This window comes from Flavobacterium pasteuri (genome assembly GCF_048286615.1).
Taxonomy (GTDB): Bacteria; Bacteroidota; Bacteroidia; order Flavobacteriales; family Flavobacteriaceae; genus Flavobacterium.
Genome location: NZ_JBLVPN010000001.1, coordinates 1 through 115343, shown reverse-complemented (window position 1 = coordinate 115343; position 115343 = coordinate 1). Strand labels below are relative to the sequence as shown.

General features: G+C 35.2%; 98 protein-coding genes, 1 tRNA gene and 1 pseudogene (1 of these 100 running past the window's edge). 46 read left to right on the top strand and 54 right to left on the bottom strand.

Annotated elements, in window-relative coordinates; all coding sequences use genetic code 11:
• The 4 genes from hemF to ACNQF6_RS00485 all read left to right on the top strand — a co-directional run.
• Window positions 1–467 carry the 3' portion of an oxygen-dependent coproporphyrinogen oxidase gene (hemF, locus tag ACNQF6_RS00500; protein WP_417962249.1) on the top strand. 442 nt of this gene lie to the left of the window's left edge, so only the last 467 of its 909 coding nucleotides appear in the window; its start codon lies off the left edge, out of view; it ends in the stop codon at window positions 465–467.
• 121 nt (window positions 468–588) lie between these two features.
• A complete protein-coding gene (gene hemB, locus ACNQF6_RS00495; protein WP_417962247.1) occupies window positions 589–1581 on the top strand; it encodes a porphobilinogen synthase in 993 nt (330 codons plus the stop codon).
• Between the two features lie 2 nt (window positions 1582–1583).
• Window positions 1584–2093: a DinB family protein gene (locus tag ACNQF6_RS00490; RefSeq protein WP_417962245.1), complete on the top strand. Its 510-nt coding sequence runs from the start codon at window positions 1584–1586 to the stop codon at window positions 2091–2093.
• 37 nt (window positions 2094–2130) lie between these two features.
• Window positions 2131–2517 (top strand): c-type cytochrome, encoded by a 387-nt coding sequence (locus ACNQF6_RS00485; RefSeq protein WP_113664640.1) that lies wholly within the window; start codon window positions 2131–2133, stop codon window positions 2515–2517.
• Window positions 2518–2571: 54 nt separating this feature from the next.
• Here the strand turns inward: ACNQF6_RS00485 and ACNQF6_RS00480 are convergent, their stop codons facing one another.
• The gene (locus ACNQF6_RS00480) at window positions 2572–2760 is read right to left on the bottom strand and encodes a hypothetical protein (protein WP_417962243.1); all 189 of its coding nucleotides are present in this window, start codon (window positions 2758–2760) and stop codon (window positions 2572–2574) included.
• On the opposite strand from ACNQF6_RS00480, the gene ACNQF6_RS00475 reads away from it, so the two are divergent.
• The 3 genes from ACNQF6_RS00475 to ACNQF6_RS00465 all read left to right on the top strand — a co-directional run bounded on the left by ACNQF6_RS00475 (window position 2748) and on the right by ACNQF6_RS00465 (window position 5635).
• On the top strand, window positions 2748–3218 hold the full coding sequence (locus ACNQF6_RS00475; protein ID WP_282715569.1) for a methylated-DNA--[protein]-cysteine S-methyltransferase: 471 nt from the start codon (window positions 2748–2750) through the stop codon (window positions 3216–3218). The two genes, ACNQF6_RS00480 and ACNQF6_RS00475, sit on opposite strands and share 13 nt — an antisense overlap.
• 138 nt (window positions 3219–3356) lie before the next feature.
• Complete coding sequence (locus ACNQF6_RS00470) at window positions 3357–4070, top strand: 3'-5' exonuclease (RefSeq protein WP_417962240.1); 714 nt, start codon at window positions 3357–3359, stop codon at window positions 4068–4070.
• A 125-nt stretch (window positions 4071–4195) separates the two neighbouring features.
• Window positions 4196–5635: a nucleoside recognition domain-containing protein gene (locus ACNQF6_RS00465; protein ID WP_417962238.1), complete on the top strand. Its 1440-nt coding sequence runs from the start codon at window positions 4196–4198 to the stop codon at window positions 5633–5635.
• A gap of 75 nt (window positions 5636–5710) precedes the next feature.
• Here ACNQF6_RS00465 and ACNQF6_RS00460 read toward each other — a convergent pair whose 3' ends face one another.
• The 12 genes from ACNQF6_RS00460 to ACNQF6_RS00405 form a co-directional block, all read right to left on the bottom strand.
• Window positions 5711–7753: a M4 family metallopeptidase gene (locus ACNQF6_RS00460; RefSeq protein ID WP_417962236.1), complete on the bottom strand. Its 2043-nt coding sequence runs from the start codon at window positions 7751–7753 to the stop codon at window positions 5711–5713.
• 221 nt (window positions 7754–7974) lie between these two features.
• Window positions 7975–8634, bottom strand: coding sequence for a CoA transferase subunit B (locus tag ACNQF6_RS00455; RefSeq protein WP_417962234.1), 660 nt, complete (start codon window positions 8632–8634; stop codon window positions 7975–7977).
• Window positions 8635–8636: 2 nt separating this feature from the next.
• Window positions 8637–9338 (bottom strand): CoA transferase subunit A, encoded by a 702-nt coding sequence (locus ACNQF6_RS00450; protein WP_417962232.1) that lies wholly within the window; start codon window positions 9336–9338, stop codon window positions 8637–8639.
• A 190-nt stretch (window positions 9339–9528) separates the two neighbouring features.
• Window positions 9529–11838, bottom strand: coding sequence for a penicillin-binding protein 1A (locus tag ACNQF6_RS00445; protein ID WP_417962230.1), 2310 nt, complete (start codon window positions 11836–11838; stop codon window positions 9529–9531).
• A gap of 9 nt (window positions 11839–11847) precedes the next feature.
• Window positions 11848–12327, bottom strand: a complete 480-nt coding sequence (locus ACNQF6_RS00440) for a gliding motility lipoprotein GldH (RefSeq protein ID WP_417962228.1) — start codon at window positions 12325–12327, stop codon at window positions 11848–11850.
• A complete protein-coding gene (locus ACNQF6_RS00435) occupies window positions 12311–13576 on the bottom strand; it encodes a PSP1 domain-containing protein (RefSeq protein WP_417962226.1) in 1266 nt (421 codons plus the stop codon). The genes ACNQF6_RS00440 and ACNQF6_RS00435 overlap by 17 nt, the downstream gene beginning before the upstream one ends.
• 186 nt (window positions 13577–13762) lie before the next feature.
• Window positions 13763–15130 carry an oxygen-dependent tRNA uridine(34) hydroxylase TrhO gene (trhO, locus tag ACNQF6_RS00430; RefSeq protein WP_417962224.1) on the bottom strand — a complete coding sequence of 456 codons (1368 nt, stop codon included), beginning with the start codon at window positions 15128–15130 and terminating at the stop codon, window positions 13763–13765.
• A 356-nt stretch (window positions 15131–15486) separates the two neighbouring features.
• Window positions 15487–15966, bottom strand: a complete 480-nt coding sequence (locus ACNQF6_RS00425) for a hypothetical protein (RefSeq protein ID WP_417962222.1) — start codon at window positions 15964–15966, stop codon at window positions 15487–15489.
• A 222-nt stretch (window positions 15967–16188) separates the two neighbouring features.
• Window positions 16189–16599, bottom strand: coding sequence for a BrxA/BrxB family bacilliredoxin (locus ACNQF6_RS00420; RefSeq protein ID WP_417962220.1), 411 nt, complete (start codon window positions 16597–16599; stop codon window positions 16189–16191).
• 101 nt (window positions 16600–16700) lie between these two features.
• Window positions 16701–17867: a lycopene cyclase family protein gene (locus ACNQF6_RS00415; RefSeq protein WP_417962218.1), complete on the bottom strand. Its 1167-nt coding sequence runs from the start codon at window positions 17865–17867 to the stop codon at window positions 16701–16703.
• Window positions 17868–17887: 20 nt separating this feature from the next.
• On the bottom strand, window positions 17888–18355 hold the full coding sequence (locus ACNQF6_RS00410) for a thioredoxin family protein (RefSeq protein WP_417962216.1): 468 nt from the start codon (window positions 18353–18355) through the stop codon (window positions 17888–17890).
• Window positions 18355–20616, bottom strand: coding sequence for a TonB-dependent receptor (locus tag ACNQF6_RS00405; RefSeq protein ID WP_417962977.1), 2262 nt, complete (start codon window positions 20614–20616; stop codon window positions 18355–18357). The genes ACNQF6_RS00410 and ACNQF6_RS00405 overlap by 1 nt, the downstream gene beginning before the upstream one ends.
• 159 nt (window positions 20617–20775) lie before the next feature.
• Here ACNQF6_RS00405 and ACNQF6_RS00400 point away from each other — a divergent pair, with 159 nt between their 5' ends.
• Both ACNQF6_RS00400 and ACNQF6_RS00395 read left to right on the top strand, forming a co-directional pair.
• Window positions 20776–21423 (top strand): metal-dependent transcriptional regulator, encoded by a 648-nt coding sequence (locus ACNQF6_RS00400; protein WP_417962214.1) that lies wholly within the window; start codon window positions 20776–20778, stop codon window positions 21421–21423.
• A gap of 2 nt (window positions 21424–21425) precedes the next feature.
• Window positions 21426–22244, top strand: a complete 819-nt coding sequence (locus tag ACNQF6_RS00395; protein ID WP_417962212.1) for a ZIP family metal transporter — start codon at window positions 21426–21428, stop codon at window positions 22242–22244.
• 388 nt (window positions 22245–22632) lie between these two features.
• Here ACNQF6_RS00395 and ACNQF6_RS00390 read toward each other — a convergent pair whose 3' ends face one another.
• The 4 genes from ACNQF6_RS00390 to ACNQF6_RS00375 all read right to left on the bottom strand — a co-directional run bounded on the left by ACNQF6_RS00390 (window position 22633) and on the right by ACNQF6_RS00375 (window position 28140).
• Window positions 22633–24864: a TonB-dependent receptor family protein gene (locus ACNQF6_RS00390; protein WP_417962210.1), complete on the bottom strand. Its 2232-nt coding sequence runs from the start codon at window positions 24862–24864 to the stop codon at window positions 22633–22635.
• Window positions 24865–24968: 104 nt separating this feature from the next.
• On the bottom strand, window positions 24969–27068 hold the full coding sequence (gene feoB / locus ACNQF6_RS00385) for a ferrous iron transport protein B (protein WP_417962208.1): 2100 nt from the start codon (window positions 27066–27068) through the stop codon (window positions 24969–24971).
• Window positions 27068–27307 carry a FeoA family protein gene (locus ACNQF6_RS00380; protein WP_121343194.1) on the bottom strand — a complete coding sequence of 80 codons (240 nt, stop codon included), beginning with the start codon at window positions 27305–27307 and terminating at the stop codon, window positions 27068–27070. Before ACNQF6_RS00380 ends, feoB begins: the two co-directional genes overlap by 1 nt.
• 167 nt (window positions 27308–27474) lie before the next feature.
• Entirely contained in the window at window positions 27475–28140 is a 666-nt protein-coding gene (locus ACNQF6_RS00375) for an SCO family protein (RefSeq protein WP_417962206.1), read from the bottom strand.
• A gap of 222 nt (window positions 28141–28362) precedes the next feature.
• Between ACNQF6_RS00375 and ACNQF6_RS00370 the strand changes: the two genes are divergently transcribed.
• Entirely contained in the window at window positions 28363–30426 is a 2064-nt protein-coding gene (locus ACNQF6_RS00370) for a M13 family metallopeptidase (protein WP_417962204.1), read from the top strand.
• A 70-nt stretch (window positions 30427–30496) separates the two neighbouring features.
• Here ACNQF6_RS00370 and ACNQF6_RS00365 read toward each other — a convergent pair whose 3' ends face one another.
• The 5 genes from ACNQF6_RS00365 to ACNQF6_RS00345 form a co-directional block, all read right to left on the bottom strand.
• A complete protein-coding gene (locus ACNQF6_RS00365; protein ID WP_417962202.1) occupies window positions 30497–31420 on the bottom strand; it encodes a DMT family transporter in 924 nt (307 codons plus the stop codon).
• Between the two features lies 1 nt (window position 31421).
• The gene (locus ACNQF6_RS00360; protein ID WP_417962200.1) at window positions 31422–32225 is read right to left on the bottom strand and encodes an SDR family oxidoreductase; all 804 of its coding nucleotides are present in this window, start codon (window positions 32223–32225) and stop codon (window positions 31422–31424) included.
• 12 nt (window positions 32226–32237) lie between these two features.
• Window positions 32238–34559 (bottom strand): M28 family peptidase, encoded by a 2322-nt coding sequence (locus ACNQF6_RS00355; protein WP_417962975.1) that lies wholly within the window; start codon window positions 34557–34559, stop codon window positions 32238–32240.
• Window positions 34560–34662: 103 nt separating this feature from the next.
• Window positions 34663–35010: a hypothetical protein gene (locus ACNQF6_RS00350; protein WP_417962198.1), complete on the bottom strand. Its 348-nt coding sequence runs from the start codon at window positions 35008–35010 to the stop codon at window positions 34663–34665.
• Window positions 35007–36536 carry a GNAT family N-acetyltransferase gene (locus ACNQF6_RS00345; protein ID WP_417962196.1) on the bottom strand — a complete coding sequence of 510 codons (1530 nt, stop codon included), beginning with the start codon at window positions 36534–36536 and terminating at the stop codon, window positions 35007–35009. Before ACNQF6_RS00345 ends, ACNQF6_RS00350 begins: the two co-directional genes overlap by 4 nt.
• A 180-nt stretch (window positions 36537–36716) precedes the next feature.
• Between ACNQF6_RS00345 and ACNQF6_RS00340 the strand changes: the two genes are divergently transcribed.
• Window positions 36717–37040 carry a single-stranded DNA-binding protein gene (locus ACNQF6_RS00340; protein ID WP_309757729.1) on the top strand — a complete coding sequence of 108 codons (324 nt, stop codon included), beginning with the start codon at window positions 36717–36719 and terminating at the stop codon, window positions 37038–37040.
• Window positions 37041–37151: 111 nt separating this feature from the next.
• Here the strand turns inward: ACNQF6_RS00340 and ACNQF6_RS00335 are convergent, their stop codons facing one another.
• The 6 genes from ACNQF6_RS00335 to metG form a co-directional block, all read right to left on the bottom strand.
• Window positions 37152–38051: a histone deacetylase family protein gene (locus ACNQF6_RS00335; protein WP_417962193.1), complete on the bottom strand. Its 900-nt coding sequence runs from the start codon at window positions 38049–38051 to the stop codon at window positions 37152–37154.
• 81 nt (window positions 38052–38132) lie between these two features.
• Window positions 38133–38762 (bottom strand): CatA-like O-acetyltransferase, encoded by a 630-nt coding sequence (locus tag ACNQF6_RS00330; protein ID WP_417962191.1) that lies wholly within the window; start codon window positions 38760–38762, stop codon window positions 38133–38135.
• Window positions 38763–38950: 188 nt separating this feature from the next.
• On the bottom strand, window positions 38951–40213 hold the full coding sequence (locus ACNQF6_RS00325; RefSeq protein ID WP_417962189.1) for an OmpA family protein: 1263 nt from the start codon (window positions 40211–40213) through the stop codon (window positions 38951–38953).
• A 235-nt stretch (window positions 40214–40448) separates the two neighbouring features.
• Window positions 40449–41135, bottom strand: a complete 687-nt coding sequence (locus ACNQF6_RS00320) for an HAD family hydrolase (protein WP_417962187.1) — start codon at window positions 41133–41135, stop codon at window positions 40449–40451.
• A gap of 37 nt (window positions 41136–41172) precedes the next feature.
• Window positions 41173–42069 carry a DMT family transporter gene (locus ACNQF6_RS00315; RefSeq protein WP_417962185.1) on the bottom strand — a complete coding sequence of 299 codons (897 nt, stop codon included), beginning with the start codon at window positions 42067–42069 and terminating at the stop codon, window positions 41173–41175.
• A 12-nt stretch (window positions 42070–42081) separates the two neighbouring features.
• A complete protein-coding gene (metG, locus tag ACNQF6_RS00310; RefSeq protein WP_417962183.1) occupies window positions 42082–44169 on the bottom strand; it encodes a methionine--tRNA ligase in 2088 nt (695 codons plus the stop codon).
• 427 nt (window positions 44170–44596) lie between these two features.
• On the opposite strand from metG, the gene ACNQF6_RS00305 reads away from it, so the two are divergent.
• From ACNQF6_RS00305 to ACNQF6_RS00255, 11 genes are all read left to right on the top strand, one after another.
• Window positions 44597–45319, top strand: coding sequence for a hypothetical protein (locus ACNQF6_RS00305; RefSeq protein WP_417962181.1), 723 nt, complete (start codon window positions 44597–44599; stop codon window positions 45317–45319).
• Window positions 45320–45488: 169 nt separating this feature from the next.
• The gene (locus ACNQF6_RS00300) at window positions 45489–45659 is read left to right on the top strand and encodes a hypothetical protein (RefSeq protein ID WP_199074758.1); all 171 of its coding nucleotides are present in this window, start codon (window positions 45489–45491) and stop codon (window positions 45657–45659) included.
• Between the two features lie 113 nt (window positions 45660–45772).
• A complete protein-coding gene (locus tag ACNQF6_RS00295) occupies window positions 45773–46312 on the top strand; it encodes a DMP19 family protein (RefSeq protein ID WP_417962179.1) in 540 nt (179 codons plus the stop codon).
• Window positions 46313–46537: 225 nt separating this feature from the next.
• Complete coding sequence (serS, locus tag ACNQF6_RS00290) at window positions 46538–47809, top strand: serine--tRNA ligase (RefSeq protein WP_417962177.1); 1272 nt, start codon at window positions 46538–46540, stop codon at window positions 47807–47809.
• Between the two features lie 93 nt (window positions 47810–47902).
• Window positions 47903–49681, top strand: coding sequence for a tetratricopeptide repeat protein (locus ACNQF6_RS00285; protein ID WP_417962175.1), 1779 nt, complete (start codon window positions 47903–47905; stop codon window positions 49679–49681).
• Between the two features lie 138 nt (window positions 49682–49819).
• Window positions 49820–50131 (top strand): DUF4286 family protein, encoded by a 312-nt coding sequence (locus ACNQF6_RS00280; protein WP_417951006.1) that lies wholly within the window; start codon window positions 49820–49822, stop codon window positions 50129–50131.
• A 163-nt stretch (window positions 50132–50294) separates the two neighbouring features.
• Window positions 50295–51074 carry a 16S rRNA (adenine(1518)-N(6)/adenine(1519)-N(6))-dimethyltransferase RsmA gene (gene rsmA, locus ACNQF6_RS00275; RefSeq protein ID WP_114753859.1) on the top strand — a complete coding sequence of 260 codons (780 nt, stop codon included), beginning with the start codon at window positions 50295–50297 and terminating at the stop codon, window positions 51072–51074.
• Window positions 51064–52416 carry a magnesium transporter gene (gene mgtE, locus ACNQF6_RS00270; protein ID WP_099713861.1) on the top strand — a complete coding sequence of 451 codons (1353 nt, stop codon included), beginning with the start codon at window positions 51064–51066 and terminating at the stop codon, window positions 52414–52416. Before rsmA ends, mgtE begins: the two co-directional genes overlap by 11 nt.
• Before the next feature lie 145 nt (window positions 52417–52561).
• On the top strand, window positions 52562–53338 hold the full coding sequence (gene proC, locus ACNQF6_RS00265) for a pyrroline-5-carboxylate reductase (RefSeq protein WP_099713860.1): 777 nt from the start codon (window positions 52562–52564) through the stop codon (window positions 53336–53338).
• Window positions 53339–53477: 139 nt separating this feature from the next.
• Window positions 53478–53858: a Dabb family protein gene (locus tag ACNQF6_RS00260; protein WP_417962172.1), complete on the top strand. Its 381-nt coding sequence runs from the start codon at window positions 53478–53480 to the stop codon at window positions 53856–53858.
• A 55-nt stretch (window positions 53859–53913) separates the two neighbouring features.
• Window positions 53914–54510, top strand: coding sequence for a hypothetical protein (locus ACNQF6_RS00255; protein WP_417962170.1), 597 nt, complete (start codon window positions 53914–53916; stop codon window positions 54508–54510).
• Between the two features lie 303 nt (window positions 54511–54813).
• Here ACNQF6_RS00255 and nhaA read toward each other — a convergent pair whose 3' ends face one another.
• Complete coding sequence (nhaA, locus tag ACNQF6_RS00250) at window positions 54814–55965, bottom strand: Na+/H+ antiporter NhaA (RefSeq protein WP_282713300.1); 1152 nt, start codon at window positions 55963–55965, stop codon at window positions 54814–54816.
• A 144-nt stretch (window positions 55966–56109) separates the two neighbouring features.
• Between nhaA and ACNQF6_RS00245 the strand changes: the two are divergent.
• The 4 genes and pseudogenes from ACNQF6_RS00245 to ACNQF6_RS00230 form a co-directional block, all read left to right on the top strand.
• Window positions 56110–57048, top strand: a pseudogene (locus ACNQF6_RS00245) (2-hydroxyacid dehydrogenase); the annotation flags it as partial.
• The gene (locus tag ACNQF6_RS00240) at window positions 57022–57459 is read left to right on the top strand and encodes a VOC family protein (protein WP_417962973.1); all 438 of its coding nucleotides are present in this window, start codon (window positions 57022–57024) and stop codon (window positions 57457–57459) included. The pseudogene ACNQF6_RS00245 and the gene ACNQF6_RS00240, both read left to right, overlap by 27 nt.
• Before the next feature lie 52 nt (window positions 57460–57511).
• On the top strand, window positions 57512–57895 hold the full coding sequence (locus ACNQF6_RS00235; protein WP_417962168.1) for a DUF4234 domain-containing protein: 384 nt from the start codon (window positions 57512–57514) through the stop codon (window positions 57893–57895).
• Window positions 57870–58334: a DUF2752 domain-containing protein gene (locus tag ACNQF6_RS00230; RefSeq protein WP_417962166.1), complete on the top strand. Its 465-nt coding sequence runs from the start codon at window positions 57870–57872 to the stop codon at window positions 58332–58334. Before ACNQF6_RS00235 ends, ACNQF6_RS00230 begins: the two co-directional genes overlap by 26 nt.
• A gap of 69 nt (window positions 58335–58403) precedes the next feature.
• On the opposite strand, the gene ACNQF6_RS00225 is transcribed toward ACNQF6_RS00230, so the two are convergent.
• Window positions 58404–60206, bottom strand: coding sequence for a GNAT family N-acyltransferase (locus tag ACNQF6_RS00225; protein WP_417962164.1), 1803 nt, complete (start codon window positions 60204–60206; stop codon window positions 58404–58406).
• A gap of 116 nt (window positions 60207–60322) precedes the next feature.
• Here ACNQF6_RS00225 and ACNQF6_RS00220 point away from each other — a divergent pair, with 116 nt between their 5' ends.
• The 3 genes from ACNQF6_RS00220 (at window position 60323) to ACNQF6_RS00210 (ending at window position 63818) form a co-directional block, all read left to right on the top strand.
• Window positions 60323–61084, top strand: a complete 762-nt coding sequence (locus tag ACNQF6_RS00220; RefSeq protein ID WP_417962163.1) for an exodeoxyribonuclease III — start codon at window positions 60323–60325, stop codon at window positions 61082–61084.
• Window positions 61085–61371: 287 nt separating this feature from the next.
• Complete coding sequence (locus tag ACNQF6_RS00215) at window positions 61372–62313, top strand: OmpA/MotB family protein (RefSeq protein WP_417962161.1); 942 nt, start codon at window positions 61372–61374, stop codon at window positions 62311–62313.
• A 467-nt stretch (window positions 62314–62780) separates the two neighbouring features.
• Complete coding sequence (locus tag ACNQF6_RS00210) at window positions 62781–63818, top strand: aldo/keto reductase (RefSeq protein WP_417962159.1); 1038 nt, start codon at window positions 62781–62783, stop codon at window positions 63816–63818.
• 48 nt (window positions 63819–63866) lie between these two features.
• Here ACNQF6_RS00210 and ACNQF6_RS00205 read toward each other — a convergent pair whose 3' ends face one another.
• From ACNQF6_RS00205 to panC, 10 genes are all read right to left on the bottom strand, one after another.
• Complete coding sequence (locus tag ACNQF6_RS00205; RefSeq protein ID WP_417962157.1) at window positions 63867–65834, bottom strand: transglycosylase domain-containing protein; 1968 nt, start codon at window positions 65832–65834, stop codon at window positions 63867–63869.
• A gap of 485 nt (window positions 65835–66319) precedes the next feature.
• Window positions 66320–66463 (bottom strand): hypothetical protein, encoded by a 144-nt coding sequence (locus ACNQF6_RS00200; protein WP_417962155.1) that lies wholly within the window; start codon window positions 66461–66463, stop codon window positions 66320–66322.
• Window positions 66464–66603: 140 nt separating this feature from the next.
• The gene (locus tag ACNQF6_RS00195) at window positions 66604–66888 is read right to left on the bottom strand and encodes a hypothetical protein (RefSeq protein ID WP_417962153.1); all 285 of its coding nucleotides are present in this window, start codon (window positions 66886–66888) and stop codon (window positions 66604–66606) included.
• A gap of 141 nt (window positions 66889–67029) precedes the next feature.
• Complete coding sequence (locus ACNQF6_RS00190) at window positions 67030–67554, bottom strand: hypothetical protein (RefSeq protein ID WP_417962151.1); 525 nt, start codon at window positions 67552–67554, stop codon at window positions 67030–67032.
• A gap of 107 nt (window positions 67555–67661) precedes the next feature.
• The gene (locus tag ACNQF6_RS00185) at window positions 67662–68849 is read right to left on the bottom strand and encodes a hypothetical protein (protein ID WP_417962149.1); all 1188 of its coding nucleotides are present in this window, start codon (window positions 68847–68849) and stop codon (window positions 67662–67664) included.
• 2 nt (window positions 68850–68851) lie between these two features.
• A complete protein-coding gene (locus ACNQF6_RS00180; protein ID WP_417962147.1) occupies window positions 68852–69094 on the bottom strand; it encodes a hypothetical protein in 243 nt (80 codons plus the stop codon).
• Between the two features lie 78 nt (window positions 69095–69172).
• Window positions 69173–70534, bottom strand: coding sequence for a DNA repair protein RadA (radA, locus tag ACNQF6_RS00175; RefSeq protein WP_417962145.1), 1362 nt, complete (start codon window positions 70532–70534; stop codon window positions 69173–69175).
• Window positions 70534–71682, bottom strand: coding sequence for an alpha/beta hydrolase (locus tag ACNQF6_RS00170; protein ID WP_417962143.1), 1149 nt, complete (start codon window positions 71680–71682; stop codon window positions 70534–70536). Before ACNQF6_RS00170 ends, radA begins: the two co-directional genes overlap by 1 nt.
• Before the next feature lie 302 nt (window positions 71683–71984).
• Window positions 71985–72335, bottom strand: a complete 351-nt coding sequence (panD, locus tag ACNQF6_RS00165) for an aspartate 1-decarboxylase (RefSeq protein WP_417962141.1) — start codon at window positions 72333–72335, stop codon at window positions 71985–71987.
• Window positions 72336–72349: 14 nt separating this feature from the next.
• On the bottom strand, window positions 72350–73198 hold the full coding sequence (panC, locus tag ACNQF6_RS00160) for a pantoate--beta-alanine ligase (protein ID WP_417962139.1): 849 nt from the start codon (window positions 73196–73198) through the stop codon (window positions 72350–72352).
• A 108-nt stretch (window positions 73199–73306) separates the two neighbouring features.
• Here panC and ACNQF6_RS00155 point away from each other — a divergent pair, with 108 nt between their 5' ends.
• The 7 genes from ACNQF6_RS00155 (at window position 73307) to ACNQF6_RS00125 (ending at window position 84492) form a co-directional block, all read left to right on the top strand.
• Window positions 73307–74113, top strand: coding sequence for a glycogen/starch synthase (locus ACNQF6_RS00155; protein WP_282713314.1), 807 nt, complete (start codon window positions 73307–73309; stop codon window positions 74111–74113).
• A 20-nt stretch (window positions 74114–74133) separates the two neighbouring features.
• On the top strand, window positions 74134–75735 hold the full coding sequence (locus ACNQF6_RS00150) for a DUF4270 domain-containing protein (RefSeq protein WP_417962136.1): 1602 nt from the start codon (window positions 74134–74136) through the stop codon (window positions 75733–75735).
• A 6-nt stretch (window positions 75736–75741) separates the two neighbouring features.
• Window positions 75742–77589 (top strand): glutamine--fructose-6-phosphate transaminase (isomerizing), encoded by a 1848-nt coding sequence (gene glmS / locus ACNQF6_RS00145; protein WP_417962134.1) that lies wholly within the window; start codon window positions 75742–75744, stop codon window positions 77587–77589.
• 386 nt (window positions 77590–77975) lie between these two features.
• A complete protein-coding gene (locus ACNQF6_RS00140; RefSeq protein ID WP_417962132.1) occupies window positions 77976–80783 on the top strand; it encodes a TonB-dependent receptor domain-containing protein in 2808 nt (935 codons plus the stop codon).
• 28 nt (window positions 80784–80811) lie between these two features.
• Entirely contained in the window at window positions 80812–82362 is a 1551-nt protein-coding gene (locus ACNQF6_RS00135) for a G-D-S-L family lipolytic protein (protein ID WP_417962130.1), read from the top strand.
• Between the two features lie 257 nt (window positions 82363–82619).
• Window positions 82620–84131 carry a F0F1 ATP synthase subunit beta gene (atpD, locus tag ACNQF6_RS00130; protein ID WP_035668832.1) on the top strand — a complete coding sequence of 504 codons (1512 nt, stop codon included), beginning with the start codon at window positions 82620–82622 and terminating at the stop codon, window positions 84129–84131.
• Window positions 84132–84210: 79 nt separating this feature from the next.
• A complete protein-coding gene (locus tag ACNQF6_RS00125) occupies window positions 84211–84492 on the top strand; it encodes a FoF1 ATP synthase subunit delta/epsilon (RefSeq protein ID WP_417962128.1) in 282 nt (93 codons plus the stop codon).
• A 51-nt stretch (window positions 84493–84543) separates the two neighbouring features.
• Here the strand turns inward: ACNQF6_RS00125 and ACNQF6_RS00120 are convergent, their stop codons facing one another.
• The 5 genes from ACNQF6_RS00120 to ACNQF6_RS00100 form a co-directional block, all read right to left on the bottom strand.
• Complete coding sequence (locus ACNQF6_RS00120; RefSeq protein ID WP_417962126.1) at window positions 84544–85086, bottom strand: GNAT family N-acetyltransferase; 543 nt, start codon at window positions 85084–85086, stop codon at window positions 84544–84546.
• A 93-nt stretch (window positions 85087–85179) separates the two neighbouring features.
• Window positions 85180–85602 carry a hypothetical protein gene (locus ACNQF6_RS00115; protein WP_417962124.1) on the bottom strand — a complete coding sequence of 141 codons (423 nt, stop codon included), beginning with the start codon at window positions 85600–85602 and terminating at the stop codon, window positions 85180–85182.
• A gap of 230 nt (window positions 85603–85832) precedes the next feature.
• Window positions 85833–87389: a vanadium-dependent haloperoxidase gene (locus ACNQF6_RS00110; protein ID WP_417962122.1), complete on the bottom strand. Its 1557-nt coding sequence runs from the start codon at window positions 87387–87389 to the stop codon at window positions 85833–85835.
• Window positions 87379–88302 carry a hypothetical protein gene (locus ACNQF6_RS00105; RefSeq protein ID WP_417962121.1) on the bottom strand — a complete coding sequence of 308 codons (924 nt, stop codon included), beginning with the start codon at window positions 88300–88302 and terminating at the stop codon, window positions 87379–87381. Before ACNQF6_RS00105 ends, ACNQF6_RS00110 begins: the two co-directional genes overlap by 11 nt.
• A 525-nt stretch (window positions 88303–88827) precedes the next feature.
• Entirely contained in the window at window positions 88828–89367 is a 540-nt protein-coding gene (locus ACNQF6_RS00100; RefSeq protein WP_417962119.1) for a hypothetical protein, read from the bottom strand.
• Window positions 89368–89662: 295 nt separating this feature from the next.
• Between ACNQF6_RS00100 and ACNQF6_RS00095 the strand changes: the two genes are divergently transcribed.
• The 5 genes from ACNQF6_RS00095 to ACNQF6_RS00075 all read left to right on the top strand — a co-directional run bounded on the left by ACNQF6_RS00095 (window position 89663) and on the right by ACNQF6_RS00075 (window position 94565).
• Window positions 89663–90823, top strand: a complete 1161-nt coding sequence (locus ACNQF6_RS00095) for an aminotransferase class I/II-fold pyridoxal phosphate-dependent enzyme (RefSeq protein WP_417962117.1) — start codon at window positions 89663–89665, stop codon at window positions 90821–90823.
• Between the two features lie 28 nt (window positions 90824–90851).
• Window positions 90852–91250, top strand: a complete 399-nt coding sequence (locus ACNQF6_RS00090) for a GxxExxY protein (protein ID WP_282715639.1) — start codon at window positions 90852–90854, stop codon at window positions 91248–91250.
• Window positions 91251–91286: 36 nt separating this feature from the next.
• Window positions 91287–91904, top strand: a complete 618-nt coding sequence (bioD, locus tag ACNQF6_RS00085; protein WP_417962115.1) for a dethiobiotin synthase — start codon at window positions 91287–91289, stop codon at window positions 91902–91904.
• Between the two features lie 2 nt (window positions 91905–91906).
• Window positions 91907–93211: an adenosylmethionine--8-amino-7-oxononanoate transaminase gene (gene bioA, locus ACNQF6_RS00080; RefSeq protein WP_417962113.1), complete on the top strand. Its 1305-nt coding sequence runs from the start codon at window positions 91907–91909 to the stop codon at window positions 93209–93211.
• Window positions 93212–93410: 199 nt separating this feature from the next.
• Entirely contained in the window at window positions 93411–94565 is a 1155-nt protein-coding gene (locus ACNQF6_RS00075) for a beta-ketoacyl synthase N-terminal-like domain-containing protein (RefSeq protein WP_417962111.1), read from the top strand.
• Between the two features lie 17 nt (window positions 94566–94582).
• Here the strand turns inward: ACNQF6_RS00075 and ACNQF6_RS00070 are convergent, their stop codons facing one another.
• Window positions 94583–95059, bottom strand: a complete 477-nt coding sequence (locus ACNQF6_RS00070) for a regulatory protein RecX (protein ID WP_417962109.1) — start codon at window positions 95057–95059, stop codon at window positions 94583–94585.
• A 454-nt stretch (window positions 95060–95513) separates the two neighbouring features.
• Between ACNQF6_RS00070 and ACNQF6_RS00065 the strand changes: the two genes are divergently transcribed.
• The gene (locus ACNQF6_RS00065; protein WP_417962107.1) at window positions 95514–98699 is read left to right on the top strand and encodes a T9SS sorting signal type C domain-containing protein; all 3186 of its coding nucleotides are present in this window, start codon (window positions 95514–95516) and stop codon (window positions 98697–98699) included.
• 231 nt (window positions 98700–98930) lie between these two features.
• A complete protein-coding gene (locus ACNQF6_RS00060; protein WP_417962105.1) occupies window positions 98931–102788 on the top strand; it encodes a T9SS sorting signal type C domain-containing protein in 3858 nt (1285 codons plus the stop codon).
• Window positions 102789–102852: 64 nt separating this feature from the next.
• On the opposite strand, the gene bioB is transcribed toward ACNQF6_RS00060, so the two are convergent.
• From bioB to ACNQF6_RS00025, 7 genes are all read right to left on the bottom strand, one after another.
• The gene (gene bioB / locus ACNQF6_RS00055; protein ID WP_099713823.1) at window positions 102853–103938 is read right to left on the bottom strand and encodes a biotin synthase BioB; all 1086 of its coding nucleotides are present in this window, start codon (window positions 103936–103938) and stop codon (window positions 102853–102855) included.
• 255 nt (window positions 103939–104193) lie between these two features.
• The gene (locus ACNQF6_RS00050; RefSeq protein WP_417962103.1) at window positions 104194–104649 is read right to left on the bottom strand and encodes a hypothetical protein; all 456 of its coding nucleotides are present in this window, start codon (window positions 104647–104649) and stop codon (window positions 104194–104196) included.
• Between the two features lie 108 nt (window positions 104650–104757).
• Complete coding sequence (locus ACNQF6_RS00045; RefSeq protein WP_417962101.1) at window positions 104758–105699, bottom strand: bifunctional riboflavin kinase/FAD synthetase; 942 nt, start codon at window positions 105697–105699, stop codon at window positions 104758–104760.
• Between the two features lie 97 nt (window positions 105700–105796).
• The gene (locus ACNQF6_RS00040; protein ID WP_417962099.1) at window positions 105797–107836 is read right to left on the bottom strand and encodes a M43 family zinc metalloprotease; all 2040 of its coding nucleotides are present in this window, start codon (window positions 107834–107836) and stop codon (window positions 105797–105799) included.
• Between the two features lie 151 nt (window positions 107837–107987).
• Window positions 107988–108662, bottom strand: coding sequence for an aminoacyl-tRNA hydrolase (pth, locus tag ACNQF6_RS00035; RefSeq protein ID WP_417962097.1), 675 nt, complete (start codon window positions 108660–108662; stop codon window positions 107988–107990).
• A gap of 385 nt (window positions 108663–109047) precedes the next feature.
• On the bottom strand, window positions 109048–109659 hold the full coding sequence (locus tag ACNQF6_RS00030) for a 50S ribosomal protein L25/general stress protein Ctc (RefSeq protein WP_282713338.1): 612 nt from the start codon (window positions 109657–109659) through the stop codon (window positions 109048–109050).
• An 84-nt stretch (window positions 109660–109743) separates the two neighbouring features.
• Window positions 109744–110685 carry a ribose-phosphate pyrophosphokinase gene (locus tag ACNQF6_RS00025; protein ID WP_417962094.1) on the bottom strand — a complete coding sequence of 314 codons (942 nt, stop codon included), beginning with the start codon at window positions 110683–110685 and terminating at the stop codon, window positions 109744–109746.
• A gap of 220 nt (window positions 110686–110905) precedes the next feature.
• Here ACNQF6_RS00025 and ACNQF6_RS00020 point away from each other — a divergent pair.
• The 3 genes from ACNQF6_RS00020 (at window position 110906) to ACNQF6_RS00010 (ending at window position 114591) form a co-directional block, all read left to right on the top strand.
• Window positions 110906–110985 (top strand) — tRNA-Leu (locus tag ACNQF6_RS00020).
• Window positions 110986–111215: 230 nt separating this feature from the next.
• Window positions 111216–113135: a glycoside hydrolase family 97 protein gene (locus ACNQF6_RS00015; RefSeq protein ID WP_417962092.1), complete on the top strand. Its 1920-nt coding sequence runs from the start codon at window positions 111216–111218 to the stop codon at window positions 113133–113135.
• Between the two features lie 367 nt (window positions 113136–113502).
• Entirely contained in the window at window positions 113503–114591 is a 1089-nt protein-coding gene (locus tag ACNQF6_RS00010) for a hypothetical protein (protein WP_417962090.1), read from the top strand.
• Between the two features lie 232 nt (window positions 114592–114823).
• Here the strand turns inward: ACNQF6_RS00010 and ACNQF6_RS00005 are convergent.
• On the bottom strand, window positions 114824–115343 hold a 520-nt coding region (locus tag ACNQF6_RS00005; protein ID WP_417962089.1), incomplete at its 5' end, for an IS91 family transposase.

The following is a 115343-nucleotide window of genomic DNA, read 5'->3' as shown; positions in this document are numbered from 1 at the left end:
CTTGCGACAAACATAATCCGGAGTTTTACCCAAAATATAAGAAACAATGCGATGCCTATTTCTGGAACGCTCACAGAAATGAAGCCCGAGGAATTGGCGGATTGTTTTTCGATTATTGCAAAGCAACAGATGACATGAGTATGAAAAATTGGTACAACTTTGTAACCGAAGTTGGAAATAGTTTCCTGCAAGCCTATGTTCCCATTGTTGAAAAACGAAAAAACTTACCGTATACTCCAGAACAAAGAACGTGGCAGGAAATTCGTCGCGGTCGTTATGTGGAGTTTAATTTGGTTCATGACAAAGGCACTTTATTTGGTCTAAAAACTAACGGAAGAATCGAAAGTATTCTGATGAGCTTACCACCACATGTGCAATGGGTATACGACCATCACGCAGAAGCTGGAAGCGAAGAAGAAAAATTAGTAAACGTATTAGAGAATCCAAGAAATTGGATTGCAGATTGATGATTAACGATTTTTGATTGCAGATTTTCTGTCATCACCAATTTGTTTTAAATCATAAATCAGCAATCGTAACCCGAGAGCTTTGCTCGAATTGGCGAAGCAATCTAAAATCATAAATCATATGTTCCCATTACATAGAGGCAGAAGATTAAGAACGAACGAATCCATCAGAAGCTTAGTTCGTGAAACCAGTTTAAGTCCAGCGGATTTTATGTTTCCTATGTTTATTGCTGAAGGTGAAAACTACAAAGTAGAAATTCCTTCGATGCCAGGCATATTTCGTCGTTCGATTGATTTAACGGTAGAAGAAGTCAAAGAAATATTTGCATTGGGAATTCGTGCGGTGAATATTTATGTAAAAGTAAGCGAGAATTTAAAAGATAACGCAGGAAATGAAGCGTGGAATCCAAACGGATTAATGCAAAATGCCATTCGTGCCATCAAAGCCGCTTGTCCCGAAATGATTGTAATGCCAGATGTAGCTTTAGACCCTTATTCGATTTATGGACATGACGGAATCATTGCAAACGGTGATGTAGAAAATGATTCGACGAATGCAGCTTTGGTAAAAATGGCTGTTTCTCATGCGCAAGCGGGTGCCGATTTTGTAGCGCCATCGGACATGATGGACGGACGTGTGTTGCGTTTGCGTGAAGGTCTTGACGCTGCCGGTTTTCATAATGTAGGCATCATGAGTTATTCTGCTAAATACGCTTCTGCATTTTATGGGCCGTTCCGTGATGCATTAGACAGCGCTCCTGTTGACGCCACTGAAATTCCAAAAGACAAAAAAACTTACCAAATGGATTATGCCAATCGCATCGAAGCTATCAAAGAAGCGTTGTGGGACGTGGAAGAGGGCGCCGATATGGTTATGGTAAAACCTGGAATTGCGTATTTAGACATTGTTCGCGAAGTTAAAAACGCGGTAAATGTTCCGGTAACGGTATACCACGTTTCGGGAGAATACGCAATGATTAAAGCCGCTGCCGAAAGAGGTTGGTTGGATCATGATCAGATAATGATGGAACAATTAATGTGTATCAAACGTGCTGGAGCCAGTTTAATTTCGACTTATTTTGCCAAAGAAGCCGCAATACTTTTAAACAAATAAACATGAAAAAATGTTTAATAATAGCGGTTTTATTGCTTTCCAATAGCATTTTTGCACAAGTTGAGGTTGTTGCTACTTTCATCGAGAAATGGGATAATTCCAAAGATTATTTGGTAGCCGTTGCAGAAGCGATGCCGGAAGATAAATATGATTATAAACCTGCTGAACGTGAAATGTCGTTAAGAGAACAATTATTTCACATACAAGACAACATGAATTGGTTGGGCACAACGCATTTTTCGGGAGAGAAATATGTGAAAAAAGAAGCGGTAAAAGGACTTTCAAAAACGCAAATGATCCAAGAAATAAAAGCCTCTTTTGATAAAGCAAAGGCATTTGTACAAAAAACCAATGATGCTGAATTATCCCAAAAAGTAGATTTTTTTGCTGGTCCAAAATCAAAATTGCAAATACTTAATTTGATGCAAGATCATGTTACCCATCACAGAGCACAAATTTTAGTATATTTGAACCTGAATGGAATTCAACCACCCAAGTATGTTGGTTGGTGATTTTGCAATTTAGATACTTACAATTAAAGAAATTAACATGAGAAAGACGTTGTTTTTATTTGCCGTTTTAGCCTTTGCTTCTTGTAAAAAAGAAGAAGTCAAAAAAGAACCTTTATACCCAACCACTACCGAAGAAGTTGCGCAAACTCCAGAGGAATTAGGAGAAGAAATTTTCAAAGGAAAAGGAAATTGTGTTGCCTGTCATCAAGTAGACAAGAAAGTGATAGGACCAAGTCTGCAGGATATTGCTAAGATTTATAAAGATAAAAACGCAAGCATCGTAACGTTTTTAAAAGGTGAAGGTGAGCCTATTGTTGACCCAAGCCAATATGAAGTTATGAAAACAAACTTCGCCGTTACAAAAGCCATGTCTGATGACGAATTGAAAGCCTTAGAAGCTTACGTATATTCAAATTTGAAATAATTCATACTGAACTTGCTTCAGTATCCGGAGCTAATCCCGCTCTACGCTGTGTCTTTATGTTTTTAAAAGAAAAACATAAGGGATTTCTCCCGAAACTTCGGGACTAAAATACAAGAACCATTCGTCTTTGCGAATGGTTTTTTTTATGTCTAAAACTGTTTGAGCATATTTATTTCTGAACTTTCTTGCTTCTTTTGAAACAATGTGGTTAATTTTTTTATCTTTAAAATATGGAAACAGCATACATCAAAACGCCTTTAGGAATCGCTACAATCATTGGTGATGAAAATGGAATATCTGTAATTTCAGTTTCGGAAGAAGGAGAAATTTCAACTACAATTCATGCTGTTGTGCAAGAAGCCGTTACGCAACTCAATGATTATTTTGAGGGGAAACGAACCGATTTTGACTTTGCACTGAATCCAAAAGGTACTGAATTCCAACAAAAAGTTTGGAAAGGATTACTGGAAATTCCATTTGGGAAAACCTGCAGCTATATGGATTTATCTAAAAAACTAGGTGATGTTAAAGCCATTCGAGCCGTTGCTTCTGCTAATGGGAAAAACCCGCTTTGGATTGTCGTTCCGTGTCACAGGGTCATTGGAACAGATGGTTCCTTAACAGGATATGCGGGTGGTTTATGGCGCAAAAAATGGTTGTTGGAACATGAGAATCCAACCACACAACAAAGTCTTTTTTAAAAATAGACTTCTTAGATTTCTTTGATTGTTAGAAATTTAGATTGTCTCAGATTCAAAAAAATCGATCAAGTTTACTAATTTAGGTTTTTGTATTTAATCTAAAATCGAAGAAGTCAAAAAATCTAACAAATCTAGCTGATGATAGAAAAAATAAACCTCAATAATATTCTGTTTCTAGATATAGAAACCGTTCCGGAAGCCGAAGATTTCAATGCATTAGATGCTGAAATGAAAGACCTTTGGGAACACAAAACCCAATACCAGCGCAAAGACGAATACACGCCGGAGGATTTTTATGATCGTGCGGGAATTTGGGCCGAGTTTGGGAAAATCGTTTGTATTTCCGTTGGTTATTTTACCATCAAAGGCGATATTCGGAATTTTAGAGTGACTTCTTTCTTTGGAGAAGAAAAGAAAATATTGTTGGATTTCAATAATCTCCTGAACAATCATTTCAATCAGCCGCAACATGTTTTGTGTGGTCATAATGCCAAAGAATTTGATATTCCGTTCCTCACCCGACGCATGATTATCAACCAAATCGCTATTCCGAACAAACTGAATTTATTTGGGAAAAAACCATGGGAAATCCCACATTTAGATACATTGGAATTGTGGAAATTTGGGGATTACAAGCATTTTACCTCTTTAAAGTTAATGTGTAAAGTCCTTGGAATCCCTTCTCCAAAAGGTGATATTGATGGTAGTCAAGTAGGACATGTTTTTTATGTGGATAAAGACATTGACCGCATTGTTACTTATTGTGAAAAAGATACGATTGCGGTAGCACAGATTTTCCTCCGATTACGTAGAGAAGAATTGTTAATTGAGGAGGAGATTATTCATGTGTAAGTAACTTCAATGGCAATATCAATATCAAAATCCAATGGCAAATCCAATTTTAAAATTCTTTTATTGAAATTGACATTGCAATTGTTATTGATATCGATTTATTACATTTACAAAAATTATAAATTATGGTATTGAGTAGATTTTGGTTGGTCATTTTTATTTCAGCAATTGTATTTGTAGTGTTTAGTTTGTTTTCTGGAGACAGTTATACTATTGACCACGTTTTGAACGGAAAAAAAGATGATCCAATTCTGGTTTCGGAGAAATTCGTAGAGCAACTTCCTGCTTTTATTAAAGACAGCATCAAGAAAGCACCTGAACAAACCATGATTATCAATCGTGATACGCTAAATGCGGATACGACTTATGTCTATAAAAATAAAATCGTAAAAATATATAGCGGTGTTCAAAAATCAGATGGTTTATTGCCAACGTGTAAAAGTACTTTACTAGAATTAATCCTTCCGCTGATGGCTTATTTGGCTTTTTTCTGTGGATTGATGGAGCTTTTAATCATTTCTGGAGCCTCTGGAAAACTAGCTAAAGCATTGAGTCCCGTTTTTGTAAAAGTGTTTCCAAGTATTCCCAAAAACCATCCTTCCATTTCGTATATGACTTTAAATTTCGCTGCAAATTTCTTAGGATTGGATTCTGCTGCAACTCCTTTTGGTCTAAAGGCCATGGAGAGTTTACAAGAGATAAATCCAGAGAAAGACAAAGCAAGTGATGCACAAATTATGTTCATGTGTTTGCACGCATCAGGTCTTACTTTGATCGCTACTTCTATTATAGGATATCGTGCTGCTGCAAATGCGAGTAATCCTGCTGATGTGATGTTGCCTTGTATTATCACTTCTTTTATAGGAACAATTGCGGCTTTTCTGATAGTTGGAATCAAACAAAAAATCAATTTCAAAAGTGCTTCTTTGGTGATTGTATTGATGACATTAATAGCTGCCATTGTAGGTTTGTTGATGTATGTAAATCATTTGGATTTAATTGGAAAAAACTATTTCACCTCTAATCTTTCTGCTTTAATATTAATTGGAATAATTGCCTTTACCTTGATCTTTTCGTTTATTCATGAGAAAAAATTTACTGAAGCATCTACTACCGTTTTTGAAAGTTTTGTAGTGGGAGCTAATAATGGTGTGAAAACCGGAGTGACTATTTTCCCTTATGTTTTGGGAATGTTAGTTGCTATTTCTTTATTCAGAAACAGTGGTTTATTTGAAATTATAAGTAATTGGATCGCTTTCATTTTTTCTAATATGGGAGTAAGTAAAGAAATTACTGATGCTTTACCGGTTGCGTTGCTTCGTCCTTTTAGTTCTGCCGGATCAAGAGGATTTTTGATTGATTCGATGAATACTTTTGGTGCCGATTCCTTAACGGCTAGATTGGCAAGTATTTTTCAATGCAGTGCCGAAAGTACTTTTTATGTGATAGCCGTTTATTTTGGCTCTGTGAACATTAAAAACACACGCTATGCATTAGGAACGATGCTTATAGTAGATGTAATTTGTGTGATTACAGCAATTTTTGTGGCGACTTGGTTTTTTTAAAAAGAAAAATTTAAGATATAAAATAAAAAAGCCTCACATATTGTGAGGCTTTTCTTTTGACATAATCTGGAAAGATTACTTCTTGATGAATGTTTTTACTATGGTTTCTTGACCATTATTCAATTCAAAGAAATAAATCCCTTTGCTCAGTGTACTTACATTAATTTGTCCTCCTGATGTTTTTCCGTTTTGAAGTTCAAATCCAAAAGAATTATAAATTTTATAAGAACCACTTTTGTTTTCTTTGATTGAAATGCTTAAAACGTCAGTTGCTGGATTTGGATACAATACAAAGGCTTCATTCGTAGTTTCGGTACTCGTTACTTTAGCAGCGCTAGTTCTCGCAGTTGATCCTGAATAAGCGGTTCCAACACCTACAGCATAAAATGCGTTTGTAGTCGCTATCACCTCAGGAGAACCTGCTCCATAAAGGTCAGTTGCAGCTTGTATTCCGAATGTTCGTGCATTTGCATAGGTTGAGTTAGCAGACAAATAAACGCTTTCTAAACGATACGTAATTTTAGCCGCTTTATCAATTCCGATACCCGTAACGCTATAGGAACTTCCTTTGTCGTTTGTTCCGGTTTTACCTTCAGTCAGGATATAAAACCAATGGTTTAAAACTCCGCTGTTTGTGTGAACGCCACAATAGTCATTTCTAGAGCTTGGTCTACATTTTGTTTGGCTGATCCAATTTGTTCCGCCATAAGTATCCGGTTGTCCTTCACTTTTAGGATTGCTCATAGAACGTAAAGCTAGATGTCCCGATCTTCTTTCTATGTCTTCTCCTATTAACCAAAGTTGTTTGTTTGGTGCAGCATAATATTCGATACAAGCTCCCCAAATATCAGAGAAAGCTTCATTCATTGCGCCAGATTCTTGTTGGTATGCCAAGTTTGCAGTGTTCGTACAAACGGCATGTCCTATTTCGTGTCCGGCTACATCTATTGAGGTTAAGATGTCAAATCCACCTGTTCCAGAGCCGTCACCATACGTCATTACACTTCCGTTCCAATAAGCATTATTATAATTGCTACTGTAGTGAACATAGCTTTTTATGGCTGCTCCAGCATTATTATAACTGTTTCTTCCGTGAACAGCCGAAAAATAGTCATACGTCTTTTCAGCTCCCCAATGTGCGTCTAACGCTCCATTATCTTTGTTTACATTATTGAATTCAGCTGCCGTCCAGTTATTGTCTACATCTGTAAAATTTACAGCTGCCGTATAGCTGGTTCCTTTTTTCATATTGTAGGTCATAACTCCATTACCACGCGTGGCATCAGCTAATATGTATGATGCTCCGCTCAATGTTGTTTGGATTGATTGGGAACCACTATAGCGTGTGTCAGCATTGGCAATTACAAATGATGTTTCGGCATTTTTTTCAGATTTTTTATTTACGGAATTATGCTTTCCACCATTGCTGAATTCATCTAGATGTTTGATGGTTGCATTGTAAAATAAAGTAGCGCCAGTTATTGCGTCAATATAAATGTCACCGCGACTTACCGGATTTGTGGCATAAATGTCAAATTTGTAGGCTAAACGAATTTGTTCTGTTTTTTTACCTTTGGCATCTTCGTCCACAAGAGGCAATAAGACTAATTCGCCAGTAGGCTTTTGGTACTCATTAATCTTTGCTTCTGCCGGAGATTCCCAAAGATATGTAGCTGCTCCAATTTGTTTTAAAGCGCTGTTTAAAGCTTGTTGTTTTGATAAAACCGGACGCGTGTTTGCGTTTTCTAATGGATAAAACTCACCGCTCATGGATTCTAATTTTCCTGATTTTGAGTGCAAGGTGTATGTAGAGAATTCAACTTTTATCCCTTGGTGAAATAATTGAAATTTTTCATGAGAAAACCCTAATTTGTCAGTTTCTGATTTAGTTTTTGCGAAACTGGAATTGTCTTTTAATTCTAATTGCTCTCTGAATGCCTTTTCAGAATCGGTGTTTTTGTACGTTGACTTTTCGTTAAAAACAATTAGTGAAGGTTTTCCTCTTTCGTCAGTAAATTTTTCTTTTACATTTTTAGTTGCGTCTTGAGCATTTGTTTCTAAAGCAAAAAAAGAAACGGAGGCAAAAAGCGCAATTTTTCCGAGTAATTTTGTTTTCATTTAATAGGGTGTTTTGGTTAGTTTAATAATGAATCAAATTTAACAAAAAAACAATATAATGTTAGTTTTGTGTTAAATTAATTGGTTTTTATTTGTTGTGAAATATAAAACCTGTCAAAATAGATGTTTTATAAGAGGCAAGAAAATGTAAAATTAATGTCAAAAAAAATGCATCCCTTTATAGGATGCATTTTCTATAGTCGATTTTGAACCGAAAATAGTTAGTCGATAATCATCTCCGGAATTTCACCTTCAATAATTAAATCAGCTTCAGTAGAAGCGATGATATGTTCTACAGTTACACCAGGTGCGCGCTCCAATAGTTTGAAACCTTGAGGTGTTATTTCTAAAACAGCCAGTTCAGTAACTACTTTTTTAACACAACCTACACCCGTTAATGGCAAGGTACATTTTTTAAGTATTTTAGATTCTCCAGCTTTGTTTACGTGCATCATGGCTACAATAATATTCTCGGCAGAAGCCACTAAATCCATTGCGCCACCCATTCCTTTGACCATTTTGCCAGGAATCTTCCAGTTGGCAATATCACCGTTTTCGGCAACTTCCATAGCGCCAAGGATTGTTAAGTCAACATGTTGTCCACGAATCATTCCAAAACTAAATGCGGAGTCAAAGAAACTTGCTCCGGGCAAAGTAGTTATGGTTTGTTTTCCTGCGTTGATTAAATCAGCATCTTCATCGCCTTCAAAAGGGAATGGACCCATACCTAGAATTCCGTTTTCACTTTGAAATTCAACGTCAATTCCTTCGGGGATATAATTAGCCACTAATGTTGGAATTCCGATTCCCAGATTCACGTAATAGTTGTGTTTTAATTCTTTTGCAATGCGTTTTGCAATTTGATTTTTATCTAAAGCCATAATTAGAAAATTTTTCTCACGGTTCTTTGTTCAATTCTTTTTTCATATTCCACACCTTGAAAAATTCTATTTACAAGTATTCCTGGAATATGAATTTCGTTTGGATCTAAACTTCCTGCAGGTACTAATTCTTCTACTTCGGCTATGGTGATTTTAGCCGCTCCAGCCATACAAGGATTAAAGTTTCTTGCGGTTCCTTTGAAAATTAAGTTTCCGGCTTCGTCACCTTTCCATGCTTTTACGATGGCATAATCAGCGTTGAAAGCGTGTTCCATAACATGCATTTTCCCATTGAATTCGCGAACTTCTTTGCCTTCAGCTACTTCAGTGCCGTAACCGGCTGGAGTGAAAAAAGCGGGAATTCCTGCTTGTGCTGCACGACAACGCTCTGCTAAAGTTCCTTGAGGAATAAGATCAACTTCGAGTTCTCCAGAAAGCATTTGGCGTTCAAATTCAGCATTTTCACCTACGTAAGAAGAAATCATTTTTTTGATTTGGCGCTTTTGCAAAAGCAATCCAAGACCAAAATCATCAACACCTGCATTGTTTGAAATACATGTTAAATCCGTAGTTTCTTTTTTTACTAATTCGGCGATGGAATTTTCTGGAATACCACATAATCCAAAACCGCCAAGCATAATAGTCATCCCGTTTTCAATTCCTTGAAGGGCGTCCTGAACGTTGTTTACTTTTTTGTTAATCATAAAAATGAGTTGCTATTTGTCGAATTTTATTTAATGAAGAAGTAAGTCTGCTTGTAATACTAAGGGCAACAGAATTTCATTTTGAGAACCGAATCCCTAGCCCAGATAAAAGCGACATCCTTTCTGGTCCTGATTTTTTTCAGGACCAGAAAGATATAGCGGTTAGCTGGATTAGCTCCTAATGAAAATTTTACAATTCAAATTCTTCGGTATCTTGTTCTACAGCCGTCGTGTCTACTACTTTTCTAGGTACATAACAGTCTACTTTTATAGAAAGATTTGCAGGTCTTTCAAAGCCTTCCTTAGAAACTTTAAGAGCTGGATCAGCATAACAAAGTTTCATAAAATAACCCCAAACTGGTAATGCTGCTGTGGCTCCCTGACCGTAAGTGATGCTTTTGAAACGAGCTGAACGGTCTTCACAACCTACCCAAACTCCAGTTACCAGATTAGGAACCATTCCCATGAACCAACCATCAGATTGGTTTTGAGTAGTTCCTGTTTTTCCTGCAATAGGATTTTTAAAAGAATATGGATAACCTGTCCAGCGGTTGTCTCCATTACCGCCACCAGTAGTTCGCAAGCGGTCTCCAGAACCACCTTCGGTTACACCTTCCAGTAATTTGATGACTGCATAAGCGATGTCTTTGTTTAAAACATCATGCGATTCAGGTATTGGTTCGTAGATGATAACGCCACTTTTATCTTCAATTTTAGATATAAATTGAGGTTTCATATAAACGCCTTGATTAGCAAAAGTGCTGTAAGCGGCAACCATGTCTTCAACTGTAATTTCAACTGCTCCTAACGCAATGGAAGGTTGGTTTACAATTTCGGATTTTACGCCTAATTTATGGGTTAAATCGATTACGGCTTCCGGTCCAACTTTATCAATTAATTTTGCGGATACTGTATTTATGGAATTCGCCAAACCTCTTTTCAAGGTAACCATTCCGCGGTATTTGTTGTCTGAATTTCTAGGTTCCCAATCTTCGGTAACATGATGGCGTCCTTTTCTGATTACGAATGGTCCATCAACAATCGAGTCACAAGGAGACATGTTCAATTGCTCGATAGCAGTGGCATAAACAAATGGTTTGAAAGTAGAACCTACTTGTCTGGCGCCTTGTCCTACGTGATCGTATTGGAAATATTTGTAGTTGATACCGCCAACCCAAGCTTTTATATTACCGGTTTGTGGTTCCATTGCCATCAACCCGGATTGTAAAAAGTGTTTGTAATAACGGATAGAATCCAATGGCGTCATGATCGTATCTTTTTCTCCTTTCCAAGAAAAGACAGTCATTTTTGCTTTTTCGCTGAACGATTTTATAATTTCTTCATCGCTTTTATCCATTGATTTCATGACAGCCCAACGGTTAGATGATTTCATTGCCTGATTCAAAATTCGTTGTGTTTCTACTGAAGAAATATTAACAAATGGAGCGTTTTTATTATCCTTAGATTGACTAAAAAACTCTTCTTGAAGGTTTGCCATGTGTGCTGTAACTGCTTCTTCAGCATGCAATTGCATTCTGGAATCAATGGTGGTGTAAATTTTCAGACCGTCTTTGTAGATGTCATAATCAGAACCATCCGGTTTTTTATTTTCTTCAGCCCATTTTTTCATGTAATCACGTAGATATTCTCTGAAATACGTAGCCGTTCCGTCTTTATGTGTTTCTAATTTGAAATTTAATTTGATTGGTAAACTTTGCAATCTTTCTTTCTCTTCTTTTGAAATGATTTTTCCTTTTTCCATTTGCAAAAGCACCACGTTTCTACGGTTTTTTACACCTTGCGGGTTTCTGATAGGATTGTATAAACCCGAATTTTTAAACATTCCAACTAATATTGCCGATTCACTTATGGTTAAATCCTTAGGTTCTTTGGAAAAATAGGTTTTTGCCGCTGAACTTACTCCAACAGAATTATTCCCAAAATCATACACATTACAATACATGGCAATGATTTCATTTTTAGTGTATTGTCTTTCTAATCGAATGGCAATAATCCATTCTTTTATTTTTTGTACAATTCTAAAAGGCAGGAATTTAGATCCTTCACCATGGAATAATTGCTTGGCTAATTGTTGTGTCAAAGTACTTGCTCCACCGCTTGTTCCTAAACTGGAAATCGCTCTTAAAGTTCCTCTTCCGTCAATACCGGAATGCTCATAAAAACGAGCGTCTTCAGTAGCTATTAATGCTTGTACCAAGTTTTTTGGTAAGTCTGAATAGCGTAATTGAGACCTGTTTTTTTCAAAATATTTACCCAAAACTACTCCGTCAGCCGATATGATTTCGGTAGCTAAGTTAGAATCTGGATTTTCTAAATCTTCAAAAGAAGGCATCGAGCCGAAAAGTCCCCAGGAAGCAAATAAGAAAAACAAACCGACAGCACCCATTCCATAAAAGAAGATTTTCCAAAATTTCTTTTTGTAGTAAGTGACGTCCTTATCAATGTTTTTTGTCTGATTGTTATTTTTTTTGATAGCCATAATACTATTTTATTCTTTTTTTTCTATTCTAAAACCTACCTCTGTAATTCCGTCTAAAGCTGTTACGCCAGGAACTTTGCCGTTTTCTCTAACAGCTTGTTTGATATAGACTTTGTATTTTGATTTGAACCGCACATTTTCCTTGTAAAAGAGTTTGCTTTCTTTTATATCCGAAAAACCATCACCTAATAATGTTCCGTCCGGATCTGCCATTTGGTATTCAAGTGTGTCTACTTTTGTAAAACCATTTGGCAATTCCAATGCCACAATTAAAAATAGATTATTGTATTGATAATTGTTATTGGCTCTCAAATTCACAAATAGATTGTATCGTTTTGTGGAGTCTAATTCCGGTAAATTGAACGTTACAATGCTGTCTTTGTGCCACGCACTTCCAACAGATTTATAGTCATCAAAAACTCTTTTTTTATCACATGAAGAAAAGAGAATCACCACTAAAAGAAGTAAAGCGCTATTTTTTATCCACATTTTTAGTAATAATTATAGGTTTTCTTGGTTCCGCAGGCTTTTTGTCATTTGGATTCTGACGGTTATTATTGTTATTGTTTGCGGGCTTGTTGTTATTTGCTACAATTGCATTTTCACCCGCCGGTTTGCGTTTTTTATGCTGTTTTTTCTTTGGTTTTGGTTGATCAAAACGAGTCAAACTTTCTTGACCCATTGCATTATTGAAGTTTTTCTCCGGTTCAGCAACAATCTCGATAGCATAATCTTCTAACGATGAAACTTTGTTTTTTAGTTTGTTTTCGGCAACAATTTCTTTGACTTGTTCAATTTTCAGCACATGCCAATTAGCAAAATTATTGGTGTAGGCAAACCACATCAATCCTTTGAAAATATCTTGTTTCTGGCAAATGGCATCTCCTTTCTCAGTCACCAATTTTGTTTCGAAATCTGGAAAATCTTTCAACGCATCCATGTACGTATCTAACTCATAGTTCAAGCAGCATTTCAATTTTCCGCATTGTCCAGCCAGTTTTTGTGGATTCAAAGACAGTTGTTGGTAACGTGCTGCTGAGGTGTTTACACTTCTAAAATCCGTCAACCAAGTAGAACAACACAATTCTCTTCCGCAAGAACCTATTCCGCCTAAACGAGCTGCTTCCTGACGGAAACCTACTTGTTTCATCTCGATACGAGTACTGAATTCTTTAGCGAAATCTTTAATCAACGCACGAAAGTCAATACGGTCATTTGCCGTGTAATAAAACGTAGCTTTTGATCCGTCCCCTTGAAATTCAATATCCGAAATTTTCATTTCCAGTTTTTGAGCAATCGCCAGTTCACGTGCGCGAACCTTCATTGGCTCTTCACGATCTCTTGCAGTAGACCAAATATCAATGTCTTTTTGGGAGGCTTTTCTATAAATTTTTGGAATTTCATTACCCAAGTAATTCGCTCCTTTTTTCTTCATTTGAATTTTAACCAATTCTCCTGTCAAAGTAACAATTCCTATATCATGACCTGGAGAAGCAACAGTAGCGACTATGTCACCCATGCTTAACGTTAATTTCTCAGTATTGCGGTAAAATTCTTTTCTTCCATTTTTGAAACGTACTTCAACACAGTCAAAAGGTGCGTCGCCATTAGGCAAACTCATATTAGAAAGCCAATCGAAAACCGTTAATTTGTTGCAGCTATCGGTGCCGCAAGTCCCATTATTTTTACAACCCTTAGGTGCGCCACCATCAGAAGTTGAACAACTTGTACATGCCATAATCTTATATGTAGTGTTGCGACGAGCACAACTTAAGTTCTTAAAACGTTTAATGTGTAAAGATAGTATTTTTTAATTTTATGGAACAATGCCTATTTGCGCCAATACATCATAAATTTTTAATAAAAAAACCCATTACAAATCAGATTGTAATGGGTTAATTTCATAGGATTTTGTCCTAAATATTTAATCTAGAATTTTATATAATTTATCAGATAATCGGATTCTAAATGGTAATTTAAACGTGCAAGTGTCTCCAGAAACTGCTTTTTCTTTTGCTGAATCGTTCACTAGCATTTCTTCGATTACTATTTTTTGTTCTCCGGTTGTGGAACCTTTGATTAGAATCGTATCGCCAATTTTGATTTCGTTTTCTTCAATTAAAAATTGACCGATACTTGGTTTTGGAAAAAAATGCGTTCCTTTTCCGATATAGACTTTCTTAAATTTTGGTTCTTTTTTGACGGCAGTCCCGACACTTCGGGATGGTTTCTCTGCAACAAAAACACCATGCGTTTCTTCGTTGTTTTTGAAAGTTAAAACATCTGATTTTCCTTTTTTGAAAATCTTATTTCCATTTTTAATCCCTCTTCGAATTGCTTTTTGCTCTTCTTCCGGCAAGTGAATTACAGTTACACATTCAGCAGAACAGCAACCTTCCATTTTTTCCTTGCAAGAATCACATTGGATAAAAAGTAAATGACAACCTTCATTCACGCAATTAGTATGCACGTCACAAGGTTCGCCACATTGATGGCATTGGGAAACAATATCATCTGTAATTCTTTCGCCCAAGCGGTGATCAAATACGAAGTTTTTCCCAATAAATTTACTTTCTAATCCTTCGGCTTTTACTTGTCGTGTGTATTCAATAATTCCGCCTTCCAGTTGGTATACGTTTTCAAAACCTTTGTGTTTGAAATAAGCACTGGCTTTCTCGCAACGAATTCCTCCGGTGCAATACATCAATAGTTTTTTGTCTTGTTTGTGTTCCGCAAGCTGCTCTTCGATAATGGGTAATGATTCTCGAAAAGTATCAACATCTGGTTTTATAGCTTTGGTAAAATGTCCAATTTCACTTTCGTAATGATTTCGCATATCGACCACAATGGTGTTTGGATCTTCTAAAAGTTCATTGAATGCCGCCGCTTTTAAGTGAATTCCAATATTCGTAACATCAAAAGTTTCATCAACCAAACCATCAGCAACAATTTTATCACGCACTTTTACCGTCAGTTTCAAAAACGAGTGATCGTCTTGTTCTACGGCAATATTCAATCGGATGCCTTTCATGAAATCATAGACTTCAATCGAATCTTTGAACGCATAGAAATTATCGGCAGGCAATGATAATTGGGCGTTGATTCCCTCACTGGCTACATAAATTCTGCCCAGAACTTCAAGTGAGTTCCACGCCAGAAATAATTCGTTACGAAATTGTGTTGGATTTGAGATTTGCGCATAAGCATAGAAAGACAGCGTAAGACGTTGTTTTCCGGCATCATCAATCATGATGGCTCTTTCCTCTGCGCTTAATGTGTTATACAGTTGCATGCTATAAACAGTTTTAAGTTGAGAAATATATTTTTTGCAAAAGTAAATAATTTAACCACAATGTTCACAATGAAGTCGCAAAGTTTATGAATGGTTTAGTTTTTTAGGAGCTATTTCCAGCTTTCCGCTATATCTCTTGTTTTCGCTATCGCTACAACAAGAGGATGCCGCTGCAAACGAAGTTCACTGAACTCCTATAAAAATATAGACCAGTGAAGTAATCTGGGCTAGGGGAGTTGTGGTGAATAGTATTTTAGTTTTCCAAAATGGTAATTATCGCTTCGAGTCGGATGAAAGGATTCGTTCGGGAGCGGGGAAGATAGATAATGTTTTGTCTAAATTTTAATATACGATTTTTAGTACTTAGTATTTAAAAAAGCAACACATTGATTTGTATTCCGTTTTTGAATTACTACAAAACTTTTTATATTTTTCATATTAATTGTATCTGATACAGATTTTTCAATTTCTTTTCCATTTAGTACATATCGTAACTTTTTAAAATCTGGTTTTAGTTCGTGTGCTTCCATGAAAACGATTACTCCATTTAATTTACTTTCGACATCGAAAATCTCTTCAATCACATCTGAATTTTTTGGAATAATGACTAGACCTTTTCTATTTAGATTAGATAATACAGGATGATTTAATTTCATTTTGGAATATATTTTGACTGATTCTTTTGAGATGATTACTATTGGACTGGCTCCAAGTAACGAATCCTTCATGGCTTCTTCTGCATAATTCTTAAGACTAATTTTTTGATATGTATCTTTAACTATTGATTTACAAGATGCTAGTGAGAGCAAAAATATGAATGTGAAAAAATGTTTCATAAGTATTAAATGTATAAATTTCTTTTTATTGGCAGCAATTATCAAATATACACATCTTTTTAGATTAAAACTTTTCCTAGGCCAGATGTCCCGAAGCTTTGGGAGAAATCCTTTTTTACCCGCTTTTTTACCAGGAAAAAAGATTGAAACGAATAGCTGGAAAAGCTCCAAATAAAAAAACCACGCCGAGACGTGGTTTTAAATTCTATGCTTTGGCATGTATTAGCAATACTCGTTGAAAGCATCTTTTAAGTTTTCAGCAATTAATTCTGCTGGGCGACCTTCAATGTGGTGACGCTCTAGCATGTGTACTAATTCTCCGTTTTTGAACAAAGCCATACTTGGCGATGATGGAGGAAAAGGGAACATGTGTTGTCTTGCAGTATCAACTGCATCTTTGTCAACTCCTGCAAAAACAGTGATTAAATGGTCTGGTTTTTTAGCGCCATCTAAACTCATTTTTGCTCCTGGACGTGCGTTTCTAGCAGCACAACCACAAACCGAATTTACAACTACAAGCGTTGTTCCTTCTAATTTCATTGCATTTTCTACCGCTTCAGCACTATGTAAATCTTGAAAACCTGCAGCAGTTAGTTCCGCTTGCATTGGTTTTACCATTTCTTCTGGATACATATCTTTTTATTTTAAATCATTAGTAATTAAGTCCTGCAAAGTTACAAAGTTTACAATCAAGAATAGGAGTTCAATTATAAAGTTTTGTTATAGTTTGATTGTTATTTTAGGGCTTTGGCCGCCACATGAAAAATAGCTTTAATAAATAGCATTTTTGGACATTTCAAAATGACCTTAATATCTTCAATAAAAGATGTTTCCTCGTCTAGAAATTTAAAAATCAAGTTTGGATTTCCTTTTTTGAACATCGAAGAAAAGATGTGGGAACCCAATTCGTTTTTTCGGTCTAAAATGTCTAACAAAAGCAAATCGTAAAACCAGAATTTGGTTCTTTTATGAAATTTCGTGAAGTCAGTTTCCCTTTGCAGAAACGCAACTAATTCACTTGATTTTTTATCAGAATTCTTGAAAGTGTAACCCGTACTCGCTTTTGTCCAGCCGCCGGAAGTTCCTATGTTTAGTACGTTTTTAGTGTTTGCTTTCCAAAAAGGATAACACGTCATAGGAATACTGCCTTGCTCTTTTTCTACGATTTCATAATTTGTAATCCCAAGATTTTCAATGTATTTCAGGATTTCGTTTTCGTATTCTTCTTTTTTCAAATGCTGGTGCGAAAACAAAGTGTATTCCAGTAAAGCTTCGGTTTTTGAGGTGGGCAACACATACATAAAACGAGTATTTCCTTTTTGCTCTACCGAAAAATCCATGAAAGTAGCTTGCTCCGAATTGAAAACTGGATGCTCACTTTTGATAAACCAACCAATAAAATGCTGTTGTAAAACGGGGTATTTCGGCTGACTTTCCGCTTTTTGTTTATTGTAAATACTGTTGAATAATTTTGAGCACGAAAAGGATTCACTTTCGGTTTGTACTAGAATTATAGTTTCAGATTCTTCAATTTCCAATACTTTGTGGGGAAGGAAAGTGATATTTTCTTGTTTCGAAAGCAAATCAAATACTTGGTTATAAAAATCCAGTCCTTTCACCATATTGTAGTGATACGGTTGCAAGTCTAAATCCCTGCGAAAATCTTCATTGGCAAACAAAGCCGAATCCCATTTCTTGGAAATTGATTGTTCCCAAACTGAATCGTTTGTTTTCCAAAAACACCACGTTCTGTCGTTAGTTTTTTTAGTGTTTTCATCCAATAACAAAATACTTTTATCCGTAAACGATCCTGATTGCACCATCTTATATACTGTCATCAAAGCGGATAATCCTGCGCCGGTAAAAATATAATCGTAGTGTTTCATTTGAGAATTTGACATTTCCCCAAAAATAGACAATTTTATTCTTTTAGTTTGGCTAAAATCAGCTTTAATTCTTTTGGTTTTAAGTACCCGCTGTGCTGAAAAATAATCTCGTTTTCACTGTTTAAAACACACAAAGCAGGATAATGCAGTTGCTTATTTATTGTTCCTAATGCGATGGCCAGTTCGTGCGTTCCAGAGTTGTTTCCCGTGGGCTTGAATTGAAAAGTGGTTTCGTTGAAAACTACCGCTCGTTTTTCTTCGGCATTGAAATCAACAAAATAAAAAGTGTTGTTGAGTTCCTTTATGATTTCCTCGTTTTTGAAAGTGGTGTTTTTCATCGCATGACAAAATTGGCACCAATCGGTTTGAATGAAAACTATCGTTTTTCTCTTTTCGATACGTTGTAAACTGTCAATTTCTTCAAATGAAATAGACTGCAACTGCGCAAATCCAGTAGGAATCGCACAGCATAAAAGCAACAGTAAATAAAGATTTTTCTTCATTATTTTAAATTATAACGCAGTCCAAAAAAGCTACGAATTCCTTGGTTAGGTCCGTACACATACGTCGTATCAAATGTTAATCCATAAGGGTTTTCAGGCGTTACTGCTACTTGGCCGTTCGTATCGTAGGTTACATTTTTATCAAAAGAGTCATTGGTTCTTGCAATTAAAAAGGGGTTATTTTGTTTAGGCAAAAAGTTTAATAGGTTTTTAATTCCGGCATAGAATTCAAAGTTTTTCAAGCCAGAATACGTAAATTGAATGTTTTGCAAACTGTACCAAGGTGATTCTGAAGCACGAGGATCCAAAGCGCTTAAAAGAGGCAATTGCATCGGGCTGTACACATTTCCGGTGTAATCTACATTCAAATCAATAGCCTGAAATTTATACGAAACGCTCCAGGTTGCCGTAAATTTCTCGGTTAGAAAAGGGGTTTCTTTTCGGCCATTTTCAACGTTTTTATTGTCTAGCAAGGAAGCGCCAGTGATAATCTTTAATCCATTCGGAAATTTGAAATCGATGTTCGTGCTGATGCCTTGGCTTATCGCATAACCGTTGATGTTGTCATAAATGATTTGATTTGGATCAGTATCATAATCCGAAACAATTTTATTACCGAATCGGGTATGGAAAAAGGAAGTTTCAATACCAATAAAAGTTCCGTTATCGAAATTTATTTTCTTGATATAATTCAAATTGGCATTTATGGATTGTTCCGGTTTCAGGTTATTGGCAATTACAATTTCACGGGCGCCGGTTAAAGCTGCGTGATCTTCAGTAAATAAATTCACCACTCTAAAACCCGTTCCCGCATTCAAACGAATGATGTTGTTATCGTCCAATTTCCATTTGTAAGCAATTCTTGGTGTTAAGATACTTCCGTGAAACGAGTTGTAATCGTAACGCATTCCCAGCAACAGCTTGTGTTTTTCAGTGAACGTGATTTCATCTTGAACAAAAATTCCCGGCAACCACGTTTTCTCGGGGTTGTTATTTCCCAGTTTTGAAGTTGCTGGCGTATTGTCATCGTAATAATTGTATCGGGTGGCAATTCCGGTAAGCAAATCATTTTTTCCTATTTTTTTATCCCAAGTCAATTGTAGAAAACCAATTTTTTGGTTGGCAATATAACTCGTTGTGCCGTACCGACTGTCTTGAAAATGTACATTTCCTGAAAAGGAAAGCATCAGTTTTTCCTGAAACGGCAGTTGGTAACTTCCAATCAATTCTGCTCGTTTGGTATAAATGCTTTCCCCGTAAATTTCGTCACCGCCACGATTTTTTTTCTCCCAACGCACATCGCCACCAAAACGGTCTTCATAAACACCACGCGCCGCAATGGTGAACAATCGATTTTCTTTTCTGTTGAAAGTCCATTTTTGAAAAAGGGAAATTCGGTCAGAAAGGGTAACATCGGTAAAATTGTCGTTATCGTTATCTATTTTTTGATTGTATCTGAAATAATTTAAACCTAAAAGGGCAGTTGCTTTCTTGCCAACATTGAGTTTTACGCCTAAATCAATATTGGTTTCCAACCAAGAAGTAGTAAACACATCAGCATAGAATAGGGGAGCATTTGTTGGATTTTTGGTAATAATATTGATCAAACCGCCCACGGCTTCGCTGCCGTACAAAGAGGAAGCGGGACCTTTTACGATTTCAATACGTTCTACTAGTGAATTTGGAATTCCAGATAATCCATACACCGTAGATAGGCTGCTCACGATGGGCATTCCGTCGATTAAAACTAAAGTATACGGACCTTCCAGCCCATTAATGTGAATGTCGCCCGTATTGCAAACTCCACAATTCAGTTGCGGTCGTACGCCATTTACGTTTTGTAAGGCTTCATAAATACTGGCCGTTGGATTTTTCTTGAAAAATATTGGAGAGTAAACTTCTACTGGAACGGCACTTTCTAATCGTTTTACCGCTTTTAATGTTCCCGAAACAACGACTTCATTGAGTTGGTTTTCGGTACTTGAAAGATCAAAATCCAAAATGTTGTTCTCATTAATTTTGACCGTTATATTCTTTTTTAAAGTTTGAAAACCTTCCGCTACAATCTGAATTTTATAATTTCCTTCCGCAATATTTGCTATGCTGTATTTTCCTAAACTATCTGTTTGGGTTTCGTGTTTTGTTCCAATTAAAAATACACGAGCTTCTGCAACCCCTTTTTTTTCTGATGAAACAAATCCCGAAAGACTTGTTTTTTCTTGGCTGTAGCCAAAGTTAAACATCAAAAAAACAAACAACATACTTAAATTTTTCACTGTACTTAAATTTATTTTAGGCAAATCTAAAAATTAAATTTTGCAAAACAAATTTTTTAATTACATTTGTATCAATAACTTAATTGATTTAGCGAGAAATCTGAAATATGAAATCAAAAACGTTAATCTACAATCTTCAATCATATGACCTTTTCTGAGGAGAATTATCTTAAAACCATTTACCATCTTACTTGGGTTTCCGATATTGATATCAGTACAAATGCTATTGCTGAGAAAATGGAAACCAAAGCATCGTCCGTTACGGATATGCTTAAGAAACTTGCCGAAAAAGACTTGGTAAACTATGTTAAATACCAAGGCGTTTCACTTACTGATAAAGGAAAATTAGCGGCGAAAATGATTGTCAGGAAACACCGGCTTTGGGAATGTTTTTTAGTGGAGAAACTAGATTTTTCTTGGGATGAGGTGCATGATATAGCCGAACAATTAGAACACATCAAATCTGAAAAACTGATCAATAAATTAGATGATTTCCTTGGGAATCCTACTGAAGATCCTCATGGCGATCCCATTCCGGATGCTAACGGAAGAATTATAAAAATAGAAAAACAATTGCTTTCTGAATTCGAAAAAAACAGAATTGGAATTTGTGTTGGTGTTAAAGATACTTCTTCTGATTTTTTAAAATATTTAGACAAGCAGGAAATCGCTTTAGGTTCACAAATTGAAATCATTGAAAAGGAAAGTTTTGATTCCTCTTTCAGGATTCGGGTGGGGACTAAAGAAATAACGGTTTCAAATAAAATAGCCAGTAATTTATACATCAAGTAATTATGTTTCAATCTATAGTAGATTATTTCACGAGCATCGATCCAATATTAGCCGCTTTGTATGCGAGTTTGTTCACTTGGTTTTTAACCGCGTTAGGAGCTTCATTTGTTTTCATGTTTAAAACTATGAATCGTACGGTTCTTGACGGAATGCTCGGGTTTACCGGTGGCGTAATGGTTGCAGCCAGTTTTTGGAGTTTATTGGCCCCAGCCATAGAAATGACAGGTGGCGAAGGTTTTGCAAAAGTTATTCCCGCAGCTTTTGGTTTTTTCCTTGGTGCGTTGTTCATTTTCGGAATCGATAAAGTATTGCCGCATCTTCATATCAATTTTAAAGTTACCGAAGGAATCAAATCGCCATGGCAGCGCACGACATTGCTTGTTTCAGCGATTACATTGCATAACATTCCGGAAGGATTGGCTGTTGGGGTTCTTTTTGGGGGAGTAGCCGCTGGGATTCCCGAAGCTTCGATTGCAGGCGCTGTAACGTTAGCGATTGGTATTGGAATTCAAAATTTCCCTGAAGGAATTGCTGTCGCTATGCCGTTGCGCAGAATGGGAATGAGCCGATGGAAAAGTTTTATGTATGGTCAATCTTCAGCATTAGTAGAGCCGGTTGCCGCTGTTTTAGGGGCTTTTGCAGTTACTTTTTTTACGCCAATTTTGCCGTATGCTTTGGCTTTTGCCGCTGGTGCGATGATTTTTGTAGTAGTAGAGGAAGTAATACCAGAAACGCAACAAGATAAGAATACAGATATTGCTACTTTAGGTTTTGTAGGTGGTTTCATCGTTATGATGATGCTTGATGTGGCGCTGGGATAAACAATAAAATTCTTGTTCTGGTATCAATGAAATTTAATTATTGGCTACAGCCAAATTTTAAATAGAATATATAGTAAATACTTGTGGAAAAGAATAATCACTTTTTAGAGTGCGGAATCTAAGTTTGAATTAAAGCTGTTAATTAAAATGTATTTTAATCAAGAACACCCACAGTCAGTATCGCCACAGTTTTTGTCGGTTTTTTTCTTTTTTAGGAACCATTTTTTAATAAGATAAAAAGTAGCGAAACCTAGTATTACAAAAGCTATAATTTCTTGTGTCATGTTGTAAATGTTTTCAGTTGGTATTGTGTTATAAGAAAGTGTACTATAGCATAATTCAAGAAAAAAAAAGCTGTTTCGAATATGAAACAGCTTTTTGTTTGATTTTAGAATTTTGCTCCTACAGAGATGTAAAAGGTTCTTCCTTCTCCTGGTAAAATACCAGGTCCTGGATATCCAGTAGAACGTCTTGTGGCATAAGCTTCATCAAAAACATTGTTTATTCCTGCTTTAATATTGTAGTTTTCTAAGAATTTATATTCTGATGAAAAGTCAAACACATTGTATTTATCTAGCATTCCAGTTACTCCATTTGCAGATGGTGTTGTGGTATTATTAGCATCTGTAAATATTTTTCCTGTTAAGCGGTATTGTAGAGTAGTTGAGATGTTGTTTTTACCCCATGAAAGCCCTAGATTATGAATGTAACGAGGCGCATTTTCAACTCTTTTACCGTCAAGATTAGAACTGGTAATTACTGTATTAGGTGGCGTTCCTGTTGTTGTGAAAGTTTCAAAATCAGTATAGCGGCTGTCAATAAAACTCATCGATGCAAAAAAGTCAACATTTCCCACTTTGTTGTCTACATTAAGAAAACGTGTAATATTGATGTTAAAAAAGCTTTCAATACCCTTGTTAACGGTAGTTCCTAAATTAGTTCTGTATAAAAATGTCCCTTGTGATGGATCATTATTTGTAAATTGTCTCACTCCACCAATACGGTTGTTGTATTGAAGGTAAAATAAACCAATATCAAAGTTGATATAGTTGTTTATATTTCCCCTATATCCTAAATCAGCATTGTAACCGCTTGCATCTTTTAAGTTTGGATCAATAACATCTGTAACTGCAGGAGGTGTTAAGTCAGAGAAAAGTATCGGTCTGTAAGCTTGTGATATATTAGCATACACATTAGTACTTGCAAACTTATATTCTAATCCAAGGCCAAACAATGTTTTGTTACGTACAATAGTTGCTGCGTCAAAATTCACATTTGCACCATTATTTACAGCAAACAAACCAGCACCACTAGAGGTAATGTGTTCAAAACGAACTCCAGGTGTAGCACTAAAATTTTCAGTAACTCTAAATTGATTTTCTGCAAAAAAGGCAATGTTTTCAGTCTTGAATTTTATGTTTCTAGTATAATCAGGATTCACGGATAAGTCAAAATCACTTGCTGTTGTACCATTTCCACTTTGTTTACGAGTGGTTGTTGCTTGGTATGCACGTGCTCCAAAAGCCAAGTTGTGTGATGTTTTGCCCAATTTGTATTTGTAAACATTCCTATTTTCTACACCAAAATTTTCATAAAAATCACGATCTACTCGTCGGTTGGCATAGTTATCTGTAGTAGGATTTATAGCGTCAGCAACATTTGGTGTTGCAGTAAAACCAACACTGTTACGCTCCCCTTTAAGACCAAATAATTTTGTATTAGATGTTAAATTGTCATTTATTTTAGTGTCTAATTGAAGTGAGAAAACATTCCATGGAGTTCCTAACCAGTTTCTATTTCGTAAAGACTGTTGTGGGTTTGCTTCAAATTGTGCATCGGTCAAACCCCCAGATTGTTTCATTTGGTAGTCCATATTGGTATACTCAGCAGAAATTTTAGTGTTTGGTGTAAAACGATATTCTAAGAAAGCATGGGTGTTGCGTACGGTGTACTCTCCGTTTTGTCTCCATCCATCAGCACTTCTTGAATGGTTGTATACGTAGTAGGAAAAGTTTTTTAGGGTACCACCTATAGCGTTGTATGAGCTCATTAAGCCATAACTACCTACGCTGTTTTGGGTTTCAAAAGTAAATTTTTTCTTTGTCTCTCTTTTCAATACATAGTTTAGCATTCCTCCAAACTGGGGTCCAAATTGCAGCGAAGCTCCACCTCTGATCAATTCAATACTTTCAACTGCTTCAAGTGGCGGGTTGTAGTACGCTTCTGGATACCCAAAAACATCCGATGAAATGTCATATCCGTTTTGTCTAGTATTTAATTCCCAACTTCTATTAGGACTTAAACCTCTTACACCTACATTGATTTGTATACCAGATCCTTCGTTTTCCCATATGTTTACACCTGGTACTCTAGAAAACACTTCTCGGGTGTTGTTTGTAGCAAAGTTACCGTTGATGTTAGAAAGTTTTAAAATCTCATTTTTCTTTCCTGAAAACAAAACGTTTTCTTTTACTTCTGGCATTCTTTCTGGACTTTGAATTTTACCAGTTATAATCACAGGTAACAAAGTCTTTACCGTGTCATTTAATGTTGGATTTGTTTTTTGTGCAAATAAGATTGTAGTAAGCAAACATAGTCCTATCGAAAAGGCATTTTTCATATTATCTTTATTTAGATTAAATCTATGATGCAAAGATAAATCTGAAATATTATTTAGACAAATTAAAAATAATAAAAATAAAAATTTAACGTTTGTTCAATATTTTATTTTAGGATTTGATACGCAATTAAGGCTACAACATAAGCAAATCCAGACATGAAGATCAATTGTCCAGCTGGCCATTTCCAAGAATTAGTTTCTTTTTTTGTAACTGCAAGTGTACTGGCACATTGCATCGCGAAAGCATAAAATAACAGTAACGATATTCCGGAAGCAAAGTTGAAAACCTTTTCTCCGGTTACTGGATTGATTTCGGCAGCCATTTTATTTTTGATTGTAACTTCGTTATCACTTCCACCTACGCTGTAAATGGTAGCTAATGTTCCTACGAATACTTCTCTGGCAGCAAAGGAACTGATAATGGCAATTCCTATTTTCCAGTCGTAACCAAGGGGTGAAATTGCCGGTTCAATTGTTTTTCCCATTAAACCAATATAGGAATTTTCCAGTTTTTGTGAAGCTACAGCATTTTCAAAATCTGTTTCTGACAACGGATTTTGCTTGGTGTTTTCAGTAACAATTGTTTCTGCATTATTGAACTTCTCTCCTGGACCGTAAGAGGCTAAAAACCACAATACAATAGAAATCGCTAGAATGATTTTACCGGCGCCAAAAATAAAAGCTTTAGTTTTTTCGATTACATTGATTCCCACGTTCTTGAAAAGGGGTAATTTATAATTTGGCATTTCTACTACGAAGTATGTTTTTCCTTTTATTTTAAGGATTTTATTCAAAATGTAAGCCGAAAAAATAGCCATTCCAAAACCCAAAAGGTATAGTAACATCAAGGTCATTCCTTGCATATTCAGAAAACCAAAAACACGATTGTCAGGAATTACTAGTGCAATAATAATGGCATAAACAGGCAATCTTGCAGAACAGGTTGTAAAGGGTGTTACCAGAATGGTGATTAATCTTTCTTTCCAGTTTTCTATATTTCGGGTAGCCATAATTGCTGGAATAGCGCAGGCGGTTCCTGAAATAAGCGGCACCACACTTTTACCCGATAAACCAAATTTCCGCATGATTTTATCCATCAGGAAAACTACCCGGCTCATATAACCACTTTCTTCAAGAATCGAAATAAACATAAATAGGAAGGCAATTTGTGGAATAAATATCAAAATTCCTCCTATTCCAGGAATGATTCCCTGCGAAATTAAATTTGTCAAAACTCCAGCAGGTAATTCTTCGGCAGCAAGTGTACTCAAGGAGGCAAAAGAAGCATCGATAAAGTCCATCGGGATTTTAGACCATTCGAAAATAGATTGGAAAATAACAAACAAAATCAAGAAGAAGATTACATATCCCCATACTTTATGCGTCAGGACGCGATCCAGTTTACTACGGAAATCTTTAGCAATAGTGGTATCAATTTTTAATCCTTCTTTCAAAACATCATTGATGAATTGATAGCGTTTTATGGTTTCTTTTTGTTGCAAACGCTTTAAATCCGAATGCGATTTAGTAAACGAACTTCTAATTTCATTTCGATCTAAATTCAGGAAGTTGACGTCTTGCGTGATGACCAACCATAATTTATACAACAGCTGGTTAGGAAATGTTTTGCGAAGCGTATTGAAATACTCAGGATCAATACTGGACGCATTCAGGCATGGTTCGCTTGAAATAGTTTTGTAATTGACAATCAGTTTTTTCAATTCATCGATTCCAAAACCTTTTCTGGAACTGATAAGCGCAATTTTTGTTTTTAAATGCTCCTCAAGATACGGAATGTCTAGTGTGATTCCCTTAAATTTCATTCGATCCGCCATGTTGATGACTAATATTGTGGGAATTTCAAGATCTTTTATTTGGGTAAAAAGCAGTAAATTTCGTTTCAGATTTTCAACATCAGTAACAACAAGTGCTACATCCGGATATAATTTATCGTTTTTATTCAGTAATAATTCAATGACTACATTTTCATCTATTGAACTGGCGTTCAGGCTATACGTTCCGGGTAAATCCAGAATATTAGCTTTGGCATTATTGGGTAATTTACAAAAACCAATCTTTTTTTCAACCGTAATTCCAGGGTAGTTTCCCACTTGTTGATTAAGTCCTGTCAACTGATTAAAAACGGAAGTTTTCCCCGTATTAGGATTCCCGATTAAAGCAACATTGATATTTTGATTGGTCATTATAAGTTGTTTTTTAGTATTTCAACTTCAATCTCACGGGCTGTTTCCACGCGGATAGCAACGTGTGAACCATTAATGTTAAGGTATAAAGGATCGCCAAAAGGAGCAATTTGAAGCAGTTCAACCATATTCCCCGGAAGACAACCCATTTCTAGTAATTTCAATGGAACAATGTCAATATCAAAATCTTTGATAATGGCTTTTTCACCTTTTTTTAGAGAATGTATTGTTGTTTGCAAGTCTTATTTAGATTGAATTAAGATTGTAAAAGTACATATTATAAAACTAAAAAAAATGATAATTGTAAATTTTGTAGTTTTTAAGATAAATTTTAAGAATAGGTAATAGTTTGTTTTATTGGGTTTATCACTCAGATTATAAGTGACTTATCTTCTTTTTAAAGCCTTTATTCATTGCTTAAAAAAGTAATATCTTCAATCAATCTCTTGATGTCTTCTTTATTGGTGCCGTCATAAAAGCCACGAACTCTTTTTTTGGCATCCACCAAAACAAAATTTTCGGTGTGAACCATATCATATAATTCACTTGGTTTTCCTAGTTTCACGGCCAAATAAGATTTCCTGGCCATGGTATAGATTTCTTTTTTGTCGCCGGTTACTAAATTCCATTTGGCATCATCAACATTATGTTTTTTGGCGTAAGCCTTCAAAACAGGAACGCTGTCAGTCTCTGGAAATACGGTAAACGACAATAATTTCACCTTTGGATTATTTGCGAAAGCTTTTTGAATATCGGATAAATTGGTGGTCATTTTTGGACAAATGGAACCGCAAGTGGTAAAGAAGAAATCAGCAACGTATATTTTGCCTTCGTAATCTTTTTGGGTGATGGTTTTTCCATTTTGGTTAACAAATGAAAAATCAGCAATCGTATGGTACTTGCTTTTGTATTGAATGGTGCTGTCCACTAATTCAGGATTTACATCCGCAGGATTATAAATGGGGAGTGTTTTTTTTGGCTTTAAAGCCGAATAAAATAAGGATAAAATGATTGCCGAAAGAACAATGAAGACCCCGAAAAAGAGTCGGTATTTTTTGAAAAATTCTAACATAACGCTATTTTGATGCAAAAATACGAAAACGAGATTTGTTTTTAATTCAAATTAACACAATCTTATTTTAGGACCATTCCTTTGAAATAAAGGATGTGTAATTAATGTCTTTTAGGATTAAACTTTTTAGAAATTTTGAAGTCAAATAAAGATATTTGATTTTAACTAAAAAACAAATTATTTATTAATAGCTTTGTTAAGATAACTAAAAACCTAAAAAAGATGAAAAAAACCAGCAATAAGCATTTGCTTTTTGTGATTCCCGCAATAATGGGTTTTGCGGTGAGTCAAGCTCAGAATGCTCCGGCAGTTAAAGAACCGGGGATTAATGTGAATTACATGGATAAGGCTGTAAAGCCAAGCAATGATTTCTTTCGTTATGTAAACGGAACTTGGTTAGACAATACGGAGATTCCAGCTGATAGAACCCGTTGGGGTAGTTTTGATGAATTGCGTCAAAAAACAGATGCTGATGCATTAGCAATTCTAAAAGAAGCTACTACAAATCCAAGCTACAAATCGAATACAGATCAGGGGAAAGCGATTAATTTATACAAATCTATTCTTGATACTGTAGGAAGGAATAAGTTAGGTATAGCTCCTTTGAAACCGTATTTAAAGAAAATTGATGCAGTTAAAAATGCCAAAGATTTAGAGGCATTATTGATCGAAATGGAACCTATTGGCGGGATTGGATTTATGGGTGCCGGCGTAGGAACTGATGCGAAGAACAGCAGTAGAAACGTGATTAACTTAGGCCCAGGTGGCGTAGGCTTGCCAGACAGAGATTATTATGTTTCTGAAGATGCCGATTCCAAAGAGAAACGTGCGAAATATGTTTTACACGTTGCTAAAATGTTGCAATACCTTGGTGATAAACCAGCAGTGGCTAAAACAAATGCAGAAAAAATCTTGGCGCTTGAAATTGCTATGTCTAAACCAAGATTGGACAGAGTAGAACGCAGAGATCGCCGTAAGTCTTATAATCCAATGACATTGGCTGAGTTGAGTAAATTAACTCCATCCATCAACTGGAATAATTATTTCACAAAAATTGGATTGACAAAAGTAGATACTGTTATTGTATCCCAACCTAAATACATGGTGGCGCTTGAAACTATGTTGAAAGAAAACAAAGTAGAAGACTGGAAAGCCTACATGCGTTGGAGTTTATTAAACAGAGCTTCAAGTCAATTATCAACTGAGATAGAAAATGCTAACTTTGAGTTTTACGGAAAAACGTTAACGGGTGCGGTGAGCCAAAGACCGCGTGACGAAAGAGCACTTCAAACCATCAATGGAACTGTTGGAGAAGCGCTAGGTAAATTATATGTTGAGAAAAAATTTCCGGCTGAAGCCAAAGCCAAAGCGGAGAAAATGATCAAAAATATATTTTCAGCTTTCGAAAACAGAATCAATAATTTGTCTTGGATGTCTGCAGAAACAAAGGTAAGCGCGCTTGCTAAATTGCATAAATCAAGAATTAAAATTGGTTATCCTGACAAATGGAAAGATTATTCAGCCTTGACGATTAAAAGTCCACAAGAAGGAGGAAGTTATTTTACAAATGCTTTGAGCATGGCCAAATGGCGTTTCAATGAGAATATTGCTGAGTTGAACAAACCAGTTGATAAAGAGCGTTGGGGCATGTCTCCACAAACAGTAAATGCCTATTACAATCCTTCAAATAACGAGATTGTATTCCCGGCAGCGATTTTACAACCGCCTTTTTACAATTACCAAGCGGATGAAGCGGTAAATTATGGTGGAATCGGTGGGGTTATTGGTCATGAAATCTCACATGGTTTTGATGATTCAGGTTCCCGTTACAATGCTGACGGAAACTTAGTAGACTGGTGGACTGCCGAAGATTTGAAACAGTTTTCAGCCTTAACAGGAGCACTTGCCGCTCAATATAGCGCTTTGCAACCTATTCCGGGAACTTTTGTAGATGGTAAATTTACGCTGGGTGAAAACATTGGAGATTTAGGTGGAGTAAACGCTGCTTATGATGGTTTGCAATTGTATTTGAAACAAAACGGAAATCCGGGATTAATCGACGGATATACTCCAGAACAACGTTTCTTTATTTCTTGGTCAACGATCTGGCGTTCAAAAATGCGTGATGAAGCCTTGAAAAACCAAGTAAAAACAGATCCGCACTCTCCAGGAATGTACCGTGCATATGTGCCATTACAAAACATTGATACTTTTTATCAAGCTTTTGATATCAAGGAAAATGACGGGATGTTCATAGCACCTGAAAAGCGTGTAAGAATCTGGTAGAAATACATACAAGCATAAAAAAAGTCCCATTTGACACTGTCAGATGGGACTTTTTTGATTTATCAGGGATTTATTTCCGGCCTTTACTCAACGAATAATTCACCATATACAGTCCAAACAACGTAACTCCGCCACCAATGGCTATAGCAGCATTTAATGTTTCACCAAAGATTGCTGCGCCAAGTAAAACCGCAATAATAGGATTAATATACGCATAAACACTACTGATTTCGGCAGGAAGATTTTGAAGTGCATAGATAAAGGCAATGAAAGTAAGTACAGAACCAAAAATAACTAAATACGCTATCGACCACCAGGAAATTGCTGGAATCGCAGTCAAACTTACCGAAGTTCCTGTTGCACCATTGTACGCAAAAAGTAAAATACTGGATATAAACATTTGTAATCCCAAACTAAAATAGGGATTAAAACTAGCCGCTTTCTTCTTGGTATATAACGAGCCAAATGCCCAAGTTAACGTAGCTATCAATGACAGTATAATCCCAAATCTAAAATCAGGAATCATAAAATCGCTCAAATGATCATAAAAGATAACGCAAACGCCGCCAAAACTGATAATTAAACCAATAACCGTCAGCCTCGCCAATCGTTCTCCTCTAAAAAAAGTAATAATTACAATCCATAAAGGAACAATAGCGCCAATGATTGCTCCCAGTCCGCTACTGATGTATTTCACGCCCCAAGTGCTTAATCCGTTACTCAAAACAAAATTAAGGATGCTTAAAATGACAATGGTTTTCCATTGTTTTCCTTTTGGCCAAGGTGTTTTTTTGAACAGGAAAAAAGAAATATACAGCAACCCACCAATGAATTGTCTAATGGCAGCAAGTTGTAAAGCCGGCATGTGTTTTACGCCTTCTTTTGAAGCAATCCAAGTGGTTCCCCAAAAAAAACTGACCCAGCACAAGGCCAAAATAGGTAATCCAATAGCATTAACTTTAGACGAAAAGGCATTTTTAATTTTAGTTCTCACGTTACAAATTTGGTTTTGTAAAAGTATACTTTAAAACGGTCTCTATTTTAGTACTCAAAATTGTTTTTCCTATAGATGGGTTTTTATGATTAAACTTTGGCAAAGCCAAATCTAAATCCAATGCTTTTTGAGTATAATACATTTCTCGTGTAGGATGAGATGGAGCGACCGCATTAAAGGTTTCATTCCACACATCATTTGTTATAATTTTTAGAATTATACCCACACAATCTTCCTGATGAATCAAATTAATCGGTGCATCAGGATTGTCTAAATTCTCACGACCAGCCAGAAATTTTATTGGATGACGGTCTTCGCCAATTAAACCGCCAAAACGCAATGCCGTTGTTTTAAAGTTTATATTGCTTTGCAAAAGCTGTTCGGTTTCCAGTAATTGTTTGCCACTTTCAGTATCTGGTTTTGGGATAGTTTCTTCAGTAACAAAAGCATCATCATCATTATAGACCGATGTTGAACTGATGAAAAGCACTTTTTCGACTGATGATTTTTCTATAAACGGAATCACGTTTCTTATCTTTGAAACAAAGTTTTCTGTCCCTGAACCGCGAAGTTTTGGTGGGACATCGATGATTAAAATTTCAGAATTCTCTAGAAAATCGGTTACGTTTCCAGTGGTTTTATTTTCTGAAAGCGCAATTAAAAAAGGTTCAATTCCTGCATTTTCTAATACGGCTAATTTCTCTGTCGAAGTCGTCGAACCGTTTACTGAAAATCCATTTGAAAGTAAGGCTTCCGCCAAAGGAAAACCCAACCAACCACAACCCAGAATACTAATTTTTGTCATTTGGTGTTTAAATTATTTGACTTTCAAACTGTCTTTCACAACTGTTAAACGATCTTTTATTACAGGATATGTAATAGCGGTGTCTAGAGGATTTGTAAGAACAACTGGTGTCGGTTTTATTTTTTGTTTGATTACTACCGCATCATTCAAAACAAAAGGCGTTGGCATCATCCAATTTTCTCTTTTGGCTATTCCAAATAAAGGATTAGTCATTAAATCAAAAGAACTTTCCATCAGTTCCATATCAAAAACCGTTGAGGAATTTACGCTAAACTGCATTTCTAAAGGTGTGTTTGCAACGACATAGTAACTCAATATTTTCTTTCCTTTGCGTTGGTAAAGCGAATTTTTTTGGCCTAATGTGGTCACGCCATTCGCTTTAAAATTATGAATCGCCATTTTTTCATTGGCAAAAATATCATAGCGATTAACGTTTCTATTCGGGGAAATTTTTATTTTCAAATACCTTTGATTGCCTACGATTCTGTCTTCCAGAAATACTATACTTGGTTTCAGAATGTCTTTTTTAGGAGCTTCGGCAGCATACGTAAAACCTGAATTGTATTTGCTGAATAACGGTGTTCCATTCAACGCGGTTGCATCTTTTGGGTTTTCACCCAAATAGCTTTTGGTCCAGGAATCAAGATTGGTGTCATACGTAACCCAATTGGCTTTGTCAGTATCGGCATCGTATATGTACAACAAACTGTTTGATTTTGCTTTTCCGTATTCGTAACCTGATTCAGAATGTGCTTTCGCAAAAAAGCCGATGGCAAGCACTAAAAACACTAAAGACCAGATTCCCTTTTTGGCGAAAGCCCCAAAAACGGGTAGCAATAATCCAAAAGTCAAAACAGTAAGAATAGCACTTCCAAACAGTACTTTTAATCCCAAACCAATAGGAAACATCTGGATGAAAGGCGCTATGATTAGTAAAGCTGGAATGCTAAAAATAAGACTTAGTATTTTACGGGATTTTTGGGTAATGATAAATGTAGCGAATAAAAATAATCCAAAATAAACCGGAATAATTAAGAATCCAGCTCCTTGTAAACTAAAAGCCAAAGCTCCATTAATCACAATCCAAATAAATAATGGTGCTACATAATGATTCATGGTTACTTTCTTGGCAGAAAAACGGTTGTAAAACACTAAAGTTATTGCCAATGCCAAAAGTACAAATGCAGCAATGTAATCGTGCCCGTTATAGGTAAATCCATTCAGCAAATCATTGTATTGCGGGTAGACGGCTAATAATCCTTTCCATCCAAAAAAAGTAATTAATCCAGTAATAATCAAGGAACCTAAAAAGGGAATAAATCCTATCCCAATTTCTCCGAATGATAAAATACGCTTGGCTTTTCCTAAAAAAAGCAGAAAAATAAATAGCGCTAATGCTATTACCACCATTGGTAAAACCCAGCTAAAAGGATAACTTATAAATGTGTATGGAATGGTAAAATAGACGTAATCTTCGCTGGTCTGCGTTGTACTTAAATCGGCATTTGAGAAATAGTTCAGCAATGGCATTAAATAAGTGCCTTGATGCGCTAACGTGTTTTTGTTCAAATGATTGATGTCGTCCTGAGCGGTATGATAGTTAAAATGGTCATCAATAAAAGCAAAATTATAGCCTTGAATGTTTCCTTGTTCTCTGAAAACAGTCAAATCAGTATCGTTTGGTAACATTTTATAAATGCTGTACATCAAGGAATTTGAAACGGGAAAAGTCGCTTTTGCAGCAGCAAACTCTTTTGCTAATCCTGCATTTCCCTTGTTGGTTTCCATCAACATATAACTGGGTCCGGATGAACCACGCGCTTCAAAATTAAGTACCAAACCTATTTCTTTTGCCCAATGATGTTGAGTTACAAATAGTGCTGCGCCATTTAATCCTAATTCCTCCGCATCTGAAAACAGAATGATAATGTCATTTTTATGAGGAGTTTTAGAATATAAAAAAGCACGAACACTCTCTAGAATTGTCGCTACGCCTGAACCTGCGTCACTTGCCCCTTTAGAGTAGGAATGTGGCGCGCTGTCATAATGGGAAAGCAATAACAAAGCTTTAGAGCTAGAAGTTCCTTTTATGCGAGCCAATATGTTTTTTGATTGTACCAGATTTCCCCAATCGCTCAAGGTATATCCTTGCTGAACGGAAGTTTCCAGTCCTAATTTGTTGAGTTCTTTTATGAGATAATTAGCAACCACTTCATGTTCTTTGGAACCTACGTAGTGGGGCTGTTTGGAAATGGCTTCCACTTGGGTTAAAGCTCTTTTGGTCGAAAACTCAGAAAGAGAACCTTCTTCATCGGAAGTCCAATGCGGCATCATGGTAAAGTAAATTAATCCTAGAATTCCTAGGAGAAATAAACTGGCATAAATTGAGGAATAATCTTTTTTCATTTTTGGTTAGATAAGTTTTTGGTTGTGGTATTTAAATGTCTTTTTTGACTAGCATATAAAAATCATTGTCCAAAAGCATGTACCCTTGGTCATACAGGAAATAGTAGGTGTTTCCAGTTTTCGTTTGTAAAATATTAGTAAAAAATTCAAAATCAAAGCCTTTGCTCAAGAGTTTCGCCCGAGTGGTTTTTGATTTCCCTTCAACATTGATTTCAGATAGAATGCGGTAATTTTTGCGCAACTTATTGTTGATGTTCCGCATAAAATTAGTACTATCTTTATTTATTTTATTATTGTAGGCATTACGGCAACCGTCACTGCAGAATTTTTTATCCTCGCGACCTACAATTTTCTCTCCACATTCCAAACAGGTTTTCATGGGTTGATTTTTTTGATGTCGTATAAGTCAGTTCTGCGGTCTTTTAGAATTCGAACACTTCCATGCTCATGAAGTTCTTTCAGTAAATCTAAATCTACGTCGACTATCAATGTCATTTCCGTATTTGGAGTTGCTTCGGCTTTTATTCCGTTACTTGGAAAGGCAAAATCAGAAGGTGTAAATACAGCAGATTGCGCATATTGGATATCCATGTTATTCACCTTTGGAAGATTTCCAACGCAGCCTGCTATGGCAACATAACACTCGTTTTCAATTGCTCTGGCTTGTGCGCAATGTTTGACTCTGGTGTAGGCATTTTGAGTATCGGTCAAGAACGGTACAAATAAGATGTTCATTCCTTCATCTGCCATTAATCGGGAAAGTTCTGGAAACTCTACATCATAACAGATTACGATGCCTATTTTTCCGCAATCGGTGTCAAAAGTCTTTATTTGTGATCCTCCAGTCATTCCCCAATGTTGCACTTCGTTTGGAGTGACGTGAATTTTAGCATACATTTCTGAAGTTCCGTCTCTTTTACAAAGAAAACCAACATTGTATAACAGACCATTTTCTAAATAAGGCATGCTTCCTGTAATAATGTTTATATTGTAAGAAATGGCTAATTCCTGGAAACGTTTGTGAATAGGTTCCGTATGTTTAGCTAACTCCCGTATGGCTTCGGCTTCAGATAAATGGTTGTAATCCGCCATCAACGGTGCAGTAAATAGTTCCGGGAATAAAGCAAAATCACTTCCGTAACCGGAAACAACATCTACAAAAAATTCGCATTGTTCGAACAAAGCTTCTAGATTATTCAATTGACGCATCTGCCATTGAACGAGTCCTAAACGGATGACGCTTTTTGCGAGGTTTATTAATTTTGGACTTTCGTCGTAATAAATATTATTCCATTCCAGTAAAACTGCAAATTCTTTGGAATCAGAGTCACCTTCTAAGTAGTTTTTCATTACTCGGATCACATGGAAATCATTACTTAACTGAAAAGACAGTACGGGATCGTGAAGTTCTTTTCTTTTTACTTTTTCTATGTAGTTTTTTGGAGTGAGTGTTTTCGCATGCTGTCCATAATTAGGAATTCTTCCTGCAAAAACAATTGCTTTTAAATTCAATTGTTCACATAATTCTTTTCGGGCATCATATAAACGTCTGCCAAGGCGTAATCCTCTATAATTTGGATGAATAAAAACATCTATTCCGTATAAAACATCTCCTTTTGGGTTATGAGTAGAGAAAGTGTATTTTCCTGTTATATCAGAATAATTATGGTTTTTATCGACTAAACTTTCGTCAACAATTAAGGATAATGCAGAACCTACTACTTTTCCATCAACTAAAATTACCAATTGGCCTTCAGGGAAAATACTTAATAATTTTTCGATATGATGTTCTCTCCAGTACGAGCCAACCATTTCCGGATAAGATTCTACCATGGAGTTTTTTAACTCTTTGTAGTCATCAAATTTCAGATTTCGTAACTCTACTTTGTTTATTTTGGCTTGCATAAGAATTTGATTTTCATCAAATATAGCTAAATTTTCCCATTTACAAACGTTTACAAATAGTTACAACCGAAAGTAAATAGTTAGTAACCGAATACTTTTTGGAAGCCACCGCATCTTTGCAATGTTGATTTGAAAGAACGATTCAACAAAATATATACTAATATTTAAATTTTATACGCCATGAAAAACAGAGTACAATTAATCGGAAGAGTAGGTCAAGATCCAGAAGTAAAAACATTAGATGGAGGAAAAAAATTAGCCACTGTAAGCATCGCTACAAATGATGTTTATTACAAAGAGAACGGTGATAAGGTGGAGCAAACGGAATGGCATCGTGTTACGGCTTGGGGAAAAACAGCAGATATTATTGAAAAATATGTTGTGAAAGGAAAAGAAATTGGAATAGAAGGTAAGTTAACACACAGAAGTTATGATGATAAAAACGGTGAAAAGCGCTATGTAACTGAGATTGTCGCTAATGAAGTATTGCTTTTAAGTAAATAAGAATGAGATTAAAATCGCACGAAATTCTTCATTAAGATTTCGTGCTATTTTTTTTACTCCAGTGTAAAAACTGTCATGAATTTGAGGCAAGTATCCAAGTATTAAAATAATTTAGAAAATACTTTTTGCAACTCTGTACGTATTAGAATGAGCCTCGATAATTGTTTTGATGTCAGGTGAGTAGCCACCACCCATAGAAACTTGTATGGGAATTTGATGTTTTGCACAAAGCTTAAAAACCAATTCATCTCTTTTTTTACAACCTTCCAGTGAGCAACTTAATTTTCCTAACTTGTCTGAAGCTAAAATATCAACTCCTGCTAAATAAAAGATAAAATCAGGTTTTTGTATTTCAATTAATTTTGGAATTATATCGCCAATAGTATTTAGAAACGCATCATCAGTTGTTCCATCATCAAAGGCGATGTCTAGATCAGAAGTTTCTTTTTTGAATGGATAATTGGTTTTGCCATGCGTAGAAAAAGTGAACACATTTGGATTATTTTGAAAAATTTCAGCTGTTCCATTTCCTTGATGCACATCTAAATCGATAATTACTATTTTTTTAGCCAGTTTATGATTTAATAAAAATTGAGCAGCAATGGCTTGATCATTCAACAAGCAAAAAGCTTCTCCGTGATCCGTAAAGGCATGATGTGTGCCGCCAGCGATATTAAATGACACTTTGGTATCGAATGATTTTTGTGCACCTACTATGGTTCCTTGTGCAATTATCAATTCTCGTTCTACCAATTCTTGTGAAAGGGGAAAACCAATTTTGCGTGCTGCTTTTGTATCTAATGTGAGTTGAAGTAAATCATTCACATAGGTAGTGGTGTGAATAGCCAAAACGGGAGCTAAATCACACATTTCAGGTTCGAAAAAATCAGCTACAGAGGCTGTTCCTTCATGAACTAATTGTTGGGGGAGCAATTCATATTTCAGCATAGGAAAACGATGTCCCTCAGGCAACGGATGCTGATAAATAGGATGAAATGCTATTGGAAACATAAATATTTTTTGAGCTAGTGGTTCTTCAACAGAAGTAGAAGATAAGTAAAGCGAAATGTAATTCTTAAATAGTCTAGTGCTTTATTGATTCATTATTTCTTGAAAATAATCGACAAATTGTCCCAAATGCAAACCATCTACTAGTCCATGATGTACATGAATTGACATTGGCATGGTTCTTTTTCCGTTTTCATTAATTTTCATTTTTCCAAAAGAAATTTTTGGGCAACTATCCGGAAAAGTATAGCTTCTGGCATGCGATAATGAAGTGAAATCTAACCACGGAACCGCCGAAAAATGGATTACATTATCATCCGAAAATGTTCGGGTAAAAAGACCAGTCGTATTTTGTATTCTTTCAATCTCTGCCAATGTATTTTTAGTAAAAATTTCAAAGTCTACATCGTATTCGATTAAGGAAAATCCAAAACTACCGTCTTTACGACCAATAGTCGCAGAAGCATTAATGTGGTCACAAACATATATTTGATCATCCGTAATCCTATAACGAAATGATTCGGTGCCATTTACAGCAATTAACGTTTTGTGTAAGTAATAGATAAAAAAGGAAGTGTTTAATGATTTTGCACTAACATAGGCTTTCGTACAATCGATTTCGACAGTGGCACCAAAGAATGGTTCTTCAAATTGTCTAAAGAAATGGAAATGTTCTTTTCTAGACCAGTTCTCTATGTTTAAAAGTGTTTTCAAGATTTTGTAATTTTATTTTGTATTCAAAAGTACAGCTATTCTTTCGAACCTTGAATTCCTTTTTTGAACTTTTAATATAAATGTGGGTAATAAAATTGATGTGTAGTAGTTCTTACAATGGAAGTTTTTAGATATAAAAAAAGCCCTAAAAGAAATTTCTTTTAGGGCTTTTTGATATAAAAAGTAGTTTATTTTACTCTGAAAGTAACTTTTCTTACTAATCTTCTTGCATTTTCTGAATCGATATCTACTGAAGTATCTTCGCCAGCAGCAATTACATTTAATCTTGATGCATCAACATTAGCTTTCACTAAAGTGTTTTTTACATTGTTTGCTCTTGCATTAGATAATTTATCATTGTATGCAGATCTTCCAATTTCGTCAGCATGTCCTACAATGTCAATTGAAGCTGTAGGATTGTTTCTCAAGTAAGTTAACATGAAGTCTATACCTTCTGTAGAAACATTAGTTGGAGTTGATTTATTGAAGTCAAAATATACAGCAACGTAACCACCGTTAATTAAGCTTGTAATCAACTCGTTGTTTGTTAAAAGAGGAGAATTGTTAGTAGTACTACCGTAATTTTTCAAGATGTAAGCTTCTGTTTCATCAGGAACATTATTGTTGTTCTTGTCAATTGATCTTCCTTTAGTGTCAACCATTGCACCAGCAGGTGTACTTAACTCTTCGTCTAAATAATCAGCTACACCATCTTTATCAGAATCTAGCATTTTATTTTCGATAGCCATAAATCTAGCATCAATTGCGTCAAATTTTCCTTCATTGTCAATAACCCAGTCAGCATGTTTTTCGTTTTTACCTAAGTAAACAGTTAAACCTACAGTACCATTGAAAAGAATTCCTCCAAAACCTCTTGTGCCAGAATTGCTTACAGCATCAAAAGCACGATTTTGAGAAGCATTAAGTATAGTTGTGAAATCTCCTGTCAAAGCAATTCTGTTTGATAGTTTGATTTGACCTGTTACACCAGCCATAAAGTTACCCATTCTGTCTTTCCAAGCAGAATTTTGATCTTCTAACTGTGCTAAACCAAAACCTGCATGACCTAATAAACCAAGTGTATTAGTCCAAGTTTCAAAATTCATGATTCTTCCAAGGTTAGCAACACCTTGTAAGTCTACTCTGTAGTATTTAGTATCAAAATCTGCTGAACTGTTTTTTCCTTCAAAGCTGTTGTATCCAAAATCAGCTTTCAAACCAAATTTGTTGTTAAACATATATCTAACTCCAAGATCAGCAACAAAAGGGCTAGGTGTTGAAGTAAAGTAGCCTGGACTCATAGGTCTTTGTGGTTTGTTTACACCACCAGCTAATTCAACAGACCATTTGTTAAATTCAGTTCCAGTACTTGCGCTTTCTACATTTTCTGTTTGAGCACTCAAAGTTGTCATTGCAGAAGCAAAAACTAACGTAAGTATGATTTTTTTCATAATTTTATTTTTTAAAAATTCTATGCAAAAATACGATATAATGTTAAATATTAAATTTTAAACAGTTAATTATGTAAGAATTAGTTTTAATTCTATAAACTAAGTTCTGATCGGAGATTTTAGCAATATTTTGTATTTTTTTTATAGATTATTCAAAGATATTAACTTTAAAACAACGTTTTTTTTACTTGAAAAGACTTTTATTATTGGTTAAAGAAGTTAAAAACAATTTTTCTCATTCCAGTTTTTTCAAAACCTCTATTATTTTTTCAAAAGCACTGAAATTTTCATGTTCTATTGTATGGTCGATTTTCTCGTGTGCCCATGTCGTGTGAAACGGAATATGAACGGCGTGTCCGCCAATGGCCAAAACCGGCAAAACATCCGATTTTAAAGAATTGCCAATCATGAAAAATTCCGAAGGCTTTATTTCCAAACGTTTGATCAAATCAGAATAATCAATTTCCTGTTTGTCTGACATCACTTCGATATGGTGAAAATAATGACCCAAACCTGAATTGTGTAATTTTCTGCGTTGGTCTAATAAATCGCCTTTGGTGGCAACCACTAATTTGTATTTTCCGTGTAAAGCTTCTAAAGTTTCTTCGACACCTTCCAGTAAAACAATGGGTTTCTCCAGTAATTCTTTTCCGTATTGAATGATTTTTTCGATGATTTCTATAGGAAGTGTGTTATTGGAAATAGTCATCGCCGCTTCAATCATAGAAAGTATGTAGCCTTTGATTCCGTAGCCGTATAATTTTAGATTGTCGATTTCGACCTTGAAAAGTTCTTTGGAAATTCCTTGATGCGACAAATAATCTTCCATCAAACCACAGAATTTCTTCTCGGTTTCATCAAAATACGTTTCGTTGATCCATAAGGTATCATCGGCATCGAAAGCAATTACTTTAAGTTCCATTTTTATTTTATTTTTGATAATAATTGAGGTTTTTATTTTAACTTTTAATTGTTTTGGAAAAGACTTTCTTCATTGAAATTGTTTTCGAATAAAAGGTAATTCGGATTCCCAAAAGTAAAATAATTCCTCCGATAATCATTTGCTGTGTGATTATTTCATCTAAAAATAACCAAGCTAAAATAGCAGTCAAAACGGCTTGGGCTAGCAAGCTCAAAGACACTCTTGTGGCGTGCATGTGTTGTGTGGCATAACTGAGCGATAACCATGCTAATAGTTGGCAAACTACTGCCTGGATCAACAAGACTAACCAACCAGCATTAGAAAATCCGGAAAACGGTTCTTTTAACATTAAACAGAGAACTCCTAAATATATACTGGAAGAGATTAGGCTGATGGTCATAAATGAAAGTATGTCTACTTTAGAAAGCACTTTTTTACTGATTAATAAGTAAATAGCATATAAAATACCCGATAAGACGGCTAACAGGAATGCAGTGTCAAAATTCAATTCAATAAAAAACTGAAAACCAACCAGCATAATCATTCCGAATAATGAGATTAGAGTTCCAATCCAGAAATTAGTGGCGGGTTTTGTTTTTAAAAATAAAAACGAACCAATGCCTACCCAAAGCGGCGATAAGTTAGTGAGCAGTGAAGCCTGAGTAGCGCTGGATTCTTGGATAGCAATATTCCAAACGGCAACATCTGAGGCAAATAAAATTCCGCAAATTATAGCAGGAATTAATACTTTGAAAGTTGGTAGCTTGAATTTTTTTGTAACAATTACATATGGCAATAGCAAGGTTACTGCAATTGCCATTCTATAAAAAGCCGAAATTAGTCCGGGAGTTAACCGAAGTTTTATTAATATTGGAAAAATCGAAATGCAGAGTATCCCAACAATTAAAGCTAATTGCGGCTTTTTTATTTTCATTTTGTAATTTTCTTAATTGATTGTCTCCCCATTGGCAACACCATCGGTATCAGGGTTTACAAATACCAATTTTCCTTCGGCATTCGTAGTCATCAAAATCATGCCTTGACTTTCTACACCACGAAGGTTTCTTGGAGCCAAATTCACTAAAACAGTAACTTTTTTACCAATAATATCTTCTGGTTTAAAACTCTCTGCAATTCCTGAAACGATGGTGCGAACATCAATTCCAGTATCTACTTTTAAAATCAAAAGCTTGTTCGCTTTTGGCATTTTTTCGGCTTCCAGAATCGTTCCTGTACGGATATCCATTTTGGCAAAATCCTCAAATTGAATCGCTTCTTTTTGTGGTTCTGCAACTTTATTCTCTGCTTTGTTAGCCGTTTTGGTCGCATCCAGTTTGTCGATTTGTTTTTGGATTTCCTCGTCTTCAATTTTGGCAAACAATAATTCGGCTTCACCAATTTGGTGTCCAGCCGGAATCAAATCAGAATTTTGAGCAATAGTATTCCAGTTCAACGGACTTTCTATTTTTAGAATTCCTGATAATTTTTTAGCCGTAAATGGTAGGAAAGGTTCGCAAAGTGAACTCAACGCAGCCGCAATTTGCAGCGCCACATACATTTGAGTTTGCACGCGTTCCGGATTGTCTTTGATAACTTTCCAAGGCTCTTCATCCGCTAAATATTTATTTCCTAAACGCGCCACATTCATTAATTCGCTCAATGCTTCACGGAATCTGTAACGCTCTACGGAACTCGAAATTACTGCAGGATATGCTTTTAATTCGGTTAATACTTCATTGTCATAATCGGTGAAGTTTGGAGTTCCCCCTTCGGGGGTTAGGGGGCTTGGTTGAGGAACAATTCCGTTGTAATATTTATTAGTCAAAACCACGACACGATTAATGAAATTCCCGTAAATAGCTACTAATTCATTGTTATTTCTCGCCTGAAAATCTTTCCAGGTAAAATCATTATCCTTTGTTTCCGGTGCATTTGAGGTCAATGCATAACGCAAAACATCTTGCTGATTCGGGAATTCTTCCAAATATTCGTGCAGCCAAACCGCCCAGTTTTTAGACGTAGACAACTTGTTTCCTTCCAAGTTCAAGAACTCATTTGCAGGCACATTGTCCGGCAAAATATAACTTCCTTCGGCTTTTAGCATCGCAGGAAAAATGATGCAATGGAAAACAATATTGTCTTTCCCTATAAAGTGAACCAGTTTTGTGTCCTGATCTTTCCAGTACGGTTCCCAATCTTTTCCTTCGCGCAAAGCCCATTCTTTCGTAGATGAAATGTAGCCAATTGGCGCATCAAACCAGACGTATAATTTTTTTCCTTCAGCACCTTCAACTGGAACATCAATTCCCCAATCCAAGTCACGAGTTACCGCACGAGGTTCCAATCCACCGTCAATCCACGATTTTACTTGCCCGTAAACATTCGGTTTCCAGTCATTTTTATGTCCAACGAGAATCCATTCTTTCAAGAAATCTTCGTAACGGTCTAAAGGCAAAAACCAGTGCTTTGTTGATTTCATAATCGGAGTTTCTCCAGTAATGGTAGATTTTGGGTTGATCAAATCCGTAGCATTCAGCGTCGAACCACATTTTTCGCATTGATCACCATAGGCTTCTTCGTTGCCACATTTTGGGCAAGTTCCCACCACAAAACGGTCAGCCAAGAACTGATCTGCTTTTGCATCATACAATTGTTCGGTCACTTCTTCGATAAAATCCCCTTGTTCATACAGTTTTCTAAAAAATTCCGAAGCGGTATCATGATGGATTTTAGCCGAAGTTCTGGAATAATTATCAAACGAAATTCCAAAATCAGAGAACGATTTGCGGATAATTCCATCATATTTATCGATTACTTCCTGTGGCGTGATGCCTTCTTTTTTGGCTTTCATCGAAATCGCCACACCGTGTTCATCACTTCCGCAAACAAACAAAACGTCTCTTCCCTGCAATCTTAAATATCTGGAATATATGTCCGAAGGCACGTAAACACCCGCCAAATGGCCAATGTGAATCGGTCCGTTCGTATACGGCAATGCCGCTGTAATGGTATATCTTTTTGGATTCTGTATCATAAATTTATTTTTAGATTCTGAAATTAATTCAGAACGAGGTGCAAAAATAAGGAATCCAATTTTATTTGAAGCTATTTAGCTTCGCTGAATCTGCGATGTCCCGCTATCCGTTGCAATCTTTTTCAATACTGTTAGGGTTTTAAAAAAGGATTTCCACTGCTATCGAGGCTAGGAAAACCCGGATTATAAAAATGTATAAGTCTTGTGAGCTTTCTCTTCCTGCAAGGTTTTTTTTTGACCTTGTAGGTGTTTATATCTAAAAACATACCTACAAAGTTTTGTAAACCTTGCAGGAGAAAAAATTCTAAAGGCACATTTTTTTAGCCAAATGTGGAAAGCCGTAAGTGTATGTTTTTTCGTCTCGATAAATTTGAGGGCAGAATTGCAATGAATGCTAGCTTAATACAGAACCTAAAATTTAAACAGAATGAGAAAATTAATTACATTACTAATTATCGTATTAATATTAATTCCTAAAAAAGCTGAAGCTCAAAATAATGGTGCAGCAGCAGTAGCTGCTATTGCGGGTATAGCTGCTATTGGCGCTGGAATATTTGCCGTTGAACAGATGAAAGAGCAAGCTGAGCTAACCGCAACCCAATGGATATTAAAAAACCACCCGGAATTAACTAGCTTTTCATTAAAAACATTAGATTTTGACGGTAAAAAATTAAAGGATATGTCTTCCGTATCTGTAATCTTGTTCAATGTTCAAGAGTTTCAGCCACAAGAAAAGCCTGAGTTAAATGGTAAAAAACAAGTTTTGTTTGGATTTACCAGTAATGGCTGGGTAAATGAGAACGGTGTTAACTTCGATAAAGTAAAATGGTATCTTATTGACGAAAGTGAATGGATCAAAATGATGACATCCTATGTTAAAGTTGCTTCGGGTGTTAATGATAGTAAATTGATTAAAGATAAATTATTGGAAGGCAAGATTGTAAATAAAGGCTTGAAAATTAACAGTAAAATTGCACTTCCATTTTTTGAATTAACTGGCGACATGTATGTTGTAACGGATTACTCAAATGATATGAAATTTATCTACAATGAAAGATCTTTAGGTATTTTTCTAAAAGAAACTAATGATTTAGTTCAGATAGGAAGAAATCAGATCATCGATATCCACGACTTCTTCTTTAAGGAATAAGCAGATTTCGTCTACTAACTTGGACTAATCTAACGAGGATTTTTTGGCAATTTTATCCATAAAAATTTAATTAAAGCATTTTTTATCAATAACACGTCAAGAAGGAAAGCTACATTTATAATGTAGCTTTTTTTATATTTGTAACCGTAATTAAAGAAGACTGTAAACCATGGCAAAAGGACCCGAAAAAAATACTAAAAATAAGGCGTTACATACCAAATTGCTCAACCGGAAAAAGGCTAAACTTCAAGAAGAAAAAAAAGAAAAAGCGTTGCGTTTGAAAGCTTTGGTTACAAAAATGAATCAGAAAAAGAGTAGTGACGAATCTGATGTCAGTTAAATGTTAACGCTAATCAATCTGTGTTAATCTGTGCAATCCGTGGCTAAAAAAAAACTTTTCGATTCCTCAGTATTTTACCCGAAATTTGTAATACATATTCAAATACAAAACAAATGGAATTCGGTAGAATAATTATTTCAGAAACAGCCTTTAATAGTGAGAACCTTCAAGATGTGATTCACTCTAATATTTCGGTAATCAACTTAATGCGTGAGGAAGGCGTGAACGATGATTTGATTCACGAAGATGCTATAATGAGTTATTATTTAGATTATTATACCTCACAATATACCGAAGGAAATTTTGCTCAGTTTGTTTACAATTCCGGTTGGGATAAAGAACTGAATGAATTAATAGAAGAAGGTTTGGCATTAATTGGTGCCGAAAAGCATTTGGAATTGTTTCAACAACAATCCAAAAAAGTAAAATTAATGAGCAACGTAAAGCTGAATAAATTCCTAAAAGGGAAATTGGAAGGCGTAAATCCTATCCGAGATTTGCTTAACAACGACATTTTTTTTGAAATAGAAGAAAATCTAATTACTTTGAATGCTGCTTTCTTAAAAACCCACCCAGATTTTGAAGTACTTTCTGTAGACGACATGTTTGCAACCTTAGAAGAATTTGTGGGGCACGAGATTAAAAGAGACTAAAGTAAGTCAAAAGTAGAATGTCATAAAGTTTTTAAAGTCCTGTTTTTATTTATTTTTTTGAAGTTCTATTGTCAATGTAAATTAAACATTAGGGCATTTGAATCATACATTAGTATTGGACTTTATGACTTTCGGTTTTTGACGAATTTTTTCCCGCATTTCTATCAAACATTTCCTTAAATTTGCTTCCATTATTATAAAAGTTAGCGTTAAAAAAATCAAGCTATGTTACAAATCGCATTTATTAGAGAGAATCAAGAAAAAGTAATCAAGGCTTTGGCAAAGAGAAACATCGATGCTACAAGTGTTGTTGAAGAAGTGGTACAACTGGATGAAAAACGTCGCGCTACGCAAGTGGAGCTAGACAATATTTTATCCGAATCTAATAAATTATCCAAAGATATTGGCGAATTGATGAAAGGTGGAGAGAAAGCGAAAGCCGCAATTCTAAAAGAAAAAACCGTTTTAAACAAAGAGAAAAGCAAAGCTTTAGCGGAAATGGCTGATGCGCTTGCCGCTGAACTTTTAGAAAAATTATACACCTTACCTAATCTTCCTGCTGATATTGTTCCTGTTGGAAAAACACCGGAGGAAAACCTAAACGTTTTTGAAGAAGGGGAAATTCCAGTTTTGCACGAAGGAGCGCAACCACATTGGGAATTGGTAAAAAAATATGATATCATCGATTTTGAATTGGGTGTGAAAATCACGGGCGCAGGATTTCCTGTTTATAAAGGAAAAGGAGCACGATTACAACGCGCCTTGATCAATTATTTCTTGGATAAAAATACGGCTGCAGGATATAATGAAGTTCAGGTGCCACACATGGTCAACGAGGCGTCTGCTTACGGTACGGGACAATTACCGGACAAAGAAGGGCAAATGTACCATGATAAAACCGATGATTTATACTTGATTCCAACGGCTGAGGTTCCGGTAACGAATTTGTTTAGAGATGTAATCTTAAACGAAAATGAATTACCCGTTTTAACAACGGCCTATACACCGTGTTTCCGTCGTGAAGCAGGTTCTTATGGTGCGCATGTACGTGGATTGAACCGTTTGCACCAATTTGACAAAGTGGAAATTGTACGTGTAGAACATCCTGATAAGTCATACGAAGCTTTGGACGGAATGGTAGAACACGTTAAAAATATATTACAGGAATTGAAATTACCATACAGAATATTGCGTCTTTGTGGTGGAGATATGGGTTTCACTTCGGCTTTGACGTATGATTTCGAAGTGTTTTCTACCGCTCAGGATCGTTGGTTAGAAATCAGTTCCGTTTCTAACTTTGAGACTTTTCAAGCGAATCGTTTGAAATTGCGTTTTAAAGACAAAGACGGAAAAAACCAATTAGCACACACTTTAAACGGAAGTGCATTGGCTTTGCCAAGAGTTTTGGCTGGAATTTTAGAAAATTACCAAACTCCGGAAGGAATTGTAATCCCTGAGGTTTTACGTCCGTATTGCGGGTTTGATATTATAGATTAATTAGTGTTCAGTCCTCAGTGATCGGTGTTCAGTCAGCTTTTTGGACAATGCACCGTTTGGCTAACTGAACACTGAATACTGAACACTTTTAAGATGAAAAATATTTTTCTACATATTACCCTGTTTTTTTCATTGCTTTGTTTTTCTCAAAACGAACAATTAGCGCAGTATTATTATGATAAAGGTGATTTTGAGAAAGCAAAAATCAGCTATGAAGAGTTACTGAAAGAGATTCCGTTAAATTCCCAGTATTTTTTAAGAATAATAGATTGTTCTCAGCAATTGCAGCAGTTTGAAAGTGCCGAAAAAGCCATTCAAGAACGATTCAACAAGTACAATCAAGGGAATTTTCTGGTAGAGTTAGGGTATAATTTTCAGTTGCAAAAAAATGATGTCAAAGCTAAGATGTACTACGATCAAGCATTAGACCGAATCAGAAAAAATCCAAATGAAGTCTACGGAATATCAAACGCTTTTGAGAAAAAAGTATTACTCGAATATGCATTGAAATCCTATAAAACCGCTACGGAATTACAACCGAACTTTAATTTTAATTATCAAATAGGATTGCTTTACGGTCAATTGTCAAATATGGAAATGATGATTTCCACTTTTCTGGACGAGGCGTTTGCGAATCCTCAAAATTCCATTAGAATCCAAAATCAATTGGTTCGGTTTATGGCTGATGAAAGTGACGCAAACTTTAATGAAATATTGCGCAAAGCGTTAATTGTTAGAACTCAAAAAAATCAAGATCTCTTTTGGAACCATTATTTAAGTTGGTTTTATGTACAGCAAAAAGAATTTGAAAAAGCATTTATTCAGGAAAAAGCCATTTACAAACGTAATCCGGAATCGCTTACTAATATTGTGAATTTAGGGCAACTGGCCATTGAAGAAGACAATCAGGAAGCAGCTAAAGAAATTCTGGGATTTGTATTGGAAAACACACAAGATTTAGAATTGTTGATCCAGGCGAATTCGTATTTGGTAACCATGAAAATTGAAAAAGCATCCGAAAATGACTTTGTAACCATCAGCACAGAATTAGACGGTTTGTTGAAACAATTTGAAACAAGTCCTTTTACCTTATCTTTGCAGCTGATTCAGGCACATTTCACGGCATTTAATTTAAAAAAACCAGAGGAAGGAAAGGCAATAGTCAAGAGAGCATTGGAATTGAAATTGAATGATTATGAAGTGGCTAATGCCAAAATGGAATTGGCAGATATTCTGCTTTTCGAAGAAAAATTTAATCAGGCTTTAATCTATTATTCGCAGATTGAATTGGATTTGAAGAATGATGTAATGGCACATGAAGCCAGTTTAAAAGCTGCAAAAACCAGTTATTTCAAAACTGATTTTGCATGGGCATTGAAACAATTTAAGGAATTGAAATCAGCCAATACGCAGTTGATTGCCAATGATGCTTTGGAATATTTTCTGTTAATCAACGACAATACTGTTGCTGATTCGACACAAACGGCTTTGAAGCAATTTGCAAAAGGAGATTATCTGTTGTATCAAAACAGGAATCAGGAAGCGGTAACGCAGTTTCAGACGATTTTGAAAAACTATAAAGGACAAGGAATAGAGGCTGTGACCTTGTTGCGATTAGGGAAAATATATGAAAAGAAAGGTGATTTTGCTTTTGCTTTAAGCCAATACCAAGCCATTATTGACCAGCACAGCGACGGAATTTATATAGACGAAGCGTTGTATTTTTCGGCAGAAATTTATAACAAGCAGTTGTTGCCTGAAAAAGCGAAACCTTTATATGAAAAGGTATTGTTCAATCATCAGGACAGTATTTATTTTGTGGAAGCCCGGAAGAAATTCAGGCAATTGCGAGGAGATACAATAGCCCCCTAGCCCCCGAAGGGGTAATTAGGAGATCAACATAAACAATGAATTTTCGCTATAACTATAGTGAATGGTGCATAAATTAATTTACATTTTTAACCCTACTTACCCCTAGTAGGATCCCCCTTTGGGGGTTAGGGGGCTTATATGATACTATACAACGTTACCACAAACATACACGAAAGCGTTCACGATCAATGGATGATCTGGATGCAATACAAACACATTCCTGAAATTTTGGCAACGGGAAAATTCTCTTCGGCAAGAATGGTAAGGGTTTTAATTGAAGAGGAAATGGGTGGAGTAACCTATTCGGTTCAATATACGACTGATAGCAAAGAAACTTTAGAGAAATATTACCAGGAAGATGCGCCGGCTTTTCGGGAAGAAGGAGCGAAGTTGTTTGGAGATAAAATGCTTGCTTTCAGAACAGAATTAGAATTGATTGCCGATTTTTAGAGTCATTGTAAGGGACGAAGCAACCATATTCAGATTGTCGTTTTGAATCACAATCTTGAAGTAGCAATCTGCGACCTCCAATTTGAAATAAAATACACTTTGTGCCTAGTGCCAAAATAAACCTAAAATACAGCGAGATTGCTTTGTGCCTCGCAATGAAAACATGGAAAAAGTAACAGCCAAAAAACACCTCGGACAACACTTTCTGAAAGATGAAAGCATTGCAAAAGACATTGCTGACACGTTGAACTTAGAAGGATATGATGATGTACTAGAGATAGGTCCGGGAATGGGAGTTTTGACAAAATATTTGTTGGATAAACCGGTGAACACATACGTTATTGAAATCGATACGGAATCAGTAACGTATTTGGACCAGAATTATCCAAAATTAAAAGACAGAATCATTTCTAAAGATTTCCTGAAATACAATGTCAACGATGTTTTTGAAGGGAAACAATTCGCGATTATTGGGAATTTCCCGTATAATATTTCAACTCAAATTGTGTTTAGAACTTTAGAATACCGCGATCAGATTCCGGAATTTGCAGGGATGTTCCAGAAAGAAGTGGCGCAACGTATTTGTGAAAAAAAGGGAACAAAAGCGTATGGAATTCTATCGGTTCTGGTTCAGGCTTTTTATGATGCGGAATATTTATTTACGGTAGATGAGAATGTATTTATTCCGCCACCAAAGGTAAAATCGGGTGTTTTACGTTTGCGTAGAAAAAAAGATTACAGCTTGCCTTGTGGTGAGAAATTGTTTTTCACGGTAGTGAAAACGGCCTTTCAACAACGACGTAAAACGTTACGAAATAGTTTAAAAACCTTAAATTTGTCGGATAGTTTGAGAGAAGATGAAATTTTTAATCTTCGACCAGAACAATTAAATGTAGAACAGTTCATAGCACTCACCCAAAAAATAGAAGCCGATGGAGTTTAAAATCAGCAAAGAATTAATTCAGGAATTAGAGCAACTCATTCAAAATAAAAACGACCAGCAACTGGAAGTATTATTGAATGATATGCACCATGCTGATATTGCTGAAATTCTCGATGAGCTTGATTTTAATGAAGCGACCTATATTTTTAAAGTTTTAGACAGTGAAAAAACCGCCGAAATTCTTCTGGAACTGGAAGATGATTTGCGGGAAAATATATTAAGCAGGCTTTCGCCAAAAGAGATTGCGGAAGAATTAGACGAGCTGGAAACAAATGATGCAGCCGATATTATTGCGGAGCTTTCGAAAGATTTGAAAGCCGAAGTAATATCAGAACTTCAGGATGTTGAGCACGCCAAAGATATTGTTGACTTATTGCGTTATGATGAGGATACCGCAGGTGGAATCATGCACAAGGAATTGGTTAAAGTCAATGAAAATTGGAATGTCCTGACGTGTGTAAAAGAAATGCGCATTCAGGCCGAAAACATCTCCAGAGTCCATTCGATTTATGTCGTGGATGATGAAGATAGATTGAAAGGTCGTTTGTCACTCAAGGATTTATTGACCACTTCTTCCAGAACACCGGTAAGTGATGTTTACATCCGAAAATTAAACTCCGTAAAAGTAGATACCGAAGATGTTGAGGTAGCTCGAATCATGCAAAAATACGATTTAGAAGCCATTCCTGTCGTAGATGAAATGGGACGATTAGTGGGAAGAATCACCATTGATGACATTGTGGACGTAATCAAGGATGAAGCAGATGAGGATTACCAGTTGGCAGCAGGTATCTCGCAAGACGTTGAAGCAGATGACAGCATATTTGAACATACAAAAGCACGATTGCCTTGGTTGGTTTTGGCTCTTTTGGGTGGTTTTATCTCCGTAAAAGTGCTTGGCTTGTTTGAAGGAGCGATGTTTGAGCATGGGAATTTGTTCTTTTTCACACCACTTATTGCCGCAATGGCAGGAAATGTAGGCGTACAATCATCAGCAATTATAGTACAGGGTTTGGCTAACAATACGTTGAGCGGATCCTTGTTTAATAGATTGGTCAAAGAAGTGTCACTAAGTTTATTAAACGGACTGATTTTGGCTACGATATTGTTTTTAGGAAGTCATTTTCTATTGAATGTCGAATTGATCATTGGCGTTATTGTTACTATAGCATTGATGTCGGTAATTATTATTGCATCGTTAATAGGGACTTTTGTTCCGTTGTTGCTCGATAAATTTGGCATTGACCCCGCATTAGCAACCGGACCGTTTATCACTACAAGTAATGATATTTGCGGAATTCTGATTTATTTTTCGATAGCAAAAATGATTCTGGGATTTTAAGAAAGAATTGGACTAAGAGAATAGAGAGAAATTGAAAAATAACTAATACAACTATAACTACACAACCAACACTTTTCCCTAACGGCTTACTTTTCTTTGGAGAGTTCTGAAGCTTCGGGAGGGGAGAGGAAAAACCACAACCAGCATGAAAGTACACATTATTGGCGGCGGAAACTTAGGTGTTTCTATCGCATTAGGACTATCAAAATTTTCACCAGAGAACCAAGTAACCGTAACCAGAAGAAACACATCAAGCATTCTGTATCTTGAAAAATTGGGCGCTACGGTTTCCACGAATAATATCCATCAGATTCAGGAGGCCGATGTCATTATCTTGACTATAAAACCGTACCAAGTAGATACCGTTTTAGCCGAAATCCTTCCTGTAATTTCCAATAAAATTATTGCGTCGGCAGTGAGTGGATTGTCCATAGAAAATTTACAAAACAAAATCGGTGCTGCTAATAGTGCCATCCGAATCATGCCCAATATTGCGGCACAGTTTGGCGCATCAGCAACTTGTATTGCGTTTCACGAAAAAGACAAAGAGAAAGCGCAAGATGTAGTTTCTCTTTTTCAGAGTTTAGGAACGGCTCCTATTATTGACGAAAAATTAATGGATGCAGCAACTGTTCTTGCGGCCAGCGGAACGGCTTTTGCGTTGCGATACATTCGCGCATCGATGCAAGCCGGAATCGAAATAGGATTTGACTGGCAAACCGCATTAGCCATCTCAGCACAAACCGTAAAAGGCGCTGCCGAAATGCTACTGGAAGAAAAAGTACACCCGGAACAATTAATTGACCGCGTAACTACACCACAAGGTTGTACCATAGCCGGGTTGAACGAAATGGAAATGCACGGATTCAGTTCGTCCTTGATACGAGGAATCAAAACGTCCTTGAAACAAATCAAGGGGTAAGCCTCCAGTTCCGTAAAATCTTGATTATATAAGCTGCGCAAATGTCTCTGACTTTGCGCAATTTTTTTTACTTAAGCTCCGCAAATATTGATATTTGTTTACACAATCAAATAAATACTATATTTGAAAAAAAACTACCATGAAAAAACTACTTCTTTTAACCCTTATTTTAATTTCAAGTTACACTGTAAATGCACAACAAAATAAACAAAAACAAGTGCTTAGGCATGTGGTGATGTTTGGTTGGAAACCCGGAACCGATACGGCAGCAATTGATAAAGTGGTAACTGCTTTTGGGAATTTGGAACATAAAATTAAATTGATAAAAGCGTATGAATGGGGAGTCAATAACAGTCCTGAAAACTTGAATAATGGTTTGACGCATTGTTTTATCTTAACATTCAACAGTGAAGCCGATAGGGATGCGTATTTGATTCATCCGGATCACAAAGCTTTTGTGGCTGTTTTGAGTCCCGCGCCAGATAAAGTTACCGTAGTTGATTATTGGACTAATAAGTAAACAGAAATCTGCAAAAAAGGTTTGAATCATAAATAATAAACAACAAGTATAATAAATGAAGAAAGTAATAACAGTACTGGTTTTAGTATTCAATCTAAATGCAAACGCTCAAGAAGTACCCGTTGAAAAATCAATTTTTGGAATACAAACCGGATTTGGAGTACACACCGGAATTTGGTTTAACAATGAAAGCAAATTGTCAAGTAGCATCGCATTACGAAGTGAAATTGGTCTTGAAAAGGATTTTACGGTTGGAGATCATTACGATGGCGTCGGTTTTATTTTGCAACCGGTACTAACAGTAGAACCAAGATTTTATTACAATCTGGAAAAAAGGAATGCAAAAGGTAAAAAAACAGCCAATAATAGTGGCAATTATGTTTCAATCAGGACAAGTTATCACCCGGACTGGTTTGTGATTAATTTAGCGGATAACGTAACCAAAACGGCTGATTTAGCTATTGTTCCCACTTGGGGTTTAAAACGCCAAATAGGAAATCATTTCACTTACGAGACTGCTTTAGGGTTTGGGTATCGTGTGGTGTATTTGAAAGAGAATTCAGTTAATGGTAATTTGCAGAATGTAGATGGAACGTATAATAGAAATCAATACATTCCTTATTTGCACATAGGAATAGGATATACTTTTTAGGAAAATAGAAAGCGATCTGAGATTTAGATTATTTTACATATACAAATTAAAAGGCTGTTTTTGGACAGCCTTTTTTGATTTTATATTGTATGATTAAGAATTTTTTTCTAAATATTTTATAATTTTTTTATACAGTTTAATTGCAAAATAGAGAATTACAACTAAAAAACATACTGTAAATACTTGCCATAAAAGTAGACCAAAGCTAAAATCGTTAATTGTTTTTTCCATTTTCAAAAATAAGTAAAAAATCACATAAAGAAAAAGGCTAGATTGATTTTAATTTATCTAATTAGGTTGTGTTTATTTTACTTTAGCAGGTTTCAAATTAAATTTTAACCATAAAAAACCAACTGCTCCCGCAATAAAGGAAGCAATCAAAATCGCAATTTTTGAATAGGTAATGACTTCTTCTCCGTCGTTTTTGAAAGCAAGAAGGGTAATAAAAATAGACATTGTAAAACCTATTCCGCCCAAGATTCCTGCACCTAGAATGCTGCTCCACTTTAGGTCTTTTGGCAGCGTACAAATTCCTAAACTGACAGCTAGGAATGAAAACAACCAAATCCCAAGTGGTTTCCCTACTACGAGACCCAGCATAATTCCAATCGTGTTGGGATGATTCAATCCCTCATGCCAATCTGAATTTATGGCAATACAAGTGTTGGCTACGGCAAACAAAGGAAGAATAAAAAACGCCACTGGTTTGTGTAAAAAATGCTGTAATCGATACGAAGAAGTTTTTTTACCTCCATCACCAAACGGAATTACAAAAGCCAATAACACTCCAGTTATCGTTGCGTGTACACCAGAATTTAACATAAAATACCACATCGCAGCACCACCAATCAAATAAGGAACGAGGCTGTGTACTTTTCTTCGGTTAAGGATAAACAAACCACCCATAATTGCAAAAGCGATAAGTAAATTTACATAAGCAATAGTGTCTGTGTAAAATATGGCAATTACCATAATAGCACCTAAATCATCAATTACGGCAAGCGCAGTCAGAAATACTTTCAAAGATGTAGGGACACGATTTCCTAAAAGAGACAGGATTCCAATAGCAAAAGCGATATCAGTAGCCATAGGGATTCCCGCTCCATTTTGTGTGATAGTCCCAAAATTCAACAGTAAAAAGATTCCGGCAGGAATAACCATTCCGCCTAATGCCCCAAAAATAGGCAAAGCCGCATTTTTAATACTGGATAATTCTCCTTGGTACATTTCACGTTCTAATTCTAACCCAATTAAAAGAAAAAAGATAGCCATTAAGCCATCATTGATCCAGTGTGTTATGGAATGACTTCCAATATTGGTTTCCCAAAAAGCGATATACTCGGTTTTAAAGGCTGAGTTGGCTAATAAAAGAGAGAGTATTGTTGTAAAAAGTAATAAGAGTCCACCGGCTTTTTCGCTTTCGAAAAAAGCATTGAAGGTTTTCGTTAATTTCATTTTTGGGTTTTGATTTATTATAAGCATTAGATTTATAATAAAAAATTGAGAAAGCTAATTTACGATTTAATGAGCTAATTTCCTTCGATAAAACAAAAAACCGTAATTTTTTTGTTAATTTGAAGTATCAAAAAAAATATTTTTATGGATATCAAAGTCCTTCATATCGACAGCAATAATTCCTTACTTTGGGATCAATTGCAACAGTCCGGATTTATAAACCACAGCGATTTTACATCATCAAAAGAGGAAATTGAAGCTAAAATTCAAGATTATCAAGGAATTGTTATTCGTAGCCGATTTAAAATTGACAAGGCTTTCTTGGACAAAGCCACTAATTTACAATTTATTGCACGCGTTGGAGCGGGATTAGAAAGCATCGATTGCGACTATGCAGCATCCAAAAACATTACGCTTATCGCTGCTCCGGAAGGAAATCGAAATGCTGTTGCTGAACATACATTAGGAATGATTTTATCCCTTTTCAATAAATTGAACGAAGCCGATAGCGAGATCCGATCTGGACATTGGAACAGGGAAAGCAATCGAGGGTATGAGTTAGATGGAAGAACTGTTGGGATTATCGGTTACGGAAATATGGGAAAATCATTTGCTAAGAAACTCCGTGGTTTTGATGTCGAAGTGCTGTGTTATGACATTCAGGAAAATGTAGGCGATAGTAATGCCAAGCAGATTTCATTAGCAGAATTTCAACAAAAAGCAGATGTAGTGAGTTTGCATATTCCGTGGACTCCCGAAACAGATAAAATGGTTGACAGTGATTTTATAAATGGATTCGCCAAACCTTTTTGGATTATAAATACGTCTCGTGGCAAGAATATTGTCACTGCTGATTTGGTTGCAGCCATGCAATCCGGAAAAATTCTCGGCGCTGGTTTAGATGTTTTGGAATACGAGAAGTTGTCATTCGAAACACTGTTTCAAGATAAAAATACTCCCGAAGCTTTCCAGTATTTGTTGAAATCTAAGAATGTGATTTTGAGTCCGCATATTGCTGGTTGGACATTCGAAAGTCATGAACGATTAGCACAAGTCATAGTTGATAAAATAAAAGCAAAGTATTTTGGTCAAGCCAAAGATGCCGAGTCGGAGAAACGCGTCACGGGAATTGGTGGTTTCTTTTTTAAATCAAAAAATCCAAAAGAACTAGTTGCTTGGTACGGAAAACATTTAGGTTTAAAAACGGATCAATATGGCTCCACTTTTTGGTGGAAGGACAAAGAGGGGAATGATTGTTCTACCCAATGGTCACCATTTGCAGATGATACTGCATATTTTGCTCCAAGCGAAAAACAGTACATGCAAAACTTTAGAGTAGATGATTTAGAAAAATTATTACAAAAATTATCGGATGAAGGTGTAACAATTGTGGGTGATATGGAGACTTATGAGTATGGAAAATTTGGCTGGATTTTGGATAGCGAAGGAAATAAGATAGAACTTTGGGAGCCAATAGATACAGCATTTCAATAAAATTTTAATTTCAATATTTTAACTAACCTAAATTTAACCTAACCAAACCAAAATGGAAGAAATCGTACAAGAAACTTGGAACACTCCAAGGAAACCCATTCCAGTATTTAAAGTAGATCCAGTATTAGTATTAATTTTTGGGTTTTTAACCTGTGGATTGTATTTAATTTATTGGAATATTAAAGTTGCAGAAGTTTTTAATGCTGTTTCTGAGCGAGAAGTTATCTCACAACCTATCGCCATATTTGCGGGCTGTTGTTATCCTGTAAATATTTATTTCTTTTATTTAGCAGGCAGAGACGGACTTCCGGATGTGTATAGTAGATCAGGTTCAGCTCAAAAAGACGATGCGGTTTTGCTACTTATTTTAGGGCTTTTCTTTCCAATGATTGCCGCAATGATAGTTCAAAATGACATCAATAAATTATACAATTAATAGTAAAGATAAACGTAAAATTTACGGAATTATAGGCGCTGTTCTCACGTTGATGATTCCGTTTTTTTTAATGTTTACTAATGGTGATAATCATCTTGAGACTGATCAGTCTATGTGTCCTTTCAAAATGATTACAGGCTTTCCATGTCCCGGTTGTGGAATTACAAAGTCATTGGTTTATTTTTATCAGGGGAATTTTTACAAGAGCATAAGCTATCATATTTTAGGTCCTTTTGTGATTACATTTAGTGTTGTCAGCATTGTTATACTGTCTATGGAATTAATTACTAAAAAAGAGTATTTTAATGCTGTTATGTACAATAAAAGACTAGCTTATGGTTTGGGTATTTTTCTTGTTGGATATCATCTCATAAGATTGATTTTCTTTATAAAAAACAATTCTTTAGATTCTATTTTGAAAGAGTCCATCTGGAGATAAATTAATTTATATAAAAAATCCCGTCTCGTCTTTTTAGGACGAGACGGGATTTTTTATATCTAGTGGTTACTAGTCTTCTTTGTCATTTAGTTTTCGTTCCAGTTCAGCCTGAAATTCTTCCATTACGGGCTTCATGGTGCTTTCCGGAATATCTGCAATTCTGATATACATTAATCCATCTACAGCATTATTGAACAGCGGATCCACATTAAAAGCAACCACTTTTGCGTTTTGTTTGATGTATTTTTTAATCAAAACTGGTAAACGCAAACTTCCTGGTTCCAATTCGTCAATAATTTTATCAAACTTATTCAAATCCGATTCGGTTTCGTTAAAAATGAAATCTTTGTCGGCATCTTTTAGTTTTACTTTATACGCTTTCTTGGGGTGAATGTATTGTGCAATATACGGATCATAATAATTTGATTTCATGAATTCAATCATCAGCGATTTTGAGAAATCTGAAAATTGATTACTGATACTCACACCCCCCAGTAGAAATTTATGTTCTGGGTAACGTAACGTAGTATGCATAATCCCTTTCCAAAGCAGGAAAAGAGGCATTGGTTTTTGTTGGTATTCTTTGATGATGAAGGCACGACCCATTTCTATGGATTTGTGCATCATATCATATAGTTCAGGTTCAAATCGGAATAAGTCGTTGAGGTAGAAACCATTTATTCCATACTTTGGGTAAATTTCTGAACCCAAGCCCATTCGGTATGCACCAGCAATTTTATGGGCTTCATTATCCCACAAAAAAAGATGATGGTAATATTGATCGTGTTTGTCTAAGTCAATAGGTTCGTTTGTTCCTTCTCCTACTTCTCTGAAAGTGATTTCTCGAAGACGGCCAATCTCGTGTAAGATATTAGGAATTTTAGATGCTCTTGCAAAGAAAACTTCGTAATTTTTACTTTGTAAAAGTCGGCAATCCGTGCTGCGTAATGCATCTACTTCCTTAATCATTTTGTCCTGACTTGCGGCAGTAACAATTTTCTTTGGGCTTTTAGGAATTTTTAAAGTGGGTGTTGGTAAAAAGTTGCTTTCTTTTTCGAAAGGATTAGCTAACATGTAGGTTTTCTTTCTTAAAAATTCCGAATATTCCTCAATAGTTGCATGTTCGTTTTGTTCGCTTACAGAAATTGGTTTACCAATACGTACTTTAATCACGCGTCGTTTCTGGCTGAACACTTCCGAAGGTAGTTTTGCTGTTCTAAAAGTGCTGCTTATTTTAGATAGCAAATAAAACAATCGGCTGTTTTTTGCATGAAAATAAATTGGGACAACAGGAACTTGGGCTTTTCTAATGACTTTAATTGCACCTTCTTCCCAAGGTTTATCCACCATCAATTTTCCATCTTTGTAAGTAGAAACTTCTCCGGCAGGAAACATTCCTAATGGTTTCCCATCGCTTAAATGACGTAGAGTTTCTTTAATTCCCACTACGCTTGATTTGGCATCCTTATGATTTTCAAAAGGATTTACTGGCATGATGTATTTCTTGAGAGGGGCAATACGATGCAAAAGAAAATTGGCTATTATTTTGAAATTTGGCTCTCTTTCAAGCATTAGTTTCAATAATAAAACACCATCAATACCTCCCAGAGGATGATTTGAAATGGTGATATAAGCGCCTTCTTTTGGTAAACGTTTTAAATCCTCTTCTGGAATTTCGAATTTTATTTGTAAATCATCTAATATACCATTTAAAAATGCAACGTCTTTTAAATGTTTATTTCTGTCGTATACTTTGTTTAAGGTAGAGATTTTTAGCACCTTCATTAGCATCCAGCCAGAAAAAGTCCCCAGAACTCCGTACTTGTCTGCATTTATTGCTTTTGCAACTTCTTTCGCGGTTACTAAACCCATGTATTTTTTTGTTTTTTTAGAGCAAGAAACAAAGATAGCAAAAAACTCCATTTTCTCTATTTTTCTGAATCAAACTTCTACTTTTTTGTTACATTTGGAAATCAAAAAATACTTTAATGAGAATTATTTCATACAACGTAAACGGAATCAGAGCGGCTATTTCAAAAGGATTTATTGACTGGTTGCAGCACGCAAATCCTGATGTTATTTGTCTTCAGGAAATTAAAGCAACTGAAGATCAAATACCAGTCGAAGATATTGCAAAAGCAGGTTATCCATACCAATATTACTATTCAGCAACCAAAAAAGGATATAGTGGCGTAGCGATTCTATCGAAAATCAAACCCAATAATGTCGTTCACGGAACCGGAATTCACCACATGGATTTCGAAGGAAGAAACCTTCGTGCTGATTTTGATGATTTTTCAGTGATGAGTTTGTACCTGCCATCAGGGACAAATATAGATCGATTGGACCATAAATTTACATTCATGGATGATTTTCAAAACTACATCAACGAACTCAAAAAAGAAACGCCAAACCTAATTATCTGTGGGGATTACAACATTTGCCACGAGGCAATCGATATTCACGATCCAATCCGAAACAAAAATGTTTCCGGATTTTTGCCGCAAGAAAGAGCCTGGCTCGATGGATTTATGAAGTCTGGATTTGTCGATAGTTTTCGCCATTTCAACAACGAGCCGCACCAATATTCGTGGTGGAGTTACCGCGCCGGAGCCAGAGGAAACAACAAGGGTTGGCGCATCGATTATAATTTAGTCAGCGATTCTTTAAAACATAAATTAAAAAGAGCCGTTATTTTATCAGATGCTGTGCATTCGGATCATTGCCCAATTTTGGTAGAAATCGAGTAAAAGATTTATAGACCTGAAACTTGTCACCCTGAGCGCACTCGAAGGGAGGAGCTGTTTCCCGCTTTAGTCTGCAAATGAAATTCACTGAACACCAAAGTAGAATATTAACTTAGTGAAGTAATCTTGTTTTTTTTAAAGAAAAAAACAACATGGATTTTCGTTTCAAACGAGGTTAATTGAACTCCTATGAAGGCAAAAGTATAGTGAGGTAATCGGGGCTAGGGCATTAATACTATTTGATTTTTTGGGTTCAAAACAACATTAGAAACAACATAAATACATACAAAATGATTAAAAGAGTTTCCATCGGATTATTAGTATTGGCGCTTTCGAGCTCCTGTGTATCCAAGAAAATATACAACGACTTAGAAAGTAAGTTCACCGATTTAAAAAAAGAAAACAGAAGTTTAGCAGATGAAAATGCCGATTTGCTAAAAGCTAAAAATCAATTAGAATTAGACCGTGACGGCTTAAAAACTGATTTGAGTAAATCCAAAGCCGAACTGGATAAATTGAAAGCAGATTACGCGGTGGCTCAAAATAAATTCAAAGTCCTGCAGGATTCTTATGCCGCTTTAGAAAAAAATAGCGGTGATGCTTTGCAAAGCAACATGAAGAAAAACCGTGATTTGCTTGATCAATTAGACGAAAAAGGAAAAGCATTGGCATTAGAACAAGAGCGATTGAGCAAAAGCGCACAACGTTTACAAGAATTAGAAGATTTGATTGCTGCCAAAGAAGCCAGCATGAAAAAACTAAAAGAAACCCTGTCTAAAGCCTTGAACAGTTTTGAAGGAAAAGGATTGACAGTGGAACAAAAAAACGGGAAAGTATATGTTTCCATGGAGAACAAACTACTTTTTAATTCCGGAAGTTGGGCTGTAGGTTCCGAAGGGAAAAAAGCAGTTGTAGAATTAGGTAAAGTTTTGGGTGACAATCCAGATATCTCAGTACTCATTGAAGGTCATACGGATGATGATGCGTTTACAGCTTCAGGTCCAATTGCGGATAACTGGGATTTATCAACTAAAAGAGCCACAGCAATTGTAGCTATTTTGAGCGAAAACAAAAAAATCAATAAGCAAAATCTTACTGCGGCAGGAAGAGGAGAATTCTCTCCATTAGGAAGCAATGTAACTGCCGAAGGAAAAGCTAAAAACCGTAGAATCGAAATCATTCTAACGCCAAGATTAGACGAAATTGCCGAAATGTTGAATGAGATAAATTAAAAAGAAGCAAAGTTTTAAAGCAGTAAAGGTTCAGAGTATATGCTTTGAGCCTTTCTGTTTTCTGGTTACGAGATGTTTTGGAAAGCATCCAAAATCAACAAGTTTCACCATTTAGGAATTAAGAAAATTAAGTGTTGATTCTTAATGAAACTTAATCTCTTAATGGTTTTAAAAAAAAAAATTTTTTTCGAAAAATATCCAAAATCAACAAGGTTCATTATTAAGGAATTAAGAGAATTAAGCGTTGATTCTTAATGAAGCTTAATTTCTTAATGGTTAAAAAGAGAACCTTTTCTTAATCGCAAATCTGCTAATTTCATCTTTCGATGGAAGGTTTTGATTGGCGAATTAGCGGTTATTGTTTTTAACATGCTGTAAACGTTTCTCAATTTTCTGTTAACTGTAAATTTAAACCACAAACTAATTTTATCTTTGTTTTCGAAAAATGAAATACAATTTCCTTAAAAATGAAATACACTACTTTACCCAATACTGATATAAAAGTCAGCAAAATTTGTCTTGGAACCATGACTTTTGGACAACAAAACACGGAAGCTGATGGTCATGCTCAAATGGATTATGCTTTAGAAAACGGAGTCAATTTCTTTGACACTGCTGAAATGTATTCGGTTCCAGCGCGTCAGGAAACTTATGGAAGTACAGAAAAAATTATTGGAACTTGGTTCAAAAAATCAGGAAAAAGAGAAGAAATAGTCTTGGCTTCTAAAATTGCCGGGCCCAATCCTAATTTTGGCTACATGAGAGAGAAATTAGATTTCTCACCAGCCAGCATCAAGTTTGCATTGGATAATAGTTTACAACGCTTACAAACGGATTATATTGATGTGTACCAATTGCATTGGCCAGAACGCAAAACCAATTATTTTGGACAACGAGGTTTCAAAGTACAGGATGATGCTTGGGAAGATAACATTCACAATGTATTGGAAACATTAGACGGTTTTATCAAAGAAGGAAAAATAAACCACATCGGACTTTCAAATGAAAATCCATGGGGAATCATGCGTTTTCTAGAGGAAAGCAAATACAACAATTTACCAAGAGTAAAAACGATTCAAAATCCATATTCGTTATTGAACAGACTATTTGAAAACGGTTCGGCCGAAGTCTGCCTTAGAGAAAATGTGGGTTTATTGGCGTATTCGCCAATGGCTTTTGGGGTTTTGTCCGGTAAATTCCTAACAGGTGAAAATCATCCAAATGCCAGAATCAAGTTGTTTCCGCAGTATTCCAGATACAACAGCGCACAAAGTACCGAGGCTACAAGATTGTATCAGGAAATAGCCAAGAAAAATGGACTGACTTTAACGGAATTGTCTTTGGCATTTATAGAACAACAGCCGTTTGTAACCAGCACGATTATTGGCGCAACAACATTGGAACAATTAAAAGAAAATATTGATACGATTCAAGTGTCACTTTCGGATGAAATTCTAAAAGCAATTGATGAAGTACAGGCTGTGATTCCTGATCCGGCACCGTAAAGTAATAAACCCTATCAGAGTTCAAAACTCTGATAGGGTTATTTTTAATTAAAGATCAAATTCCTCGTCAACGGCTAAAGAATCCACTTTTATTTGCGTTGAATCTTGTACTTTGAATTTGATAAAAGATCGTGCAGGTCCTGAAATTAGTATGGGTAAGGATTTGTAAATAGTGTCTTCTGGAGTCAAAAGTCCTCTTCGAAACATAATATTCGTTAGAAAAGATTCTTGTTTTACTGCAAAATCTTTCAACATCCCTTGATCGTTGAACTGGTACATGAATTTTTTAGGACTTGGAATAATTCTGGCGAGATACAAGCATTCGTTCAGCGATAATTCCGAAGGTGTTTTTTGAAAATAAAACTGACTTGCCTCGCCAATTCCATATACATTTGGACCCCATTCGATAATATTAAAATATACTTCGAGCATGCGTTCCTTGTTTACAATTCGGTTGTTTTCCAGAATGTAAACCAATAAAATTTCCTCCAGTTTGCGGGATACGGTTTTCTCCCGACTCAGAAAAGCATTCTTTACTAATTGCATGCTGATCGTGCTGGCGCCACGGGAAAACTTTTTGGTTCTTATGTTTTTGACTATGGATTGTTTGAATGCTTCGCTGATGAAACCACGATGCGAAAAGAAAGAAGGATCTTCTGTAGTTAAAACGGATTTTCTTAAATACGGGGAAATTTGGTCTAATGGCGTATAATTTGGATTGGCAGAACCAACTAAAATAGGGCGCTGCAACACATTTTTTATAAGAGCATGATATACAAATTCGCCATTGAGTTTGTTGAGATTCGCTTCGCCATATTTGGTGATTTTCAGATTTTCTTTCTTCAATTTACTGTCAAAAACCAGTTGATTCGGTTTGTTTTGGTTGAAGGCAAAATCCAATTTGTAATCAAAAGTACCGCTCGCTTCCATTCCTTGAAAGTGGGTGAATAAACCGTCAGGTAGCGAGGTGATAAAGTCCTGCGCTTTCATTTTTGGGAGAGTAACCTTGAGTTTGTAAATCGTATCTTTTTCGGTTTCATAGGCTACGTAGGGATGAAATTTTATCTTGTTCAACTGAACTGTTGAGCTGCTGTCAATCGAAATAAAATCAGAACCCAATAAGAATCGGTAATCAAATTTTGCATTCTTAAGAATAACATCTTTGCTGGCAATTTTCGGGTGGTTTAGTTTTAAATTGGCAATAGCCATAAAGCCATCAATATGCAATTCGTCACCGTCTTTATCAATGTTTTGAATGTTCAATCGAATAGAGTCAAAGCTTGATTTCAGGTTAAAACGCTCGTCTAAATACGGCATTTGGATGGCACCCGAATCAATATTAACGAAACGGATATCGGCTTTTTTGTTTCTTGGATCAGCAAACCCTTTGATTCTCCACCGTTGTGAAATGGTATTGGTTTGAACTTGAATAGATGTTTCTAGTTGTTTGTTGACCAATCGCAGTTTTTGGAAATTAATGGTTGCTTTTTTTCCGTTATCATTGAGTCGAAAAGAAAGATTGTCCAGAATCATATCCGTAGGGACTAAATTCAGTGCTTTTGAGATTATTCTGTAGGCAAACTGTGCGTAATCTCTTTTCTCGTCGCGTATTTCCGTTTGGTTGTCTTTTTTTAGAAAAGCATCAAAATTCCTCAGTTTTCCTTTTTTTACTAACTGGACAAAACCGTTCTGGACTTCTAAAGTTCCAAGTTGAACATCTCCCGTTATGAGATGCCATAAATTGACGCTGGTTTTTAGTTTTTGGATTTTAAAAAGCGTGTCTCTGTTTTTTGGAACCAGTATTATTTCGGTAAGATTCAAACCCGATAATCCGTCAAAAGAAGCTTTTTTTATGGTAAAAGAGCTGTTGTAATCAACTTCCATTTCATTCGAAACTTTTGCTATTGTTTGTTGTAAAACGGCATCTCGAAAGATATAAAAAGCAATAATTAAAGTGACAAACAATACAAAAAGTATTTTTGCTGCTAGAATTAATTTTTGTTTTCCGGTTTTCATAAACAGTTTAATAAGTAATACAATCTAAAATACAATGCGTTTGGAATCTCGGCCATAAAGAAAAGGAAAATAATACTAAGGGAAAGATTTTTATAGTTTTCTTTAGAATATTGATTGGGGAAAATGATTTTTTAAATAAATAACTACAACCATAAAGCGTTGTAGTTTTTAAATTATTGTGTAGCAGCTAAATTTGCTTTAGGGTTTTGGTTCTTTATATTCAAAAGGGTTGTAAAAGCGTCTTACTTTTTCCACAATCTGGTTTAAGGTCATTTTATAAGCTGTTTCTTCGGCTTTTAGCTTTCCGAGTTCAATTAAATGACCCGTCATTAATTTTGTTCCAATTTAGTTTTGGTTTGCGCCGGACCAAAAACAATAAGTTCATCCGATTTTTTGACATAAGACAGCACTGATTTTATAAAATAATCAAGCTCTTGTTTTTTTCGGTCGTCAAATTTTCTGTCGCTATTGCCATGATGAACTCCTTAGAAAGTTTTATTACTTTCGTCATTATGATGTGCGCTGTTTTCAACCTCAGAATCTATTTCGGTAATTTTTTCTGTATCACCATCAAGAGCAACAATTATTGCTTTTGAGGAGTCTATCCAAATGCCAGTTTGTCTTTTCATGTCTTTGATGTTTTAAATTAAAAAAGATTGTTTTTTACTGTTTTATTGCAATAGAATCGCGCTTAGTTGACTTATTAAAACGTTTTTTGATTTATTTTTTACTGAAAATGAATAAGCTATGACGTTGGCAGTTTTTAGAATCAAGGCATTAATTTCCGGAGTGAATAAGTGTTGATGTTCTGCTCTGAAAATTTTAAAGTCGGGAAACACTTGTTCCAAATCTCATTCATTGGCGACAAGCCAGTCAAAAACAATCTTAATTTCATAAGCAGTGTCGTCCCAAATTCATTAAAACTATTTTCAACCAAAAGCCATTCGGTCTTTATTATTTGTTTCAGTTTGTTGATTTCTTCTTTACGAATGGTTTTGTCTATGGCCGCAATAGAATAGAACACTTTGCCTAAGTGTTCGTATAAATGAGTCATAGTTTGGTGTGAAGGCTTTATTATTTTTTTAGTAAAGTATTGATAAACATAAATTTAACAAAAAAAATGAATTACTTTGCTGCTTTTTCTTTTTATTTAAAATAAGAAATAAATAAGGAAATCATGGAAACAGGAAAGGTGCTATTCTGTTTTTGGATTCAGAAAAGACATCAGATTGTCAGTTTTCAGTTTTTGATTGGCATATTTTAATTGAAGCTCAGAACCTTCGCCCATTCTATTGTAGTATTCCAATGCTTTTTTTGCAAAGAAGCGTTTGTGAAAATCAGAAAGCTCAGGAATTTGAGGAAATTTTATATGAAAAAGCATTTCGTAATACGCTTGCCATTCTCTTTCGTTTTTGTCTTCAATCACGTTTGTCTTTGTTTTTTGACTCACGTGAATCATTTCATGCGCCAAAAGATTGAGCATTAATTCCAATGGATATTCGAATGTATTTTCGGGAATTCGGATGATTTGAGGTTCGCCAAGAGCGCCTTCAGTGGTCATTAGGATAAACTCTGGCTTTGCTTTTTCTCTTAATTCAAAACCTTTAAAATTGGGGTTTTCTAAACCGTATTCTTCAATTAAAAACTGGGCAGCAGTAATGGTTTCACCAAGCTCATGAAAGGTATTTACGATTTGTAAGTGTTCTGGAAACGATTTCATTTTTTATTTTGTTTTAAAAATCATCCAAACAACTCACTCGCCACATCTTCAATTTTAGCATTAATTGGATCTAAAACAATATTTTTCGGATTAACGGATCAATGATATTATTCTTTTTCTGCTCGTTTCTTTGAATCACTAAGTATGATTACCATAAAAAGAAAGAATAAAAAAATTATCAAAAGTGTCCACCAAACATTAAGAATTTTAAAAAACCACAAAAGAGGAATATTAAATAGAGTTACCCCTAAAATAAAATTCTTAAAACCTAAAGGTTTATCAATTAAATTCAAGAGTTCTAATAAATAATTTCTAATTGAAATTAGGGTAAGGTAACCAATTAAACCTATTATGATTTTTCTTTTTATTGTCAGAATTAAATCATGTTGAATAATCCAAGGTGTAAGTACAATTACTGTTAAAATAAGATAATAAAGCGAGTTTATGAGTGCTTGTCTTCTTTCTTTTAAATTTAAAACTTGCTCAACATAAGTTAAATTAATGTTTATTATTCTATCATCAAAAAGAGTTAGAATATCTCCAGGGATATATTTTTTGTAAACAACTTTATCGGAATAAACTTTGTGTCTCTCATATACGTTTTCTTCATTTTCTATTGATGTTTCAATATCTTGATTTCTAGTATTTAAAATGGATATGAATTTATAAGCATCTTTTAATATTATACAATTTAGTCTGTTTGTTAACGGGTCAATAAAATAGTTTTGTACATAACCACTATAAAGTTCTGTTTTGTCTTTACACTCAATTAAAACATCGGCATTTGTATATAAATATTTATTGCTAGAGTTTTTCTTACCATTTATTTTTTTTGATCTAATTAGATAATGCCAATAATTTTTATATCTAAGTGCGGGAATATATGCATCAATATTAGTTAAACGAATTAATTTATAAGAAACAAAACCTGTAAAAATTGAAATAAAATATATTATTAAAATTAGATAGATATAGTTTTTATAAAAATATTTGTCAACATCGCTCTTTTCAGGTAATTTATTAGCAGATAAAGTTTCGAATAATTTTTTCACATTTTCATATGATACATATTCTTGTGTTTTTATGTTTGTATAGGTTTCTATAAAAATAAATCCCAGAACACTCAATGTAATAATTAGGGTACTGAAAAATAAAGTCCAAAGCAATCTTTCCATCAAGTTACCTTGTTGAAATTGTTTTGTAAAATCACCACTAAAATAAAATTTCCTGAACAAGAGCCCAGGAAATATAAATATTAGTATATAGAATATAGTGTTTAATGCTAGATTATCCAATTTTAACCTAATGAAATTGTTATTGTTTTGTTTGAAAGTTTAACTTCCTTTTCTTTAATGTTTTTGTTGTTTAATAAATAATCAACGGCATCATCAAGTTTCTTTTTGTCTTTTGGATTTTCAATAATGTCCATAACTTCATTGCTAATTAATGAATTTTCATTTGAGAATTCAGAAGTTAGTCCAGATACCAAATTGTCCAAAGTGGTTTTAACGTTTGTTAAAAAAATTGATATAGTTTCCATAGTGTAGATGGTTTTGTAAACGTCATTCAAAGTTAGTTCCAAAAAACTGATTCACAACCTTTTTAACAAATTATTTTATTACCCAAACAATTCACTCGCCACATCTTCAATTTTGGCTACCAATCTGATTTTGATTCCGGTATTTTTCAACGCAATTTTGTTGTATTTGGATACAAAAATGGTCGAAAAACCTAATTTCTCAGCTTCCTGAATACGTTGATCCACTCGGTTTACAGGACGTATTTCGCCAGAAAGTCCCACTTCGCCAGCAAAGCAAAAATCTTTATTGACTGCAATATCTTCATTTGAGGATAAAATGGCGGCTACAACAGCTAAATCTATCGCCGGATCATCTACTGAAATTCCTCCCGTTACGTTCAGGAAAACATCCTTGGCGCCAAGCCTGAAACCAGCTCTTTTTTCTAAAACAGCCAGAATCATATTGAGTCTTTTCGCATTATAACCTGTCGTGCTGCGTTGCGGTGTTCCGTAAACTGCGGTGCTTACCAAGGCTTGGATTTCAATCATCAACGGGCGCATACCTTCTAATGTTGAGGCAATCGCGGTTCCGGATAATTCCTCGTCTTTGTGTGAAATCAATATTTCCGATGGATTAGAAACTTCTCGCAAGCCATTACCAAGCATTTCATAAATACCAATTTCGGCAGTAGAACCGAAACGGTTTTTTAACGAACGTAAGATTCGGTATACGTGATTTCTGTCGCCTTCAAATTGTAAAACCGTATCGACCATGTGTTCCAGGATTTTTGGCCCTGCAATGTTTCCATCTTTGGTAATATGACCAATCAGAATCACGGGAATATTGGTTTCTTTGGCAAACTTGATCAACTCGGCGGTGGTTTCTCTAATTTGAGAAATACTGCCGGGAGTAGATTCAATATAATCCGTATGCAAAGTTTGAATGGAATCGATAATCACGATTTCCGGTTCAATGGCTTCAATTTGCTTGAAGATATTTTGGGTTTTGGTTTCGGTAAGAATATAGCAATTGTCACCGCTTGGCGTGATTCTTTCGGCACGCATTTTTATTTGTTTCTGACTTTCCTCGCCAGATACATACAAGGTTTTATAAGGTAATTTTAAAGAGATTTGTAGCAAAAGCGTACTTTTTCCTATTCCAGGTTCGCCACCTAATAAAATCAAAGAACCCGGAACGATTCCACCACCCAGCACGCGATTGAGTTCTGCATCAGTTGTATCCATACGGATTTCTTGAGCTGAATCAATTTCGTCTATTCGTAAAGGTTTTGGTGCTTTACTTGTTGCAGCTGATTCACTCTTCCAAGCTGTTTTTTCCTGTTTTTGGATAATTTCTTCCGCAATGGTATTCCATTCTTTACAAGAATTGCATTGTCCTTGCCATTTTGCATATTGTGCGCCACAGTTTTGGCAAAAAAAAGTTGTTTTTACTTTCGACATTATTTTTTTGGTGTTTGGCTTGTCATGTCATCGTATTTTTCCATCATCATGTTTTTTGTAAGGTCGCCAATTTCCTCTAATTGAGAAGCACTTTGATAGCGTTTTGCCGCTTTCTTAGGGTCGCCCATTTTTTCATACATTAAACCCAATTCATAATCGGCAAGCATTGACTTTGGATAATTTTTATTGGCAATTTCAGCTAATTTATCCAATTCAGGATAGGCTTTGTTTTTTAGAATTGCCGCTTCAATGGCTTTGAAATCGTTGACACGAATAGGTATTTTTAAACCTAAACTTTTGGACAAAGCAGTATATTTATTGGTCAAATAATCCACATAACCGGATTGAAGAACAGCAATTTTTTCGCTGTATTCAGTAGATGAGATGGGTTTGTAAGCATCAAAAAATTGGTATAAGGCATTTGGAATCGAGTATAGTATAAGCGAATAGTGCGATGTGCCTTTAAAATTATCGAACTTGTAATTTAATTCAGGATTAGTAACCTGTTTTATATTTTTGTCTAGTTTTTTTATAGACTCTTGAATTTTTTTTACATCGCCATCTCCATTGGATTGATAATAAAAAATAGGTTGTTTTATATTTGAAAGTTTTTCTGGAATGATATTTTCCATTTCAGGAGCCAGTTCCGGGCTTAATGAAATATATCCATTGAATATAGGATTGTCTTTGTACAGAAAAAAGTTTAAAAATCCCGCCGTAGTGTCGTGTCCTGCAATGATTCGGAATGGTGCAACTGGGTATTTTTTTTCGATATAAGGAAGTAACTCGGCACCAATAAACTCAAAGAATTTTGCGCCTTTTCCCGATGGAACACCATCCGCTTCATCATAAGTGCTGTCATCAAAGCGTTCGTTATTTTTGTTTTGGCTTATGCCAACGACAATCATTTCTGGTAAATCATCCCAATAGGCACCATAATTCAAAGCGCCATAAAATGGGTCAAATAAGTAATCGCCATCGAGTAAAATAAGTACCGGATACTTTTTATTTGGGTTTTTTTCGAAAGAAGGCGGAAGTCCAATTGTGATTTCACGGCTTTCGCCCAAAGCGTTTGATTCAAATGGTATGGTGGTTTTTTGTGAAAATAGTGTAATAGAGAAGAATAAAAATAGTAGTAGTTGTTTCATAATGTGGAGCGTTTAGAAATTAAAGTACACCTAAATAAGAGAGCAATATAATACTTTATTTACTTTTATTTAAAAAACAAGAAAAGTTAAGGCGCCAGAATTGCACTTGCTTTTTTGAAAAATAAATAGGATTTATTGAGTTTAAAAATGCGCTAAACAAAAAACAACTGGATATCTGATTTTGAGTTAAGTAAATCAGATATTCAGTATTTTGTGGAGTTAAATACTTTTACTTTGAGTTTTTAAATAAGGGATTTATTTTTTTAAAAAAGTAAGTCAGTACATATTTATTCTTTGAAGAATTAAGTCAAAGAATTGTCATTTTCGTTAGGGAAAATAATCCAGGGTTTAAAACTTTTTGCTTCCTCAAATTCTAATGTAGCATAAGAAATAATGATGATAATGTCATCTTTTTGCACTCTTCTGGCTGCTGGACCATTTAAGGTTATGATGCCTGAGTTTTTTTCGCCTTTGATGGCGTAGGTGTCAAAACGTTCTCCATTGTTTATATTTACAATGAATACTCTTTCTCCTTCAATGATATTGGAGGCTTCCAGTAAAGCTTCGTCTATGGTAATGCTACCGATATAATTTAAATCGGCGCCAGTTACTTTTACTCGGTGTATTTTTGATTTTACGACTTGAATTTGCATGCTACAAAAGTAAATTAATTTAATGAAATGGTGTCAATCAATCGAATATTATTGACAAGTACCGCAATAAAGGCACGGTATTTTTTATTTTTATTTTTTCGGGTACAAGGTAAAAGTGTTGCCTCATCAGCAATTACAAAATATTCTAATGTGAAGCGCTTGTTCTTGTTGAATGATTTTTGAACCCATTCTGAAATACTTGTAGTATTATTTGTTGCAAATTTTTCTTTTACCGCGGTTAGTGTTTGATAAATAATTGCCGCTTCGTTTCTTTCCTCTGTTGACAAGCGTTCGTTTCTGGAGCTCATGGCAAGATTATTGGATTCTCTGTAAATAGGACAACCAATCACGTTCACTTTTAAGTGGTTTTTGGCTACCATTTTTTTGACAATTTGTAATTGTTGAAAATCTTTTTCACCAAAATACGCATTTGTTGGTTCCACTATTTCAAAAAGACGTTTTACAATCGTGCCTACGCCATTAAAATGTCCGGGTCTGAATTTGCCTTCCATTTGATTTTCAAGACCATCAAAATCGAAAGATTGAGAAAGGGGTTTTCCATCATAAATGTCGTCAACAGATGGGGCGTATAGAATTATATTTGGATTTAAAGCTGTAAGTTTTTTTACGTCTTCGTCTAATGTTCTTGGGTATTTCGCTAAATCTTCAGGATTATTAAATTGTGTTGGATTTACAAAAATACTCACAACAGTATTTTCATTTTCTAGTTGCGATTTTTGCATTAATGCCAAATGACCTTGATGTAAAGCGCCCATCGTAGGAACAAATCCAATAGTGGATTGGACGGTTTTTATGGATTTCAAATAGTCGATTAAAGATGCTTTTCCGTAGAAAATATGCATGGCAGTATTATTAAAATTAAATGCAAACTTACTATTTTAGTTAATAACTGCATAAATTTTTGTAATTTTGCATGGTTTTTATTGCCAATAAATTAAGTAAATTACAATATGAAAGATAAGAGGATATTATATGTATCATCTGAAGTGGTGCCTTATCTCGCTGAAAATGAGGTCTCTTTAATGTCTTATGACGTGCCGAAAATGATTAATGATCAAGGTGGGCAGATAAGAATTTTTATGCCAAGGTATGGAAATATTAATGAGAGAAGACATCAATTGCACGAAGTAATTAGACTTTCGGGGATGAATTTGGTAGTAAACGACTTGGATATGCCCTTAATTATAAAAGTGGCTTCTATACCAAAAGAAAGAATACAAGTTTACTTTATTGATAATGATGAGTATTTTAAAAGGAAAGCCACATTTGCTGATGAAGAAGGTGTGATGTATCCTGATAATGATGAACGTGCCATTTTCTTTGCAAAAGGAGTTGTTGAAACGGTAAAAAAGCTAAATTGGGTGCCTGATATTATTCACGTTCATGGATGGATGGCTGCGATGTTGCCTATTTACATGAAGCATTTTTACAAAAATGAAGCCTTGTTTTCAGAGACAAAGATTGTTACTTCGGTTTACAGTCAGTCTTTTGATGGGACTTTAGATGTTGAAATGATTAATAAAGTTAAATTTGACGGTGTTCCTGATGATGCGATTTCAGATTTGGAAGTTCCAGACTATGAAAACATAATTAAGGCTACTATTAAACATTCTGATGCGGTGATTATAGCATCAGAAAACCTATCTCCAAGTTTAACAAAATTTATAGAATCTTCAGGAAAACCTTTTTTACCTTTCGCACCGAAAGATGCATTCGCGGAAGCTTATACTAATTTCTATAGAAACGAGGTTCTTTAAATTAAACTTTTTTATTAAATATGTACAATAATTCTTTTTTTAAGAAAATTCTGGTAGTTGCGAGTGTTGTTTTTTTATATTCCTGTGATAAAGATTATAATGAAATTGGAGGTGATTTAATTGGCGAAAACAATTTTGATCTCAAAAAAGAAACGTACAATGTTTTAGCTTACAATCAAAAAACGGGTCCTATACAATCAAATGATCTTGTGGTTAATCCTTTGGGAATATATAACAATCCAAATTTTGGTGAAACAACGGCGAATTTTGGTACACAATTGACTTTGTCTACAACACTTACAACAATAAGTACGAGGCCTTATATTGAAAGTGTAGTTTTGACAATTCCATATTATTATGACGCTTCAAAAACGGTTACAAAAACTGATGGTAGTCATGATTATGTGTTAGATTCTATATACGGTCCTGATAAGGCTGAGATGAAACTAAGTGTTTATGAGTCTGGATATTATATGAGAGATGCAGATCCCATTGGTGGTTTTTTGCAGCCTCAAAAATATTTCACAAATCAAAATGCTGAATTTGATAATGTTAAAAAACCAAATCGTTTGAATGACGACTCTAGTTTAGCTCAAAACGATAAGTTTTTCTTTGATCCAGCAGAACATGTAGTTACTACAACAGATTCAATTACAAAAGTAGTTACAACTACAAGAACTCCTCCGGGAATGCAATTGAATTTGAATAAGGGTTATTTTAAAACAAAAATAATTGATGCTGTTGGAGCTGGAAAGTTGGCTACAAATGATGTTTTCAAAGAGTACTTCAGGGGACTTTATTTTAAAATGGAAAAATCAGGAAGCAGCGCCGGAAATTTAGCAATGTTAAATTTTAAGGCGGGAAAAATTACTATAAAATATAATGAGGATTTGTCAACAACAACTAGTGGTGTTACTACAATTACACGAGTTAAAAAAACTATAGTTTTAGACATGACAGGAAATTCCGTGAGTTTGTTGAATACTGATTTTGCGGGTAGTGGACTTGCCTATAATACTTTGCCAAATACTGGAAATACAGCCGAAGGCGATGACAAATTATATTTAAAAGGTGGTGAAGGATCTGTGGCGGTGATAAGTCTTTTTAATACTCCGGGTGAATTAGAAGCCATCAGGAATAGTGGATGGTTAATTAATGAGGCTAATTTAGTTTTTCATATTGATGCTGCTGCTATGGCTACTACTTATGAGCCACAAAGAATCTATCTATATGATTTTAATAATAACCGACCTATTGTTGATTATTATTCAGATGCAACAACAAATAGTGTTAATGTAAAAAAATCAAAAACTATTTTTGATGGTAATATAATTACAAACGCTACAAGCAAAAGAGGAGTTACATATAAAATTAGGGTTACAAATCAAATAAGGAATCTTGTTAAATATAAAGATTCAACCAATGTTAAGTTAGGATTGGTAGTCACAGAAGATATTGCGACAATAGTTTCTCATAAGTTAAAAACTCCAAATACTTTTATTTCTGGAGCGCCAAAAGCATCTGTAATGAATCCTTTAGGGACTATTTTATTTGGAGGTAAATCCACTGTTCCTGATGATAAGAGATTGAAGCTTGAAATTTATTATACAAAACCTAATTAAAATATTATGTGTGGAATCGTTGGATATATCGGTTATAGAGAAGCTTATTCTATTGTAATAAAAGGATTAAAGAGACTTGAATATAGAGGCTATGATAGTGCAGGTGTAATGTTGTATGATGGTGAAAATCTAAAACTTTGTAAAACAAAAGGGAAGGTTTCGGATCTTGAGGCGAAAGCTGCTACAGGAATTACAACAAACGGAACTATAGGAATAGGGCATACACGTTGGGCTACTCACGGTGTTCCAAACGACGTAAATTCTCATCCTCATCTTTCTAATTCAGGAGATTTGGCAATAATTCATAATGGTATTATTGAAAATTATGCGCCTTTAAAAGAAGAATTATTAAAACGTGGGTATGTTTTTTATTCGGATACTGATACTGAGGTGTTGGTGAATCTTATTGAAGAGGTACAAAAAAAAGAAAATTTAAAATTAGGTAAAGCAGTTCAGGTCGCCTTGAATCAAGTAGTTGGAGCTTATGCAATCGCTGTGTTTGATAAAAAAAACCCAGACGAAATTGTTGCTGCCAGACTAGGAAGTCCATTGGCTATTGGTGTAGGTGAAGGAGAATTTTTTATTGCTTCGGATGCTTCACCTTTTATAGAATATACGTCTAATGCAATCTATTTGGAAGATGGCGAAATGGCAAATATTAGATTACATAAAGCTATGAAAATTAGAAAAATTAAAGATGATTCTTTAGTTGATCCTTATATTCAGGAGCTTCAAATGAACTTAGAGCAAATTGAAAAAGGTGGTTATGATCATTTTATGCTTAAAGAGATTTATGAACAACCAAGTGTTATAAAAGACACCTATCGCGGAAGACTTCATGCTAATGAGGGTATTATTCAAATGGCAGGAGTTGAGGATAATTTAGAAAAATTCCTTAATGCTGATAGAATTATTATCGTGGCTTGCGGAACTTCATGGCATGCAGGTTTAGTGGCAGAGTATGTTTTTGAAGAGTTTGCCCGTATTTCGGTAGAAGTAGAATATGCTTCTGAGTTTAGATATAGAAATCCAATCATAAATAGTAAAGACGTAGTTATTGCTATCTCGCAATCAGGAGAAACAGCAGATACTATGGCTGCAATAAAACTTGCCAAAGAGCAAGGAGCATTTGTATTTGGCGTTTGTAACGTAGTGGGTTCTTCTATTTCTAGAGAAACACATGCGGGAGCTTATACACATGCGGGTCCTGAAATTGGTGTTGCATCGACTAAAGCTTTTACTACACAAATTACAGTATTGACAATGATTGCTTTGCGTTTAGCAAAAGCAAAAGGAACTTTGTCTAATACCGATTTTCATACTTATTTGCAAGAATTGGAAATTATTCCGGAAAAAGTAAAAGAGGCTTTGGAAACAAATGAAAAGGCAAAAGAAATTGCATCGGTCTTTAAGGATGCTCCTAATTGTCTTTATTTAGGAAGAGGGTATAATTTTCCTGTAGCTCTTGAAGGTGCTTTGAAGCTTAAAGAGATATCTTATATTCACGCCGAAGGATATCCTGCAGCAGAAATGAAACACGGACCAATTGCATTAATTGATGAGCATATGCCCGTGGTTGTCATTGCGCCAAAGCAGGGGCACTATGACAAAATTGTAAGCAATATTCAGGAAATTAAGTCGAGAAGTGGAAAAATTATCGCTGTAGTAACTAAAGGTGATACACAAGTGCGTGAATTAGCTGATTATGTTATTGAAATCCCTGAAACTTCAGATGCTTTGTCACCATTGATTACTACAATTCCATTACAGCTTTTGTCTTATCATATTGCTGTTATGCGTGGTTGTAATGTTGATCAACCTCGTAATTTAGCAAAATCTGTAACTGTAGAATAAATTTTCAAAACAGATTTAAATTATAATATTTTAAAAAAAGCCTCGAAAGATTTTCTTTCGAGGCTTTTTTTGAGCATGTTTCTTTTGGCAACTACTTTTTTAAATACTTGAAAAGCGTAAAAAATCGTTAAATTTCCTATGTTTTATCACTTTTATCAAATATCTAAAAATTAATAATTTTTTTGTGATAAATGTATTTTTTATATGCATGCATAGTGATATTCTATTATTATTGCATAATTTTTAACATATAATATTAAAAAATAAATGTAGAATAAGTGTGAATGCGGTAAAATAACTGATAAATATGAAATTTTTTAGTCGCTTTTTTATTAATATCAAAAATATTTGTACTTTGGCTACATAAACCAACAAATTATAACCCAATGAGAGTGTATTTACTTTTTTTGTCATTGTTTTTTTGTAGCCTAACTTTCGCTCAAAACTCAATTTCAGGTATTGTTACAGATAGTAACAACCAACCTATCCCTGGAGCTAACATTAAAATCGTTGGAGAATCTTCGGGTACGATAACCAATTTAGAAGGCTCTTTTACTTTGCAATCATCAAAAAAACCTCCTTTTGTTATTGAGGTTTCAAGTGTCGGGTTTACATCTCAAAAAATTTCAGTTTCTTCAGCTAGTCAAAAAATTTCAGTAAAGTTATTGGATGAAGAGAATAAACTAGATGAAATTGTGGTTTCTGCTTCAAGAACACCAGAGCGAGTGTTAGAATCGCCAGTTACCATTGAAAGAATGGGTATTGCTGAAATTAAGAAAACGGCCTCGCCTTCTTTTTATGATGGATTAGAAAACATGAAAGAGGTTCAAATGAATACTTCTAGTATGTCGTTTAAATCGATCAACACGCGTGGTTTTGCTACTGTAGCAAATACTCGTTTTATGCAATTAGTAGACGGTATGGACAATTCTTCACCATTATTAAATTTTGTATTAGGAAACTTAATAGGGGTCTCTGAAATTGATGTGCAGTCAGTTGAATTATTGCCGGGAGCTTCTTCTGCTTTGTATGGTGCTAACGCTTTTAATGGTATTTTGTTTATGACAAGTAAAAGTCCCTTTACTAGTGAAGGTATTAGAGCGTACGCTAAGTTTGGCCAAACAAGCCAAAAAGCAGCTGGAACAAATGATTATGTAGATTACGGAGTTCGTATGGCTAAAGCATTCAATAAATATATTGCAGGTAAAGCTAATTTTACATACATGAGAGGTACAGAGTGGCATGCAGTAAATTATGATGATAAAACTCGTCAGGGGATTGATAGGAATACTATTAATTATGACGGTATAAACGTTTACGGGGATGAAGTTGCAACAAATATCAAAGGAGTTGGTCAAGCTTTAGCAGCTCAGAATTTAATTCCTGCATCGGCAGTAAATTTACTTCCAAACTCTAATGTTAGTAGAACAGGATATAATGAAGTTGATTTGACAGACAATAGAGTTTCCAATACGAAAATTGATTTGTCTTTACACATTCGTCCATTCGGAGATGAAAAGTTAGAAGTAATTGTGCAAAGTAAATTTGGTTATGGAAATACTGTTTACCAGGGAGCTAACCGTTATTATTTGAATAATTTTTTTATGCAACAACATAAAATTGAATTCAAAGGTAAAAACTTCTTTTTAAGAGGATATACTACAACTGAGGATGGCGGTCAGTCGTACGACATGTTGTTTACAGGTATCAATGTAAATAGAAAATGGAAAGATGACAGAACTTGGTTTGGACAATATGCTGGGGCTTACGTACAATCAACGCTAGGAGGATTTACACCTGCGCAATCACATGCACGTGCTAGAGCTACTGCAGATACTGGTAGATTGATACCTGGAACAGATGCATTTAAAAATGCATTTAATCAAGTTATTAATGATCCGAGTGTATTATCAGGTTCAAAATTGGTTGATAATTCAAGAATTTACCATTCTGATGCAAATTATAATTTTAAAGATTTGATAAAATTTGCCGAAATTCAAGTGGGTGGATCATATAGACAATATGAATTGAATTCATTTGGACGTATTTATACTGATGCAGCAGGTCCAATCCGTTATGATGAATACGGTGCATATACTCAAATAATGAAAAAATTAATGGATGATCGCTTGAAATTAACTGGATCTATTCGTTACGACAAAGCACAGAATTTCGAGGGTAATTATTCGCCAAGAATCTCTGTAGTGTATTCTGCAGGGCAAAATAAAAACCATAATTTTAGAGGTTCGTTTCAAACCGGTTTTAGAAACCCATCTACACAAGATCAGTATATTGGATTTAATGTAGGAAGTGCAATTTTATTAGGTTCAGCTCCAGATAACTTGACACGATTTGTAGAAACATTACCAATCGGAACTACTGTTGGACAGGGTTTTGCAGGCGGCTCTTCAGTTACTATTAATGGAACACGAGCTTATGAAAATTCATACACAGCATCATCTGTCCTTGCTTTTGCAGCAGCATCAAATCCTGCATTATTGAGAAAAACAAATGCAGGTCTAGTTAAACCAGAAGAAGTAAAAGCAATTGAGTTGGGGTACCGTTCTTTCATCAATAAGACTTCAATTGATATTAACGGTTATTATAATATTTACAATAATTTCATAGGGAACTTAAATGTTATTACACCTTTGTATGGGGCTGCTTTAGATGGTGGCGGTTTAACTAATCCAGAAGGCCCAAAAGCTTTACACGCTTTGCAAAATGGAAATACTAGAACATTTCAATTGTACACTAATACTCCTTTAGAAATTAAGTCATTAGGTTTCGGTCTTGGATTGTCAAGAAAAGTATACAAGGATTTTGAAATAGGTGCAAACTATAATTACGCTGAATTTAAATTTGATCAATCTAAAGACCCTAGTTTTGAAGCGGGTTTCAATACACCGAAACACCGTGTGAAAGCCTCTATAGGTAACGAAAAGTTATTTCCAAATTTTGGATTTAATGTAAGTGGAAGATGGAATAGCGAATACTTATGGCAGTCTTCTTTTGCAGATGGTACAATAGTATCAGCAACAGTTATAGATGCACAGTTAAATTACAATATTCCTTCTTTGAAATCAACATTAAAAGTTGGAGCATCAAACATTGGAGGTAAAGAATACGGTCAAGTATTAGGAGCTGGTCTTATTGGTCAACAATATTTTGCATCTTGGACAATCAACCCGTAATCATTCATAAATACTAAATTATAAAACGATGATAAAAAATTTCAAATGGTTATTATTTGCTTCTTTAGCATTTATAGCGTGTGATAGTGAGGAAGAGGTAGCAGTAGACGCTAATTCATCTGATGGAACCCCCTTAACTTCAGGTACGGCTACAGTGTCCAAGTACGTAGCGCTTGGTGATTCTTATGCAGCTGGTTTTAGTGATAATGCTTTGTTTATTGAAGCTCAGAAAGGTTCTTATGTAAATGTTATTTCGCAACAGTTTGCTTTGGCAGGTGGAGGTGAATTTAAAACTCCTTTGATGGCTGATAATGTGGGTGGTTTGTTGCTTGGTGGTAATGTAATTTCAGGTGCAAGGTTGTATTTTAATGGTTCGGCGCCTGTTCCTGTAGCAGGACGACCGTCAACAGAGGTTACTACTAAGCTAACAGGTTCGTTTAACAACATGGGTGTACCGGGTGCGAAAAGTTATCATTTAGTTGCGCCAGGTTATGGAAATGTGGCTGGTGTAGCAACAGGTGCTGCTAATCCTTACTTCGCTCGATTTGCTTCATCAGCATCAACAACTGTATTAGCTGATGCTGTTGCACAAGACGCTACTTTCTTTTCGTTATGGATTGGTGGTAATGATGTATTATCATATGCAACTTCTGGGGGTATTGGTAGAAATCAAACGGGGAATTTGAATCCAGCAACCTATGGTGGTAATGATATTACGGATCCAACAGTTTTCGCAAATGTTTACTCAAATGTTGTAAATGCAATGACTGCAAAAGGAGCAAAAGGAGTTGTGGCAAATTTACCATATGTAACATCTTTGCCATACTTTACTACTGTTCCGTTTAATCCATTGTCTGTCTCTGTATTGGGTGGTGGAAATGTGGCTGTTGGTCAAGGAACAGTATCGGCTTTGAATACGCAATTGTATGGACCTCTAAAACAAGCGTTAACTGCATTTAATGCTGGTGATCGAATTAACTTGCTATCATCAACAGTTGCGAATCCTTTACTAATAGTAGACGAATCATTACCTAATTTATCCGCGCAATTAACAGCTGCGTTTACACCTTCTTTAGGTGTTCAAACTGCAACTTTTTACGGTCAAGTATTTGGCCAAGCAAGACAAGCAACTAAAGATGATTTGGTTGTTTTAGTAGCTCAAAGTGTTATTGGTGCTTCACCAGCTGGAATTCCGGCTCCTTTAAATAAATTCGGTATAACCTACCCTATGCAGGATAAAGATGTTCTAACAAAAGTTGAAATCGCAGAAGTAAAAGTTGCAACAGATGCATATAACGCGACTATAAAGTCTGTAGCTGATGCAAAAGGATTGGCTTTTGTAGAGTTGAAAGGTGTAACTGATCAATTGGCCAAAGGTGGTATAGTATATAACGGTTATACAACAACTTCTACTTTTGTAACTGGAGGGATGTTCTCTTTAGATGGTGTTCATCCAAGCCCAAGAGGGTATGCAATTATTGCAAACTTATTTACTGACGCTATTAATGCAAAATTTGGTTCAAATTTTAAAAATGTCAATGTAGGTACATACCGTATATTATACCCTGCATCATTATAATTTTTTATGTAAAATGATATTTTAAAGACCACTTACACCTTGTAAGTGGTCTTACTTTTTTTAAGAATAATACTGTCTTTTATCTTTTTCGAAGTCATTTGTGGAGGATCTACTAAAAATATCCTTTTTTTATAAAAAAATAATTGATTTTATATTTTAAAAATTTATCTTTGCGCTCTGAAAAAAGCATTTAATCGATACGTTTCGGTTGGTACTATTTTATAAACCTAAATAGCTATTTAATAAATACATAAGTAATGTCAAAAGTAATAGGAAAAGTTGCCCAGATCATTGGACCAGTAGTTGATGTCGTTTTCAACGGTAAGGATGTTGAACTTCCAAAAATTTATGATTCGTTAGAAATCACAAAAAAAGATGGTACTTTATTAGTACTTGAAGTACAATCTCACATTGGTGAAAATACAGTACGTACCATTTCGATGGACTCAACAGATGGTTTGAGTAGAGGTTATGAAGTAGTTGGAACAGGAAATCCTATCCAAATGCCAATCGGTGCCGATGTTTACGGTCGTTTATTCAACGTAATTGGAGATGCAATTGACGGTTTAGGTAATTTGCCAAAAACAGGAGAAAACGGTATGTCTATTCACAGACAAGCACCAAAATTCGAAGATTTATCTACTTCTTCTGAAGTTTTATTCACAGGTATTAAAGTAATCGATTTAATTGAGCCTTACTCAAAAGGGGGTAAAATTGGATTGTTCGGTGGTGCTGGAGTTGGTAAAACAGTATTGATTCAGGAGTTGATTAACAATATTGCAAAAGGTCACGGTGGACTTTCAGTATTCGCAGGAGTAGGAGAAAGAACACGTGAAGGAAATGACTTACTTCGTGAAATGTTAGAGTCAGGAATTATAAAATACGGTGATGAATTCATGCACTCTATGGAAAATGGAGGATGGGATTTATCTAAAGTGGATATGCCAGGAATGAGAGAGTCTAAAGCTACTTTCGTTTTCGGACAAATGAATGAGCCTCCAGGAGCTCGTGCTCGTGTAGCACTTTCTGGATTATCTATTGCAGAATATTTCCGTGATGGAGCAGGAACTGATCAAGGTAAAGATGTATTGTTCTTCGTAGATAATATCTTCCGTTTTACACAAGCAGGTTCTGAGGTTTCGGCACTTTTAGGTCGTATGCCATCTGCGGTAGGGTACCAACCAACATTGGCTACTGAAATGGGTGCGATGCAAGAGCGTATTACATCAACAAACAAAGGTTCTATTACATCTGTACAAGCGGTTTACGTTCCTGCGGATGATTTAACTGACCCGGCTCCGGCTACAACTTTTGCTCACCTTGATGCTACTACTGTATTATCTCGTAAAATTGCTGAGTTAGGTATTTACCCTGCGGTTGATCCATTGGATTCAACTTCAAGAATTCTTACTCCTCAAATTTTAGGTGATGAGCACTATGACTGTGCGCAAAGAGTAAAAGAAATTTTACAAAAATACAAACAACTACAAGATATCATCGCGATCCTTGGTATGGAAGAATTATCAGAAGATGATAAATTAGCCGTTTCAAGAGCACGTCGTGTACAACGTTTCTTATCTCAACCTTTCCACGTTGCTGAGCAATTTACAGGATTAAAAGGAGTTTTAGTTGATATCAAAGATACTATCAAAGGATTTAATATGATTATTGACGGTGAATTAGATCACTTGCCAGAATCAGCTTTCAACCTTAAAGGTACTATTGAAGAAGCTATCGAAGCTGGAGAAAAAATGTTAGCGGAAGCTTAAAATTAGTTTAAAAGTTTAAAGTTTAAAGTTCACTCGTAACCTTAAACTTTAAACTTTTAAATTTTCAAACTACAAAAATATGTTATTAGAAATAGTATCACCAGAAGCAAAATTATTTTCAGCAGAAGTAACTTCGGTTACATTGCCAGGAGTTGATGGAAGCTTTCAGATTTTGAATAACCACGCGCCAATCGTTTCTATTTTAGGAATAGGTGTAGTGAAAATTACAGCTTCTGATTTTGCTTTTGCAAAAGAAGTAGCGGGTAAATTCACGAAGTTAGATGCTCAAAATTATACACTGGCTATCAATTCAGGTACAATTGAAATGAAAGACAATAAAGTTATTATTTTAGCTGACTAAAGTAATCTTGATCATAAAAAATGAAAGCCTCACAAATATGTGAGGCTTTTTTTATGTCCAATCCCAAAGTATAATATTCCAAACAATCCCGTCTTCGTCATAAGTATCAATTATTTTGAATCCAATGGCCTCGTGTGCTTGCATAGAGCGAAGATTTATAGCGGCAACTTCAGTGATTAAGTAATCAAATTGATGTTGCAGTTCCTCTTTGTAAAAATGATAAAGTCCTCTGAATATTCCTTGTTTGCGATGGTCTTTATCTACACAAATTTGCCCCATTACAGCGTAAGTTTTATCCTTGGACACTAGTTCGCCAATTCTTTCAAACATGGGTATAAGAGCCTTGATTTCGTTCCTAAAGCTAGAAAGCATTACCAATGCAAAACCTACTACGATATCATTGTCTTTGGCGATAATATGTGCGCAAGCATAATTCATTTGTTCTAGCAAAGCGACTGAATGTTGGACTGTAACAAATCCTTCTTGAAGTTTTTCTTCAGAACTTATATTCTGAGAGCTATTTTGTAATTGGAGTGTTCTAATTTGTTCCAATTCGTCTAGAGTTGACGCTCTTTTATAAAGTATAGGTTTCATTTGATTTTATTGATTACGGATTGATGATTGGTATTTACTATCTGTAATTATAAAATTAGAAAATCTTTGATTACACGAAATGGATTTAGATTTTTATTTTTCGCTTAATTTCAAATTCATTTCGGCATAATATTTTTCATTGTATTTTCCTGCAACTACAAGGGCTCCAGAAATTAAAATAAGATTTTTGATTATGTATTGTCCCGCCAAAGTAGGGCAATAAGGAAATGCATCAAAACAAATAGTTTTTAGAATAAAAACAGGAAAAAATGTAGCCGCCATATGCATTAATAATAGCGGAATAGTATAAGGAATAAGCCGTTTTATGAGTAAACCAAGACCTGTAAGAACTTCGCAAATACCAAGAATTGGAATAAATATTTCAGGTTTAAACCAATAAACGGTTTGTTCAACTAATTCGCCGGCAGGACTCATTCCGAAAATTTTTAAAGCACCAAACCAAACGTATATTAATACCAATGAAATTCGCATCATATTGACGCTGTGTTTTTCCATTTTTTTGCTTAAAATAAAATAAAAATTATTGAATGTTTTTTTCATTAGTAAGTGTGTTTAATGGGTTGTTCTGGCTTTTTTTTTATAATCGATGCATTGTTATGTTTTAAATTAGACCCATAAAAAATAAAAAAAGCCTAACAGGTTTCCAATGCCTGTTAGGCTGTAGTTGGGAAGATGAAATATTAAAACAAACCATTGAAACAAATTACCAACTTAATTATTTTAAGTTATTCGGCGCCATCAGTAAGTGCTCTTGCAACAGCAAAACCGCCTACTTTTTCGCCTAATTCAAGTCCTTTTTCACAATCGCTTCTGTAATGGATGCATCCAAACATTCTAGAATCCGAAGCCTCTTTTGCCATAGCCACAAAGCTTTGTTTTTTTACAGGAATTATGTGTGATAAAACTACGCAGGCTGCACCGCTAAAAGTGGAGTGTCCTGATACATAGGAAGGGAAATTAGGGGTTCCTGTTAATGTTTTTATAGATGGGTCAACTTGAGAAGGTCTCGGGTTGAAGTAGGTATATTTTGCATCCCAACAGCTGATTGCCGCATCCATCATGGCAATATTTAATAATGCCAGATTTCTCGCCCATCGTACTTCACTATAATTTAGCTCTACAAATGACTCTGATGCAATTGCATTCCAGTGTCCTGGAGGTGTATAAGTTCCTACACCATCAGCCCAAAAAGTCACGATTTGCATGTTCTTTCTAGTGGCATTTTTTCCGTAGTTTTTTACTTCAGCTAATTCCTTTGCAAATTGTTCTGATTTTGTAGAAGGCGGAGGTACCGGACGGCTGGCAACAACCATTTCTGGAGTCATTAAGAATGATTTTACTTTCCCAAACAATGGTAACATTGGAGGTCTTGCAGGTACATCTAATGATTTCCATGGAGTTTCTCCAGTGGCAGCAGTTTGAGTTTCCAGTTGTGTCCAAAGCGCTTGATTACCAATAGCTGCTCCAGTTCCATCAGAAGCTGCTCTGGCGATAAATTTGCCTGCAATTTTTCTGCCTAAAATAATTCCTGCATCAACATCACTTCGAACATTGGCACCACTAATAATACGATATAATTTTTGTTCCTCTGCTTTTTCTTGTATATAAGCAATTTCTGTGGGGAACAATAATTTTAATAATTCAACCGTAACTCCAGCTAAAACTGCATCTTCAGATGGATATGAAGGTAAGGTGCTTTTTGGGATTAAAACTGGTAAAGTTGCATCAACCGTAAAAGGTGCAGCTCTATTATACAGTTTTTTATAATGCCAAGTAGCAATCATCGCATCATATTGCGCGGCACTCACATAAGCATAAGCTCTTGCTGCGTATGGAGGATTTGAAAAAGGAAATTCAGGATTTGCAAATGGATTTGCTCCAGATGGTGCAGGATACGTTCCGTCTTCATTTTGATAAGGTGGACGATTGTGTCTTGCGACTAAAGTTCGCATGATTTCATTCCAACGTAAAACACCTCCGGCACTCCAGTATTTTATTATTTTTTTCTGTTCCGGCGTTATGCTTGCCTGGTAACTTTTTATTTCATTGATTTCCCTTGTAAATGCGGCTGCGGTACTTGCGATTGGTGCATCCAAAGAAAATTCATTTGGTGTAGTCAATAAGAAAGTTTTCCAATTTCCTGCTAATTCGTCTGTGTTAGCCGGATTTAATTGAGGAAATTGTTCGTTGCGTTCTGTTAACTCATCACTACAAGAATAGTTCAACATAAGAAACAAAACCAAAAGGCTATTGTAGGCTATTTTTTGTATTTTATTTTTCATTTTCTTGAGTTGTTTTTTTTAAATTAAGGATATAAAATAAACCGCCATAAAAGGCGTTCGATTGTCCAACATTTCTGCCTTCTGTAACAAAATTGCATCCTCCAATAATAGATAATGCCGGTATTTTCTTGAGTGTATATTTACTGTTCACGCCTACTTTTAATGCATTCATTGTATTGCTTGGAAAAGGCATATTGTTTGTTGTAATGTCAAATCCTCCAGATTGTGTAACCCAGTTATCTAGCACTGCTTCAGCTATTAATCTGTTGGAGCGATACCCTATTCTTAAGTTTACAGAAATTGCGTCTGGCATGTCAACTTCATTAGTGTAATGTATTTCGTTTGTGTAATAGGAATTTCTGTCAATGGTTATGTTCGCTCTTTTTACATACGCTCCAGATAGCGTGGAGAAAAAGTGACCTCTTTGATAATCACCCATTAATCGTAAGGAAGCAGTTTTGCTTCTTAGTCCAAGACTTAATGGCAAATAATCAGCTGAATAATTAGAAACTGGAGCTGAAAGTCCTCCTAAAGCATATAAAGAGTAGGTTGCTTTTCCAATTGTTTTTTCAAAAGGCATGTATTTTATGGTTAACGATAGGTCCTGCAATCCTTTTTGACCTTCCATTGTTCCTGCAGAAGCCTTTGTCTCTACGTACGGAAGACTGAAAATAATATTCAATTTATCAGAAACACCATAGTTTCCCATTAAGGCAACTGATTTTGTAGAAACAGTACCAAGATTAAGATTTTCTCTTTTAAAGGTTCCTTCCCAATACTGGTCCCAGCTGCTATATTGGTATACAGCTCCAAAACAAAAATTGTTTTTACTCATCATAATACCGTCAATCTCTGTTTGAGCATTCATAAATAAAGGTGCCAACAGCAGGCAACTCAGATAAAATTTTTTCATTAAAAAATGGTTTTGGTTAGTAGTTTAATATTTAAAATAATTGGTTTTTGAAAATGGTTAATGGTATAAAATAGGCCAACAACTGCTTCTTTCTAAAAAGAAGTTTGGCATTAAAAACAGATAAGTTAGTGGATAGGTAGTGTCGCTTTAAAACAAGATTTACTGTTGGCTTTTGCCAAAAAATCTCATTGAATTTACAAGGCAAAAAGAATAGATTGAAGGTTGCATTTGAAATAAAGAACTCTTTTAAAAATCCATTTTTTGAATTTGTAAATCCATTTAAGTCATGATTCTGAAAGCTAGTTGTACAAAATAGACCAGAATAGAAATGCAAAATAAGCCTACGAAATCATTTACAAAAAATGAATTCAGAAAATACAAAAGACTATTTTGCATTTTTAACGGGCATAATTTCTACTAGAAGAATGTAATAAATGTACAGATTTAGCTAAAAAGTAATCATGATTATCTTGACCTTACAAATGCCAGATAAAAGCGAATGATTCCACTAAAATGAAAGAAGATTTAAACGAAATCGGGTGGTGAATACGATACGGAAATGTATCCGGAATCTAGCGCCTCGTTTGGCATAATGATAGATTCACTTGAAAGTACAGTTGTTTTTGGAGAAAAATCTACGCAAACAGCAGTATTTGCTACATAATCTTTTAGGAAAGATTTTAGTAGTTTTTTGACTGGAGACTCTTTTGATGAGGATCCGTTGAATAATTGATTGTCAACAATATCTTTTAAATCCTGACTTATTGCATCTTGATGTGAATTGCGCAGGTAATACAGACTTAGTATGTTGTTTTGAATTCTTTTCTTGAAAATATGATAACTTTTATTGTTGATAACCACATCTTCATTTACATACTCAAAATCAGTGTCTTCGATAAAGGAGTATAAAGTGGCGTTCAATTTGATTACTTGAAACTCTGAATCATGTTTTTTCTCCATAGAAGACACCCACGCTTGCTCCTCTTGATAAGCAAACATCAGATAGTATCCCATCACGTTGTAGAACAACGTTACTATTAGAAAAAGTGATGCAATTCGTTTCATATTTGCCGAAAGTAGAAAACTATTTCATAGGTTAACATCTTCGATATTAATTTTAAGTTTTTTTTAACATAATTTTATGAAAGTTATAAATCGAAACCGTTTTCGGAAAAATTTATGGATTTTTTTTTCATTGCTATTTTTCAATTGTTAAATTTTAATGAATTATATTTTTATGATTTATGAAATGGGATTCTAAATTAGAATTTATATTTCAAATCTCATTAATTTGAAGAAATCAGCAAACAAAAATGACACAAAATCCATAAACCAAAAAAGATGCTTATTTTTGCTGACTATGAAACATTTTCCAGAAAATCTATCCGCTAAACTTGAAATTAGAAAGCAGAATAATGCTTTGCGAAAATTACCTTTGTCAAGTAAAAAGATTGATTTTTCTTCCAATGATTACTTGGGTTTTTCTCAGTCAGAAATTATTTTTAAGGAGACGCATCAGCATTTAATTACTAATAACATCATTCAAAACGGAGCAACCGGTTCTCGTTTATTATCTGGAAACCATAAACTGTATCAAGAAACAGAAGACTTTATTGCAAAGTTTCACAAATCTGAATCGGCTTTGATTTTTAATTCGGGCTACGATGCCAATGTTGGTTTTTTTAGCGCTGTTCCGCAAAAAAATGACTTGATTTTATACGATGAATTGTGTCATGCTTCTATTCGGGACGGAATTCAACTGTCGAATGCCAAAGCCTATAAATTCAATCACAATGATTTTGAAGATTTAGAAAAATTGATTTTACGGAATCCAAACACCAATATTTATATCGTCACCGAATCTGTTTTTTCTATGGATGGAGATTGTCCAAATCTAGAAGAATTAGTTCAACTTTCGGATAAATATCATTGTTATCTTGTTGTTGATGAAGCGCATGCTTTGGGAGTTTTTGGTACAGAAGGAGAAGGATTTGTTCAAAGGCTGGGCTTACAAGATTATGTTTTTGCACGCATTATGACTTTTGGGAAAGGTTTGGGATGTCATGGAGCTGCGATTTTAGGTTCGGTTGAATTGAAGGATTATTTAGTAAATTTTGCCCGAAGTTTTATTTATACCACAGGGCTTTCGCCACATTCCGTTGCCACGATTTTGATTGCTTATCAGCATTTAAAAAAAGATTCGGCTTCCATTTTAAAATTAAGAGAAAATATCATTTCTTTTAATCAGGAAAAAAATATGTTGGGATTAAAGCCACTTTTTGTCCGAAGCAAATCGGCGATACAATCCGCTATCATTCCTGGAAATGAAAAAGTAAAAGCAATCGCCAACTTACTACAAGAAAAAGGATTTGATGTGAAAGCGATACTTTCGCCAACTGTTCCCGAAGGACAGGAACGCTTGCGTTTTTGTTTGCACAGTTATAATTCGACGGAAGAAATCTCTGAAGTCTTGCGATTGTTGAGTACTTTTGTTTTTTTAGCCACAGATGCTACAGATTAAACGGATTTTAATTTTTAAATACTAAATAATGACTGAAATTTTACACAAAGAATTATCGGAATCTATTTTAAAAGTTTTTTATGACGTTTACAATGAATTGGGTTATGGTTTTCTTGAAAAAGTGTATCAAAATGCAATGTATTTGGAATTAAAATCACAAGGTTTTAAAGTTGAACCTCAAAAGCAAATTAAAGTATATTATAAGAATGAACTTGTTGGTGACTTTTTTGCTGATTTACTAATCAATGATCTGATCATTTTAGAATTAAAGGCTTGTGATAGTTTAGTGAAGGCACATTATGTTCAGACTTTAAATTATTTAAAAGCTACAAATATTGAAATAGGTTTGTTGTTAAACTTTGGAGAAAAACCAGAAATTAAAAGACTAATTTTCACAAACAACAGAAAAAATTTAAAATCTATATAAATCCGTTTAATCCGTGTCATCTGTGGCCAAATATATATGAAACTATTTATAACAGGAATTGGGACCGATGTAGGTAAGACCATTGCATCAGCCATTATTACAGAAGCTTTACAGGCAGATTATTGGAAACCCATCCAAGCTGGCGATTTAGAAAATTCCGATAGTCATAAAGTCAAATGTTTTTTGTCTAATAAAATGACGGTCATTCATCCGAATAGCTATGCTTTGAAAACGCCGGCTAGTCCACATTTCGCTGCTGAATTGGACGGAATTGTTATTGATCTAAAGAAAATCATTGAGCCCAAAACAGAAAATCATTTGGTAGTTGAAGGTGCTGGAGGTATTTTTGTGCCATTAAATGATACAGATTGTGTAATTGATTTGATTCAGTCTGATTATAAAGTAATTGTAATTTCCCGTCATTATTTAGGAAGTATCAATCATACCTTATTGACTATTGAAGCCTTGCAAAACAGAAAAATCGCAATAGCCGGAATTATTTTTTCAGGCGATGAAAATAAAGCTTCTGAAGAAATAATCTTGAACAAAACAGGTGTAAAATGCATTGGAAGAATTGAGCAAGAACCTTATTTTGATAAAAATGTAATCAAAGAATACGCTGATTTGTTTCGGGAAAATTTATTGAATTTATAATTATGAGTAGTATAAACATTCCCCCATCGGGGGTTAGAGGGCTTACTGAAAGAGACCGCCAATATCTTTGGCATCCGTATACCCAACATAAAACCGCAGCGTTACCAATTGCCATTAAAAAAGGGAAAGGCGCATTGCTTTGGGATGAAAATAATAAAGAATATATTGATGCAATCGCTTCGTGGTGGGTAAACCCTTATGGCCATTCGAACACCTTTATTGCAGATGCAATATACAAACAACTCACTACATTGGAGCATGTTTTGTTTGGTGGATTTACACACGAACCCGCTATATTGGTAGCCGAGAAGTTGATGGAAATCTTGCCAAAAAATCAACAGAAAATATTCTTTTCGGATAATGGATCTACAGCTGTTGAAATCGCGATTAAAGTAGCATTGCAGTATTTTTTCAATAAAGGAGAAAAGAGAACTACGATAATCGCTTTCGAAAATGCTTTTCACGGCGATACTTTTGCAGCCATGGCAGCGAGCGGAATTTCATTTTATACACAAGCTTTTCAAGGAATGTTTATTGATGTGGTCCGGATTCCGGTTCCGGTTAAAGGACAGGAGCAGGAAAGTTACAATGCATTACAATCCGTTATAAAAAACAACATTTGCGCAGGTTTTATTTTTGAGCCATTAGTTCAAGGAGCTGCAGGAATGGTAATGTACGAGCCGGAATCGTTAGATATATTGATGCGAATTTGTCAGGAGAATAATGTGCTAACCATTGCTGATGAAGTGATGACGGGCTTTGGGAAAACCGGAAAAACTTTTGCAACAGATTATTTGGTGGAAAAACCAGATATGATGTGCCTGTCCAAAGCGTTGACCGGAGGAACTATTCCTATGGCGATTACGACTTTTACACAGGATTTATTCGATGCTTTTTATGATGACGATATCAATAAAGCGCTGTTTCATGGACACACATTTACAGCAAATCCTACAGGTTGTGCTGCGGCTTTGGCCAGTTTAGAATTGTTGCGAACCAATGAAATGCAAGCGAATTTAATTCGTGTTAATCAAAATCATTTGGAATTTCAGGAGCGAATTAAAAATCATCCAAAAGTAACTACAACTCGTGTGTTGGGAGTCATTTTTGCATTAGAAATAAAAACTGAAAGTTCAGCCAGTTACTATGGAACTTTGCGCAATAAACTGTATGATTTTTTTATCGAAAACGGAGTAATTCTGCGTCCTGTTGGTAATATTGTGTACATTTTGCCTCCTTACATTATTACCGATGAACAATTAGAAAAAGTATATCAAGTAGTCGAAAATGCTTTAGAAATAGTTTAATTATTAGGCCACAGATTAAAAAATCCGTTTCTATCGGTTTAGATTAGTATCATCCGCGTGGCATTTTTTGGCCAAAGGTTTTACGGATTTTAACGGGTTTCCCACAGATTAAAAAATCCATTTTTGGTCGCTAAAATCCGTGTCATCCGTGTGCTAATTTCACGAAAAACTTTGCGACCTTTGCGCAAAATAAAATATCTTGTCAACAACAATCTCCATAACCGCCATAGCTTCCATTTCTCCATTGGGTACTGACTCAAAAATAATTTGGGAAAACTATCTCCAGGAAGACCATTGTTTTACCGAACATGTTTTAGACAGTAAGAAAACTTTCGTTGCTAAGTTGGACAATGATTCAAAAGAAGTTATTGATGCTCTACAAAATTCAGATAACAAATATAAGTCCTTAGATAAATCGGTTTTGTATGCCATGGCTGCTTCGCGAAAAGCGATGCAAAATGCGGGTTGGACACAAAAAGATATTTTTGGGATTAATATTGGTTCGTCTCGTGGCGCAACAGATTTATTCGAAAAACACTATCAAGATTATTTACAAACGGGAAAAGCACAAACTCTGGCTTCTCCAACTACTACTTTGGGGAATATTTCCTCTTGGGTTGCCCATGATTTACAAAGCTCTGGTCCTGAAATATCTCATTCCATTACATGTTCCACTGCTTTGCATGCAGTATTAAATGGAGTGGCTTGGCTTCGAGCAGGAATGGCTGATAAATTTCTGGTTGGTGGCAGTGAAGCGCCATTGACTGATTTTACGATTGCCCAAATGCGGGCGTTAAAAATTTATTCGAATAGTACAGAAACATACCCGAATCGTGCACTTGATTTAGAAAAGAAACAAAGCACCATGATTCTTGGCGAAGGTGCCGGAGTGTGTTGTCTCGAAATAGGGAAAAAAGAAAATGCCTTGGCTTATATAGAAGGAATCGGTTATGCTACGGAAATTCTAGAACATAATATTTCTATTTCGGCGGAAGCAATTTGTTTTCAAAAATCAATGAAAATGGCATTGGAAAACACTGATTTATCCGAAGTTGATGTTATTGTGATGCATGCTCCGGGAACTATAAAAGGCGATTTGACGGAGTATAAAGCGATAGAAACAGTTTTTGGCGAAAGCCTTCCTTTATTGACTACCAATAAATGGAAGATTGGTCACACTTTTGGAGCATCGGGAATATTGAGTATGGAACTTGCTATACTTATGATGCAACACAACAGATTTATCGGAGTTCCTTTTGCGGAAGCACAATTACAAACAAAACCAATTAAAAAAGTACTGATTAATGCCGTTGGTTTTGGTGGAAATGCCGTTACCTTGCTTTTGAGTTTGTAATTTTTATGCTTATTTTATTATTCTTGTAAATTCTCCAACTCTTTAATTTTTTCATAAACTAAATTGCTCTCGAATCCTCTGCGCAGTAAAAAGTCACAGCATTTTTTTCGTTTCTTTAGATTATTGGTTTCCAAAATGGATTCCCAGTTTCTTTCTGCCAGCGTATGAAAAGTGGATAAATATTCCTCAGTAGAGATTTCTTTGAGTGCCAGATTAATATTGTATTGCGTTATTTTTCGAAATTTTAATTCATTGACAATTCTTATTTTTCCCCAAAACTTGATGCGGTGTTTTCCACGTACGAAACTACAGGCAAAACGCTCTTCATTAAGAAAATTATCGCTTATAAGATGAACCATAATCGTGTCAATTTCATCAGCGTCCATTTTCATGCTCCTTAGTTTTTGAGCGACTTCTTCATGACAGCGTTCTTGATAGGCGCAATAATGCTCTATTTTATGGATGGCCTCTTTTATGGAATAAACTGGATTCATAATTTAATTTTTATTGGAGTAACAAAAAGCAAAAATAGCAACTAATAATCCTGTGTGAAAGTTTTTGTGAAAAGTAACTTTATCTGTCAAACGATTAATAATAAGGATGTGATTTGAGTTTAGGTTATTGAGAAATAGAATTTAATAACTAGATTTAAAATCTAAACTTTAAAATGCTACGTAATTAGAATTAAGTTTAAACAATCTCAAATCTTTTTAGTTTTATTTGTAAGTGTTTATAGAATTTAACATTTATTTTTCAGATAATGCTAATTGCATGGTTGCTTTAATATATAGTATTAATGTTGATTTATTGTGTATTTTATCGTTAAAAAATGCATTACATCGATTAATTTGTTCTTAATTTAAAACGTGACGCTATATTGCAAAAATTTATATAATATGAAATTTTAAACCCCGATAAAAAAAAATCAACCTTCAATAACAATGGCTTATGTATAAAAAAATACTTTTATCAATAATATGTTTATTGAGTGCTTTATCAACGTATTCACAATGCGCATATACAGGAACACCACTTACATCTGTTGGTACGTATACGTTTTGTATTGATAATGTTAATACGATAACAACTGCAACTGTAAGGTCAGGTCAATATGCATTAGTAAATGTAATTCAGGGTTTTAGGTATCGTTTTTCAGTAGGAAATGTTTTTAGTGGTAATGAAAACCTAACAATACTTAACGCTACCGATAACAGTAATGTGGGGGCAGCAGGATTTGCTTCTGGAGGAAATGGTGCAGCAATAGCAGATTGGACCTCTACAATTTCAGGTCAAATTAAAGTGCTATTATCTAGAGATGCGTGTATAAATGATAATACTGCAGGTGGTACGCTAACATTACAATTCTTAGGCGGTTCTAATACTTTTGATAATCAAACTGCTTTTGGAACAGATCAATGGGTAGGGCACATTTATAATTGGACTGGTTCTGCTCCTCCTGGAGGAGAAAGTTCGCCTGCATCGCCAGCAACAACAACACCTTTTACAACAGCTAATTATGTTGGATATTATAATGTAGCTTCAGAAACTATAAGTGAGAATTTTGGTAACAATACATTTTGTTTCCCAGTGTTAAGTAATGGAGGTGCTAGAACTAATATTTATACTGAGACAATTGCGATTAGATATAGAATGATGTCAACCAGACCAGCTGGTTGTTATATTTTGAACGTAAATGGCGACGATGGTGTTCGAGTATATGTAGATGGTAACTTGGTTTTTAGTAAATGGAGACAACAAGGAAACACTACGTATTGTAATAATTTAATAAACTTAACGGGAAACAGCGAAATTATTTTAGATTATTATGAAAATGGCGGAGGGAATGTTTTAGGATTTAGTCTAGCTCCCTTTGATGGAACAGGCAATGCCATAACAAGTTCACAAGATGTTAGGGTCTGTTCAAATACATCAACTAATATTGTAGCAACAGATTTTACTTGCCCAGTAGTATCTGGCGTAACAAATGGCGGTACAACTTCTACCTATCAATGGCAATCGTCATTAGACAACATTATTTTTACAAACATCACCACTGGAGGTACAGCACGGGATTATACCGCTCCTGCTGTTGTTGTTGCGCCAGGTGCAGCAAATAATGTTCGCTATTTTAGGAGGGTTTTTAAGCCATCTACATTAACCGCTGTAACATGTGAGTTTTTCTCGAATGTGGTAACTGTAACTACAAGTGGAGCAGCTCCTGCTATGCCGGGAACAATTACAGGAGATTCAAGTCAATGTAGATCTTCTACAGCAACATATAGTATTACTCCGGTTCTCAATGCTGTAAGTTATAATTGGACTACTACTGGCTCAGGATGGACGATTACGCCTGCTGCTAATGGATTATCAGTTTCGGTGGCTTTTAGCGCTGGAGCTATTTCTGGAGACCTTCGGGTTGTGGCTACAAATGGTTGCGGTACATCTACTTTACGAGCGGCTACGGTGACAATAAGTCCTGTTGATAATACGTGGAATGGAAGTGTGTGGTCTACGGCGTTGACACCATCAAGTACACTAAAACAAAGAATTATTTTTTCAGGTAATTTTAATCAAAATGTAGATTTAGTAGGTTGCTCATGCTCAGTTACAGGGACTGCAGCCGTTACAATTAGTGAAAATCGGACATTGTTTATTACTAATGAAGTTTCAGTTGCAGTAGGAGCAGTTTTGACTTTTGAAAACAATGCAAGTTTGGTTCAGGAAAATAATAGTGCTTCAAACGTTGGGAATATAGTATACAAACGTAGGACCACTTTAATTAATAAGTTTGACTATACATACTGGTCTTCCCCTGTTTTAAATCAGAGGCTATTGGACGTATCTCCTAATACATTGTTTGATAAGTTTTTTTCCTTTAATGCAAGTACAGATACTTGGCAACAAGAGAGTACGGCAAATTTAATGGGTGTAGGAAGAGGATATATTATTAGAGGTCCTCAGTTTTTCCTTGCCCCAAATCCGCCATCTGGATACCACGTAGCTTTTTTTACGGGACGTCCAAATAATGGCGTTATTGGAATTGCAATTCCGTTTTTAAGTTCTGAGACATCAAATCTTATTGGGAATCCATATCCTTCGGCTATTGATGCTGATTCGTTCTTGGCGGCGAATAATTTAATTTTAGATGGAACCCTTTATTTTTGGACACATAACACACCGCCAAGTGATGCTATTCCTGGTGATGCAATCTATAATTATACATCAAATGACTATGCTTCTTATAATGGTCTTGGTGGTGTAGGAACATCAGGTGCTCTGAGCGGAGGTGGACCTCCATCGGGGAAAATTGCAGCAGGACAAGCTTTTTTTGCAACAGGTATAGCAGCAGGCACTGCCGTATTTAACAATGGTATGCGTGTGTCTGGTGGTGCTTCAGGACAGAATAATTCTCAGTTTTTTAAGACAAATAGTACAAAATCAAAAGAAACTAACTTAGTAGAGAAACACCGTATTTGGCTTAATTTGACTAACACACAAGGAGCTTTCAAACAAACTTTGATTGGTTATGTTACAAATGCTACTAATGGATTAGATAAGGCTTTTGATGGGCAGAGTTTTGATGGAAATGAGTTTATAGATTTTTATAGCATCAATGATGAGAAAAACTTAACAATACAAGGAAGAGCATTACCATTTGATAAAAACGACGAGATAGCATTGGGCTATAGTTCTACTATTGAAGGTTCTTTTTCAATAAGTATCGATCAGACGGATGGAATATTAGCTTCTGAAGATGTTTTTATTGAAGATAAAACGACCAATACAATTAAAAACCTTAAAGAAGGAGCATATAATTTTTCAACAACAGCAGGGTCTTTCAACGATCGTTTTGTATTGCGTTATAAAGATAAAACTTTAGGAACCGATGACTTTGATAAAACAGAAAATCAGGTTTTAATTTCTAAAGATAAAAATGAATTAAAAATAAAATCGGAGCTTGAAAGTATAAAACGCATCACAATTTTTGATTTACTTGGAAGAAAAATATTTGATAAAGAAGCTGTAAATAGTAATGAATTCCGCACTTCAAATAGTACTTTGAATAAACAATTAGTAGTAGTCAAAGTGATATTAGCCAATGGAAAAGAAATCTCTAAAAAAGTTATTTATTAAAATAATAGAATAATTTCATAACTGTATTTAAAAATCCCATTCTGTTTGTTCAGGATGGGATTTTTTTTGCAACAATAAAAGCAAAAATATTTCTTGATTTAGGCTAAATATCACTAAATGTGGGTATTGTACAAATTAATCATTGTGTTTACATTTATAGATGTTATTAACCATAGTTGAAATTATGAGTCGTATCAAGATTCATAATAGCAGCCTAAATCCAATCTAAATTTGAAAATAATATTAGTTTACTTTGCTATAGTATTTGGTTTTTTATTTCAAAATAAGGCATATTCTCAACAAGGAAAATCAGATGCAACATTTAATGTTTATGATGACGGTTTGCAAGGGGATGGTTTTGATAATACTGTTAGAACGGTCTCTTTGCAAGCAGATAGTAAACTGATTGTAGGAGGTGATTATTTGAATTTTAACGGTGCAGTAACTCCGTATTTATGCAGGTTGTTTCAAGACGGGTCTAAAGATTCTTCCTTTAATCTAGGTACAAGTTTTAATGGTAAAGTGTATTGTTCTTTAATACAATCTGACGGCAAGATAATTTTAGGAGGTTCCTTCACAACCTTTAATGGAATAAGTGCAAACCGATTAATTCGCTTGAATAGTGATGGATCCATCGATACTACATTCAATACATTAATAGCTGCTAGTAGTGGAATAGTGTATGGACTAGCTTTACAAACTAATGGTAGCGTGGTTATTGTAGGGAGTTTCACTAAATACAACGGAATTACAGCTAATCGAGTAGCCCGTATTTTACCTAACGGGAATTTAGATGCTGGCTTTATCACAGGATTAGCCGCTAATGGAGTAGTAGAAGAAGTCCAGCTTCAGCCTGATGGTAAGATAGTTTTAGCAGGTTCATTTGATTCTTTCAACGGAATTGGTACTAGTAAAATAATTAGATTGAATGCTGATGGTAGTGCTGATGCTTCATTTGTTATTGGCTCGGGTTTTAGTGCTAGTGTGTCAGCTCTTGCTTTACAACCTGATGGGAAAATTATTGCAGGTGGAGATTTTGTAACCTATAACGGAATTACAGTAAATAAAATAGTTCGACTAAATATAGATGGCTCTGTTGATGCCAGCTTTGTTTCAGGTTTAGGATTTAATACTGGCGTGGTTGAGGTTATTAAACTGAATTCGGTTGGAGCTATTATGGTTGGAGGATCTTTTACTGGAACTTATAATGGAGTCGATGTAAATCGGTTAACGTGTTTGAGCTCTAATGGAGTTTTAGACCCAATATTTGATATTGGTGCAGGCCCATTTTCTGCATCAGTTCTAGATGTTGCCAATGTATCTGATGGTTCTTGGTATGTTGGAGGCTCTTTTTCCATTTTTGATTCACAAAATCAAGGGCGAGTAGCTAAAGTTGACCCTATTGGAGCTTTAGATATTGGGTATCTTACTGCTGGAGTAGGTTTTGATAATTCAGTTTTGAGGGTACTTTCCTTATCAGATAACAAAACAATGGCATTTGGTAATTTCACTAAGTTCAACGGAACTATTTGTAACAGAATTTCACGTTTGTTTGAGGATGGTTCTATTGATTCTTCATTTAATATGTCTGGTGCTGGCGCAAATAATACTATTAGAAGTGCAATTATACAAACGGATAATAAAATGGTTTTAGCAGGAGCTTTTACAACGTACAATGGTGTAATTGTAAATAGAATAACCAGAATTTTTCCTGACGGGCTTTTAGATCCAACATTTATCACCGGATTAGGTTCAAATAATCAAATTTATGCACTCGCATTACAGTCAGACGGGAAAATAATTATTGCTGGAAATTTTACAAGTTATAATGGGGTTTCAGTAAATAGAATTGCCCGGTTATTACCCGATGGAATTCTTGATCTCACTTTCAATACAGGCGTAGGAGCTGATGCTATAGTAGAAGCAGTTTTGTTGCAGCCGGATGGAAAAATAGTTTTAGGTGGACGTTTCACTACTTTTAATGGAGTCTCTCATAATCGAATGATTCGTTTGAATACTGACGGAAGTATTGATTCCAGTTTCTCTATTGGCATTGGCTTTGACAAAAATGTATATGCAATGGCCTTACAGTCAGATAATAAATTGATTGTTGGTGGAACATTTCTAAGCTACGGAGGCGTTTTTGCAAAAAGAATTCTGAGGCTGAATAGCAACGGAAGTCTCGACACCACTTTTGCATCAGGAGCAGGTTTTAGTAATGGAGAGATTAGAACTATTTTGGTTCAACCGGACGAACGGGTTTTACTTGGCGGAACTTTCTCTGGTACTTATAATGGAATAGCTGTAAAACGAATGCTGAGATTGCTTTCTTCGGGAGTTTATGATACTACTTTTTCAGTAAATTTAAATGGTACGCTCTTTAGCACTTGTTTTACACCAAATAATAAAGTAATTATTGGAGGAAGTTTCAATTCTATTTCTGGAATAACAAAGCATCGTGTAGCCCGAATTAAATTGTGCACAAATAGTTCTGTTTGGAACGGGAATACATGGAGTAATGGGTTGCCTTCTGTTGAAAAAACATTAATTTTTAATGGTAACTATGCCTCACTTGCTTCTGTAAATTCCTGTTCTTGTTCAATCAGTGCGGGAAATTCAGTTACTGTTCCAGATGGAAATACTTTGGGATTAGTTTTTGATTATTCGGGGTTAGGCACGTTGATTTTAGAAAACAATGCGGCACTTTATCAGTCCGAGGATCAGGTCAACAATACAGGAATTATTCAGCTAAAAAGAAAAACGACACCAATCCTGAAAACAGATTATACGTATTGGTCCTCTCCGGTTTTAAATCAAAAATTGATTGATGTATCTCCCAATACATCTCTGGATAAGTTTTATTCTTTTGATGCCTCATTAGATTCATGGTTTAATGAGCTTTCAACAACTGCAATGACGGTAGGTAAAGGGTATATTATTCGTGGTCCGGAATCTTTTTCAAATACAGTTACAGCATATCATGAAGCAGTGTTTGATGGTGTTCCAAATAACGGATTGGTGTCAATTCCAATTGGGATGACTGATACTTCAAATCTTATCGGTAATCCATATCCTTCGGCGATTGATGCTAATGTATTTATAAGTGAAAATACTGGGGTTTTAGACGGAACTATTTACTTTTGGACACATAACACGGCTATTAATAATAATCTGTATACATCAGATGATTATGCGGTTTATAATTCATTGGGAGGTGTTGGCACGAGCCCTTCCTTAAGTTCTGGAGTTAATAATACTAAACCTGACGGCAAAATTGCTTCTGCTCAAGCTTTTTTTGTCACTGCTGTCAATGGTGGTGGAATTGCAAAATTCAATAATAGTATGCGTTTGATTGGACAGAACTCAAGTTTTTTTAAATTAAATACGACTAATAAAGCAAAAACAAAAGAGATTGAAAAGCATCGCATTTGGTTAGATTTATATAATAATAAAGGTGCTTTTAAACAAATATTATTGGGTTATGCAACTGGGGCGACTAATGATTTTGATAGTTCTTTTGATGGAGAAAGTTTTAATGGCAATGAATATTTAGACTTTTACAGCATTATTCAAGATAAGAATTTAGCAATTCAAGGTAGGGCTTTGCCATTTGAAGAAACTGATGAAGTTAGATTAGGGTTTACTACTACTATAGCGGGTGCCTTTACAATTAAAATTAATCAGGTAGATGAATTATTAGCTCGCCAAAATGTTTTTGTTGAGGATAAATTAAACAATAGTATTATTAATTTAAAAAATGAAAATTTAACTTTTACTACTGCTGTAGGGGTTTTTAATGATCGTTTTGTCATGCGTTTTACCAATAAGAATTTGGCTCTGACTGAAATTGAAAAAGAGGAAGAATCAGTTGTAGTATTCAATGAAAACCAACAATTACAGGTTAATTCTACTAAAGAATTCATCGATGAAATTTCAATATATGATTTGGCTGGAAGGAAAATTTACGGAAGAAATGATATAAATAAAATTGATTTCTCGTTGCTTAATTTGGTTTCAAATCATCAAGCGTTAGTGATAAATATAGTTTTACAAAATGGTCATTCGGTTGTGAGAAAGATAGTTTATTAAAATATTGATATAAAAAAACCACCTGCTGAAAACAGATGGTTTGTATGTTAATTTGAATCGATATTTATTTTTCTTTACCGGATGCTTCAAGATTTCTCTCAATAGTATGTCCTGGTCTTGACCATTTTGGTTTTTCGCCCAATGGTGCAAATTGAGAATCTTCAGCTTCAACAGTTTGTGGTTGAGAAACTTTTGTAAATGGTTTTTGTGGATTTAAACCTAGCATTTCAAACATTTTCATGTCTTCATTTACATCAGGATTTGGCGTGGTAAGCAATTTATCTCCGGCAAAAATAGAATTGGCACCGGCAAAGAAACACATGGCTTGACCTTCCCGGCTCATATTCATTCTTCCGGCTGATAAACGCACTTGCGTTTCCGGCATGATGATTCTCGTAGTAGCTACCATTCGAATCATTTCCCAGATTTCTACTGGTTTTTCTTCTTCCATTGGAGTTCCTTCAACAGCTACTAATGCATTTATTGGCACAGATTCAGGTTGTGGATTCAATGTAGAAAGTGCTACAAGCATTCCTGCTCTATCTTCAATGCTTTCTCCCATGCCAATTATTCCTCCGCTACAAACAGTAACGTTCGTTTTACGAACATTCTCAATGGTTTGCAAACGGTCTTCAAATCCGCGTGTTGATATCACTTCTTTATAATATTCTTCTGAAGTGTCTAGATTGTGGTTGTAGGCATATAAACCTGCTTCTGCCAATCGGTGTGCTTGGTTTTCGGTAATCATTCCAAGGGTACAGCACACTTCCATGTCCAGTTTGTTTATGGTACGAACCATTTCAAGTACTTGGTCAAATTCAGGGCCGTCTTTTACGTTTCTCCAAGCTGCTCCCATGCATACACGGGATGATCCGCTTGATTTTGCACGTAAAGCTTGCGCTTTCACTTGGCTAACTGACATTAAATCATTTCCCTCAATTTCAGTATGGTAACGGGCTGCTTGTGGACAATAGCCGCAATCCTCAGGACATCCCCCAGTTTTTATGGACAATAAGGTCGAAACCTGAACCACATTTGGATCATGGTGTTCTCTATGGATTGAAGCTGCTTCAAAAAGCAAATCCATCATAGGTTTATTATATATTGCGATAATTTCGTCTTTCGTCCAATTGTGTTTTGTAATACTCATCGATGCGATTTTTTGATGCATCAAAAGTAGTTAAATTGTTCTAAAGAAGCAATGCAATACGATTGAAAAGGAATTTAAGTGCTATTTTAGTTGAGGTATCGCATTATAAAACATAGGATTTGTCTATGCATAATTTTTGATGTATAATGTTCCTCTTCTGTTATTCACAGTTTAGTATTTGCCACCTGAACGGCGTATGAGAATTCATTGATTGTGACCGAGGTGCTATAAAGATTATGTGCTAACAATAATTTTTTAAGATTTGTTACCATGTTTGTCAGAGGAATAACGGGTATCCCAATATAAAAGCAACATAAAAGTTACTATTATAGCCGAGCTAATTCCTTCAAATAACAATGAGATTGAATACGTCATTACAGAGGGTTCACCGCCAAACAAGAACGTTTTAGATAATGATCCAATATATTTTTCTCCGCCTTTTGCAAAACTATACGCAACTAAGGCTGCAATGCTCAAGATAACTCCTATTAAAGATGTTGCTAATGCTGATGCGGAGTTACTCGCTAAGTTAGTTTTTCCCTCTGCAAAATTAGATTTAAGGGTTCTATTCGTGCCATAAAAAATAAAAAGTACGTTAAAAACACGAAGAATGTAAATGTCAGCTAGACCCAAAAGCTCCATGATTAAGAAATAGATTCCAATCCCTAGTATTATAATAAATCCGTTTAATAATTCTTTCGGTAGTTTCATATGGCTAGTTTTAAAATTACACCTTAATATGAGAAACAGTGTAGTACAATCAAATTTACAGAAAAAACAGCAATATTTTATGAAAAAAGAAAAGATTTTTATTCAGAATTAGAATTTATTCAAGTAGCTGAGTGATTTTTTTTTGTCTTTTTCAAGTTGTTCTTTTAGGAGCTCTACAGATTCAAATTTTTGTTCTGAACGAATCCTCTGTAGTATTGAAACACTGATTTTTTGATTGTATAAATCAGCATTAAAATTAAAGTAATGAATTTCAATAGTCTGTTTTTGTCCGTCAACAGTAGGATTGAATCCAATATTCATCATGCCAAAAACGCTTTGTCCATCAATTATACTTTTTACAATATAAACTCCATTTTGTGGAATCAGTTTGTAATTTTCTTCAGTTTTTAGGTTGGCCGTTGGAAAACCAATGGTTCTTCCTAGTTGTTTCCCTTTGATAATACTTCCGGTTAGAAAGTAATCGTATCCTAAATAATCATTGGCCAAAGCCATATCTCCTTCTAATAGGGCATTTCTGATTTTTGTAGAACTTACCGAAATATCATTAATTTCTTGAACTGATATTTGCTCTACTTCAAAACCATATTCCTTTCCGTAGTCGATTAAATCATCAATGTTTGCCGTTCGGTTTCTTCCAAATCGATGGTCGTGACCAATAATTACTTTTTGTATATGAAATCGATCAACAAGAATAGTACTCACGAACTCTTCTGCGGTTAGTCTCGAAAAAGCTTCGTCAAAAGGATGTATAACAAGGTTTTCAATCCCAGTCTTTTCGAGCAAATCTATTTTTTCGTCTATAGTATTGAGTAGTTTTATATCAGAATGTTCCTGTAATACCATTCTGGGATGTGGAAAAAAAGTAAGGACTAAGCTTTCGTATTTCTGATTTTCAGTCCCGACGCTTCGGGATTGGGTTATTTTTTTCAGGATTTTTTTATGGCCAATATGTACTCCGTCAAAAGTGCCTAAGGTTAGAATCGTTTTTTTTGTGGAGTTGAAATCGTTTATAGAATGAAAAATCTTCAAAGCAAGTGTTTTATAATAGTGCAAATTTAAGGTATCCAATCGATATAACTAAAAAAGGATTGAAAACTTCAATCCTTTTTTAGTTTATTTCATGTTTTTATTGTTTGATAAACCGAATTGTATTTGTTTCGGATTGATTTTTAGATAACTTTAAAAAATAAATACCTTGTGTTAAATTAGAAACATTGACACTAAGGTCTTGCTCTGATTCGATTTTTTTCGATTTTATTATTTGACCTAAGCTGTTTATAATAGCGTAAGCCTCTGGAGAATCTAATTTGTTTTCAACAACTATGTTCAATAGATTAGACGTTGGATTTGGATAGAGATAAACTGAATTTAAGTTTTTAACCTCATTTATTGATAGTGAATTGATGCTGAACTTAGTTGCATCACCAGCTCCAAACTCATCCCCTGTAGCAATAACTTCGCCTGAGGGAGTATTTAAAACATAAGATCCTGTTCCAAATTTACAACAAATACCGTCCTCTTGACTATCAAATATCGAAAAAGTATAACAGTCATTACTAGGAAGGTTAAAGCTGGTCGTTATTAGGGCTGGAAGCGGTCCAGCTACCTCAGTATTAGTATAAGGTCCGCCTTCGTACAATATGACTCCAGCTGTATTTGTGAGTTTCCACGTAGTTTCTTTGCCGTAGTGGTCTAGTTGCAGGGAGAAATTTATGGTATTAGACGAGTAATTTACATTGTTTGCAATCTCAAAATTAATAATACTACTGTTGTTAGAAGTGTTTTGATCAGTTGTGCCATTGACACTGATTATGGTGGAACTAAAATTATGGCTCCCTACTGTTGCTGTTAAGCTGCTTAAAGTAATGTCTTGTGATTGATTATTGGCAAGATTACCAGTCCAGTTATAAGTTTGTAAATTTTGATTATCAATGCCATATTGTATGGATGCCTGTGTTAAAGGTGAGGTTCCTTTATTTGTAATCTTTATGATTGGCGAGAAGTTTTTACTGCAGTTAATATTTAGAGTTACAATCATAGTTGAGGCATCATTGGCAAAAGTGACTCCTGGAACAAGCGCATCAGAAGTTTTTAACGAAACTCTTCTTGTGGAATTGTTCATAACGGTTGTCATACGAGTTTTTTGGTCTGCTGTAAATATGTTCATGCAGGCATCATTCGTGTAGTCCATGTAGTTTTCTATCATGTCAAGTCCTGGAGATGCTGGGCAGGAATCAACTCCTACCGGACATCCTTCATTTTCTTTTCCTGCATTTGGAGTATCTGCACAAAAATCATCTACAGTACAATCTCCGTCTCCCCAAATATGTCTTAGTCCGAGCCAATGTCCTACTTCGTGTGAGGCAGTTCGGCCTTTGTCGTAATCGGTCGCATATGTTCCTCCTGGAAAGTAGCTCGACGAGCCAAAAAAGGCATAACCAATAACCACACCATCGGTATTAGCTGGACCTTCATTAGGGTTTATTCCCGGTAAGCCGGATGCGTTTGGAAATTGTGCATATCCTAAAAGATTGTTTCCTGTGAATTTAACTACCCAAATGTTAAGATATTTTTCAGGATCCCATTGTGTCTGGGGTTTTACAATGGCATCAATTTCATCAGTTGACCAGCTTTCTTGTCCTAAGTCTACACGGTTTATTCCATTGGATAAAATCCCGGATGGATCCCGTTTTGCTAAAGCGAATTCAATTTCAACATCGGCTCCTACAGGATTGGAATTAAAACCCGGAGTCCCTAATTTTTTTCTAAAATCCTCGTTTAATACTTGTATTTGCGAGATTACTTGTTGGTCAAATATGTTTTCCTCGGCTCCTATGATATTTCCATTGTGAATAACGTGAACTACAACTGGAATGGTTATGACTGCGTTTTGTTTTAATCCTTTAGAGGTGTTTTTTCTTTTTTCTTTTTCAATTGTAATTTTTGGAGCAATCCATTGTTCAAATTCGGAAGTTGACAGTCTATTTGGGTTTTTGGACTTCAAATATTCTTCGTATTCTGTAGTTGCACAGCGAATTAGAGAACCTTCTTTGATGATTTTCTTTTTACCAAAAAGGACCACCTCAGTTGAATTGTTTACTTGAGCAAACGAATAATTGGCTGAAAAAATAAGGGAGAGTAGGAGTATAAAAGTAATTTTTTTCATGTTATAAGTTTGTTGATTTTATCTAAAATTTTTTGATGTAAGGTGCCAATTTTCTGAAAAAAAATAAAGATGGATTAAAATTAATTATTATTATCGTCTAATACAAATTAATTCAATTACCATTTGATTAACGGTCAGTAATGTATCGATTTTATTTTCCGTTAAATGTGGTCATTGTGTTTTCCAGTCCAGCAGTTCCAAATGATTTTATAATCTCCGAAGCTAGTTCTAATCGATCAGGAAGTACCAGTTTCTCAGCGTCATCCCATTCACCAAGAACATAATCAACTTGTTTTCCTTTCTTGAATTCGTCGCTGATCCCAAAACGGAATCTAGTGTAGTTTTGCGTATTCAGCACCAGATTGATGTTTTTTAGACCGTTGTGTCCGCCATCACTTCCTTTTGGTTTGATACGAATGGTTCCAAAGGAAAGATTCAAATCATCTGTAATCACAAAAATATTTTCTAATGGGATTTTTTCTTTATCCATCCAGTATTGAACTGCTTTTCCACTTAAATTCATGTACGTGTTAGGCTTTAAAAGAAAAAAAGTTTTTCCTTTTAATTTGTATTGAGCAAGGGAACCTAATTTTACGGTTTCAAAAGAAATTCCTTCTTTACGAGCCAAAAAATCTACTACTTTAAATCCGATGTTGTGCCTTGTGTTTACATATTCGGCGCCAATGTTACCGAGGCCAACTATTAAAAATTTATTACTCACGCTTTCTATGTTGTTTTTTGTGTGTTCTTGAACCTCTGGCTTGACACAACCCGTATTGTCTTCTGTTTTTGTTGATGAGAATAAATTTGAAATCCATTTTATCATGTTGCAAAAATAGGTTTAATCTGTTAATTAAGGAAGTTTGTGTGTTGGAAAATGTTTTGTGGGAAGAGGGAGAGGCCACCCCGCCTTTCAGGTACCCCTCTGGAGGACGGTAAGTCGTACATATTCCCCTCCTCCGGAGGGGTGCCCAACGGGCGGGGTGGTTTTTTTCAGGTCAATTTTGGAATAATCCCAAGAACAAAACCATAAAACTCAATTAGCCCCGATAGAAGTGAAAATCCTTTTTTGACTCGCCTTTTTCAGCGAGGTAAAAAAGATTGTAGCGCATAGCGGGACGGTTGCCGGCAAAAATGCCTGTTCTTTCGCTTCAAAGCAAAAAAAAGCGCCAGTTGTGTAACTGGCGCTTTCTTGAATGATTGAAAAAATATTATTTTTTCTTTCCTTTTGCAGGAGCTTTTGCTGCTTTTGCTGCTTCTTGAGCTGCTTTCATAGCCGCACGAGAAATCTTCACTTGACAAATAACTGTATTGTCTGGGTGCATGATTTTGAAGTTTGGAGTAGGCACTTTAGTAACGTATAATTTGTTACCCATGTCAAGTGGTGTAATGTCAGCTTCAACGAAATCTGGAAGATTTTTAGGTAATGCTTTTACTTTTAATTTACGGTTGTTCAAACGTAAATCTCCACCTGCCATAACTCCTTTAGAGTTACCAACGATTTTTACAGGAACTTCCATAGTGATTTCTTTGTCATCAAAAATTTGAAAGAAGTCAATATGTAAAATCTTGTCAGACACGGGGTGAACCTGAATGTCTTGTAAAATAGCGTTAAATGATTTTCCTTTTCCAAGATCGATCTCAACTGTGTGAGCGTTTGGAGTGTAAACCAAGTTTTTGAAAGCCATAACTTCTGCTGAGAAATGAACTGCCTGATTTCCTCCGTATAATACGCAAGGAACCAATCCAGCATTACGTAGGGCTTTAGTTGCTACTTTACCCACGCTTTCTCTTTCTGATCCTTTAATTGTAATCGATTTCATTGTAAAAAAAATATAGTTATTAAATAATATTACTTGTTCGGCCTTTAGCTATCGGCATGACTTTATAACTTTAGGACTTATGTCTTACATTATAAACTTTCCACTAATGGAATTGTTGTGGTGCACCATGTGCATAACTTCAGCAAAAAGTGGAGCACAACTCAACACTTTTATTTTGTTTGATTCTTTCTTTAATGGAATAGAATCGGTAACTATTAATTCGCTCAATTGCGATTTTTCTATTTTTTCGTAAGCGTCACCAGATAAAATAGCGTGCGTGCAAATCGCTCTTACGCTCAAAGCTCCTTTTTCTATCATTAAATCTGCGGCTTTCGCCAAAGTGCCTCCGGTATCAATCATGTCATCTACTAAGATTACATTTCTGCCTTTTACCTCACCAATCAATTCCATGGTGTCGATAACGTTTGCTTCTTTTCTTTGTTTGTAGCAAATAACTACATCTGAATTTAAAAATTTAGAATAAGCATAAGCTCTTTTAGAACCTCCCATATCTGGGGAAGCAATCGTTAAATTGTCTAAACCTAAACTTTCTATATACGGTATGAAAATAGTCGATGCAAAAAGATGATCTACTGGTTTTTCAAAGAATCCTTGAATTTGATCAGCGTGCAAATCCATGGTCATCACTCTTGTTGCGCCTGCAGCATCTAATAAATTAGCTACTAATTTAGCCCCTATCGGAACTCGTGGCTTATCTTTTCTATCTTGTCTAGCCCAACCAAAGTAAGGAATTACTGCAGTAATGTGTCTTGCCGAAGCACGTTTTGCAGCATCAATCATTAGCAACATTTCCATTAAATTGTCTGCAGTTGGAAAAGTTGAACAAACGATAAATACGCGTAAACCCCTGATAGACTCCTCGTAAGAAGGTTGAAATTCACCGTCGCTGTACTTTGACATGGTGATTTTCCCTAATGGAATTCCGTATTGCTCTGCTATTTTTTCTGCAAGATAGACACTTTGTGAACAAGCAAAAATTTTAGCTTCTGGTTCTAGGTGTGACATTTAATTTGTTGTTTTGTAGTTAGTTGTGTGTTCCGTTTTTAGCGAGGTGCAAATTTATAAAATTTATTCAACTCTGAAAGGAAAATTTTAAGTATTTTTAGTTGAACATTTAATATTATTTTTTACATTTGCACCGTGTTAAAGGAACTGATGGTTGATTTAAACACAATCACATCTTTTATTGCGTTGAAATAACTGTTGTTATTTCATGTCTAGCTAAGCCCGGATGGCGGAATTGGTAGACGCGCTGGTCTCAAACACCTGTGGGAAACCGTGCCGGTTCGACTCCGGCTCCGGGTACAAAAACCGCTTCGAAAGAAGCGGTTTTTTTGGTTTTATATGGTTTTTTTCTCCTGAAATATCCATTAATATGGCGTTAATCACTTGATTATCGGTTCACTTGTAGCAGTTTTATACCCCCAAAACGTTTTTTTTGTGATATTCTAAATCGAGTTAGAAAATTGTAGCGATATCGTTATTTATACAATTTTATTTTTGTATTCTTGTAAGTGTAAATAAAACACTTAATTATGAAAAAAATAGTTTTACTCGCTTTTTTGGCGCTGTCATTGTCTTCATTTGTGGGGAAACCAACCCGTTATTTTTTTGTCAATTCGGATAAAACAATAAAAATTGAATTTAGTCTAAACCTAAAGAAAACGCCCTCTTACAAGGTTTTCTTCAAAGATAAATTGGTTGTTAATACTTCTGATTTGGGGATTGTCAGAGAAGACGCTAATTTTTATACGGATTTAAAGATAGTGGCCGTTTCTAAATCGAAACCAATGCAATCCAACTATTCAATGCTGCAAGGAAAACGAAAAAAAATCGCTTATGCTGCAAATCAATACACGGTTAGCTTACAAAACAATAAAGGGGAAAGAATGAATGTTATTTTTCAACTATCCCACGATGGAATTGCGTTGCGATACCATTTTCCAGAAACTTCTACAGCTATTAAAAAAATAACCGAAGAGAAAACTACTTATAATTTTGACACCACCACAAAAGCGTGGTTGCAACCCATGTCCAAAGCCAAAACCGGATGGAAAGAAACTAATCCTTCCTATGAAGAGCATTATGCGATGGGCGTTCCCGTAAATACAAAACCTGCCATAGGCGAAGGTTGGGTGTATCCGGCTTTGTTTCATGCCAATGATACTTGGATTTTGATTTCCGAAACAGGATTGCAAGCTAATTATTGCGGGAGCCGATTGGTGTATAATGATACTGCCAAAGCAATGCAGGTAACTTTTCCTCAAAAAGAAGAAATTTTTCCTAGCGGAGCATTGAATCCGGAATCTGTTTTACCTTGGTACACGCCTTGGCGCATTATTACTATTGGGTCACTCAGCACCATTACCGAAAGTACGATGGGAACTGATTTAGCCGATCCGTCAACGGTTGCAGACACTTCCTTTATAAAAAGCGGAATTGCGTCTTGGAGCTGGGTTTTACTGAAAGATGAATCGGTTAATTATGAAACTACCCATAAATTTATTGATTATGCCGCTGCTATGAATTGGCCGTATTGCTTGATAGATGCCGATTGGGATACGCGAATTGGCGATGAAAAAATGAAAGAATTGTCGGCTTATGCCAAAGGTAAAAACGTGAAATTACTCGTTTGGTACAATTCATCCGGATCCTGGAACAGCACGGAATACCATCCAAAAAGTAAATTGATTACCCATGCTGACAGAGTTCGGGAGTTTACCAGATTGAATGAAATAGGAATTGCGGGAATCAAAGTTGATTTTTTTGGCGGCGACGGACAATCGATGATTGCGTATTATCACGATATGCTGACCGATGCTGCGGCGCATAAATTAGTGATTAATTTACACGGAGCAACTTTACCCAGAGGTTGGCAACGCACCTATCCAAATTTGCTGACGACTGAAGCGGTAAAAGGATATGAATACATTACTTTTTTTCAAGATATTGCTGATTTAGCCCCAACACATTGTGCCATGCTCCCTTTTGCCCGAAATGTTTTTGACCCAATGGATTTTACCCCAATGGTTTTGGATTCTATTCCAAATATCACCCGAAAAACAACTCCAGCATTTGAATTAGCCTTGCCCGTTTTATTCTTATCCGGAATTCAACACATGGCCGAAACGCCTGACGGAATGGCTAAAATGCCTGCTTATGTAGTCGATTATTTAAAAGATATTCCAACGAATTGGGATGATTCTAAATTTATTGATGGGTATCCGGGAAAGTACATTATCATGGCCAGAAAGAAAGACAATATATGGCATATCGTTGGGATTAACGGGGAAACCACCGCCAAAGAAATAGAAATTGATTTGTCTTTTGTGACTAATTCCAAAGGTTTTTGTATCGCCGAAGACGAGAACGGATTTCAGCAAAAAGCAGTATCAAAAAGTACCAAATTAAAAGTAACTATGAAACCTCATGGAGGGTTTGTCGTGAAAATTTAGTTTTTTTAGGAGCTATTTCCCGCTTTACACTGCAATCTTTTCTTAATCCTGTCTGGGTTTACCCAAACAGGATTAAGAAAAGGATTTCCGTTGCAATCAGGGCTAGGGAATCCCGCATGCCCAATACCTTATTTCTAATCTAGATTACAAGTAGTGTTAGCGTCAAATGACTCCAACACATGAAAAGGCTTTTTTTATAATTTGTAAGAAAATTTTAATATATTTGAAAAGAGATAAAGCGAAACAAACCTTCGTGAATCTACCCATTTTTGGGTGTATATGCGAAGGTTTGTTTCGTGTATGTATTAGTTAGCCGTCAGTTTGGCGGAACGTACAAAAAACCAAACATTAAATATAAATTATAACAATGAGAAATTATTTAATTTCAGTATTCCTTTTTTTTCCAATTTTAATTTTTTCTCAAAACATTAAAATAACTTTTATAGATAAACTTGATAAAAAACCAATTAACGGATTACAAATTTTCAGCGATAATGGAAGTTTAATTGGAAATTCAAATATTCAAGGGGAATTTAAATTTGATAAATCGATTTTGAAAGAAGCAGGTGTTAAAAATTTAATGATTTATGATGATAATTATTTATCTGTTGAATATAACATTGATGAAATACCTCAAATCATCAGTTTGGAAAAGATGAAGAGTTATGAATTAGAACCTGTTATTATAATAAAAAAACTTTCGGAAAAATATTATACCATAAGAGGATATTTTAGAAGTTGGCAATTAGTAAATAATAAGCTTGTAAAATATGGCGATGGGTTAATTGAATATCATATTCCATACAAAAACACAAATAATGATTTTGATACAGGAATAAAAAAATATATTACGGAATATAGAACATTTAAAATAGACAGTATTAAACAAAAATCAAGAATAATAAGTATTTCTAGTTTTGATAGTTATTTAGATTGCCAAATCCCTAAAAGAGATATTTTAGCAAGAGGATGGAAACAATACAAAACAGAATTGACTAAAGATAGTTTACATTCCATTTTAGATGGCAAAAAAATTGTAGGTTACGTAAAATATGATAAAAATAATAATGCAGATGAAATTAATGTAAGTGAAAGTTTTGACGATAGTGATGCCGTTAAATTCCTTTTTTGGAAATTTTCAGCCAGTTATACCAATACTGAAAAATGGACTGGAGAAGATGAAATTAGACATCTTAATTATTCGTTCATAAGTGAAAAAAAAATAGTTAAATCCAAAGAGAAAAATAATGCAGTTGAAACTATTAATGAGATTTTTATTGACGATAAACTTATTTACAACGACAAAATTCCTGAAAAAAGTAAAACTTACATAGATAAAGATAGAAGTTATTATACTAGTAAATATTGGGAAGAACAAATAAAAAAACATCCTTTACCAAGTGCAATAAATGAGCAACTGATAAACGTAAATGAGAACAAAAATAACTATAAATAAAAAACCGAACGGCTAACAGCTAGAGTTTCGTTGCGTGCGCAGCACGAACCATGAAACTCCGGTTGAACGGAACCGTTCATTGGCAGGAACTATGGAGTTATCGTAAAGTTTAGAGAGAAAATATCAAGAGGATTTAGTGTCCTCTTTTTTTGTGCGGTAAAATCAAGATGGTTTTTACGTGTTTTCCTTTGCCGAAGTTTCGGGATTAGGCACACGTGCCCTTACCCATAATTTAGCTTTTACAGGGAAAGGAGTTTTGGCTACCGCCAAGATACCAAGCAGGCGGACCACGCTGGTCAAAAACTGCTATCCGATGCAGATTACCTGTTTTGCAACACGGACATTTAGGCAAAAAAGGCTTTTTCTCTGCTTTTTCCAAAACTTTTACCTTGAGTTTTTCCTGCAAAAGCTTTAGCTTTTGCAGTTTCCAGTTACTGCTCAAAAAACCATAATGTCGTATTTTTACAAAACGTTTGGGCAAAATATGCAACGCAAAACGCCGAATAAATTCCTGATGCGTCAGTGTCATCTTCTTTTTTGCACCTGCTATTCGGTAATCTTTGTAATCAAAAGTCACATTTTGAGCATCAATACTTTCAATTCTGTTGTTGCTAATGGCGATTTTATGGGTATATCGTCCTAGATATTCCACCACCGACTTTGTATTTCCAAAAGGTTTCTTAGCAAAAACAACCCACGGTTTTCTCCATAAATCCTGCCTGATTTGTTCGTATTGAATAGGTGATTTCGCC

What these genes read in the sequence shown, in the direction of transcription:
- ACNQF6_RS00360 (WP_417962200.1), bottom strand. Translation starts at nt 32,225, where the DNA reads ATGACAAAAATTAGTATTCTGGGTTGTGGTTGGTTGGGTTTTCCTTTG.
- ACNQF6_RS00440 (WP_417962228.1), bottom strand. Translation starts at nt 12,327, where the DNA reads ATGTGGATAAAAAATAGCGCTTTACTTCTTTTAGTGGTGATTCTCTTT.
- ACNQF6_RS00335 (WP_417962193.1), bottom strand. Translation starts at nt 38,051, where the DNA reads ATGTTTCCAATAGCATTTCATCCTATTTATCAGCATCCGTTGCCTGAG.
- ACNQF6_RS00040 (WP_417962099.1), bottom strand. Translation starts at nt 107,836, where the DNA reads ATGAAAAAAATTACTTTTATACTCCTACTCTCCCTTATTTTTTCAGCC.
- ACNQF6_RS00140 (WP_417962132.1), top strand. Translation starts at nt 77,976, where the DNA reads ATGAGAGTGTATTTACTTTTTTTGTCATTGTTTTTTTGTAGCCTAACT.
- ACNQF6_RS00450 (WP_417962232.1), bottom strand. Translation starts at nt 9,338, where the DNA reads ATGATTAACAAAAAAGTAAACAACGTTCAGGACGCCCTTCAAGGAATT.
- serS (WP_417962177.1), top strand. Translation starts at nt 46,538, where the DNA reads ATGTTACAAATCGCATTTATTAGAGAGAATCAAGAAAAAGTAATCAAG.
- ACNQF6_RS00205 (WP_417962157.1), bottom strand. Translation starts at nt 65,834, where the DNA reads ATGAAAACCGGAAAACAAAAATTAATTCTAGCAGCAAAAATACTTTTT.
- ACNQF6_RS00195 (WP_417962153.1), bottom strand. Translation starts at nt 66,888, where the DNA reads ATGACTCATTTATACGAACACTTAGGCAAAGTGTTCTATTCTATTGCG.
- ACNQF6_RS00485 (WP_113664640.1), top strand. Translation starts at nt 2,131, where the DNA reads ATGAGAAAGACGTTGTTTTTATTTGCCGTTTTAGCCTTTGCTTCTTGT.
- ACNQF6_RS00465 (WP_417962238.1), top strand. Translation starts at nt 4,196, where the DNA reads ATGGTATTGAGTAGATTTTGGTTGGTCATTTTTATTTCAGCAATTGTA.
- ACNQF6_RS00390 (WP_417962210.1), bottom strand. Translation starts at nt 24,864, where the DNA reads ATGAAAAATGCCTTTTCGATAGGACTATGTTTGCTTACTACAATCTTA.
- ACNQF6_RS00030 (WP_282713338.1), bottom strand. Translation starts at nt 109,659, where the DNA reads ATGAAATCGATTACAATTAAAGGATCAGAAAGAGAAAGCGTGGGTAAA.
- ACNQF6_RS00490 (WP_417962245.1), top strand. Translation starts at nt 1,584, where the DNA reads ATGAAAAAATGTTTAATAATAGCGGTTTTATTGCTTTCCAATAGCATT.
- ACNQF6_RS00445 (WP_417962230.1), bottom strand. Translation starts at nt 11,838, where the DNA reads ATGGCTATCAAAAAAAATAACAATCAGACAAAAAACATTGATAAGGAC.
- ACNQF6_RS00150 (WP_417962136.1), top strand. Translation starts at nt 74,134, where the DNA reads ATGTACAATAATTCTTTTTTTAAGAAAATTCTGGTAGTTGCGAGTGTT.
- ACNQF6_RS00340 (WP_309757729.1), top strand. Translation starts at nt 36,717, where the DNA reads ATGAAAAACAGAGTACAATTAATCGGAAGAGTAGGTCAAGATCCAGAA.
- ACNQF6_RS00100 (WP_417962119.1), bottom strand. Translation starts at nt 89,367, where the DNA reads ATGAAACGAATTGCATCACTTTTTCTAATAGTAACGTTGTTCTACAAC.
- ACNQF6_RS00065 (WP_417962107.1), top strand. Translation starts at nt 95,514, where the DNA reads ATGTATAAAAAAATACTTTTATCAATAATATGTTTATTGAGTGCTTTA.
- glmS (WP_417962134.1), top strand. Translation starts at nt 75,742, where the DNA reads ATGTGTGGAATCGTTGGATATATCGGTTATAGAGAAGCTTATTCTATT.
- ACNQF6_RS00120 (WP_417962126.1), bottom strand. Translation starts at nt 85,086, where the DNA reads ATGAAACCTATACTTTATAAAAGAGCGTCAACTCTAGACGAATTGGAA.
- bioA (WP_417962113.1), top strand. Translation starts at nt 91,907, where the DNA reads ATGAGTAGTATAAACATTCCCCCATCGGGGGTTAGAGGGCTTACTGAA.
- ACNQF6_RS00155 (WP_282713314.1), top strand. Translation starts at nt 73,307, where the DNA reads ATGAAAGATAAGAGGATATTATATGTATCATCTGAAGTGGTGCCTTAT.
- ACNQF6_RS00015 (WP_417962092.1), top strand. Translation starts at nt 111,216, where the DNA reads ATGAAAAAAATAGTTTTACTCGCTTTTTTGGCGCTGTCATTGTCTTCA.
- ACNQF6_RS00215 (WP_417962161.1), top strand. Translation starts at nt 61,372, where the DNA reads ATGATTAAAAGAGTTTCCATCGGATTATTAGTATTGGCGCTTTCGAGC.
- ACNQF6_RS00050 (WP_417962103.1), bottom strand. Translation starts at nt 104,649, where the DNA reads ATGAAACTACCGAAAGAATTATTAAACGGATTTATTATAATACTAGGG.
- trhO (WP_417962224.1), bottom strand. Translation starts at nt 15,130, where the DNA reads ATGCAACTGTATAACACATTAAGCGCAGAGGAAAGAGCCATCATGATT.
- ACNQF6_RS00170 (WP_417962143.1), bottom strand. Translation starts at nt 71,682, where the DNA reads ATGAAACAACTACTACTATTTTTATTCTTCTCTATTACACTATTTTCA.
- proC (WP_099713860.1), top strand. Translation starts at nt 52,562, where the DNA reads ATGAAAGTACACATTATTGGCGGCGGAAACTTAGGTGTTTCTATCGCA.
- mgtE (WP_099713861.1), top strand. Translation starts at nt 51,064, where the DNA reads ATGGAGTTTAAAATCAGCAAAGAATTAATTCAGGAATTAGAGCAACTC.
- ACNQF6_RS00480 (WP_417962243.1), bottom strand. Translation starts at nt 2,760, where the DNA reads ATGCTGTTTCCATATTTTAAAGATAAAAAAATTAACCACATTGTTTCA.
- ACNQF6_RS00315 (WP_417962185.1), bottom strand. Translation starts at nt 42,069, where the DNA reads ATGAAAATAAAAAAGCCGCAATTAGCTTTAATTGTTGGGATACTCTGC.
- ACNQF6_RS00435 (WP_417962226.1), bottom strand. Translation starts at nt 13,576, where the DNA reads ATGGCATGTACAAGTTGTTCAACTTCTGATGGTGGCGCACCTAAGGGT.
- metG (WP_417962183.1), bottom strand. Translation starts at nt 44,169, where the DNA reads ATGATACAGAATCCAAAAAGATATACCATTACAGCGGCATTGCCGTAT.
- radA (WP_417962145.1), bottom strand. Translation starts at nt 70,534, where the DNA reads ATGTCGAAAGTAAAAACAACTTTTTTTTGCCAAAACTGTGGCGCACAA.
- ACNQF6_RS00190 (WP_417962151.1), bottom strand. Translation starts at nt 67,554, where the DNA reads ATGAAATCGTTTCCAGAACACTTACAAATCGTAAATACCTTTCATGAG.
- ACNQF6_RS00415 (WP_417962218.1), bottom strand. Translation starts at nt 17,867, where the DNA reads ATGTCAAATTCTCAAATGAAACACTACGATTATATTTTTACCGGCGCA.
- ACNQF6_RS00320 (WP_417962187.1), bottom strand. Translation starts at nt 41,135, where the DNA reads ATGGAACTTAAAGTAATTGCTTTCGATGCCGATGATACCTTATGGATC.
- ACNQF6_RS00070 (WP_417962109.1), bottom strand. Translation starts at nt 95,059, where the DNA reads ATGAATCCAGTTTATTCCATAAAAGAGGCCATCCATAAAATAGAGCAT.
- ACNQF6_RS00255 (WP_417962170.1), top strand. Translation starts at nt 53,914, where the DNA reads ATGAAGAAAGTAATAACAGTACTGGTTTTAGTATTCAATCTAAATGCA.
- nhaA (WP_282713300.1), bottom strand. Translation starts at nt 55,965, where the DNA reads ATGAAATTAACGAAAACCTTCAATGCTTTTTTCGAAAGCGAAAAAGCC.
- ACNQF6_RS00425 (WP_417962222.1), bottom strand. Translation starts at nt 15,966, where the DNA reads ATGAAACATTTTTTCACATTCATATTTTTGCTCTCACTAGCATCTTGT.
- ACNQF6_RS00110 (WP_417962122.1), bottom strand. Translation starts at nt 87,389, where the DNA reads ATGAAAAATAAAATACAAAAAATAGCCTACAATAGCCTTTTGGTTTTG.
- ACNQF6_RS00470 (WP_417962240.1), top strand. Translation starts at nt 3,357, where the DNA reads ATGATAGAAAAAATAAACCTCAATAATATTCTGTTTCTAGATATAGAA.
- ACNQF6_RS00115 (WP_417962124.1), bottom strand. Translation starts at nt 85,602, where the DNA reads ATGGAAAAACACAGCGTCAATATGATGCGAATTTCATTGGTATTAATA.
- ACNQF6_RS00025 (WP_417962094.1), bottom strand. Translation starts at nt 110,685, where the DNA reads ATGTCACACCTAGAACCAGAAGCTAAAATTTTTGCTTGTTCACAAAGT.
- ACNQF6_RS00375 (WP_417962206.1), bottom strand. Translation starts at nt 28,140, where the DNA reads ATGTTAGAATTTTTCAAAAAATACCGACTCTTTTTCGGGGTCTTCATT.
- ACNQF6_RS00200 (WP_417962155.1), bottom strand. Translation starts at nt 66,463, where the DNA reads ATGAAAAGACAAACTGGCATTTGGATAGACTCCTCAAAAGCAATAATT.
- ACNQF6_RS00295 (WP_417962179.1), top strand. Translation starts at nt 45,773, where the DNA reads ATGGAATTCGGTAGAATAATTATTTCAGAAACAGCCTTTAATAGTGAG.
- ACNQF6_RS00280 (WP_417951006.1), top strand. Translation starts at nt 49,820, where the DNA reads ATGATACTATACAACGTTACCACAAACATACACGAAAGCGTTCACGAT.
- ACNQF6_RS00180 (WP_417962147.1), bottom strand. Translation starts at nt 69,094, where the DNA reads ATGGAAACTATATCAATTTTTTTAACAAACGTTAAAACCACTTTGGAC.
- ACNQF6_RS00225 (WP_417962164.1), bottom strand. Translation starts at nt 60,206, where the DNA reads ATGGGTTTAGTAACCGCGAAAGAAGTTGCAAAAGCAATAAATGCAGAC.
- ACNQF6_RS00125 (WP_417962128.1), top strand. Translation starts at nt 84,211, where the DNA reads ATGTTATTAGAAATAGTATCACCAGAAGCAAAATTATTTTCAGCAGAA.
- ACNQF6_RS00345 (WP_417962196.1), bottom strand. Translation starts at nt 36,536, where the DNA reads ATGCAAGCCAAAATAAACAAAGTAGAGTTACGAAATCTGAAATTTGAT.
- pth (WP_417962097.1), bottom strand. Translation starts at nt 108,662, where the DNA reads ATGATAAAATGGATTTCAAATTTATTCTCATCAACAAAAACAGAAGAC.
- ACNQF6_RS00300 (WP_199074758.1), top strand. Translation starts at nt 45,489, where the DNA reads ATGGCAAAAGGACCCGAAAAAAATACTAAAAATAAGGCGTTACATACC.
- ACNQF6_RS00105 (WP_417962121.1), bottom strand. Translation starts at nt 88,302, where the DNA reads ATGAAAAAATTTTATCTGAGTTGCCTGCTGTTGGCACCTTTATTTATG.
- ACNQF6_RS00400 (WP_417962214.1), top strand. Translation starts at nt 20,776, where the DNA reads ATGACCTTTTCTGAGGAGAATTATCTTAAAACCATTTACCATCTTACT.
- ACNQF6_RS00010 (WP_417962090.1), top strand. Translation starts at nt 113,503, where the DNA reads ATGAGAAATTATTTAATTTCAGTATTCCTTTTTTTTCCAATTTTAATT.
- ACNQF6_RS00460 (WP_417962236.1), bottom strand. Translation starts at nt 7,753, where the DNA reads ATGAAAACAAAATTACTCGGAAAAATTGCGCTTTTTGCCTCCGTTTCT.
- ACNQF6_RS00325 (WP_417962189.1), bottom strand. Translation starts at nt 40,213, where the DNA reads ATGAAAAAAATCATACTTACGTTAGTTTTTGCTTCTGCAATGACAACT.
- ACNQF6_RS00455 (WP_417962234.1), bottom strand. Translation starts at nt 8,634, where the DNA reads ATGGCTTTAGATAAAAATCAAATTGCAAAACGCATTGCAAAAGAATTA.
- ACNQF6_RS00220 (WP_417962163.1), top strand. Translation starts at nt 60,323, where the DNA reads ATGAGAATTATTTCATACAACGTAAACGGAATCAGAGCGGCTATTTCA.
- atpD (WP_035668832.1), top strand. Translation starts at nt 82,620, where the DNA reads ATGTCAAAAGTAATAGGAAAAGTTGCCCAGATCATTGGACCAGTAGTT.
- ACNQF6_RS00210 (WP_417962159.1), top strand. Translation starts at nt 62,781, where the DNA reads ATGAAATACACTACTTTACCCAATACTGATATAAAAGTCAGCAAAATT.
- bioB (WP_099713823.1), bottom strand. Translation starts at nt 103,938, where the DNA reads ATGAGTATTACAAAACACAATTGGACGAAAGACGAAATTATCGCAATA.
- ACNQF6_RS00230 (WP_417962166.1), top strand. Translation starts at nt 57,870, where the DNA reads ATGACATCAATAAATTATACAATTAATAGTAAAGATAAACGTAAAATT.
- panD (WP_417962141.1), bottom strand. Translation starts at nt 72,335, where the DNA reads ATGCAAATTCAAGTCGTAAAATCAAAAATACACCGAGTAAAAGTAACT.
- panC (WP_417962139.1), bottom strand. Translation starts at nt 73,198, where the DNA reads ATGCATATTTTCTACGGAAAAGCATCTTTAATCGACTATTTGAAATCC.
- ACNQF6_RS00475 (WP_282715569.1), top strand. Translation starts at nt 2,748, where the DNA reads ATGGAAACAGCATACATCAAAACGCCTTTAGGAATCGCTACAATCATT.
- ACNQF6_RS00305 (WP_417962181.1), top strand. Translation starts at nt 44,597, where the DNA reads ATGAGAAAATTAATTACATTACTAATTATCGTATTAATATTAATTCCT.
- feoB (WP_417962208.1), bottom strand. Translation starts at nt 27,068, where the DNA reads ATGACCAATCAAAATATCAATGTTGCTTTAATCGGGAATCCTAATACG.
- ACNQF6_RS00135 (WP_417962130.1), top strand. Translation starts at nt 80,812, where the DNA reads ATGATAAAAAATTTCAAATGGTTATTATTTGCTTCTTTAGCATTTATA.
- ACNQF6_RS00095 (WP_417962117.1), top strand. Translation starts at nt 89,663, where the DNA reads ATGAAACATTTTCCAGAAAATCTATCCGCTAAACTTGAAATTAGAAAG.
- ACNQF6_RS00090 (WP_282715639.1), top strand. Translation starts at nt 90,852, where the DNA reads ATGACTGAAATTTTACACAAAGAATTATCGGAATCTATTTTAAAAGTT.
- bioD (WP_417962115.1), top strand. Translation starts at nt 91,287, where the DNA reads ATGAAACTATTTATAACAGGAATTGGGACCGATGTAGGTAAGACCATT.
- hemB (WP_417962247.1), top strand. Translation starts at nt 589, where the DNA reads ATGTTCCCATTACATAGAGGCAGAAGATTAAGAACGAACGAATCCATC.
- ACNQF6_RS00285 (WP_417962175.1), top strand. Translation starts at nt 47,903, where the DNA reads ATGAAAAATATTTTTCTACATATTACCCTGTTTTTTTCATTGCTTTGT.
- rsmA (WP_114753859.1), top strand. Translation starts at nt 50,295, where the DNA reads ATGGAAAAAGTAACAGCCAAAAAACACCTCGGACAACACTTTCTGAAA.
- ACNQF6_RS00355 (WP_417962975.1), bottom strand. Translation starts at nt 34,559, where the DNA reads ATGATGCCGCATTGGACTTCCGATGAAGAAGGTTCTCTTTCTGAGTTT.
- ACNQF6_RS00260 (WP_417962172.1), top strand. Translation starts at nt 53,478, where the DNA reads ATGAAAAAACTACTTCTTTTAACCCTTATTTTAATTTCAAGTTACACT.
- ACNQF6_RS00395 (WP_417962212.1), top strand. Translation starts at nt 21,426, where the DNA reads ATGTTTCAATCTATAGTAGATTATTTCACGAGCATCGATCCAATATTA.
- ACNQF6_RS00350 (WP_417962198.1), bottom strand. Translation starts at nt 35,010, where the DNA reads ATGAAAACCTGTTTGGAATGTGGAGAGAAAATTGTAGGTCGCGAGGAT.
- ACNQF6_RS00405 (WP_417962977.1), bottom strand. Translation starts at nt 20,616, where the DNA reads ATGTTGTTTGTTTTTTTGATGTTTAACTTTGGCTACAGCCAAGAAAAA.
- ACNQF6_RS00370 (WP_417962204.1), top strand. Translation starts at nt 28,363, where the DNA reads ATGAAAAAAACCAGCAATAAGCATTTGCTTTTTGTGATTCCCGCAATA.
- ACNQF6_RS00410 (WP_417962216.1), bottom strand. Translation starts at nt 18,355, where the DNA reads ATGAAGAAAAATCTTTATTTACTGTTGCTTTTATGCTGTGCGATTCCT.
- ACNQF6_RS00235 (WP_417962168.1), top strand. Translation starts at nt 57,512, where the DNA reads ATGGAAGAAATCGTACAAGAAACTTGGAACACTCCAAGGAAACCCATT.
- ACNQF6_RS00420 (WP_417962220.1), bottom strand. Translation starts at nt 16,599, where the DNA reads ATGTATCCAGAAGAAATGGTAAAACCAATGCAAGCGGAACTAACTGCT.